At 46.4% G+C, this 115,343-nt stretch carries 87 protein-coding genes (2 of these 87 only partly in view); 56 read left to right on the top strand and 31 right to left on the bottom strand.

Features of this window, described 5'->3' with window-relative positions; all coding sequences use genetic code 11:
* Positions 1–157, top strand: the end of a protein-coding gene (locus NQ565_RS03850) for a GH3 auxin-responsive promoter family protein (protein WP_005655931.1). 1,361 nt of this gene lie to the left of the window's left edge; only the last 157 of its 1,518 coding nucleotides appear in the window; the start codon falls outside the window, past its left edge; its stop codon occupies positions 155–157.
* Here NQ565_RS03850 and mnmA read toward each other — a convergent pair.
* On the bottom strand, positions 147–1,199 hold the full coding sequence (gene mnmA, locus NQ565_RS03845) for a tRNA 2-thiouridine(34) synthase MnmA (RefSeq protein WP_005655930.1): 1,053 nt from the start codon (positions 1,197–1,199) through the stop codon (positions 147–149). The two genes, NQ565_RS03850 and mnmA, sit on opposite strands and share 11 nt — an antisense overlap.
* 73 nt (positions 1,200–1,272) lie before the next feature.
* On the opposite strand from mnmA, the gene NQ565_RS03840 reads away from it, so the two are divergent.
* Positions 1,273–2,094 carry a Cof-type HAD-IIB family hydrolase gene (locus tag NQ565_RS03840; protein ID WP_005655929.1) on the top strand — a complete coding sequence of 274 codons (822 nt, stop codon included), beginning with the start codon at positions 1,273–1,275 and terminating at the stop codon, positions 2,092–2,094.
* A 72-nt stretch (positions 2,095–2,166) separates the two neighbouring features.
* Positions 2,167–3,642: a cysteine--tRNA ligase gene (cysS, locus tag NQ565_RS03835; protein WP_005655927.1), complete on the top strand. Its 1,476-nt coding sequence runs from the start codon at positions 2,167–2,169 to the stop codon at positions 3,640–3,642.
* Positions 3,643–3,763: 121 nt separating this feature from the next.
* On the opposite strand, the gene NQ565_RS03830 is transcribed toward cysS, so the two are convergent.
* A complete protein-coding gene (locus tag NQ565_RS03830; RefSeq protein WP_005655926.1) occupies positions 3,764–5,314 on the bottom strand; it encodes a sulfatase family protein in 1,551 nt (516 codons plus the stop codon).
* On the bottom strand, positions 5,311–6,510 hold the full coding sequence (locus NQ565_RS03825; protein ID WP_005655924.1) for a glycoside hydrolase family 88 protein: 1,200 nt from the start codon (positions 6,508–6,510) through the stop codon (positions 5,311–5,313). Before NQ565_RS03825 ends, NQ565_RS03830 begins: the two co-directional genes overlap by 4 nt.
* A gap of 164 nt (positions 6,511–6,674) precedes the next feature.
* On the opposite strand from NQ565_RS03825, the gene NQ565_RS03820 reads away from it, so the two are divergent.
* Positions 6,675–7,079, top strand: coding sequence for a PaaI family thioesterase (locus tag NQ565_RS03820; protein WP_005655923.1), 405 nt, complete (start codon positions 6,675–6,677; stop codon positions 7,077–7,079).
* Here NQ565_RS03820 and NQ565_RS03815 read toward each other — a convergent pair.
* Entirely contained in the window at positions 7,069–7,977 is a 909-nt protein-coding gene (locus tag NQ565_RS03815) for a DUF3108 domain-containing protein (protein WP_081448469.1), read from the bottom strand. The genes NQ565_RS03820 and NQ565_RS03815 overlap by 11 nt on opposite strands.
* The gene (locus NQ565_RS03810; RefSeq protein ID WP_005655920.1) at positions 7,898–9,862 is read right to left on the bottom strand and encodes an Ig-like domain-containing protein; all 1,965 of its coding nucleotides are present in this window, start codon (positions 9,860–9,862) and stop codon (positions 7,898–7,900) included. Before NQ565_RS03810 ends, NQ565_RS03815 begins: the two co-directional genes overlap by 80 nt.
* Before the next feature lie 257 nt (positions 9,863–10,119).
* Between NQ565_RS03810 and NQ565_RS03805 the strand changes: the two genes are divergently transcribed.
* From NQ565_RS03805 to lpxA, 4 genes are all read left to right on the top strand, one after another.
* Positions 10,120–11,295 (top strand): efflux RND transporter periplasmic adaptor subunit, encoded by a 1,176-nt coding sequence (locus tag NQ565_RS03805; RefSeq protein ID WP_005655919.1) that lies wholly within the window; start codon positions 10,120–10,122, stop codon positions 11,293–11,295.
* 28 nt (positions 11,296–11,323) lie between these two features.
* The gene (locus NQ565_RS03800; protein WP_005655918.1) at positions 11,324–14,740 is read left to right on the top strand and encodes an efflux RND transporter permease subunit; all 3,417 of its coding nucleotides are present in this window, start codon (positions 11,324–11,326) and stop codon (positions 14,738–14,740) included.
* A 94-nt stretch (positions 14,741–14,834) separates the two neighbouring features.
* The gene (locus tag NQ565_RS03795; RefSeq protein ID WP_005655916.1) at positions 14,835–16,214 is read left to right on the top strand and encodes a TolC family protein; all 1,380 of its coding nucleotides are present in this window, start codon (positions 14,835–14,837) and stop codon (positions 16,212–16,214) included.
* 91 nt (positions 16,215–16,305) lie between these two features.
* The gene (gene lpxA, locus NQ565_RS03790; RefSeq protein ID WP_005655915.1) at positions 16,306–17,073 is read left to right on the top strand and encodes an acyl-ACP--UDP-N-acetylglucosamine O-acyltransferase; all 768 of its coding nucleotides are present in this window, start codon (positions 16,306–16,308) and stop codon (positions 17,071–17,073) included.
* 111 nt (positions 17,074–17,184) lie between these two features.
* On the opposite strand, the gene NQ565_RS03785 is transcribed toward lpxA, so the two are convergent.
* Positions 17,185–17,886 carry a carbohydrate-binding family 9-like protein gene (locus NQ565_RS03785; RefSeq protein ID WP_175455998.1) on the bottom strand — a complete coding sequence of 234 codons (702 nt, stop codon included), beginning with the start codon at positions 17,884–17,886 and terminating at the stop codon, positions 17,185–17,187.
* Positions 17,887–17,909: 23 nt separating this feature from the next.
* Positions 17,910–18,992 (bottom strand): phosphotransferase enzyme family protein, encoded by a 1,083-nt coding sequence (locus tag NQ565_RS03780; protein WP_005655911.1) that lies wholly within the window; start codon positions 18,990–18,992, stop codon positions 17,910–17,912.
* A gap of 188 nt (positions 18,993–19,180) precedes the next feature.
* On the opposite strand from NQ565_RS03780, the gene NQ565_RS03775 reads away from it, so the two are divergent.
* From NQ565_RS03775 to NQ565_RS03750, 6 genes are all read left to right on the top strand, one after another.
* The gene (locus NQ565_RS03775) at positions 19,181–23,251 is read left to right on the top strand and encodes a hybrid sensor histidine kinase/response regulator transcription factor (protein ID WP_005655910.1); all 4,071 of its coding nucleotides are present in this window, start codon (positions 19,181–19,183) and stop codon (positions 23,249–23,251) included.
* Positions 23,252–23,363: 112 nt separating this feature from the next.
* Positions 23,364–24,911: a sulfatase family protein gene (locus tag NQ565_RS03770; RefSeq protein ID WP_005655908.1), complete on the top strand. Its 1,548-nt coding sequence runs from the start codon at positions 23,364–23,366 to the stop codon at positions 24,909–24,911.
* Positions 24,912–25,085: 174 nt separating this feature from the next.
* Positions 25,086–28,178 (top strand): SusC/RagA family TonB-linked outer membrane protein, encoded by a 3,093-nt coding sequence (locus tag NQ565_RS03765; protein ID WP_005655907.1) that lies wholly within the window; start codon positions 25,086–25,088, stop codon positions 28,176–28,178.
* A 27-nt stretch (positions 28,179–28,205) separates the two neighbouring features.
* Entirely contained in the window at positions 28,206–29,711 is a 1,506-nt protein-coding gene (locus NQ565_RS03760) for a RagB/SusD family nutrient uptake outer membrane protein (RefSeq protein WP_005655905.1), read from the top strand.
* Positions 29,712–29,899: 188 nt separating this feature from the next.
* Positions 29,900–31,033 (top strand): glycoside hydrolase family protein, encoded by a 1,134-nt coding sequence (locus tag NQ565_RS03755; protein WP_005655904.1) that lies wholly within the window; start codon positions 29,900–29,902, stop codon positions 31,031–31,033.
* Between the two features lie 18 nt (positions 31,034–31,051).
* On the top strand, positions 31,052–32,005 hold the full coding sequence (locus NQ565_RS03750) for a tRNA-dihydrouridine synthase family protein (protein WP_005655902.1): 954 nt from the start codon (positions 31,052–31,054) through the stop codon (positions 32,003–32,005).
* A 155-nt stretch (positions 32,006–32,160) separates the two neighbouring features.
* Here NQ565_RS03750 and NQ565_RS03745 read toward each other — a convergent pair whose 3' ends face one another.
* Together NQ565_RS03745 and NQ565_RS03740 are read right to left on the bottom strand one after the other, a co-directional pair.
* Complete coding sequence (locus NQ565_RS03745) at positions 32,161–33,519, bottom strand: sulfatase family protein (protein WP_005655901.1); 1,359 nt, start codon at positions 33,517–33,519, stop codon at positions 32,161–32,163.
* Between the two features lie 23 nt (positions 33,520–33,542).
* A complete protein-coding gene (locus tag NQ565_RS03740) occupies positions 33,543–36,629 on the bottom strand; it encodes a chondroitinase family polysaccharide lyase (protein WP_005655900.1) in 3,087 nt (1,028 codons plus the stop codon).
* Positions 36,630–37,038: 409 nt separating this feature from the next.
* Between NQ565_RS03740 and NQ565_RS03735 the strand changes: the two genes are divergently transcribed.
* Positions 37,039–40,257: a SusC/RagA family TonB-linked outer membrane protein gene (locus NQ565_RS03735; protein WP_005655899.1), complete on the top strand. Its 3,219-nt coding sequence runs from the start codon at positions 37,039–37,041 to the stop codon at positions 40,255–40,257.
* 18 nt (positions 40,258–40,275) lie between these two features.
* Positions 40,276–42,012 (top strand): RagB/SusD family nutrient uptake outer membrane protein, encoded by a 1,737-nt coding sequence (locus NQ565_RS03730; protein WP_005655897.1) that lies wholly within the window; start codon positions 40,276–40,278, stop codon positions 42,010–42,012.
* Between the two features lie 161 nt (positions 42,013–42,173).
* On the opposite strand, the gene NQ565_RS03725 is transcribed toward NQ565_RS03730, so the two are convergent.
* On the bottom strand, positions 42,174–42,683 hold the full coding sequence (locus NQ565_RS03725) for a hypothetical protein (RefSeq protein ID WP_005655896.1): 510 nt from the start codon (positions 42,681–42,683) through the stop codon (positions 42,174–42,176).
* An 86-nt stretch (positions 42,684–42,769) separates the two neighbouring features.
* Complete coding sequence (locus tag NQ565_RS03720) at positions 42,770–44,044, bottom strand: DUF2851 family protein (protein ID WP_005655894.1); 1,275 nt, start codon at positions 44,042–44,044, stop codon at positions 42,770–42,772.
* 96 nt (positions 44,045–44,140) lie between these two features.
* Here NQ565_RS03720 and dapB point away from each other — a divergent pair, with 96 nt between their 5' ends.
* The 8 genes from dapB to NQ565_RS03680 all read left to right on the top strand — a co-directional run bounded on the left by dapB (position 44,141) and on the right by NQ565_RS03680 (position 52,352).
* Positions 44,141–44,905 (top strand): 4-hydroxy-tetrahydrodipicolinate reductase, encoded by a 765-nt coding sequence (dapB, locus tag NQ565_RS03715; protein ID WP_005655893.1) that lies wholly within the window; start codon positions 44,141–44,143, stop codon positions 44,903–44,905.
* Between the two features lie 6 nt (positions 44,906–44,911).
* Positions 44,912–46,396 carry a S26 family signal peptidase gene (locus tag NQ565_RS03710; protein WP_005655891.1) on the top strand — a complete coding sequence of 495 codons (1,485 nt, stop codon included), beginning with the start codon at positions 44,912–44,914 and terminating at the stop codon, positions 46,394–46,396.
* Positions 46,397–46,430: 34 nt separating this feature from the next.
* Positions 46,431–47,369 carry a signal peptidase I gene (gene lepB / locus NQ565_RS03705; RefSeq protein WP_016661028.1) on the top strand — a complete coding sequence of 313 codons (939 nt, stop codon included), beginning with the start codon at positions 46,431–46,433 and terminating at the stop codon, positions 47,367–47,369.
* Positions 47,370–47,457: 88 nt separating this feature from the next.
* A complete protein-coding gene (locus tag NQ565_RS03700) occupies positions 47,458–48,114 on the top strand; it encodes a WbqC family protein (protein ID WP_005655887.1) in 657 nt (218 codons plus the stop codon).
* 111 nt (positions 48,115–48,225) lie between these two features.
* Positions 48,226–49,035, top strand: a complete 810-nt coding sequence (locus NQ565_RS03695) for an SDR family oxidoreductase (RefSeq protein ID WP_005655884.1) — start codon at positions 48,226–48,228, stop codon at positions 49,033–49,035.
* Between the two features lie 211 nt (positions 49,036–49,246).
* Complete coding sequence (gene uxuA, locus NQ565_RS03690; RefSeq protein ID WP_005655882.1) at positions 49,247–50,419, top strand: mannonate dehydratase; 1,173 nt, start codon at positions 49,247–49,249, stop codon at positions 50,417–50,419.
* Positions 50,420–50,556: 137 nt separating this feature from the next.
* Positions 50,557–51,741, top strand: a complete 1,185-nt coding sequence (locus tag NQ565_RS03685; protein ID WP_005655880.1) for a DUF5009 domain-containing protein — start codon at positions 50,557–50,559, stop codon at positions 51,739–51,741.
* A 14-nt stretch (positions 51,742–51,755) separates the two neighbouring features.
* Entirely contained in the window at positions 51,756–52,352 is a 597-nt protein-coding gene (locus NQ565_RS03680) for an epoxyqueuosine reductase QueH (protein ID WP_040315939.1), read from the top strand.
* A gap of 214 nt (positions 52,353–52,566) precedes the next feature.
* Here the strand turns inward: NQ565_RS03680 and NQ565_RS03675 are convergent, their stop codons facing one another.
* Positions 52,567–53,814, bottom strand: a complete 1,248-nt coding sequence (locus NQ565_RS03675; RefSeq protein ID WP_005655876.1) for a M16 family metallopeptidase — start codon at positions 53,812–53,814, stop codon at positions 52,567–52,569.
* Positions 53,815–53,924: 110 nt separating this feature from the next.
* Here NQ565_RS03675 and NQ565_RS03670 point away from each other — a divergent pair, with 110 nt between their 5' ends.
* The 5 genes from NQ565_RS03670 (at position 53,925) to NQ565_RS03650 (ending at position 59,586) form a co-directional block, all read left to right on the top strand.
* Complete coding sequence (locus NQ565_RS03670; RefSeq protein WP_005655874.1) at positions 53,925–54,530, top strand: SIS domain-containing protein; 606 nt, start codon at positions 53,925–53,927, stop codon at positions 54,528–54,530.
* On the top strand, positions 54,518–55,441 hold the full coding sequence (locus NQ565_RS03665; RefSeq protein ID WP_005655872.1) for a carbohydrate kinase family protein: 924 nt from the start codon (positions 54,518–54,520) through the stop codon (positions 55,439–55,441). Before NQ565_RS03670 ends, NQ565_RS03665 begins: the two co-directional genes overlap by 13 nt.
* 128 nt (positions 55,442–55,569) lie before the next feature.
* The gene (locus NQ565_RS03660; protein WP_005655870.1) at positions 55,570–56,631 is read left to right on the top strand and encodes a tyrosine-protein phosphatase; all 1,062 of its coding nucleotides are present in this window, start codon (positions 55,570–55,572) and stop codon (positions 56,629–56,631) included.
* 144 nt (positions 56,632–56,775) lie between these two features.
* Positions 56,776–58,710 carry a DEAD/DEAH box helicase gene (locus NQ565_RS03655; protein ID WP_005655868.1) on the top strand — a complete coding sequence of 645 codons (1,935 nt, stop codon included), beginning with the start codon at positions 56,776–56,778 and terminating at the stop codon, positions 58,708–58,710.
* 9 nt (positions 58,711–58,719) lie between these two features.
* Positions 58,720–59,586, top strand: a complete 867-nt coding sequence (locus NQ565_RS03650; protein WP_040315937.1) for a DMT family transporter — start codon at positions 58,720–58,722, stop codon at positions 59,584–59,586.
* 100 nt (positions 59,587–59,686) lie between these two features.
* On the opposite strand, the gene NQ565_RS03645 is transcribed toward NQ565_RS03650, so the two are convergent.
* The gene (locus tag NQ565_RS03645; protein ID WP_005655865.1) at positions 59,687–60,175 is read right to left on the bottom strand and encodes a Dps family protein; all 489 of its coding nucleotides are present in this window, start codon (positions 60,173–60,175) and stop codon (positions 59,687–59,689) included.
* Between the two features lie 140 nt (positions 60,176–60,315).
* Between NQ565_RS03645 and NQ565_RS03640 the strand changes: the two genes are divergently transcribed.
* The 3 genes from NQ565_RS03640 (at position 60,316) to ahpF (ending at position 63,680) form a co-directional block, all read left to right on the top strand.
* Positions 60,316–61,242 carry a hydrogen peroxide-inducible genes activator gene (locus NQ565_RS03640; protein ID WP_005655863.1) on the top strand — a complete coding sequence of 309 codons (927 nt, stop codon included), beginning with the start codon at positions 60,316–60,318 and terminating at the stop codon, positions 61,240–61,242.
* A 193-nt stretch (positions 61,243–61,435) separates the two neighbouring features.
* Positions 61,436–62,002: an alkyl hydroperoxide reductase subunit C gene (gene ahpC, locus NQ565_RS03635; protein WP_040316044.1), complete on the top strand. Its 567-nt coding sequence runs from the start codon at positions 61,436–61,438 to the stop codon at positions 62,000–62,002.
* Positions 62,003–62,120: 118 nt separating this feature from the next.
* Positions 62,121–63,680, top strand: a complete 1,560-nt coding sequence (ahpF, locus tag NQ565_RS03630; protein ID WP_005655859.1) for an alkyl hydroperoxide reductase subunit F — start codon at positions 62,121–62,123, stop codon at positions 63,678–63,680.
* A 4-nt stretch (positions 63,681–63,684) separates the two neighbouring features.
* Here ahpF and NQ565_RS03625 read toward each other — a convergent pair whose 3' ends face one another.
* The 5 genes from NQ565_RS03625 to NQ565_RS03605 form a co-directional block, all read right to left on the bottom strand.
* Positions 63,685–65,826: a S46 family peptidase gene (locus NQ565_RS03625; protein WP_005655858.1), complete on the bottom strand. Its 2,142-nt coding sequence runs from the start codon at positions 65,824–65,826 to the stop codon at positions 63,685–63,687.
* A gap of 101 nt (positions 65,827–65,927) precedes the next feature.
* The gene (locus tag NQ565_RS03620) at positions 65,928–67,298 is read right to left on the bottom strand and encodes a TIGR00341 family protein (protein ID WP_005655854.1); all 1,371 of its coding nucleotides are present in this window, start codon (positions 67,296–67,298) and stop codon (positions 65,928–65,930) included.
* Between the two features lie 10 nt (positions 67,299–67,308).
* The gene (locus NQ565_RS03615) at positions 67,309–68,754 is read right to left on the bottom strand and encodes a lipopolysaccharide biosynthesis protein (RefSeq protein WP_005655851.1); all 1,446 of its coding nucleotides are present in this window, start codon (positions 68,752–68,754) and stop codon (positions 67,309–67,311) included.
* 52 nt (positions 68,755–68,806) lie between these two features.
* Positions 68,807–69,838, bottom strand: a complete 1,032-nt coding sequence (gene ruvB, locus NQ565_RS03610; protein ID WP_005655850.1) for a Holliday junction branch migration DNA helicase RuvB — start codon at positions 69,836–69,838, stop codon at positions 68,807–68,809.
* Between the two features lie 122 nt (positions 69,839–69,960).
* Positions 69,961–70,728 (bottom strand): DNA alkylation repair protein, encoded by a 768-nt coding sequence (locus NQ565_RS03605; RefSeq protein WP_005655848.1) that lies wholly within the window; start codon positions 70,726–70,728, stop codon positions 69,961–69,963.
* Between the two features lie 134 nt (positions 70,729–70,862).
* Here NQ565_RS03605 and NQ565_RS03600 point away from each other — a divergent pair, with 134 nt between their 5' ends.
* The 9 genes from NQ565_RS03600 (at position 70,863) to deoC (ending at position 80,371) form a co-directional block, all read left to right on the top strand.
* A complete protein-coding gene (locus tag NQ565_RS03600; protein WP_005655846.1) occupies positions 70,863–71,867 on the top strand; it encodes a M28 family metallopeptidase in 1,005 nt (334 codons plus the stop codon).
* A gap of 25 nt (positions 71,868–71,892) precedes the next feature.
* Entirely contained in the window at positions 71,893–73,125 is a 1,233-nt protein-coding gene (locus NQ565_RS03595) for a nucleoside recognition domain-containing protein (protein ID WP_005655845.1), read from the top strand.
* Between the two features lie 16 nt (positions 73,126–73,141).
* Positions 73,142–73,555, top strand: coding sequence for an rRNA maturation RNase YbeY (gene ybeY / locus NQ565_RS03590; protein WP_005655843.1), 414 nt, complete (start codon positions 73,142–73,144; stop codon positions 73,553–73,555).
* 653 nt (positions 73,556–74,208) lie between these two features.
* A complete protein-coding gene (gene mnmG / locus NQ565_RS03585; protein ID WP_040315934.1) occupies positions 74,209–76,101 on the top strand; it encodes a tRNA uridine-5-carboxymethylaminomethyl(34) synthesis enzyme MnmG in 1,893 nt (630 codons plus the stop codon).
* A gap of 56 nt (positions 76,102–76,157) precedes the next feature.
* Positions 76,158–76,682, top strand: a complete 525-nt coding sequence (locus tag NQ565_RS03580; RefSeq protein WP_005655836.1) for an adenine phosphoribosyltransferase — start codon at positions 76,158–76,160, stop codon at positions 76,680–76,682.
* A 97-nt stretch (positions 76,683–76,779) separates the two neighbouring features.
* Entirely contained in the window at positions 76,780–78,600 is a 1,821-nt protein-coding gene (gene uvrC, locus NQ565_RS03575; RefSeq protein WP_005655834.1) for an excinuclease ABC subunit UvrC, read from the top strand.
* Between the two features lie 91 nt (positions 78,601–78,691).
* The gene (gene dtd, locus NQ565_RS03570; protein ID WP_005655832.1) at positions 78,692–79,144 is read left to right on the top strand and encodes a D-aminoacyl-tRNA deacylase; all 453 of its coding nucleotides are present in this window, start codon (positions 78,692–78,694) and stop codon (positions 79,142–79,144) included.
* Complete coding sequence (locus NQ565_RS03565; RefSeq protein WP_005655830.1) at positions 79,144–79,479, top strand: nucleotide pyrophosphohydrolase; 336 nt, start codon at positions 79,144–79,146, stop codon at positions 79,477–79,479. Before dtd ends, NQ565_RS03565 begins: the two co-directional genes overlap by 1 nt.
* The gene (deoC, locus tag NQ565_RS03560) at positions 79,469–80,371 is read left to right on the top strand and encodes a deoxyribose-phosphate aldolase (RefSeq protein ID WP_005655828.1); all 903 of its coding nucleotides are present in this window, start codon (positions 79,469–79,471) and stop codon (positions 80,369–80,371) included. Before NQ565_RS03565 ends, deoC begins: the two co-directional genes overlap by 11 nt.
* A gap of 150 nt (positions 80,372–80,521) precedes the next feature.
* Here deoC and NQ565_RS03555 read toward each other — a convergent pair whose 3' ends face one another.
* On the bottom strand, positions 80,522–81,496 hold the full coding sequence (locus tag NQ565_RS03555) for a polyprenyl synthetase family protein (protein WP_005655827.1): 975 nt from the start codon (positions 81,494–81,496) through the stop codon (positions 80,522–80,524).
* An 86-nt stretch (positions 81,497–81,582) separates the two neighbouring features.
* Between NQ565_RS03555 and polA the strand changes: the two genes are divergently transcribed.
* The 8 genes from polA (at position 81,583) to lgt (ending at position 91,897) form a co-directional block, all read left to right on the top strand.
* Positions 81,583–84,441: a DNA polymerase I gene (gene polA / locus NQ565_RS03550; protein ID WP_005655823.1), complete on the top strand. Its 2,859-nt coding sequence runs from the start codon at positions 81,583–81,585 to the stop codon at positions 84,439–84,441.
* A gap of 277 nt (positions 84,442–84,718) precedes the next feature.
* On the top strand, positions 84,719–85,102 hold the full coding sequence (locus tag NQ565_RS03545) for a DUF3836 domain-containing protein (protein ID WP_005655821.1): 384 nt from the start codon (positions 84,719–84,721) through the stop codon (positions 85,100–85,102).
* Positions 85,103–85,282: 180 nt separating this feature from the next.
* Positions 85,283–86,938, top strand: a complete 1,656-nt coding sequence (locus NQ565_RS03540; protein ID WP_005656266.1) for an IS1182 family transposase — start codon at positions 85,283–85,285, stop codon at positions 86,936–86,938.
* Positions 86,939–87,042: 104 nt separating this feature from the next.
* Positions 87,043–87,669, top strand: coding sequence for an HD domain-containing protein (locus NQ565_RS03535; RefSeq protein ID WP_005655816.1), 627 nt, complete (start codon positions 87,043–87,045; stop codon positions 87,667–87,669).
* Positions 87,670–87,724: 55 nt separating this feature from the next.
* On the top strand, positions 87,725–88,828 hold the full coding sequence (ychF, locus tag NQ565_RS03530; RefSeq protein ID WP_005655814.1) for a redox-regulated ATPase YchF: 1,104 nt from the start codon (positions 87,725–87,727) through the stop codon (positions 88,826–88,828).
* 157 nt (positions 88,829–88,985) lie between these two features.
* Positions 88,986–89,864, top strand: coding sequence for a virulence RhuM family protein (locus NQ565_RS03525; protein ID WP_005655812.1), 879 nt, complete (start codon positions 88,986–88,988; stop codon positions 89,862–89,864).
* Positions 89,865–89,889: 25 nt separating this feature from the next.
* Entirely contained in the window at positions 89,890–90,834 is a 945-nt protein-coding gene (locus NQ565_RS03520; RefSeq protein ID WP_005655811.1) for a ketopantoate reductase family protein, read from the top strand.
* A gap of 151 nt (positions 90,835–90,985) precedes the next feature.
* Entirely contained in the window at positions 90,986–91,897 is a 912-nt protein-coding gene (gene lgt / locus NQ565_RS03515; protein WP_040316042.1) for a prolipoprotein diacylglyceryl transferase, read from the top strand.
* Positions 91,898–92,084: 187 nt separating this feature from the next.
* Here the strand turns inward: lgt and mutS are convergent, their stop codons facing one another.
* The 10 genes from mutS to NQ565_RS03465 all read right to left on the bottom strand — a co-directional run bounded on the left by mutS (position 92,085) and on the right by NQ565_RS03465 (position 103,974).
* On the bottom strand, positions 92,085–94,700 hold the full coding sequence (gene mutS, locus NQ565_RS03510) for a DNA mismatch repair protein MutS (RefSeq protein ID WP_005655808.1): 2,616 nt from the start codon (positions 94,698–94,700) through the stop codon (positions 92,085–92,087).
* Positions 94,701–95,110: 410 nt separating this feature from the next.
* Positions 95,111–96,751, bottom strand: a complete 1,641-nt coding sequence (locus tag NQ565_RS03505; protein ID WP_040315928.1) for a tetratricopeptide repeat protein — start codon at positions 96,749–96,751, stop codon at positions 95,111–95,113.
* Between the two features lie 14 nt (positions 96,752–96,765).
* Positions 96,766–97,224, bottom strand: coding sequence for a hypothetical protein (locus NQ565_RS03500; protein WP_231292988.1), 459 nt, complete (start codon positions 97,222–97,224; stop codon positions 96,766–96,768).
* A 103-nt stretch (positions 97,225–97,327) separates the two neighbouring features.
* Positions 97,328–98,332, bottom strand: a complete 1,005-nt coding sequence (locus NQ565_RS03495) for an ISAon1 family transposase (RefSeq protein ID WP_040315496.1) — start codon at positions 98,330–98,332, stop codon at positions 97,328–97,330.
* Positions 98,333–98,342: 10 nt separating this feature from the next.
* Complete coding sequence (locus NQ565_RS03490) at positions 98,343–98,693, bottom strand: ISAon1 family transposase N-terminal region protein (protein ID WP_005652161.1); 351 nt, start codon at positions 98,691–98,693, stop codon at positions 98,343–98,345.
* A gap of 36 nt (positions 98,694–98,729) precedes the next feature.
* Positions 98,730–99,248 (bottom strand): hypothetical protein, encoded by a 519-nt coding sequence (locus NQ565_RS03485; RefSeq protein WP_005655799.1) that lies wholly within the window; start codon positions 99,246–99,248, stop codon positions 98,730–98,732.
* Between the two features lie 27 nt (positions 99,249–99,275).
* The gene (locus NQ565_RS03480; protein WP_005655797.1) at positions 99,276–100,013 is read right to left on the bottom strand and encodes a hypothetical protein; all 738 of its coding nucleotides are present in this window, start codon (positions 100,011–100,013) and stop codon (positions 99,276–99,278) included.
* On the bottom strand, positions 100,006–101,154 hold the full coding sequence (locus NQ565_RS03475) for a toxin-antitoxin system YwqK family antitoxin (RefSeq protein WP_005655796.1): 1,149 nt from the start codon (positions 101,152–101,154) through the stop codon (positions 100,006–100,008). Before NQ565_RS03475 ends, NQ565_RS03480 begins: the two co-directional genes overlap by 8 nt.
* A gap of 419 nt (positions 101,155–101,573) precedes the next feature.
* The gene (locus tag NQ565_RS03470) at positions 101,574–102,653 is read right to left on the bottom strand and encodes a trypsin-like peptidase domain-containing protein (protein WP_005655792.1); all 1,080 of its coding nucleotides are present in this window, start codon (positions 102,651–102,653) and stop codon (positions 101,574–101,576) included.
* 25 nt (positions 102,654–102,678) lie between these two features.
* Entirely contained in the window at positions 102,679–103,974 is a 1,296-nt protein-coding gene (locus tag NQ565_RS03465; protein WP_005655789.1) for a hypothetical protein, read from the bottom strand.
* A gap of 793 nt (positions 103,975–104,767) precedes the next feature.
* Between NQ565_RS03465 and leuS the strand changes: the two genes are divergently transcribed.
* Genes leuS through NQ565_RS03450 form a run of 3 tightly spaced genes read left to right on the top strand, consistent with a single transcriptional unit; the run spans position 104,768 to position 109,088 of the window.
* Positions 104,768–107,605: a leucine--tRNA ligase gene (gene leuS / locus NQ565_RS03460; RefSeq protein ID WP_005655783.1), complete on the top strand. Its 2,838-nt coding sequence runs from the start codon at positions 104,768–104,770 to the stop codon at positions 107,603–107,605.
* Between the two features lie 5 nt (positions 107,606–107,610).
* The gene (locus NQ565_RS03455; protein WP_005655782.1) at positions 107,611–108,513 is read left to right on the top strand and encodes a YitT family protein; all 903 of its coding nucleotides are present in this window, start codon (positions 107,611–107,613) and stop codon (positions 108,511–108,513) included.
* Positions 108,510–109,088, top strand: a complete 579-nt coding sequence (locus NQ565_RS03450; RefSeq protein WP_005655780.1) for a non-canonical purine NTP diphosphatase — start codon at positions 108,510–108,512, stop codon at positions 109,086–109,088. Before NQ565_RS03455 ends, NQ565_RS03450 begins: the two co-directional genes overlap by 4 nt.
* Before the next feature lie 169 nt (positions 109,089–109,257).
* Here the strand turns inward: NQ565_RS03450 and nadA are convergent, their stop codons facing one another.
* Entirely contained in the window at positions 109,258–110,196 is a 939-nt protein-coding gene (gene nadA / locus NQ565_RS03445; RefSeq protein WP_040315926.1) for a quinolinate synthase NadA, read from the bottom strand.
* A gap of 500 nt (positions 110,197–110,696) precedes the next feature.
* Here nadA and NQ565_RS03440 point away from each other — a divergent pair, with 500 nt between their 5' ends.
* Positions 110,697–111,227 (top strand): RNA methyltransferase, encoded by a 531-nt coding sequence (locus NQ565_RS03440; protein ID WP_005655776.1) that lies wholly within the window; start codon positions 110,697–110,699, stop codon positions 111,225–111,227.
* 141 nt (positions 111,228–111,368) lie between these two features.
* Positions 111,369–112,106, top strand: coding sequence for a DUF5131 family protein (locus NQ565_RS03435; protein ID WP_005655774.1), 738 nt, complete (start codon positions 111,369–111,371; stop codon positions 112,104–112,106).
* A gap of 13 nt (positions 112,107–112,119) precedes the next feature.
* On the opposite strand, the gene NQ565_RS03430 is transcribed toward NQ565_RS03435, so the two are convergent.
* On the bottom strand, positions 112,120–112,752 hold the full coding sequence (locus NQ565_RS03430; RefSeq protein WP_005655772.1) for a DUF4294 domain-containing protein: 633 nt from the start codon (positions 112,750–112,752) through the stop codon (positions 112,120–112,122).
* A gap of 97 nt (positions 112,753–112,849) precedes the next feature.
* Between NQ565_RS03430 and NQ565_RS03425 the strand changes: the two genes are divergently transcribed.
* Complete coding sequence (locus NQ565_RS03425; protein ID WP_005655770.1) at positions 112,850–114,874, top strand: helix-hairpin-helix domain-containing protein; 2,025 nt, start codon at positions 112,850–112,852, stop codon at positions 114,872–114,874.
* Between the two features lie 138 nt (positions 114,875–115,012).
* Positions 115,013–115,343, top strand: partial view of a radical SAM protein gene (locus NQ565_RS03420; RefSeq protein ID WP_005655768.1) — the 5' portion only. Its footprint extends 443 nt past the window's final position; the window shows 331 of its 774 coding nt (coding positions 1–331); the start codon lies at positions 115,013–115,015; its stop codon lies beyond the right edge, outside the window.

Here is a 115,343-nt window from a genome sequence, read left to right as displayed (position 1 = left end):
GGCTTTGCAGCCTCTGGAGATAATCGTTGCCCGCAGAAATCTGTTCCACGATTGGCTGGACAGTAAAGGCAAGCTTGGCGGACAGCATAAGATACCGCGCCTCAGCAATACAAGAGAATACATTGAAGAGATGCTGAAGCTCAACTTCAAAGAATAATACCACCGCCCAACAACAAGCCGTCCGCATCATAAAAGGCGGCGGCTTGCCCCGGAGCGATAGACTCCAACGGCTCCAACAGCGAAACCCGCAGATGTCCGTTCTCCTCCTGAGCAACCATACAGCGGTTTGCCTGCTTGCGATAGCGTATCTTTACGATAACCGTTTCCGCTCCCAATACCCGATGTGCACTGATAAGGTTCCAATCTTTAAGATACATTTCCTTTTTATATAAGGAGGCAAGTGGTGCAAGTACCACCTCGTTGGTTTCCATTCTGACTTCCTTCACAAATACAGCCCTATTCAGATGAATGCCCAGTCCACGCCGTTGACCTATCGTATAGAAAGGGTATCCTTCATGCCATCCTAATACATTCCCCTTTTCATCGAGAAAATGCCCTCTGCCCGGCAGTTGCTCCATAGGAACCTCACGCTTCAGGAAAGAACGGTAATCCAACGGACAGAAACACACTCCTATACTGTCTTTTTTAGCGGCAACACGCATAAACCCACGTTCAGCGGCATAAGCACGCGCATCCTCTTTTGTCATATCTCCCATCGGGAGTAACATCCGTTGCAAGATATCCTGTTTCAAGCCCCATAAAAAGAAAGTCTGGTCCTTGTCTCTGTCAACTGCCGGAGCAATGTAATAGTTGTCCTCTAAAAAGAGTTTACGTACGTAATGTCCGGTAGAGATCCAATAAATCCCCTTTTCATCGGCTATTTCCGCCAAAAGTTTCCACTTCAGCTCATTATTGCAGAGGGTACAGGGAACGGGGGTATGCCCCGCCAGATATTCATCTATAAAGTAACGGATAATGCGTTCACGGAAGAGTTCCCTTGCATCGTATGTAATATGCTCAATACCCAACCGTCCTGCCAGTGCCCGCGCATCTTCCAGGTATTCCGTTTTTCCACCCACTTCGTAAAAACGGAAAGTGACTCCCGTTACTTCATAGCCGGCTTCCTGTAACTTCATGGCAGCCACGGAACTGTCCGTACCGCCGCTCATTCCCAATAATACACGTTCTTTTGACTTCATACTGCAAAAATAGTATTTCATCCTGAGAAAACCCTATCTTTGCCACTTTCAAAAAAACAATCAAATTCAAACCATGAAACAAGACTATCGACTGCTCGTCCTTGACCTGGACGGAACCCTGACCAATTCGAAGAAAGAAATCTCTCCGCGCAATCTCCGTACCCTGTTACGGCTACAGCAAAGCGGCGTACGCCTGGTACTGGCGTCAGGCCGTCCTACCTACGGTATTGTTCCTTTGGCGGAACAACTGCAAATGAAAGAAAACAACGGCTATATTCTTTCTTATAACGGCGGAGAAATCATAGACTGGAGCACCGGTGAGCTACTGTATAAAAACCTGCTTCCCGACGATGTACTGCCTATCCTGTACCAGACTGCAACCGATAACCGGCAAACAATCCTCACATACGACAACGAATGCATACTTACCGAAAATCCCAACGACCCGTACGTACAAAAAGAAGCATTCCTCAACAAAATGCAGGTACGCCGCGTAGAGAACTTCCTGCAGGAAATTCCCCTTCCCCTACCCAAATGCCTCATTGTAGGTGAACCTGAACAACTTATGAAAACAGAAGCCGAACTGAGCCTTCGTCTGCAAAGGCAAATCAGCGTATACCGTTCGGAACCTTATTTTCTGGAACTCGTTCCTTTGGGCATAGACAAAGCACGTTCGATCGCCGTATTATCGGAAAAGCTGGGTATCACCCGCGAAGAAGTGGCAGCCATGGGCGACGGTTACAATGATCTCAGCATGATAAAATACGCCGGACTTGGCATAGCAATGGACAATGCACAGGAACCCGTGAAAGCTGCTGCGGACTACATTGCCCCAAGTAACGACGAAGATGGAGTAGCCATCGCCGTAGAACGATACTTCCTGCACGCTTTTTAAAAACAGATAGTCCTAATTTACAAATATTTGTTATACCTTTGCCTTTCCAAAAAGAACTAATTATCAAACGTTATGGAACAACAACTGACCATTTACAACACCTTAAATAGAAAAAAGGAGTTATTCGTACCTTTGCATGCTCCTCATGTAGGTATGTATGTCTGCGGACCGACCGTTTACGGTGATGCCCACCTGGGCCACGCACGTCCTGCCATTACTTTCGATTTACTTTTCCGCTATCTTACACACATTGGCTATAAAGTGCGCTATGTCCGCAATATTACCGATGTAGGTCATTTGGAACATGACGCGGACGACGGTGAAGACAAAATTGCAAAGAAAGCCCGTTTGGAACAACTGGAGCCCATGGAAGTGGCACAGTATTATATAAACCGTTATCACAAGGCAATGGAAGCATTAAACGTGCTTTCTCCCAGCATCGAACCGCATGCATCGGGACATATCATCGAACAGATAGAGCTCGTAAAAGAGATACTGGAGAACGGCTACGCTTACGAAAGTGAAGGCTCCATTTACTTTGATGTAGCCAAATACAACAAAGACCACCACTACGGCAAACTGTCAGGACGTAATCTGGACGATGTACTAAACACTACGCGTGAGCTGGACGGCCAGGAGGAAAAACACAATCCCGCCGACTTTGCACTGTGGAAACGTGCCCAACCGGAACATATCATGCGCTGGCCAAGCCCATGGAGTGACGGCTTCCCCGGCTGGCACGCCGAATGTACGGCAATGGGAAAGAAATATCTGGGTAAACATTTCGACATTCACGGTGGCGGTATGGACCTTATCTTCCCGCACCACGAATGTGAAATTGCACAATCCGTAGCATCACAAGGCGATGACATGGTGCATTACTGGATGCATAACAACATGATAACCATCAACGGACAGAAAATGGGTAAAAGCCTCGGCAACTTCATCACATTGGATGAGTTCTTCACCGGCTCCAACAAAACGCTGACACAGGCTTACAGCCCGATGACCATCCGTTTCTTCATTCTCCAGGCCCACTATCGCAGTACGGTAGATTTCAGCAATGAAGCTCTGCAAGCTGCAGAAAAAGGTCTGGCAAGGCTTATGGATGCTGTACACGGACTGGAGAAGATTGTTCCAGGCAAAGCTTCTACGGTAAACGTGAAAACATTACGTGCCGAATGCTATGAAGCCATGAACGATGATTTGAATTCTCCGATTGTAATAGCCCATCTCTTCGATGGTGCCAGAATGATAAACAATATCATTGCAGGCAATGACACCATTACAGCCGAAGACCTGAAAGAGCTGAAAGAGACCTTCCATCTCTTCTGTTTCGATATATTGGGACTGAAAGAGGAGAACACCTCCAATGAAGAACGCGAAGCCGCTTTCGGTAAAGTTGTAGACATGTTGCTGGCAGAGCGTATAAAAGCCAAAGCCAACAAGGACTGGGCTACTTCCGATAAAATCCGTGATGAACTGACTGCATTAGGCTTTGCCATCAAGGACACCAAGGACGGATGTGAGTGGAAATTAAACAAGTAAACTCAAAACGGTTATAACCGTTTCCTATAAACGAAAGAAAGAGGTGCATCATATCCTCCAAAAAATTACCCCTGCTACATATGATTGTGGCAGGGGTAATTCAGTTTAGAAACAACAATTTTTATTTATCGTACGGTATCATGTCGGACAAGATGCGCTCTCTGTACCAGGGATCGTCAATCTCCTTCAAGACTTTTCCCATCTCTGCACACAGCTCATCTACTATTTCCTTATTCTCCTCTAACGGAAGATTATTCATCTGATACGGATCTTTTTCGTCGTCAAACAAGAAACTCTTTACAAGCTTGTGATTATCACGGTCTACATAAAGAGCCAATGTGTAACGGGCCGATTTAAAACCGCGTGACGATGGAAAATAGGAACGGACCTTACCGTCTTCATCTTTCTTACCGTCTACGTTCTGAATATAAAGAGCTCCTGCAGGACGCACTATATCAGCTTTTTCATTAAAGAACAGCGGAGCATAATTGTGTCCCTGCACATTTGCCGGAATAGAATCGGAAAGACCCGCCAACCCCAACAAAGTAGGCATAATATCCGGAGAAGAAAGCATCAAATCATCCAGACGGGGTTGAATCTTGTCGGGGAAGCGAACCAGGAAAGGCACATTCATCGACTCGGAGAAAGGAGAATTCTTCGGATCGTCCGTGTGCTGGCTGCACATAGTCTCACCATGGTCGGAAGAGAAGACCACGATTGTGTTTTTATCCAATCCCAGTTCTTTCAACGCATCGAGTATCTGCCCGAAAGCACGGTCAACACCTGTAACGGAAGCGAAATAGTAACGTACACTCTCCGCCTTTGCCATTTTAGAATCGGCATTGGGGCGAACCAGCAGGCTGTCCAACGGCTGATCCTTGTATAAGTTGAAGTCCTGTTCCATACAGTCGTCCAACGAACGATAGGGACTATGCGGCGGATTCATGCCGACCATGATAAAGAACGGTTTCTTCGGGTCACGTACATTTCCCTCATTCTTCAGATAAGAAATAACTTTACCTGACTCATGCAGCGGAGACCATTCGCGCGGATCATGCCGTTTACCGTCCGTATCCCAATAATGCGGATTCTTATGTTCATCAAAAGTTCCGTAAGCATACCAATAGTTAAATCCGTGACGACGGTCTTTCGGTGTATAAGCATCCCATGCTGGTATGCGGTCTTCCACATATTTTCCCGGACGCTGGGGGTCATTGGGGGTCGGGAAGTCTGCATGCAGTTTACCGAAATAAGCACAGTCGTATCCCGCATTGCTGAATACATCGCTCACACAGTCTACATCTTCACGCAACGAACTGATAGGACGGTTCGAATTGCAGTTCAAAGGAATGCCACTCTTGTTGGGATACATGCCTGTCAGTAACGAACCCCGGTGAGGACTGCTCAACGGGCAATTGCTCATGGCAGAGGTCAGTACCAAAGACTCTCTCGCAAAATCATTCAGACGAGGAGTATGCACCGGATCATTCCGGAAATTCACTTTCTCCCGAAAACTCTCCTGCCCCCAGAACTCCATTGCCTGATTGCGGAACTGGTCGGGAAAAACATAAATAACATTCGGCTGTTGGGCCTGCTCTGCCTGCGGAGTTTTACAACCCTGCAAGGCGAACAAGCCTAAACCACCTAACAATATATTCAATTGACTTTTCATTTTTCCAAATCTCTTTTACGCTTCAAAGCTTCCAGGAAATAATAATCGGCATAGTTCAGCGGAACATCGATTTCAGCACCGTGAGGAATACTGCCGACCGAGTGCATCAGGATAAAGTTCCCGTTTGTCCCTACCTCTGCACGATAAGCCGGAGAAGCAAGACTTTCCATAATTCTGTCAGCCGTTTCCTTATACCCCTTATCGGTAACATAGGTACTCAGTTCATAGAGGGCAGAAGCTGTACATGCTGCGGCAGAAGCGTCACGAGGCTCGTTCGGAATCTTCGGAGCATCGAAGTCCCAGTAAGGAACCAAATCTTCGGGAAGGTTCTTGTTTCCGAAAATAAAGTTATACACCTTTTCTGCCTGTGCCAGATATTTGGCATCATGAGTATACCGATAACACATTGTATAACCGTACAAAGCCCATGCCTGTCCGCGAGCCCAAGACGATTCATCGGCGTAGCCCTGCGCTGTTTGTTTTTTGCGCACCTCACCAATCTCTGGATCATAATCCACCACGTGGTAACAACTGTTGTCCGCACGGAAGTGGTTGGCCATAGTCGTGTCGGCATGTTTCTTAGCCACATTATAGAAAGTAGAGTCGCCCGAAAGTTTAGTGGCTTCGAACAGCAGCTCCAAATTCATCATATTGTCAATGATAACCGGACATTTCCATCCGCGTTCGGCCTGCCAGCCTTTGTCGGCATCCCAAGACTGGATAACGCCTGCACCCGGACGAAAACGGGTAGACAATGATTTAGCGGTCTGGATAATTACGGGCTTGTACTCTTCCTTATTGGCAAAACGATACCCGTTCAGATAGCTGGAACCAATCATAAAGCCTACATCATGATGCCAAGTAAGATATTGTACGGAATCCAATGCTTCAGTATACTTCTCTGCCAGCGGTAACCACTTTTTATCACCGGTCAGTTCGTACGTATACCAAATATTACCGGGAAAGAAACCAGAGCACCAGTCGTCGATAGGAACGTAGTGAATGCTACCATCCTTATTAATGGTACGCGGATTAAGAATTTTGCCAGATTTTTCGATAATGTCTGTCTGAAGTGTTTCCTGTGCCACCGCATTATCAATATTCTCCTGAATGAAATCATTTGCAGTCTTTTTTTGTCCTGCACAACCTGCTAAAACAAGAAGGAAAATACCCAATGTAGTAAGAGTCGTTTTCATAATAAGGGATTTATTTATTAATTATGTCTATTTTTTCGAAGACAAAAGTAGTGCATGCTTTCGAAAATAACCCACCTAAATTATCCAATTAAAAGCTAAAATATTACATTTGTGTCCAAAACATCAGATTTCTCCTTAATATTAATCATTTATTACCAAACGACATGACGCCGCAAGAATTTTTCAAGAAAGACTGTTTTGCCGATAAAGCAGGTGTAGAACTGATAGAAATAAAAGAAGGATACAGCAAAGCCCGTCTGGTGATTACGGAAACACATCTCAATGCCGGAAATCGCACCCAAGGCGGAGCGCTTTTTACACTGGCCGACCTCGCCTTGGCAGCGGCAGCCAATTCTCACGGCACACTGGCTTTCTCACTGTCTTCCAATATCACTTTCCTGCGTAGCAGCGGTCCGGGCGACATATTATATGCCGAAGCCCGCGAACGGTACATCGGACGTACTACCGGACATTATCAGATTGACATCACCAACCAGAACGGTGAGCTGGTAGCCACATTCGAGTCAAGTATCTTCAGAAAAGGAGACGCACTGCCGTTTACTTTGTAACAACGGAAGTCATCGGGTAACGATTCCCCCTTACACTTTTGAGGAAAGCTTTTGCAGAGCCGAAATTCAAATACATATCCAAACGTATGGGAAGGTGGTTCTTATCATCGGAAACGAAGAAAGTAATCACCTCTTTCTCTTTTCCTTTCTTGTACTCCACGAAAGAGAATACAAGGCAGCGGTAAATTGTATCATTATTCGCTTCTATATCTTCCTTTCCGCGATAAATCAAGGTTTGCTCCTCCACTCTGCGCCCTGTTGCCATAGGGAAAAGTATCTTCTCGCCTATCTTGTAGTCTTTAGGGTTATAAGAACGGGCTTGCGCCAAAATACTCAGCATATCAAAGATACAGCGGCTGTCGCTGTACTCCATCTCCTGCGGTTCACGCACGGGATTATGCCAGGTACGTCTCTGCTTTACGGTAGCTATACCGTCATCATACGAGAACCATGCCTCATCGACCGTATAGCGTTTTCCCTCCTCGGCTGCTTTACGAAAATAAAGCGGTTCCAGTTTATCGCTGACATAGCAAGTCAGCGTATCGCGCATTTTAAAGAAAAAATCCGTTTTCTTGCTACCCACAGAAAGAAGATTGAAACGGTAGGCCGGCTGGAAGCGGTAAGTAGTAGCATTAGTAGTCAAGCTTGCCAGCCCTACTTTCTTCCAGATAAATTTCCAGTTGAAATACAAATCGTACATAACATGTTCGCCCGACTGAAACGCTTCGTTCTTAGCCACGCATTGAGCCTGCACAGGCATTATGCTGCACAGACACAGAAGTCCGGCCAGCAAAAACAATCCTGCAGCCCGCTTCCGTTTAATAACTATATCCCCTACCGCTGTTACGGTTGCTGTTGTTGCGGTTATTCTGGCTTTTCTTCTTTTTCTTGTCTTCATCTGGCTTTTGTTTTTTCAGTTCATCCGGTTTTTGCTTATCCAACGGTTTTTCTTTTACGTTCCAGTCCTGAATCAAATCAAAATTGGCCTTAAATTCCAATACCTGCGGATAGTAATAAACCATTTCGGGCTGGCGCCTGGCAGCATAATCACCGGTATCCCATACCCCATTCCCATTTGTATCATTAATGAGCCGGGCTCCATATTTACCCGGATTCAAATAATAAAAATCCGCTTTTCCTTCTACAACCGGAACAGTACGTACCACCTTGTCCTGAGCATCCAGCAATTCTACAAATGCTGTAGAATCAGCTCCGGTAATGTTGAAAAATATCTGTCCGTACTCTTCCAGTTTCTTTACAGTAAACTCCTTCTTCACTTTATCGGTAAACAAACCGTACAACCCGTGAAAAGCGGTCGAGTCCACTTCAAAAACGTAACTTTCACCCGGTTTCCAGTCTGCATACAGATTGTAACGTTTCAAATCCAACGAATCCCGCATAAAGTCAAACGGCACATCCTGCCATAGTGTATCGACCTTCTGCCTTACATGCAAGGCAGTATCATTAAAGCCGGCTATCGGTTCCGTAAAGCTCAATGTGATATAGTCGTATACATCCATTGCCGAAGGCGCATACACATCCATTGCAAGGAAAGGAGTCGGTTCCGGCTCTTCTTCACCCTTTTTCCTTCTTTTCTTCTTCTCCTTCTCGGCTTTTTCCTTCTCTTCCAGTTTCTTTTCCTGCAGTTTCTGCCAGCTTACCTTCGATACAATTCTCAAAGTATCTGTCCGGGGAACCAACTGATTCAAAGTATCTGTATACAAATAACTCAAGCTCATCCTCAATGTATCTTGCTGATAAAGCAAAGAATCTTTTATCCAATAGTGAATCGTGTCGTTCCTCCCGGTTGTCTGCTCAATGACAAAAGCATCCTTTTCATCGAAATTCAACCCTTTCATCAGCGGCAGACTGTCGGCAGGAGCCGTAAAATAAAAAGAGAATTTTTCCGGAGTAAGACGTTCCGTTTTCATAAGACGCTGCGAGAAAGTTTTTTCCTTGAAACTGCGCAACAGCACATCATCCGGCAGGAAATGGGTATATTGTCTCTCTACAATCGTATCTACGGTCAAAGAGTCTCTCCACAAGGTATCCTGGCGCATACGCCTTTCCATGGAAGGGATAATAACGGAGTCATTAAAAGCTATGACCTCCGTAGGCTGGGAAAATTTAAAATTCTGGTCGGCATCCATTAAAGCATAAATACGATATTTGCCAGGAGAGACTCCACGAATGGAAAACTGTCCACGGCTATCCGTACGGCCTACAAGGTCGAAAGGCAACGTGGTAAATGCCGAATCGGCTAAATTGGCATGTAATCCTACCAGTACCCCCTTTACCGGTTCCAAATTCGATGCATCAAGCAACGTACCGGCAATGGCCATTGAATCAAGCTCTGCTCCGGTAGAAAATGTATAGGTAAACCCCTGCATCGGGTTTCCTTCATTATTATCCTGAATCGCGTCGGCAAAATCGATAGTATACGTAGTATTAGCCTTTAACGTATCTTGCAGGTTGACCACTACCCTTTTACCGTTTGCCTTTATTTCCGGTTGCTGCACTTGAGGAGGTGAAATAACCACTTTTTCATTGGCTTTCTCCAGTTTGATAAACTCATCGAACTCAATAGAGATTTTACTCTTTTTGTTATGGAGTGCACCCGGCAGGGGAGAACCGGTGACAAAACGAGGCGGTTCCTCATCAATCGGACCACCCTCCAGACGGCCCACACTGGCACAGGAATATAAAACAGCCACACTTACAGCTGCCCCTAACAACCGACGTACAAACGGTTTCATCTTAATATGATGCTTGCAATCTAACATGATGCAAAAATAAAGGTTATCCTGCAATTAGCAGTATGCTTTACAGTATTTTAATCAAAAAACAAATATTTCCTTCAAGTATATATAAAACATAGTTAAAAATGAGGGAAATTCATACCTTATATACGGAGAAAAGAATAATTTTGCGACCGAAAACTAAACATTATAATTTAGTTTTCACCGTTATCCTTCTTCTATGATTTACACACAAAAGCTTCGGATTAACTAGAATAAAATTATACAGAGAATAAAAGAGTATGAAGAGTAGATTAGTATTATTGGCATGTTGCCTGGCACTGCTCAGCAGTTGTGGACAAGGTGACAAAAGCACGGGAAAAGCACCCGAATTTGCAGTGATTACAGTAGAAACAACCACTGCCAACCTGACAAACAGTTATCCGGCTACTATTAAAGGTAAACAAGATGTGGAAATCCGTCCGATGGTAAGCGGTTTCATCACCAAATTACATGTGGACGAGGGTTCCGTCGTACACAAAGGACAAGTATTGTTCAGCATCGACCCTGTACAATACCAGGCTGCAGTAAATTCGGCCAAGGCTGCGGTTGAAACGGCAAAAGCCGCTGTAAACACACAAGAACTTACTGTGAGCAACAAACGCACGCTGAACCAAAAGAACATCATCAGCGATTACGACCTGCAAATGGCTGAAAACCAGTTGGCACAAACCAAAGCACAATTGGCACAAGCGGAAGCGCAACTGATCAATGCTCAAAACAACCTGTCATACACCAGTGTAACAAGCCCCAGCGACGGTATAGTAGGTACTATCCCCTACCGTGTAGGTAGTTTGGTAAGCCCCTCCATGGCCACCCCGTTGACCACAGTTGCCGACATCTCCGAAATGTTCGCTTATTTCTCCATGACCGAAAGACAGCTCCTGTCACTGATACGCGAAGGCGGAAGTACCAAGGATATTCTGGCAAAGATGCCTCAGGTACAACTGCAACTGATTGACGGAACCATGTATGCCGACAGTGGTCGTGTAGAAACCATCAGCGGCGTTATCGACCAGACTACAGGTGCAGTAAACATGCGTGCCCTCTTCCCCAACAAACACAACATTCTGCGTAGCGGCGGTACAGGAAACGTAGTATTCCCCAATCCGATGGAGAATGTAATCATGATTCCTCAATCGGCCACCACAGAAATACAGGACAAGAAATTCGTATTCGTTGCACAACCTGACAACACGCTGAAAAATACCGAAATACAGGTATTCAGCCTGAATGATGGCAAATATTTTTACGTTACAGACGGCTTGAAGGCCGGCGATAAAATCGTGATAGAAGGCGTACAGAACCTGAAAGATGGACAAAGCATCACTCCTATCACTCCTGAAGAGAAAGAGGCTGAATATCAGAAAGCCCTCAAAGACCAAAAAGAAGGTAATATCCAAACTGCGTTCAATTAACATTTAACGCCCCTAATCATTAAGTAACATGAAATTAGATAGATTTATTAATCGTCCGGTACTATCTACGGTAATCTCCATCCTGATAGTAATCCTGGGACTTATTGGTCTGGCAACGCTGCCTATCACCCAATATCCGGACATTGCACCACCGACGGTATCGGTACGCGCCACTTACCAGGGTGCCAACGCCCAAACGGTGTTGAACTCTGTCATTGCGCCGCTGGAAGACCAAATCAACGGTGTGGAGAACATGATGTACATGACTTCCAGTGCATCCAATAACGGTTCCGCCGAAATTTCCATTTACTTCAAACAGGGTACAGACCCTGATATGGCAGCCGTTAACGTACAGAACCGCGTTTCCATGGCTCAGGGTTTGCTACCGGCCGAAGTAACCAAAGTCGGTGTGACTACGCAGAAGCGACAGACATCCATGTTGATGGTATTCTCCATTTACGATGAGAAAGACCAGTACGACATCGAATTCCTTGAGAACTATGCCAACATCAACCTTATTCCGGAAGTAAAGCGTGTAAACGGTGTGGGTGATGCCACCGTGCTCGGTCAGGACTACTCCATGCGTATCTGGCTGAAACCGGATGTAATGGCACAATACAAGTTGATTCCTAACGATGTAGCCGGTGCACTGGCCGAACAAAATATCGAAGCGGCTCCCGGACAGTTTGGTGAACGCGGCAACCAAAGCTTCCAATACACCATCCGCTACAAAGGCCGTCTTCAACAGCCGGAAGAATTTGAGAATATCGTAATCAAAGCCCTTGAGAACGGTGAAGTTCTCCGTTTGAAAGACATTGCCGATATTGAACTCGGACGTCTGTCCTACAACTTCAATAATACGGTAAACGGCCATAAGGCAGTATCCTGTATCGTATACCAGATGGCAGGAACCAATGCTACGCAGACTATCAGTGACCTGGAAGAAGTACTTGGAAAAGCATCCGAAACGCTGCCTTCCGGTTTGAAAATCAATATCGCCCAAAGTGCCAATGACTTTCTGTTCGCTTCTATCCATGAAGTAATCAAAACATTGATTGAGGCGTTCATCCTCGTGTTCATCGTAGTGTATATCTTCCTGCAAGACATGCGCTCTACGCTGATTCCTGCCATTGCCATTCCGGTAGCTTTGATTGCTACTTTCTTCGTACTGCAACTGATCGGCTTCAGTATTAACCTGCTGACACTCTCGGCTATGGTGCTTGCCATCGCAATTGTAGTGGATGACGCCATAGTTGTCGTCGAAGGTGTCCATGCCAAGCTCGACCAGGGATATAAATCGGCACGGACTGCATCTATCGACGCCATGAGCGAGCTGGGCGGCGCTATCATTTCCATTACATTAGTGATGATGTCCGTGTTTGTGCCGGTAAGTTTCATGGGTGGTACAGCCGGTACATTCTACCGCCAGTTCGGTCTTACAATGGCCATCGCCATCGGTTTCTCCGCATTGAACGCCTTGACACTGAGTCCGGCCTTGTGTGCCATCTTCCTGAAACCGCACAACAGTGATGCCACCATGAAAGAACGCATCGGTGTCGCAACTAAAGAGGCACGTAAAATCATGATAGCCCGTTATGTGGATTCTATCGGCAGAATGATGCGTCCCGGCCTTACACTGCTCTTTACTACAATCGCCATTTTGGGTATGATTTTCGGTTTGTTCAACTTTGAGAACCATCCTGTACTCTGTCTGGTAATGATCGTTATCAGCGTATTGGCATTAGCAGGTATGACTACGGATAAGTTCAAACACTCTTTCAACGCATCCTACGACTCCATCCTGGGTAAATACAAGAAACAAGTGCTCCGCTTTATCCAGAAGAAATGGCTCTCCGGCGGTATTGTGGTAGGTTCCATTGTACTGTTGATGGTGTTTATGAACATCACACCGACAGGTATGGTGCCCAACGAAGACACCGGTACCATCATGGGTGTAGTAACGCTTCCTCCCGGTACTTCACAAGAACGTGCCATGGAAGTGCTGAACCGTGTAGACAGTCTCGTTGCAGCCGACCCAGCGGTAGAATCGCGTACGGTAATTTCCGGTTTCAGCTTCATCGGTGGTCAGGGACCTTCCTACGGTTCGCTCATTATCAAGCTGAAAAATTGGGAAGAACGTTCCACTATGCAGAATTCAACGGTAGTTTACGCCACACTTTTCATGCGTGCGCAAAAAATCATCAAGGAAGCACAGGTACTGTTCTTTGCTCCGCCTATGATTCCGGGTTATTCGGCATCCAGCGATATCGAACTGAACATGCAGGATAAAACCGGTGGCGACCTGAACCACTTCTTCGATGTAGTGAACGACTATACTGCCGCACTGGAAGCACGTCCGGAAATCAACTCCGCAAAGACCAGTTTCAACCCTAACTTCCCGCAATATATGTTGGATATTGATGCTGCTGCCTGTAAGAAAGCAGGTCTCAGCCCAAGCGACATCCTCAGCACCATGCAGGGATATTTCGGTGGACTTTACGCTTCTAACTTCAACAGCTTCGGTAAAATGTACCGTGTCATGATTCAGGCAGAACCGAATGCAACCAAAAATCTGGAATCACTCTCCAGCATCAAGGTACGTAACGGCAATGAGATGGCTCCCATCACCCAGTTCGTATCCGTCAAGAAGGTATACGGTCCGGATATCATCAGCCGTTTCAACCTTTACACATCCATGAAAGTGATGGTGGCTCCCGCCAGCGGTTATACATCCGGTCAGGCACTTGCTGCCATTGCAGAAGTGGCCAAAGAGAACCTGCCTGCCGGTTTTGCCTACGAACTCGGCGGTATGGCACGTGAGGAAGCCGAAACCAGCGGTAGCACAACCGGTTTGATTTTTGTGCTCTGTTTCGTATTCGTTTACCTGTTGTTGAGTGCGCAATATGAAAGTTATATTCTTCCGCTCTCCGTATTGCTCTCCGTACCATTCGGATTGTTGGGTAGCTTCCTGTTTGTCAGCGGTATCGGTTCATTGGGTAACATTCCTGCATTGAAAATGATTTTGGGAACCATGTCTAACGACATCTACATGCAGATTGCACTTATCATGCTGATGGGTCTGTTGGCCAAGAACGCCATCCTGATCGTAGAGTTCGCCCTCGACCGCCGCAAAATGGGTATGAGCATTACATGGGCTGCCGTGCTGGGTGCCGCCGCCCGTCTGCGTCCTATCCTGATGACTTCTCTGGCAATGATTGTCGGTCTGCTCCCGTTGATGTTTGCTTCCGGTGCAGGAGCCAACGGTAACCGTACACTGGGAACTTCGGCTATCGGCGGTATGTTAATCGGTATGATTCTGCAGATATTCATCGTACCTGCCCTGTTCGTTGCTTTCCAATATCTCCAGGAGAAGGTTAAACCGATGGAATGGGAAGATGTGGATAACTCGGATGCAGAACCTGAGATTGAACAATATACAAAATAGTGATTAGCGTTTAACGATTAATGGATAGTGGACATCCACAAGCAAAATACTAATTATTAAACACTAACCGCTAAACACTAAAATATAGTTTATCATGAAGAAAATAATAATTCTGATGTGCGCAACTGCTTTATTGAGCAGTTGCCATATCTACAAATCATACGACAGACCCGAAGATATTACAGTAGAAGGCCTATATCGGGACACCATTGCCGGTGGCGATACACTTGCCGCAGATACTGCCAATTTCGGTAATCTGCCCTGGAAAGAAGTGTTTACGGATGCACAGTTACAGACACTTATCGAACAGGCATTGACCAACAATGCCGACCTTCGCAGTGCTGCACTCACCGTAAAGCAGGCTCAGGCAGCACTGATGTCCGCACGTCTGGCTTATGCTCCCATGCTGGCTCTCTCTCCGCAAGGAACGGTAAGCAGCTTCGACAAAGGTAAAGCCACACAGACGTATTCGCTTCCTGTGACGGCAAGCTGGCAGATAGATCTGTTCGGTCAGTTGCTGAACCCCAAGCGTAAGGCTCAAGTCTCACTGAAACAGACACAGTTCTATGAACAGGCTGTACAGACACAAGTGATTGCAAACGTAGCCAATATGTACTATACGCTGCTAATGCTCGACCGCCAGTTGCAAATAAGCGAAAGCACCTGTGACATCCTGAAACGCAACCTTGAAACCGTAGAAGCAATGAAAGAGGCTGCTATGGCTAACAGTGCAGCCGTAGAGCAAAGCCGCACCGCCTATGCACAAGTACTGGCTTCCCTGCCCGATATCCGCCAAAGCATCCGTGAAACGGAAAACGCACTATGCCTGATGCTGAACCAACCCGCACAGAGCATTGCACGTGGTACATTGGAACAGCAGCAGTTACCTGCCGAATTCTCTACCGGTATTCCTTTGCAACTGCTGTCCAACCGTCCCGATGTAAAAGCTGCTGAAATGTCACTGGCAGCAAGCTACTACGACACCAACAGCGCACGTGCAGCCTTCTATCCGCAAATCACCTTAAGCGGTTCTGCCGGATGGACCAACAGTGCAGGTTCCGCTATTATCAATCCAGGAAAGCTGCTGGCATCCGCTATCGGTTCGCTCACACAACCTCTGTTCTACCGCGGTGCCAACATTGCCCGGTTGAAACAAGCAAAGGCACAGGAAGAGCAAGCCAAAATCCAGTTCCAGACCACACTGCTCAAGGCCGGAAATGAAGTAAGCAATGCTTTGTATCAATATCAAATGACCTCGGACAAAGCCATTTCACGTGAAATTCAAGTGAATTCTGCCCGTAAAGCTGCGGAAGATACAAAAGAATTGTTTAACTTAGGCACGTCAACCTATTTGGAAGTCTTGTCCGCCGAACAGTCTTACCTCAGCGCACAGCTTTCGGAAGTGGCCGACACCTTCGACCGCATGCAGTCTGTAATCAGCCTGTATCAAGCATTGGGCGGAGGAAGAGAATAATATCAGTTACGGGTTATGGGTTATAAGTTATTTTTGACGGCTCATCTCCCATAACTCATAACTTATAATTTATAACTCATAACTAATTACTATGATTAGTCCATTAGCATCTGTAGATTCTACCGCAAAAATCGGTAAGAATGTAACCATTCAGCCTTTCGCTTACATCGAAGGAGATGTGGAAATCGGTGACGACTGTGTGATTATGTCAAATGCAAGTATCCTCAAGGGTACGCGTTTAGGTAAAGGAAATAAAGTACACCATGGTGCCGTACTGGGTAGTGAACCGCAAGATTTTCATTACACAGGCGAAGCAAGTCGGTTGATTATCGGTGACAACAACGACATTCGTGAAAATGTGGTTATCAGCCGTGCCACGCACGAAAGCGGATGTACGCGCATTGGCGATAGTAACTATCTAATGGACGGTGTTCACCTCTGCCACGACGTACAAGTAGGCAATCACTGTGTACTGGGAATTAAGAGCACGGTGGCTGGCGACTGCCACATAGACGACTGTACAATCCTGAGCAGTAATGTTATCCTACATCAGAATTGCCACATAGGCAGTTGGGTATTGATTCAGGCAGGTTGCCGCATCTCAAAAGATGTACCGCCTTATGTTATAATGAACGGCAATCCGGCAGAATATCACGGTATCAATGCGGTGGTACTCCAGCATAAGCATCAGGTTACCGAGCGTATTCTGCGCCATATAGTCAATGCTTACCGCCTGGTATATCAAGGGAATTTCAGCATACAGGACGCTTTACAGAAGATTGAAGATCAGGTTCCGATGAGTGATGAGATACATAATATCATCAACTTTATCCGTAACTCAAAAGGTATTGTAAAGTAAACCTCGGCATATAAGAAAAAAGGCTTGCAGAAGTCCTGTGAATAAGACATCTGCAAGCCTATATTTTATATACCGGTTTTATTACTATTCAGAGTATTATAACCCTCGTACCTACTTGAAACGCAACATCCCAAAAAATTCCGGACAATGGAAGTTCGGCTTTTCCAAATCAATGGGATTCCATGACAGGAAATGAGGAGTCTGCAACTTATCACCGCATTTATAGAAATTGGCACGAATGGCCTTACCGTCCAATGAGGTGATATTATGCATAAAGAAAGCGGAATAAGGTATCACCAAAGCCACTTCCCAACTGCAATCTCCTATCCGTTCCTCAAAATCTTCCTGCCCCAAAGAAGACCAACGCTGCACTTTATCAAGCACTTCCTGCGGTGCATGTTGACGGTTGGAGCGTCCTGCTCCCGCACCGATAAGCAATCTTCCAACACAGTTACATTCCATATTATAATATACTCCGTCTCCGGCAGGAATAGAAAAGAACTCCACACAGGCATCTTCCCAAACCGGCCCGTTGTCTTTGCCCGCTACTGCGCGTACGCTGGCTTCTTTCACTTTATAATGAATCAGGATAGCGTTGTCCGTATAAGCAATACGGAACTTTACGTCCGGACAGTATGGATATGCCGCCCAATTCACTGTATTAACCGGCTGAAAAGCCACTTTTTCTTCATCCAAAAGAGCAGGCACCGCTTCTACCGGTATATTTGCCATACTCACTTTCTTGACATCCAGTTCTTTCATCATCTTATTTTTAGGAGTTAATGCGAATAAGGGTAAGACACAGCAACCCATCATCGCCGCCATTATACACCTTTTCAAATGCATGAAGCTATGAATTTCTGCATTTCCGGAGTATGTTCTTCTACGCTTTGAAGCAGTTTGAATTGAGCCTTTGTGCGCACCAGGTTATGTTCCGGATATTGAATTTTATAATAAGTATCGCCATTGATATAGTCGGCCAGGAAACGCACGCACTGCATATAAGGGAACAGAGCAGCCGCATAGGGCAGGTTCTCTATCTCTACCGGCAGCAGGAAAGATTTGGCCGATTCCAGATAGCCTTTTGTGAATGCCTTGAATATTTCCATATTGAAATTCACATTCGCAAGGTCTTTATCATCTTCCAAACCGGTATTGGCTCCCGAACGCAGGAAATCGCCAAAGTCGGAAAAGACGAAACTGGGCATTACGGTATCGAGGTCGATGACACAAAGTACATTGCCACTTTCGTCAAACATCATATTATTGACTTTCGTATCACAATGGCAAACCCGCTTAGGTAACTTGCCTTCACGATGCAGGCGCTCCGCTTTGCACATTTCTTCTGCACGGCGCTCTATCTCATCCAGAAAATACCGTACTTCCTTTACACGTCCGGCAGCATCGGCCGCCACGGCATCGCGAAGCTGTTTCAAACGGAATTCCATATTATGGAAGTCGGGAATCGTCTCGCCCAGTTTATCGGGAATATCGGCAAGCATTGCCTGGAAATTACCGAAAGCTACGCCTGCATAATACGAATATTCGGGGTTAACCGTTTCGTAGGTCCTTGCATTGGGAATAAACGCCATGACACGCCAATAACTCTCACCATCATGCCAATAAGTCTTTCCTGTATCGGCAGGAAAGAAATGCAGCACCTTACGTTCAATGTCTTTCTCGCCTTTCTCTTCCAGTTTCTTACGGATATGAGTGGTTACGGCATTGATATTGGCCTGCAACATTTCTACGTTTTGGAAAATGGCATGATTGATACGCTGCAATACATAATCGGGGGCATCAGCCTCGAGAGTGCTTACTTTATAGGTGTCATTAATAAGACCGGCCCCTAAAGGATTGATTTCTTGAACTGTACCCTGCAATTGAAAATGAGATACGATAGATAAAAGGTCTTTCATGATAATAAATAAATTAATTTATGATACAAATATACGCTCTTTATTACATATAATAAGTTTATTATTGTCCGATGAACATCCAAAAATATACATTTAAACAAACATAACCGCAAAATCCAAATAATAAATGAGAATCTTTGTACAAAATATCCTTATATTTGTGACTGAAACCTTAAAAATGACTCAACGTGCAGAAGCTTATCATCAGATTATTCTTTATTTTAGCGAGTGCGGCTTTCGCAAATGTGTATGGGCAGAACATAACCTTTAACCACCTTACCACCGACGACGGATTATCTCAGTTTTCCGTAAACAGCTTATATGTTGATGAAAACGGCATCCTATGGATTGGCACACGCGAAGGGTTGAACCGTTACAATGGAGACGATATACAGACCTACAAGCTACAGAAGAACAATCCCAACAGCCTTTTCTGCAATACCGTATCCCGCATTACGGGCAATCATAACGGGAAAATATATCTGCTCTGCACCGAAGGAGTGGCGGAATTCAACCTTGCCACCCAAAAATTCACTACGTTAATACAAGGCAATATCAACAGCATCTATTACAATGACGGACTTTTTATCGGCAAAAAGAATGAAATATACCGTTATAACGAGGAAACTGGAAATTTCGACCTTTACTATCAACTCCCGGACCGAAATCTGGAAATAGTCTGTATACACATCAATAAGGATGTACTATGGCTGGGAACAACAACCAACGGCGTATACTGCCTGAATATTGACAAAAAAGAACTGACGCATCCCATTCAGAAAGGAAATATTACCAGTTTTTATCAGGACAGCGAAAGTGAATTGTGGATTGGCAGTTGGGAAGAAGGACTGTTCCGTGTAAAAGCAGACGGAACAATAGAAAACTTCAAATACAATGCCAAAGACCCACACAGTCTCTCCTCCAATTTCGTCAGGGCCTGCTGTGAGGACAATTTGGGCAATATATGGATAGGTACTTTCAACGGATTAAACCGATACAATAAAATAACCGGATTATTCCAGAACCATACAGCCAATGACACACAAGCCGACGGGCTCACCCACTCTTCCATCTGGTGTATCGTAAAAGATAACCAAGGTACACTTTGGTTGGGAACCTATTTCGGCGGTGTCAACTACTTCAATCCGGAATATGAAATCTACACCCGTTATTCCTACTCTTCCAACGAGAAGAAAGGGCTGAGCAATCCGGTTGTAGGACGCACCATTGAGGATAGAGACGGCAATCTGTGGATAGGAACCGAAGGCGGCGGACTGAATTATTACAACCGCCGCACACGCGAATTCAAATGGTATCGCCCACAGGAAGGACGTAACAGCATTTCGCATAATAATGTAAAAGCGCTTTATTATGATGCCGATAAAGAAATTATATGGATAGGCACTCATTTGGGCGGTCTTAACAAACTGGATATACGCTCAGGGCATTTTACCCATTACCGCATGGAAGAAGGTAATCCTAACACTCTTCCATCAGACATTATCCGCGATATCATTCCCTACAAAAGCCTGCTGATTATAGCCACACAAAACGGAGTATGCCTCTTTGACCCCGCTAACGGACAATGCCAACAACTGTTCAAAGATAGCAAAGAAGGAAAATCCATTAAAATGGTAGCAGATGTCACATTCGATTCGGAGGGTACACTATGGATTGCTGCCACTGGAGAAGGAGTATTCAGTTATCGTTTTGACACCTGCAGACTGACAAACTACCGCCATGATGCCACCAACCCGAACAGTCTCAGCAATAACAATGTGAACAATATAACGCAAGATAGCAAAGGCAACCTGTGGTTCTCCACCTCGGGTAGCGGTCTGGACTTATATCGCCCCGCAACCAATGATTTTGAAAATTTCGACAAGGAAAGGAACGGTCTGGCCAGTGACTGCATTTATGAAACACAAGAATCTCCCAGCAGCGGCAAATTACTGCTCATCACCAACGAAGGATTCTCCATCTTTAACTACAAAAATAAGACTTTTAATAATTACAGTGCTGAAAACGGTTTCCCGTTGACAGCCGTCAACGAAAATGCACTCTGTGTCACCTGCGACGGTGAAATATTTCTGGGAGGCATACAAGGCATGATTTCTTTCCATGAAATGGAACTGAACTTTACCCCAAAACCTTATAAGATTATCCTCTCACGGCTCATCGTCAACGGTAGGGAAATCTCTGTAGGAGATAAAACCGGCATCTTGCAGCACTCTTTATGCCACACCGGAGAGATAACCCTCAATGCAGACCAAAGCATGTTCAGTATAGAGTTTGCCACATCCAATTACATACCTGCCAACAAAGACGATATTATTTACAGACTGGAAGGCTTTTCCAATGAATGGACAAGCACGCGAGGGCTGCATACCATTACTTACACCAATTTGAATGCAGGCACTTACACATTGCTCATCAAGCCGGAAGGAAAAGACGAAAACCTTTGTCCGCAAGCACAGCTCACCATTCATGTATTGCCGCCGTACTACAAAACAACACTTGCCTACTTCATATATATCATCATAACGGGAGCGGTTCTGTGGTATCTGATACGCGCCTACAAATCAAAAATCAAACTACGCGAATCTTTGAAATACGAACAGAAACATATTCAGGATGTAGAAGCGCTGAACCAATCCAAATTGCGCTTCTTCACCAACATCTCGCATGAGTTCCGCACTCCTCTGACTCTTATTGTGGCTCAGGTAGAAACCTTGCTGCAATTACAGAACTTCACACCTGCCATCTACAACAAGATATTGGGCATTTATAAAAACAGTATCCAGCTACGCGAGCTAATAACCGAATTACTCGACTTCCGCAAGCAGGAACAGGGCCATATGAAGATTAAAGTCAGTCCGCACAACATCGTGAATTTTCTGTATGAAAACTATCTGCTGTTCCTTGAATATGCCAGTGCCAAACAAATCAACTTCAATTTTGAAAAAGAGACTGACGAACTCGAAGTATGGTACGACCAGAAGCAAATGCAGAAAGTTATCAATAACCTCTTATCCAATGCTATCAAGCATACGGAAAAAGAAGATACCATTACGCTCAGTGTAAAGGAAGAACGGAATAACGTTATAATTTGTGTAAAAGATACGGGAAGCGGTATCGATGCAAAGGAGATAGATAAGATATTCGACCGCTTTTATCAGATAGAACCGACCGGTTCTACTGATGCCGGCAAGAGCGGCACTGGTATAGGACTGGCTTTGACCAAAGGTATTATAGAATTACATCATGGTTCCATCCGTGTAGAAAGCGAACTTGGCAAAGGTACAAGCTTTATCGTTACACTACGCTTGGGTAACGAATTCTTTACAGAAGAACAAATCAACCGGAATCCGGATTGCGTACATCAGATTGAAATTTCCAAATCCGAAGCAGATGCTTTCCTGAAAACCGAACTGGAAGAAAATGCTCCCATCAAACGTATTCCGGATGCCAAACTATTGATTGTAGAGGATAATGAGTCCATCCGCGAAATGCTTGCCAACATCTTCAAGCCATTCTATCAGATATTGATGGCAGCCAACGGAGAAGAAGGCTGGGAACTGGTACGCAGTGAAATGCCCTGCATTGTGGTAAGCGATGTGGTCATGCCCAAAATGTCGGGTACAGAACTATGCAAACTCATAAAAACGGATTTCAACACCTGCCATATCCCCGTAGTGTTATTGACTGCACGCACTGCCATTGAATCGAATATCGAAGGATTGCGGATCGGCGCGGACGATTACATAACCAAACCGTTCAATACAAACTTACTGATATCCCGCTGCAACAACCTGGTGAATTCACGCATCCTCTTACAGGAAAAATTCAGCAAGCAACCGCAAACGGCTGCACATATGCTTGCTACCAATCCGATTGACAAAGACATTCTGGACCGTGCCATGTCTATCATCGAACAACATCTGGACGACACAGAATTCAATGTCAATGTCTTTGCCAGAGAAATGGCAATGGCGCGCACCAACCTGTTCACCAAACTGAAGGCCATTACAGGACAAACCCCAAACGAATTTATACTGACTATCCGTTTGAAGAAAGGTGCTTTGATGTTGCGCAATAATCCGGAACTGAACATTACGGAAATTTCCGATAAGATAGGATTCAGTTCCTCACGCTACTTCAGCAAGTGCTTTAAGGACATCTATCATGTCAGCCCGCTGGCTTATCGCAAAGGAGAGGAAGCTGATAAAGACGAGGAAGAAGCAGTAAATGAAAAATAAGAATTCTGCACTTTTGTACTTTTTATGATTCCGTGTGTACTCTTTTATACACACAGACCGAAAGATAGCGCATATCTTTGGACTTGGAATAAAACTTTAAAGTCCAAAGGCTATGAAATATTTATCTAATCTTCTACCGTATCTTCCAAGTACGGTCCTTTTGATAGGATGTGGCAATCCGTCTAAACAAGAAGCCAAGAGTGACCAACCGCAAAAGCCTAATGTTATCTACCTGATCGCTGACGACTTGGGCATCGGCGACCTCAGCTGCTACGGTGCCACTAAAATAAGTACCCCGAATATAGACCGCCTTGCCGGTCAGGGTATGCAATTCACCAATGCATATGCCACCTCTTCCACAAGTACCCCTTCCCGCTTCGGACTGCTTACAGGTATGTATCCCTGGCGGCAAGAGAACACAGGCATTGCACCGGGTAACTCCGAACTGATTATTGATACAGCTTGTGTCACAATGGCCGATATGTTCAAGGAGGAAGGCTATTACACCGGAGCCGTCGGCAAATGGCATTTGGGATTAGGTCCTAAAGGTGGCACGGACTTCAATCGCGAAATCAGGCCGAATACTCAAGACATAGGCTTCAACTATGAATTTATCATTCCTGCCACAGTAGACAGGGTTCCTTGTGTGTTCGTAGAAAATGCCCATGTTGTAGGGCTTGATCCCCAAGATCCCATTACTGTCAGCTACCAGCACAAAGTGGGCGACTGGCCTACAGGACTTGAAAATCCTGAATTGGTAAAGATGAAACCCAGCCAGGGACATAATAATACCATTATCAACGGTATCCCCCGTATCGGTTGGATGACCGGTGGCAAATCTGCTCTTTGGGTGGATGAAGATATTGCAGATATCATTACCGGAAAAGCCAAAGATTTTATCGTTGCACATAAAAACGAACCTTTCTTCCTGTATATGGGTACACAAGATGTACACGTTCCCCGAGTCCCCCATCCGCGTTTTGCAGGGAAAAGCGGTTTAGGACCGCGTGGTGACGTTATTTTACAACTGGACTGGACAGTCGGCGAGATCATGCACACCCTCGATAGTCTGGATATTGCTGATAATACAATCTTCGTATTATGCAGCGACAACGGTCCCGTCATTGATGATGGTTATCAAGACCAGGCCTTTGAATTGCTGAACGGTCACACCCCCATGAAACATTACCGGGGCGGCAAGTATAGCGCATTCGATGCCGGAACCCGTATTCCATTTATCGTACGCTGGCCGAATGGTATCAAACCGGGCAAACAACAGGCTCCATTTTCCATGATTGATGTATATGCTTCATTTGCAGCCCTGCTGAATCATGAACTTCCTACAGGTGTTGCCCCTGACAGCCGCGACCAACTCAACAACTTCCTTGGCACGGATACCATCGGGTGCGACTATGTGGTACAACAGAATCTGAATAATACTCTATCCATCATTCAGAATAACTGGAAATACATCGAACCGAGTGACAAACCGGCTTTGGAACATTGGACTAAAATGGAAACGGGAAACAATCCCCAACCACAACTTTATGACTTATCTGTAGACCCTTCCGAAAAAGAAAATTTGGCTGGAACTCACCCTGATAAAGTAAAAGAGCTGGCTATTCTGCTGGAAAAAGTAAAAGCTGCAAAAACCAAGTAAATAAGGACTAAGCAGAGCACCGATTGTCCGCAGATAATGTACAATATCAGATTATTTGCGGACAATTAGTGAATATCTCTACCTTTATTAGCCTATACTTTTGCGAAGAGATTTTCCGATTTTGAACAAGACTGATAAAAGCCTTTTTTTAAATAACCAATTAAATTAATATTTATGAAACAGAAATCTAATCTATTCAAAACATTAGGTATTATGTTGCTCTTTGTGCTATTCGCCACACAAGCTAATGCACAAAACATTACAGTAACAGGTACAGTAAGTGACAATTTAGGTCCTGTGATTGGTGCTTCCATACAAGTGGAAGGAACCAGCAACGGATGTATTACAGACATTGACGGAAATTACACACTTCCCAACGTACCGTCCAATGCGACTCTCGTATTCTCGTATATCGGTTATCAGACCCAAAAAATAGCAGTAGCCGGCAAAACGCATATTAACGTAACGCTAAGTGAAGACAGTCAATTATTGCAAGAAGTGGTGGTAGTGGGCTATGGCGTTCAACGTAAAAGTGACTTGACCGGTGCCGTGGCTTCCGTAAAGACAGCCGATGCATTAAAAAGTACCCCGACAGGTAATGTATCCGATGCCTTGCAAGGACGTATGGCCGGTGTATCCGTACTCTCAGGTTCCGGTGACCCCAGCGGCGACAACACCATCCGCGTCCGTGGTATCAACTCTATTACGGCAGAAACAGGACCGCTTGTTGTAATTGACGGATTCATCGGTGGTTCTCTCCAGTCATTGAACCCTGCGGATATCGCCTCCATTGAGGTATTAAAAGACGCTTCAGCAACAGCCGTATACGGTTCACGCGGTGCCAATGGTGTTATCCTGGTAACAACCAAAAATCCTGAAAAGGATAAGCTAACTGTCTCTTTCAACGCATTTGCCAATATTAAAACCGTTGCCAAATACCCCGATAACCTCTCTCCGTACGAATATGCCAACTTGGTAAACGATTACGGTAAAGAATACTTTGGCTATGGCGATAATCATTTTTACAGCCCGGAACAACTCGAAGCATTCAAATCCGGCAAGGCAGGATATGACTATTCAAGAGAAATTTTCCGCAGCCCGGCAGTTACTCAGAACTATGAACTTTCCATTGCCGGTGGTGGTGAAAAAACAACGTTCTTAGCCTCTCTCCGTTATCAGGACGACCAAGGTATCATTAAAGAATCAGGAAGCCAAATCTACAGCTGGCGTTTAAAGGTAGATACCAAAATCAAGAAATGGCTGAAAGCAGGTTTGAATATATACGGTCACTATCGTGAAACAAGCAAACCCCGTATTACCGAATACGATGGCTTGATACAGCAAAGCATGTACTTTCCAAGTACCATCGAACCCAAAAACGAAGAAGGAGAATATAACAATAGCTTCTTCGATGGTGGCAAGGCATACAATCCTATGGGATACATCTGGGAATCCAGCAACTCTAACAAAACAATCAATAACCGCATACAGGGCTATGTCCAGTTCGATATTCTGGACGGTTTGAGTTTCCGCTCTCAACTAGGCGTGCTTTTTGATAACAGACTGAATACTTCGGTAGAAAACGAAGACAGTTATTATTCCTACAAAAACAGTCTGACTCAAGGACAGGCACGTAGCTATTGGAATACTTCATGGCTGAATACCAACACTTTGAGTTATGTAAAGGAATTCAATGAAAATCACCGTATCAATGCAACTGCCGTATTCGAGCAGTCTTATGACAACAACTACAACCATACCGGTACAGGATATAACTTAGACTATATCGACATGATCGGTGTCAATAATCTGGCATGGTCCGATTCAAACCTCGCAGCCATTGCATCCGACCGCAGCATCAATACCCTTATGTCAGGAATGTTACGTGTCAACTATGTATTCATGAACCGTTACATGCTTACCGCCTCTATCCGTGCCGATGGTTCCTCACGTCTGAAAGATAAATGGAGTTACTTCCCTTCTGCTGCATTGGCATGGGATTTGAAGCAAGAAAATTTCTTGAAAGAGAACAGTTTCATCGACCAACTGAAACTCCGTTTGGGATACGGCTCCGTAGGAAACCAAGCTGTAGAGGCTTACCGTATCTATTCCAAAATGACGCCTGTTACCGTTACTACTCCAAACGGGAGTTCTTCTACCGCCTATAAGATAGACCGACCGGCTGCTCCTTTCCTAAAATGGGAACGCAACGACCAGTTCAATGTCGGAGTTGATTTCGGTATTCTGAACGGTCGCGTACGCTTAACAGCAGACTGGTATAGCAAATTGTCAAAAGATATTTTGCTGGAAGTGGCACGTCCCTCACACATGGGATATACTGCCATCCTTGATAACGCAGGTGAAATCAAGAACACAGGTGTTGAGTTTACAATCAGTGCAGATCCTTTCAGTGATAAAGAATTCAGCTGGCACACAGACCTGACGTTATCTCACAACAAAGGTACGTTCAACAAGATTCCGACAGCCAACCACCGCCAACAACAGGCCGGAAACTTCCAAAACCAGATATTCCAAATGATTGAAGGAGAGAAGTTAGGTTCATTCTGGGGATACACATTCGCAGGAGTATGGCAGGAGGATGATGTAAATGCTCCATTCGTAGATGCCAATGGTCAAACAAACGGCAAAACCAACGGAGAAGTGTACAAAGTAAAACCGGGTAACTCCAAATATGTAGATGTCAACAAAGACGGCGTATACAATGATGCAGACCAAGGCATTATCGGATGCGGACAACCGACATTCAACTGGGGCTGGAACAATACATTCAATTACAAAAACTTTGACTTCTCGTTCTTCGTAGTAGGTTTCCATGGATTTGACATCTACAATGCCACTCACCAAATGGGATATAACCTGATTAAGAGCCAACAAATGGCAGGCGTAACCCCTATGCGCGAGTTGCTGAACCGTTGGACACCGACCAACACCAATACAGATATACCGGGATTCGTGAAAGGCGGAACTGAAAATAAAGACTTCTTCAGCACGCGTTTCGTTGAAAACGGAAGTTTCATCAAGATGAAAAGCATCACATTAGGTTATACTCTTCCTGAAGCAACCTGCCGTTCATTGGGTATCAACAACCTGCGTGTATATGCCTCCGTACAGAATCCGTTCCACATCACCAAATACTCCGGTCTGGACCCGGAAGCTACTATGGGTAGTCCTTTGGTACAAGGTGTTGATTGGGGAGCCTATCCTAACAGCCGCAATTATTTAATCGGTCTGAATTTCTCATTCTAATGAATAACCTACTTAAATAAGAACAACATGAAGAAATTAATATATTTAACAGCAGTTGCCGGAAGTTTATTACTGACGACCTCTTGCGTAGACCTCACACAAGAACCCGAATCCTTTATCACAGAAGAAGAATACTGGAATACGGTAGACCAAGCAAGCCTTGAAAAAGCGGCAGACGCCCTTTACAGCGATTTATGGCAAGGAAATTACGGATTCAACAGCCGTCTGCAACGCATCAATGTATGTGCGGATGATATTACCTACCGTGCAGCCAAGGCCAATAACGAACTGGCTTATTATAGCAGACTGACTCCGAATCTTACAGCTAATGATGCTGATTTCTCAACTACTTGGACCCTGTTCTATAAGGTCATCAGCAGTTCCAACAAAATTATCAAGGGAACTACTATCCCCACCAACGAAAAAGAAGCCAAAGCATTTAAAGAAGTATTGGGCGAAGCCTATTTCATGCGCGGTCTTTCCTATTTCTATCTGACCCGTCTGTATGGCGATGTGCCTTTATTACTGGAAAACGATGAGGCAACCATCACCATGCCGAGAACATCAGTTGCCGAAATATACGATAAAGCGATTATTCCCAGTCTGACTACAGCTACCGAATGGTTACCCAACAAAGGACGTAGCGGCAACAGCACTCCCTCAAAATGGGCCGCAAAAGCATGCTTGGCAGATGCTTATATGACAATGGCAGGATGGCCGTTAAACAAAGGAACCGAATATTACGGTCTGGCAGCAGCCCAAGCCAAAGAAATCATGGACAATAAGGCCCAAGCCGGTCTTGTACTGACAGCCGAATATTCCGATTTATGGAAAGAAGACAAGAAAACAGAAACCAACGAAGTAATGTTTGCCCTGCAGCATAGTGCCAAACATAAGATAGCAAGTAACTACGGTAAATCTTACTATCCGAGCGATTATTCTCCTAATGCAGGATGGGCAGACTATTACGGCAATGAAGATTTCTTCAAGGCGTATCCCAATGATGACCGCAAAGAATGGAACTATATGACAGAATGGAAAATAAAAAGCGGAGAGATTATCCCATATACCGAAAGTGCAGACAAACTTCCCGCCATCTCCAAGTACTATGATTATGACGAAGGAGCCCCCGGTAAAAGTGCACAATCAAACGGTATAACTTGTATTTACCGCTATGCAGAAGTTCTTTTAATGTACGCCGAAGCTTCTACCCGTGCTACAAACTCTGTGAACCAAGATGCCCTGAATGCTATCCAGGAGGTACAGAAACGCGCCGGTTATCAAAACAGGCAAATAGAACTGACCACAACAACCGAACCTGCCGCATTCTTAGCAGCCGTATCCAACGAACGAGGTTGGGAATTCTTTGCAGAAATGAAACGCTGGTTCGAACTGGTACGTTTGGAAAAAGTAAAAGAGGTACGTGCTGAAGAATGGGATGCTTCCACTTTCAACACAAATCACCATTACTATTTCCCGGTACCTTATCAACAGGTAGACCTTGCCGGTTGGACCAATAATGCAGGATATTAATATACCACAAAACTTCTAACCTTATTTTTATTATCAATAATCTGATAAACAGACCTTAATCAATTTAACATGTAAAGAGGGAAGGATCGTGAGATTCTTCTCTCTTTTTCTTATAAACAATATACCCGGTATACGAAAAACCTGTATCTTTGTTCACATCCAATTAACGCTATAACATTATCACATTCATGAAAAGATATAAGCTGATACTTTTCTTTAATATTTTCATTCTTCTAACAGCATCTGCGCAAAAAATAGAAAACCTGGTTGAGTTAAAGCAGCAGTCGGAAAACCGTTTGTTTCACCGCCTGGATAAAGCCCCACGCACACCTGCCTTTGCATCCGAAGGTTATTGGGTATGGGGCAGCTCAATAGTAAAGGGAGATGACGGTAAATATCACATGTTCGTATCCCGGTTTCCCCAAAAATTACCATTTCATCCGGGATGGATGGTCGCGTCTGAAATTGTACATGCTGTGTCCGATATACCGCAAGGACCTTATCGTTTCAGTGATATCGCACTTCCCGCACGCGGTGCACAGTATTGGGACGGGCGTTCTACACACAATCCGCGCATATTGAAACAAAACGGTAAATATTATCTCATTTATATGGGATCTACACACCCGTTTGCCGAACCGACATACGCGCAGCTCACCTTAGACAGCCCCTGGTGCACCGTTGCCCGCGCCAATAAGCGCATCGGACTGGCTGTAGCCGATTCTCCATATGGTCCCTGGAAACGTCTGGACGAACCGATACTCAAAACCCAACCGGGTACATTCTATAGTTTCCTTACCTCAAATCCTTCTCCAATCATACAGGAAGACGGTTCAGTTCTCATGATCTTCAAAGGCCGCCATTACACTAACAATTACGAACATTCGGCAATGAGTCTCGGAATAGCCTATGCTCCTGCAATAGAAGGTCCTTACCATGTATTGAACAACAATCAGCCTATCTTTGAAGTAAACGGACAAGGTGAAGCCGAAGACCCTTTCCTATGGAAAGACACCGAAGGCTATCACATCCTATTCAAAGACCATGTAGCCAAATTTACAGGAGAACGGGGCGGTGGTGTTATGGCACACTCTGAAAACGGTATCCAGTGGACAGTAGACAAGGCTCCCAAAGCCTATTCCCGTACCATAGAATGGGAAGACGGAAAAGTGGAGATGCAAGGGCAACTGGAACGCCCCTTTATTTTCTTTGAAAACGGCAAACCTACTTACATTTTCTTTGCCACTATGGATGGTCCCGGCGGATTCGAGAATGCATCACACTCTTGGAATATGGTTATTCCTATAAAAGATAAAGAATAAAAACGTATCTTTGCGGTTATGAACAAGAATTTATTGCCTATCCATTTCTCTCCTCTTCAAGGATATACAGATGCTGCTTACCGACAAGCACATGCTTGTATCTTCGGCGGTATCGACACCTATTATTCTCCTTTTGTACGTGTGGAACACGGTGAAATCCGCCGAAAAGACATACGCGATATAAACCCGGAAAACAATCGGAATATACACCTGATCCCCCAACTGATTGCCCCCCAACCAAGCACGTTGGAACAGATTGTATCCCTTTTTATCGAGCATAATTACCAGGAAGCAGACATCAATCTGGGGTGTCCTTTCCCCATGCTGGCCAAACGGCATAACGGAGCAGGAATGTTGCCGTATCCCGAAGAAATAAAAGAACTACTGACTGCTGCCACAGAAAAATATCCTCAAATCCGTTTCTCAGTCAAGCTCAGATTAGGCTGGGAAAACGCCAATGAATGCCTTGCACTCCTACCGTTACTGAACACACTTCCCCTATCCCACATCATCCTGCATCCGCGTTTAGGGAAACAGCAATATAAAGGAGAGGTAGATTTAAACGGATTTGAGGCTTTTTATCATGGATGCGATAAACCCTTGTTGTATAATGGAGACCTGCATACAATAGAAGATATACAGACCGTTACCGAACGTTTTCCGAGATTGGCAGGAGTTGTAATAGGGCGCGGTCTGCTTGCCAATCCGGCTTTAGCTTGGGAATACCAACAAAACAGAAAGCTGTCTCCTGATGAAATGCTATCCAAAGTAAAACAGCTACATACAGCGATATACAACAGCTATGAAGAACAGTTACAAGGCGGTGAAACACAGTTATTGATGAAAATGAAGAACTTTTGGGAATATCTGCTACCCAACGGTAACCGTAAAGCTAAAAAAACTATACATAAAACCAGTAAACTAACCAATTACCGGATAGCAGTAAACGATTTGCTATCTTCATACCAATAAGAATAAAAACAGAGAAAGAAAGTGTGTCAAAATGCTTTTCGGTCATTATCGGCCTAACGTCTTCCAACGATGATTTAATACCAGAAATGAAAGAACATTCTAAGCAAAGTTAATGACAGGATGTAAGATTATCAGCATTTAACACACTTTCCGATTTACATATCCGGAATTAAATGCACCTCAGGACGTATTTGAACTACATGATGCAGTTTCATCCACTCATTCAAATAAGCACGATGTTGTAAGAGAATTTGCCGATACTTTTTCTCTATAGCCAAGTTCCTCATTTCTCCGCGGTCATTCACCATGTCATAAAGCTGCTCACGATACAACCCTTTATCATACAATACATATTTATAACGCGGAGTACGCAAGGCCCAACCTCGGGCAACTCCTTTATCAAATGTAGTCTCACTGACAATATAAGGCTGGTGTACCTGTTGAGGATCAGCTTTTTCCACCAAAGGCCTAAAAGAGACGCCATGTAAACCTCCAGGAAGGGAAATTCCCGCCCAGTCACATACGGAAGCAAAGAAATCGACACCTTCATTAATAAGTTGGGGCATTTCTTTGCCGGCATTCTTCTTTCCGGGAAGGGTAACTATCAAAGGTACATTCACTACTTCTTCATATAAAGCCGATTTCTGGTTCCAATGATGCGCACCCATACCATCACCATGATCGCTTGTAAAGATAACTACCGTATTCTTCCACAAATCCTGTTTATCAATTGCATCGACAATCTTACCAATCTCAGCATCCACCTTTTCCACCAGCCGGAAGTAAAGGCTGCGATAACGCCGCCAATCATCAGGAGAATAATGACGGGTGGGATAAGCCGAATAGTTCAATGTCTGTTCATAATCTATTACATCGGCATCATAAGGATTACGGGCAAAATTTGAAGGAAGTCCGGGCCATTCATCTTGAGGAAGTTCGGGCAAATTGCCAAATGGCAAGTTCTGACTGCGCGCATACTCACAGATATTATGGGGATTATCAAAACCCACTACAAGAAAAAAGGGTTTGGAATGTTTCTGCTCAAGGAAAGCAACGGAAGCTTCAGCCAAGCCATTATCATTATGCGGATGAATGGTAGAAAAGCCGAACTCACCATCGGGCATGGAAGGGGTATGTACATGCCATTTTCCACCATAAGCACACTCATAACCGGCACGTTGCATTAACCAGCCTAAACTGGCAGTACGCAAAGAATCGGCCATAGGAACGTTGTTTCGGGAGAGTCCGACTTCGTGGGAAGTATGTCCTGTAAACATGGATGCCCTGGAAGGACCGCTTAACGGAGCGGAGCAATAAGCATTTTTAAATAAAATACCTGCCTGTGCCAAACGATCCATATTCGGCGTGTGTACATCTGTATTTCCCATACAACTCATGGCAGAAGCTGTCTGCTGGTCGGTTACAATATAAATAATATTAGGCAGCTCCTTTGCCCCCAATAAAGAGGGGGCAAAGGCAGTTGCACAAAACATGATATTCTTTAATTCCGTCATGACAAAAAAGATTTAATCAAAACCTATTTACGCAACAACTCTACATCAAAGCTTGCAGCATCCTTACACGTAAAACGCAACACTGTTTGTTTCTTATCTGCCGAAACAAGTTTGCAATACGGTGTTTCCGCTACTTTCCACCAACCTTTCAATGTAACAGTCACGGGAATTTCTCCACTCTCGTTATCAATCCACGGACGAGAATAGATACTCCGTTCAATCCGCTTTCCATCCTTATCAAAAGCCTCATCACTCGGACCGCGGTACAATGCCAAATCCGGCTGGGAAACAGTCAGTAACAGTTTGCCTCTATCTTCACGAATCATAACCAGACAGGAAGTATCCGCCTTCTGTAACAGACCGTCTGCAGGAAGCGTCTGAGGAGTTTCAAACAAAACATAAGAGGTAAGATTATCCGTCAAAGAACGGACTATGTGGGCATTACGATCCTGCTGAAGAACTTTATAGGAAGGCTTCTTCGCAAATGCTTTCAGGGAAACAGCGTCCGTACGGGGCAATACGGCATATTCATAAGAAGCGCCTCTCGGAGCCTTACCATGTTGCAGCGTCAAGGAAACCCAATCGCCCGAAGTCGGCTTTGTACTTCGTTCACCGACTGTAACCTGCGGGAAATTCTTTTCATATTTCGCACTTCTCATAGAGGATTTGGAAAGATAGTACCCTACCCCATTCGGATCGATATAAGTCTGTCCGTCACTCTTGTAACCATCCCAGTATTTATGATTCTCAGGAGTAATGGCTGCTAATTGGAAAACAGTCGTCTCGGTAGGATACTCTGTATTCGCATTCTCAATGTCCGTACCTAAACATACTATCGTACCGTCAAAGAAGTGGAAAGACTTACGGGCACGGTGAGAGCCGTTATATTTGTCATGCTCATGCAGCTTCATACCGAAGTTACCATTCAGGCGGGCCTGGGACAGCCCACCGGCAAAGGCCTCATCGGAATAAAGCATTTCTTCCATACCTGAGTAAACATCCACATTCAATACCTTGGCGCGCAATTGCTCAAAAGGCAGATGAATACTCGTCACTCCCGGAATGCGATTCCAGTCGAAGCCGTTTTCTTGCCAGCCACTAGTAGTAAAAGTCACCATTTCATCGGGTTTACCCGTTAATATCTGCATACTGCCATGTGCCAGATAACGGCCGTAGAAATTGGCGGGAAGATAGTGTTCGGCAGCCCACAGATAACGGGAATGTCCACGCACTACAGCCGCCCAATTATCCCGACGCTGTACGGAAACACAACCGTAGCCCAATGCAAGGTTGCCTTGCGGATCGGGTTCGGGGCGGAATCCCTGTGCTTCAAGCAGTTTCTTCATCTCCAACTCTTGACGAGTGGAAGCCTTCGGAAGATAATCAGGAGCATCTTCATCGGGCCTATTGACATAAGCCATCAAACGCAGATAAGCAGCAGCCATGTCGGCATCATATTCCTGCTTACCGTCCGGTGTTCCTGCAATAGCCATAGTAGCATATTGAATGGGAATCAGTTCTCCTTTTCCGTTAGGATGACGACCTGACATGGAAAGAGACCATTGCTTCAAATTACAATAAAACCGCATCGTGAGCAGCACGTTCTTAACAGTGGAATGCGCCAGTTCAGACACCTTGAACTCTGTTCCGCTCAATAAATAAATCATATTCGTGGCTCCATCCAACCCACCGACAGCATAAGCGGGATAGTTATTACGATGATGAAAACAAGCTCCATCTTTCTTGAAAGAACCCGACAAGCCTTGAGCCGGACGGCATCCATAATCCAACCAACGCGAGAAAGAACGCAGATATTGCAGCTTTTCCGGAGTATCCTCCATAATCAGGATACTGGCCATACGTCCCTGGGTCTGCGTATTGAAAGAATCTATATCTATACCGTTTACGGTAGGTTTAGGATAAACCTCGTTAGTGATGGCATACCAGCGCAGCGTGCGTTCGGCTTCATTCAGCTTGCCGGCTTCATTCAGTACCTCCTTCATCAGGAAATAGGCTACATAGAGTCCGCGCATACTGTAACCGTAATGATGGATGTTTCCCCAACAACTGCCGTAAGCCACACCTTGGTCGGTAATATGGTCGTACATGGCAAGGAACTTTTGCTTCAATTCATCCTGCGCAGCAACATCCGCTGCATTGTTATAGGCTATGGCAATACGTTTCATCAGTTTGAAATACTTGTCCATTTCCATACCCAGCTTGGTAAACATATCCTTATCCCAATTCGGTATCATACGTTCGTAAGCTTCCGCCTGACGCACCATGAAGATAGGCAGACCGCTCACTTTCCCGTTTTTGTACGTAATCTTATAGTAGTCATACTGTTTACGGATAGCCGTCATTTCCTTATCTGACAACTTTCCGGGTGTATAGAGCATATCCCTGAAGCGTTTTTCTATTTTCCGCATTTCCTGTTTCTGCGTTTCGCTAACGGCAGTCAAGGGTATATCCGGCTTCCACAAAGAATGTTCGTAAATAACAAGCCAATGATTGGTAGTTCCCTTATTCACAAACGGAACTTGCACGTCAGCCGTCTGCTGGCGGGCATCCACCTTACTGGCGGGTATAATATGATCTAAATATAACTTCCCTTTTGTATCGGGAGCAATAATACGGATTTCATTCATCCCCTCTTCCGGCGTCCCCACCATATCACGTTCATAGCACACCCATGCTGCACGCCAACCGGTAAAGTTGATTCCAAATGGGAAAGAAGTGCATTTCTTTCCATCTTTTAAAAATTCAAACTCTATTTTCTTGTCCTGTGCTTGCTCATTGTACACCCATACAATGAAAGCGGAAAGATAGGTATCTTTTCCGGTAGGGTCTTTTTTCTCGAACTTCAAATCCTTTTTGATAGAAAGCACAGCCCCCGGATTAAATGTCCAACTCAAGCTCTGCAAACCATCTTTATAATGTTCATCACTGATTTCCAAACGGGAATCCGTTCCCGAAATAAATACCGGTATTTGCGGGTCTTCAAAAGAAAGCAGTTTGTCATTCTTCACTACCTGGGCTTCTGCACTTACCGGTAACAAAGTCCCGAGGAGCATCCCTACTCCCATTGTCCATTTACTAAATTGCATCATATTTATTTACTTAAGGTTATTTATATGTTTCATTTTAGATACCCAACATCTCCTCCGCGTAAGTGAATCTTATAATTAAGTATTGTACAAAGAAAAAACTCTTTCAAAAAAAAGAGTGACATAAATCGTACAGAAGAGGTCTAAAAATGTCATAAGCCCTTATATCATACCTCAGACAACAAGCTGAAACAGAAAAAGAGTTGTCACTCCCATTTGTCTGTATCATATTAATTTACATATTATTGATTAGGAAGAAATAGCGGAAATACATTGGATACGGCTCTTTACGGGCCTGCGATAGAAATAAAATCTCGTATTGTTTATTATGCATTTTACACATATATTTGCGGTCAATATAAGATATAAGAAATTTATATCCGTAGTTTTTTTAACCTTAATTAGTTGTTTTATGAGAAAAAAGCAAGACCCGATTTCTCTACCCAAGAGAATTGTATTGGGAACATCCTTGATTTTAGCTTCTACCTACACTGTTGCATGGGCCGGCAATACCCAGAACGAAACGCCTCATCATCATGCAATAGAAAGTATTACTCAAGTAAAAACTGTGACAGGAGTCGTAACGGACCAGTACGGACCGGTTATCGGTGCCAATGTACATGTAAAAGGGAGTACTACTGGTACAATCACAGACATCGATGGTAAATTTTCAATTGAAGTTCCGGTTAACTCTGTCTTGGAAATTTCGTACATCGGTTTTCTTACCGAGGAAATTCAAATTACCGGAACAACCAAAAATCTGAATATCCATCTGAAAGAAGACTCCGAGACCTTGGAAGAAGTAGTGGTAGTGGGTTATGGTACTCAAAAAAAAGTAAACATGTCAGGGTCTGTTTCTTCTGTAAATGTAGGAGAACTGACAGAAAGCCGTCCCATTACCAATGTATCACAAGCTTTGGCCGGTGTAGCAGCAGGTGTGAGCGTTATGAGCGGCAGCAACCAACCAGGTAATGACAATGCTACTATAACAGTACGAGGACAAGGTACCTTGAACGAATCGGCTCCCCTGGTCATCATTGATGGTGCGGAAGCCGGCATCAATACGGTCAATCCTCAGGATATTGAATCTATATCTATCCTGAAAGATGCCGCCTCTGCGGCTATCTACGGTTCACGGGCGGCCAATGGTGTTATCTTAATTACCACCAAGCAAGGCAAGGCGGGAAGTATCCATATAGACTATAACGGCTACATATCTTGTACTTCAACCACCATTCCCCACCACATGGATCCGGTATCCAACTATGCCGATTACATGGAACTGATTAACGAAGGATATGAGCAGTCTGGCATGGCAAAGCCCTTTAAGGACCAGGCTCTTATTGAAGAATGGCGTGCTGATGCAGGAAAAAATCCGTTGAAATATCCCAATACCAACTGGCTGGAAGAAACCTTTAAATCCTCCGTTGCACACAATCATGTTATTTCCATGAACGGTGGTAGTGAAAAAATTAAATTCTACTCATCTTTCGGCTATCAAAACAATCCGGGTGTAATGGAAAACACCGGTTTTGAGAAATATAATGCCCGTCTGAATGTCTCTGCCGATGTTAAAAAATGGCTGAATCTGGCCGCTCAAGTCAGTGGCTACGTTTCCAACATGGATCCTGCAGCCAAGTATCAAAGTGAAGGAAGTACAGTAAGCGATGTATTTAAATTTGCCTCAGCCACCACTCCGGGTATGGTATTCCGTGCTCCCGACGGACGCTACGGTGCTATGAACAACTCGGAAGACTCTTCCCAATCAGCCAACAACAATCCATTGCTTCGTCTGAACTCCGTGGACGGTAACATTCACAAGACCAATGTACGAAGCCGCTTTATAGCAACACTCAAACCATTCAAGGGTTTTACCCTGACAGGCTCCTACTCCTATGAGTTTGTAGATGAAGAGCGAAGCAGCAAACCGGTCTTCCTTGAAGGTTGGGACTTCAGAAATGAAATAGTAACTTTCACCAATAAGAAGAAAAGCAGCATCATGAACTACGACGGAAAGATAGACCGATTCTTCAATGATGTAGTAGCCCGTTATGAAACTCGCCTGATAAACGATGCGTTAGGTATCAATGCAATGTTGGGTGCCAGCCAGGAAAAATACCGTTCACACAATTTTAAAGCTACTAAATATGATATGATAGATACCAGCCTTGGAGTACTTAATGGTGCTATCGGTGATGCATCTGCCAGTGGAAGCAGTGCAGAATGGGCCATGCGTTCTTTCTTCGGTCGTGTCAACTTGGATTGGCAACAGAAGTATTTGCTGGAAATCAATTTGAGAGCCGACCAATCTTCCCGCTTCCTCAAATCCAAACGTACCGGATACTTTCCTTCCGCATCTTTTGCATGGCGTTTAGAACAGGAAAAATTCATGGAAGGATTAAGAGACAAAGGATTGAGCACACTGAAGCTGCGTTTGTCTTACGGTTCGTTAGGCAACAATGCAGTGGGCAACTATGATGCCCTGGCTTTATATGCCAACAAAAACGATGACGGTGCTTTCAACTACAGTCTGAACAATTTAGTGGCATTAGGTCTGGCACAAGCCCGTATTGCCAATCCTAATTTAACCTGGGAGTCAACTTATATGACCAATGTAGGTATTGATTTCGGGCTATTCAACAATCGTCTGACCGGTACAATGGATTACTTCCACAAGAAAACCAAAGATATCCTCATCAATCTCCCCGCACCTGCCGTACACGGTATCGCATCCATTCCCAAACAAAATAGTGCAGAGGTGTGGAACCAAGGTGTGGAACTTACACTGGGTTGGCAAGATAAAATAGGAGATTTCTCCTACTCGGTAAACGGAAACTTTACTTATGTAAAGAATGAAGTGACCAAATATAAAGGCAAAGACAAAGGTGGCATTACCTACAGCGGCGCTAATATCATTTGGGAAGGACATGCTATCAATTCACAATACCTGTTGCGTTGCGACCGCATCATCCAAACCGATGAAGATTTGGCATTGGTACAGCAAATGATAGACAATGCTCCGGTGGTAGACGGCAAAAAAGTTGATCCGTTCGCAGCTTTCGGTACTCCGCAAAAAGGTGACTTGCTTTACAAAGACATCAATCAGGACGGTATTATCGATATGGATGACCGCGAAATCGTAAGCGATGGCCCGAACCCAAAATTCCAATTTGGTCTGAATCTGAATGCTTCTTATAAGGGGATTGATTTTGCCATGCTGCTGCAAGGGCAAGCCGGTGCTAAAATTTACTGGCAAAATGATTTGGCCAATACCCCCAGTGTACGCCACGGCTATCAACTGAACAAGGAAGTGGCAGACGGCAGATGGTACGAAGGCAGAACAGATGCAACCTATCCGCGCCTGCTGGAATACCAAGACCAAAGAAACAAACAAATGAGCGACTTCTACCTGGAGAATCTGGCTTATCTGAAAATACGTAATATCCAACTGGGGTATACGCTTCCAGCCAAATTAACCAAGAAAATTTCATTAGAACGTCTTCGCTTCTACGGTAGTTTGGAGAACTTCTTCACTTTCACCTCTTTCAGAGGCTTCGATCCTGAAATAGGAGGAAGCATTGACTATCCTGCCATGAAAAATGTAGTATTCGGCATTAACCTTAGCTTTTAACCAATAACATTGAATAAAATGAAAAAATATAAACTCTTTATCACATTGGCTGCTTCTCTATTCCTTACAAGCAGCTGCTATGATTTGGATGTATATCCTGAAGACCAATTGAGTTCGGGAACCTTTTTCCAGACTCAAGACCATGCAGACCAAATTATGATGGGTGTCTACAGCCAAATGCAGTCGGATGATATTTTTGGACGTCAGTTCGGTCTTGACTGTTTGGGTGGCATCGGCAGCGGATATGACCCTGCATCATACGCAGTTATAGGTCGCGGTACTTATAACTCTACTTCCGGATTAGTAACCGGAAAATTCAAAAATCTGTACGAAGGCATAGCCCGTGCCAATATCTTGCTTCAAAACGTAGACCGGTGCGATATGAGCGATGAGCTGAAACTGAGATACAAAGCTGAGGCCCGATTTATGCGTGCACTCTATTATTTTACTCTGATGGACTTCTTCGGTCCTGTACCTGTTTATGATGAAAGCACTATCGTAGCCGAAGATTTCATGAACATGCTGGAGCCAAGAAAAAGTCTGGAAGAAGTACGCAAATTTATCATTGACGACTTGGACAACGCCGATACTTACCTGCCTACAGAATGGGATGCGTCCAATGCCGGTCGAGCTACCAAGGCTGCTGCCATGTCGCTGAAGGGTAAAGTGCTACTCTATGCCAAAGAGTATGAAGCCGCCAAAGAATGTTTTGAGGCTGTTGTAACAAACAAGGAAGGCAAATATGGCGAAAAAGAACTCTACCCGGATTATGCAGGCTTGTTCAAACCGGGTGGTGATGAAAGCAGTGAAATGATTTTCGCCATTCAGAACATAGGGGGTGTAGGACAGGATTTCGGTATGCCCACGACTTTCTATATGGGTAGCCGTGCTTCCTATGGAAGTTGCTGGAACAATGTCATGGCCTCTATAGATTTTGTAGACAGCTATGAATGTAAAGACGGAAAGCCCTTTAACTGGAACGACTACTTCGAAGGTTATAACGAGAATATAGATATAAGGAAAGAAGTACTCTATGCCAAGCTGGACAACAGCAAAAAAGTGGTAACTTATCCTGCAAGCCGCGAGAAGCTATTGGAAATGTACGAAAATCGCGACCCGCGTATGAAAGCATCTATTATTCTTCCCTACACACACTATGCCGGCTGGGTGAAAAATGCGCCGAAAGATACAGAATTCATTCTCCTGGAAAAACAGGGTGATGCCCATGAAAACAATGGTTTCATCCGTGTCAATCAGAATTATCAGCTCTATCTCTGGAGAAAATTCGTAGCAGAGGGCAACATGGACGGTGCTATCAATAACCGTGCCGACACTCCGATTAACTTTCCTATCATCCGACTGGCCGATGTGTATCTGATGCTCGCCGAATGTTATAACCAGATGGAAAACGGAGATCAGGAAAAAGCTGTATATTATATCAATAAAGTCCGTAACCGTGCCAGTGTAAATATGCCTGAAATCAATAACGGTGATTCTTGGATGGAAGCAAGAACCAAAGAAGAAGTATTTGCCCGTATCCGTCATGAACGCGCTGTAGAACTGGCAGCAGAAGGCTGGAGCTTCAGTGACATGAGACGTTGGGGCTTACTGGAGGAAGTGGCAGGCCCGGTGAAAGATATCGTAAACAAGAAACTTTATGACCGTGTAGTCAACGAAAGAGACTATCTATGGCCTATTCCGCAGGACGAAATAGATAAGAATCCCAATTTACGCCCTAACAATCCGGGATGGTAATATACACCGGATATGATATAATACTCTGAAAGAAAAAAATCAATACCGGAGTCAGATACAAAAAAGTCCATCGGAAATTATCCGACGGACTTTTTTTATTGTTTGCCCCAATGCAAAAAGCACATGTCCTTGTGCAAAAATCCAAAAAACGACAGCAGATGTTACGGATGAAGCTCCTCAAAGCTTTTATTCTCCTCCTGCATTGTACGGACAGTCTCTTCCAGCTCCCCGATAGGCAGGTCGAGATTATACCAATCATTATAGCAGTCGGTCACATACCAATTACCGCCCACCAGCTCAAACACAACGCGGAGCGAAGGCTCCGACTCATCATACCCCGCCTCAAATTCTTTATAGGCAGGTTCATCCCGGGTAAAACGTGAGATGTAAACTCCTCCTTCCTCTTCTGTGATACGTCCTTCTTTCAATGTTTCACTATCCAGCAACGCCCATTTATCACGGGTAAAAGGAAAAGTCTGCTCTGTCTCGCCGTCATCCTGCAACAATATGATAGGCGATTTCAAAGGAAACTTGATACGTGAATACTGAAATGAAGCACTGGATGTAAACTTATGGAGAAATGACTTGAAATCCTCTCCGGCTGCCAGACTGTTGAAAGTTGAGAGCATAAACGCCATGCACAGACAAACAACAAAATTAATAGCTTTCATAATAGATACGAGTTATTCCGATTTAAAGTGCAAATATACGACAAGCCGGAAATTTACAATGAAAAGCCGGCGGGAATTTACATCTGTTACTTCTTACCCCTCAAATACTCATAACCGAAGCGGCAGCGCAAACAGTCCTTCCTGTCGCAATATTCTTTTTGAAGCTGAAGCAAAGCCTGTGAGTCGGCCGCAGTATAAACGGGAAGTCCGGCTCCACTCCACAGACGGGTGACATGATTGTTCTCGGCTTTCAATGCTTCAAGAAAACAAGTTGCACGGTCACAAAGCCGTTCATCTGCTCTGTGCATTCCGTAAGCATACAGAAAAGGGATAACGGTGTTGATAAGAATAAGGTTCAAAGCATTCTCTCCCAAACGCTTTTCTTGATGGGGCGAGCTTTTTTTAAACATAAAATGTGTCTCCCAATAGGGCGAAGTCCGTGCGGATATTATCTTCTTTATATCTTCCGCAGTTTCGGCCGCCATAACTCGTGAAAACAAAGATTGTTCCTTATGATACAGCCAGGCAAGCTGTGCCAGGCGCACATGGGGGAAATTGCCGGGACGCAAACGTAAAAAACGCCACCGGTCACTACTCACTGGAGCTGACAATTCGAACTTGCGCTGCAAATAATGAAACTCTTTCTGAAGTTCCCGGTAGTAACAATCCTCCTGCCAATCTTCTTCCAAAAGTCCGGCCTGTCCTAAAAAGAACGCCTCTACCTGAAAAAGGCTATCCCGATGCTTGTCTACTGCACGGAAAGGCAGATGAGCGGCCCACGCTTCAAAAGCATCGCCATTCAGACCGAAACCCAGATTACGGGCAAGGGTAATAAAGAATACATCTTCCCAATGATTGTTGCAACGCTCCAGACGTGCGGCAATGGCCTGTGCCTTTTGTTCAAAACGCTCTACCTGCAAAGCCGATAACCAGGAATGGACCGTCAGTTTCGGTAAGGAAGCAAGAATGGAATAACAAGGAGGGTATATTTCCGTCTGACGTAATTCGTCATAACGCCGGCGGACATTGTCCGGACAGTGCAACAGTAGCTGGGGAACAATACCGCCGTTGGCATAGTACACCTCGCAATCCGACTCGCCCACCACATGCAGAATAACATTATCGTAAACCGTATCCCGGTTATGTCCGTGACGAAACCAGTCCGAAGCCTGCGTATGCAACTCAACGTTACCCACCCAAAGCGTACCGTTTATTTTCAGTTTTGCGTTAAAGAAATCGGGGCCTGCATCAGTATTCGGCAAACCGGGATCTATCACTTCGACCGGCTGTCCGGAGGTTGTCTGGAGAGGCATTAAAGGAAATATCTTATGCTTCCAAACGTAATGCAGCAATTGTTCCATTGTTAACTTATCGTTAATGTTGTGCGCAAATGTAAGAAAAAGATTACCTTTGCGACATATAGTTCGTTGATAAACTGAATAAAAACCAAAGAAACAATGAAAATCGCATTAATCGGTTACGGAAAAATGGGTAAGGAAATCGAGAAGATTGCCTTAAGCCGCGGACACGAAATTGTCAGCATCATCGATGTGAATAACCAGGAGGATTTTGAATCGGCCGCATTCAAAAGTGCCGATGTCGCCATAGAATTTACCAATCCGACGGCAGCCTACAACAATTATATGAAAGCTTTCAAGGCAGACGTAAAATTGGTTTCGGGCAGTACAGGCTGGCTGGAAGAACATGGTGAAGAGGTAAGAAAGCTTTGTTCCGAAGGTGGAAAAACCCTGTTCTGGTCATCTAATTTCAGTCTGGGAGTAGCCATATTCTCGGCCGTCAACAAATATCTGGCGAAGATCATGAACCGGTTCCCTGCTTACGACGTAACAATGAGCGAAACTCACCATATACACAAGCTGGATGCTCCAAGCGGCACTGCCATTACCCTGGCCGAAGGTATTCTGGATAATCTCGACCGCAAAAGCCGTTGGGTAAAAGGTACCTTGCAAGCACCGGATGGAACCGTGTCAGGCTCTGTCGAATGCGCTGCCGACGAACTTCCGGTCAGCTCTATCCGCGAGGGAGAAGTACCGGGCATTCACAGCATCCGCTACGATTCAGAGGCAGACAGCATCACCATTACCCATGATGCCAAGACCCGCAGCGGCTTTGCTTTGGGAGCTGTGTTGGCAGCAGAATATACAGCCGGCAAACAAGGTTTCTTAGGCATGAGCGATTTATTTCCATTTTTAAAAGACTAAAGTATTATGAGAAAAGCAACACGTGCCCAATGGGTCAAATTCGGCATAGTTACCCTGCTCTACCTGATGTTCCTTGTCTGGGTGAAAAGTTGGTGGGGACTGATTGTACTTCCTTTCATATTTGACATCTACATCAGCAAGAAAATACCTTGGAGTTTCTGGAAAAAATCCAAGAATCCGGCTGTGCGTGGCATTATGAGTTGGGTAGACGCCATTGTATTCGCTTTGGTGGCTGTTTATTTTGTGAATATCTACATATTCCAGAACTATCAGATACCTTCGTCTTCACTGGAAAAATCATTGCTGGTGGGTGACTTTCTGTATGTAAGTAAAATGAGCTACGGTCCGCGTGTACCGAACACACCGCTTTCCATGCCGTTGGCACAACACACTTTGCCGATATTCAACACCAAATCGTACATTGAATGGCCGCAATGGGAATACAAACGCGTACCGGGTTTCGGAAAAGTGAAGCTGAATGACATTGTCGTGTTCAACTTTCCTGCGGGTGATACGGTAGCGCTTAACAGACAGCAAGAAGATTTTTACAGCCTGGCTTACAGGGAAGGACAGCGCGTATATCCCAATAAAATCAATATGGACAGTCTGACGCGCGACCAGCAGCGTACCGTCTACGACCTTTATTACAATGCCGGCCGTAATCTGATCCGTACCAATCCGCAAATGTACGGTGATATTGTGGTACGTCCGGTCGACCGCCGCGAGAACTATGTAAAACGCTGCGTCGGCCTGCCGGGAGATACCCTGCAAATCAAAGATACACAAGTGTACATCGACGGAAAAGCCATCGAGAATCCGGAAGAGATGCAGCTCAACTATTTCGTACAGACCACCGGCCCGTACATACCGGAAGAGATGTTTCGCGAATTGGGCATCAGTAACGACGACCAGATACTGATGACCGATGACTTCAATTATGAAGAAGGACTTATGCAGATGGGATTGGACCGCCGCGATGCTCAAGGCAGACTGACTCCGGTGTACCACCTGCCCCTCACCCAGAAAATGTACGATACGCTCGCCGGCAATAAAAAACTGGTCAGCCGCATCGTCATGGAACCGGAAAACCTTTCAGGACAAATGTATCCGCAAAACCTCTATACAAAGTGGACACGGGATAATTACGGTCCAGTCTGGATACCGGAAAAAGGTGCGACCATTACCCTGAACAAAGATAACCTGCCCATTTACGAACGTTGCATCGTAGCTTATGAAGGCAATACACTGGAACAAAAACCGGACGGTATCTACATCAACGGACAAAAAACAGACACCTACACCTTCAAGCTGGACTACTATTGGATGATGGGCGACAACCGCCATAATTCCCTTGACTCCCGCTACTGGGGCTTCGTACCGGAAGACCACGTAGTAGGTAAGCCTATCGTTGTCTGGCTCTCATTAGATAAAGACCGTGGTTGGTTTGATGGAAAAATCCGTTGGAACCGCATCTTCAAGTGGGTACATTAATACAGTGACCGGAAGTTAGCGATCAATACACACTATGCGGAGAAGGAATTGGAAGATTGCAGCTACCCTGACCGGAGTAATACTTACAGTGATATTGCTCCGGAGCTGCGTTGCAACTTCCTATCTGATTCCTTCCACAGGAATGGAAAACTCACTGTACCGCGGTGAACGCATCCTGGTAAACAAATGGAGCTACGGACTACGGTTGCCTTTCATAAGCTTATGGGGGTATCACCGTTGGGGCGACAAACCAGTACGTAAGGATGACATTCTTGTATTCAATAACCCTGCCAACCTCTCACAAACAGCAATCGACCAGAGAGAAGTATACATCGGCCGTTGCCTGGGAGTACCGGGAGATACTTTATGGGTAGATTCTCTTTTCTCCGTAATTCCTTCGGAAAAAAACGCTCCCGACCAGAAGTTCCTTTATACATATCCCCGGAAGAAAGAGAAGCAGTTAGACTCACTGCTCACTATCCTTTCTATCCGCCCCAACGTATTATTGGGACAGGATACGGCAAAAAACGTACGCAGCTTCAGCAGGTACGAGTATTATCTGTTGGAACAGGCTTTAGGAACAAACAACTGGATAGAGCCTGCCGATAAAGAAGACTCGGTTGACGTACTGAAACCTCTCATCATCCCCGGCAAAGGGAAAGCCGTACGTGTATATCCCTGGAACATGACACTGCTGCGCAACACATTGGTGTTGCATGAAAGGAAACGGGCAGACATCAAAAATGATACACTATACATAGAAGGAAAACCTGTACAGCATTGTTACTTTATGAAAGATTACTATTGGGTGGGTGCCAACAACTCGATAAACCTGTCAGACTCCCGTTTGTTCGGACTTGTCCCCAAAGACCATGTCATCGGAAAGGCCGCCGTCATCTGGTTCTCAAAGGAGCAGGATACGGGATTGTTCAACGGGTATCGCTGGGACAGGATATGGAGAAAAATAAAGTGATAATCAAACAGCCAAATGATAAAGTACCAGGCAGTAACTCCTGCCGGTTCTTATTTTTTAATTTTTAATTCTTAAATGCTCAATTCAAATGACCGTCTATCTTTCTTCCGCCTATCTGGCTCCGGTTGAATACTATACCAAACTGTTGGCATACGACCAAATATATATCGAACAGCACGACCATTATACCAAACAGACGTATCGTAACCGTTGCACTATTGCTGCGCCCGACGGTGAACTTGCCCTTTCCATTCCTACAGTCAAACCCGACACACCGAAATGTCCGATGCGTGATATCCGTATCTCCGACCACGGCAACTGGCGTCATCTGCACTGGAATGCCATTGAATCGGCATACAACCATACACCTTTCTTTGAATATTACAAAGATGATTTCCGCCCTTTTTATGAAAAGAAATATGAGTTTTTAGCCGATTTCAACGAAGAACTTTGCCACCTCGTCTGCTCCCTGATAGACATACAGCCAACTATAGAACGTACCTCAGAGTACAAAGCTATATTTACACCCAACGAAGTAGATTTTCGTGAACGCATTCATCCTAAGAAAGACTTCCGCTTGGAAGATACGGATTTTTTTCCGCAACCCTACTATCAAGTGTTTCAGGAAAAACTCGGCTTCCTGCCCAACCTCAGCATTATCGATTTGCTGTTCAATATGGGACCGGAAAGCTTATTGATATTGCAACAAAGCAATTCATCTGTTCATTCCAATTCCATCACCTGATACAAATTATATAAATTCTGAGACTTTTCTAACAATAAGAGAAGTATTAATTCCATATCTTTGCCATACAAACCTAAAGAATACACATCTGTATAACTAAATACATAAATCATGAAAAACTTATTCGACATTAAAGACAAAGTAATCGTCATAACAGGCGGTTGTGGCATTTTAGGAAAAAACATCGCCAACTATCTGGCCGAGCAAGGAGCTAAAATCGTGATTCTGGACCGTGTGGAAGAGGCAGGCAGGGAACTGGAAGCCGAGCTTAACCGAAAGTCCGAAGCCCTGTTTCTCGTAACCGACGTACTGAACAAGGAAGTGCTGGAAGAAAACAAGAAAGCCATCCTCGAACACTTCGGCACTATCGATGTGCTGCTGAACGCCGCAGGCGGCAACATGCCGGGCGCTACCATCGCTCCGGACAAGACCGTGCTCGACCTCGATGTGGACGCATTCCGCAAAGTGGTAGACCTGAACCTCTTCGGTACGGTGCTTCCCACCATGGTGTTCGTAGACGTCATGGCAAAGAACAAGAAAGGCGCCATCGTTAATTTCTGCTCCGAATCCGCCCTTCGTCCGCTGACGCGCGTGGTAGGTTACGGTTCCGCCAAAGCGGCCATCGGCAATTATACACGCTATATGGCGACCGAACTGGCAACCAAATTCAGCCCCGAACTCCGCGTGAACGCCATTGTTCCGGGATTCCTGCTCACCAACCAGAACCGTGCGCTGCTCACCAACCCCGACGGTTCGTACACAGACCGTGCAAAGACCATCATCGCCCACACTCCGTGCGGACGCTTTGCCGAACCGGAAGAACTGTTCGGAACCATCCACTACCTCATCAGTGATGCTTCCAGCTTCGTGACCGGGGCACTCTCGGTGGTGGACGGCGGTTTCGACGCATTCTCCATCTGATGAAATCCGTGAGAGTATGCCAAAATAAAACTCACTTGCTATCTGTTTCTTTTTTAGGCACGGATTACACGGATAGACACGGATTTATTTTATCCCTTTTTCCGTGGAATCCGTGTAATCCGTGCCTAAAAAAGAAATCATCAAGTGTATTTTGGCACATCCTCATTCATAATAGACAGACATATACTTTATAAACTTATACCATTACAATATGATACTTTGTGAACAAACCTGGCGCTGGTACGGTCCTAACGACCCCGTCAGCCTATGGGACATCAGACAGGCCGGAGCCACCGGCATCGTGAACGCCCTGCACCACATCCCCAACGGTGAGGTGTGGACGGTGGAAGAAATCATGAAACGCAAGGAGATGATTGAAGCCGCAGGTCTCCGCTGGTCGGTCGTTGAAAGCGTACCCGTACACGAGCACATCAAGACGCAGACCGGAGATTTCCAACGGTATATCGACAACTACAAGGAAAGCCTGCGCAACCTCGGCAAATGCGGTGTGAACATCGTGACGTACAACTTCATGCCCGTACTGGACTGGACACGTACCGACCTTGCCTACGAGCTTCCCGACGGCAGCCGCGCCCTGCGCTTCGAACGCGCGGCCTTCATCGCTTTCGACCTCTTCCTGCTGAAGCGCCCCGGTGCGGAAGCCGATTACACCGACGCGGAAAAGGCCAGGGCCAAAGCCCGCTTCGAGCAGATGACGGAAGACGACAAGCAGTTGCTGGTACGCAACATGATTGCCGGCCTGCCCGGTTCGGAAGAGAGCTTTACCTTGGAGCAGTTCCAGAAAGAGCTTGACCGCTACAGGGATATCACCCCCGAAAAGCTGCGCTCCAACCTGATATATTTCCTCAGCGAAATCTGTCCCGTTGCCGACGAGGCCGGCGTCGAGCTGGTGATCCATCCGGACGACCCGCCCTGCTCAATCCTGGGCCTGCCGCGTATCATGAGCTGTGGCGCCGATTTCCAGGCTCTGATTGACGCTGTTCCCAACAAGAGCAACGGTCTGTGCCTGTGCACCGGTTCTTTGGGCGTAAGCAGCGCCAATGACTGTGCCGCCCTGATAGAGCAGTTCGGCGACCGCATCAACTTCGTGCACCTGCGCAGCACGCAACGCGATGAGGAAGGCAACTTCTACGAAGCCAACCATCTGGAAGGCAACGTCGATATGTACCATGTGATGAAGGCTTTCCTCGAACTGCAGCAGCGCCGTAAGGTTTCCATCCCGATGCGTCCCGACCACGGTCACCAGATGGTGGATGACTTGAAGAAGAAAACCAACCCGGGGTACTCCTGCATCGGCCGTCTGAGAGGATTGGCAGAGCTGAGAGGGCTGGAAATGGGAATCGCCAAATCCTTGTTTGAATAAGGAATTCCTTTAAAAACGTGCTAAAAGCCATTCAACTGCAATGATACTGCGATTGAATGGCTTTTTTATAACCTGATACCCCATATTGAGAAATTCTTTCCTATATTTGCCCCTTGAACCCCCAAAACAGATTTATCATGAAAAACTTAACACTCCAACGAGTGGCTGCGGTAGATGTATTCCGCGCACTCACCATGTTCCTTATGCTCTTCGTAAACGACATTCCCGGTTTGAAGAATGTTCCTCACTGGCTGATGCACGCCGCTGCCGATGAGGATATGCTGGGATTTTCCGATACCATCTTCCCGGCCTTTCTGTTCTGCATGGGCATGTCAGTATCCTTTGCCATACAGAACCGTTATAAAAAGGGTGATACAACCACACAGGTCATTGCACATATATTCTGGCGTACGGTGGCGCTCATTGCCATGGGGCTGTTCTCGCTTAACAGCGGCGGCATCGAAGGCGGTCTTTCCCATTCCTGGTTTACTATCCTTATGGTAATCGGTTTCTTCCTGACATGGGGAGTATATCCAAAGGCCGAAGGTACAAAAAAAGCCCTTTTCACCGTAATGAAAGTGGCAGGCGTGGTATTGCTTGCAACGCTGGTTATTTATAAAGACCTCAACGGGAAACCGTTCCATACAAGTTGGTGGGGAATCCTCGGTCTTATAGGCTGGACATATGCCGTATGTGCCGGCATCTATCTGTTCACCCGCGAAAGCCTGCGTAAAAACGCGGTTGCATGGTTTGCAGTGATAACGCTCGCTGTAATCAGCCATTCCGGCCTTATCCCGGAAGAGTACGGAAGCCGTATCCTGTTGCTGCCTTTCATTCCCAGTGACTGGACGCTGCACGCATTCGGAATGTCGGGCCTGCTGACCTCCTTGCTCATGCAACGCTATGCCAATCGCGAACACCCGGGCAAATTCATCGGTATGCTCTGCATCCTTGGTGCCGGCATGTTGATTCTTGCACTGGTTTCGCATCCATACTGGATTATCTCCAAGATACAGGCTACCCCGTCCTGGCTGTTTTATTGTCTTGCCGCCTTCTTCCCGTTATTCGGCTTTTTCTATTGGCTGACCGATGTAAAGGGCAAAACCAACCGGTTCGATATAATCAAACCCGCAGGAACGGCAACGCTCACTTGCTACATTCTTCCCTATATATGGTACTCCGTCCAGCAATTAGCCGACTGGACTTATCCGGAAGCATTGGGAAGCGGTGTACCGGGACTGCTCAAATCGCTTATCTTCTCCATCATCATCGTACAGTTGACAGGACTGCTGGTGAAAGGCAAAATAAAACTGAAAGTTTAAAATACTTCATGACTATGTTGAAAATTCAAACTCCCAACGGCGAAAACAGAGTTCTGCTCCATTCCTGCTGTGCTCCCTGTTCCTCTGCCATCATTGAATGCCTGCTGGCAAACGGCATCCGCCCGACAGTGTTTTATTGTAATCCCAACATCTATCCGCAAGAGGAATATGAGATAAGAAAGCAGGAAGCCGTTCGTTTCGTAACGTCCCAAAACCTCGATTTCATCGATGCGGATTACGATTATACCCACTGGCGGAACACAATGCTGGGACTGGAAAACGAACCGGAACGAGGCAGCCGTTGCCTGAAATGCTTTACATTACGCCTGACGGAAACGGCGCGCTATGCTTCCGAACACGGCTTCTCTGTCTTTACCACTACCCTCGCATCTTCGCGTTGGAAAAGCCTCGACCAGATAAACGAAGCGGGAAAACGGGCAGCCGCCCTTTATCCCGGTACAATCTTTTGGGAACAGAACTGGCGGAAAGGCGGATTGCAAGACCGCCGCAACCAGCTCCTCAAAGAGTATGACTTCTATAACCAACTGTACTGCGGCTGTGAATTCAGCAGAAAACGGTTGGAACAGCCTGAAGAGAATAAGCGGGAATAAGGCATTTTTAGTAAAGGGAGATTCCAAAAACAAGCAGCCGGACCACACATCCTAATTCGTCAGACAGTTGTTACCCTTTCGTTCAACAACTGTCTAACGAAAAGATAACGGATGTCTGACGAAAGGGCAACATCCGTCTAACGAATTAAATTCAATAAGAGTCCGGCATAACAATCCCTGCTTCAACACCAGAGTTCAGCAACGGAAAAGGCTGTCAATCGTAAACAAGTGTCGATAAATAATCCTCCGCAAACATCTCGTTTGCCACTTCCAACAGAATTTCGGGAGTCAGTTGTCCGATACGCCGGAACACGGCTTCGGCTGTTTCATATTTATTGTAATGCAGGAAAGTCTTTGCCATGCCGAGGGCATTGTTCTCGTTATTGTCCGAAGCCACGCCTATCTGCCCGATAAGCTGTTTTTGGGCGGCGGCAAGCTGGGAAGAAGTCATCCGGGTATCGCGCAGGCGTTTCAGTTCTTTATACACAAGGCGGGTACAAAGCTCCGCATCCTCCGGGTCGCAACCGAAATAAATACAGAAAGTTCCGGTATCGGTATAAGAAGTCAGGTTGGACTCTACATTATAGACCAACCCGCGCCGTTCGCGCAAGGCCACATTCAGCCGGCTGTTCATGCCTGGACCTCCGAGGATGTTATTCAGCAGATAGAGCGCCGTACGCTTGTCTTCATACGCATTGTACCCCCTACTGCCAATCATGATGTGCGCCTGATGGGTATCTTTGTGTAAAACCAGATTTTTCGGAACATATAAAGGCGGGGGCGTACGACGGTTATCGACAGCCTCAGCCGGAATATCAGCCAATAGTTTTTCCGCCCAACGCACCACTTGTCTGAAATCCATATTGCCTAAAACAAAGAACACCATATTGCCCGGACGGTAAAAGCGGGAAGTAAAGGCCGCCGCATCTTCGCTGCGGAACTTCTTCAACTGTTCCGGATTGCCGAGGATATTACGTCCCAGAGGATGCCCGCGAAAGATTAAATCCTCAAAATCATCAAAAATCAGTTCGGACGGGTTGTCTTCGTACGACTGGATTTCGTCTATAATGACCTCTGTCTCCTTTTCAACCTCCCGCTGAGGGAAAGTGGAATGGAATACAATATCCGTCAGCAACTCAAAAGCACGCCCGAAATGTTCGGTAAGAAATGCGGAATAAATTACGGTTTCTTCCTTATTGGTGTAAGCGTTCAAATCGCCGCCCACATTCTCCATGCGGTTCAGAATATGCCACGCCCTGCGCTTCCTGGTGCCTTTAAAAATAAGATGCTCCACAAAATGCGCCATCCCCTGCTCGTTTTCGAGTTCATCGCGTGTTCCGGCATCCACCGCAAAACCACAATAAGCCACCTTCGACAAGGAGGGTTCATGGATGATGCGCAAGCCGTTCGGCAATGTGTGCTGATTATGGCGAGGCTGTATTTCTTCTGTTAAATTCTTCATTCTTACGCTACAAACAGTTTACCGGCACAAAAATACAATAAAACTTATTGCCGTTTATGGAAAATTACGGATATTTGTAGACTTATAATCCATAAATCAAAATTGAGACAATGATAGCATCCATTCAAGAGCTTTTGCAGAAAGAAGCGCAGGCCGTATTGAATATCCCTGTAACGGACGCATACGAAAAGGCGGTAGAACTTATCGTAGAACAGGTACACCGTAAAAAAGGCAAACTGGTAACTTCCGGCATGGGTAAAGCAGGGCAAATAGCCATGAATATTGCTACAACCTTTTGCTCGACCGGCATTCCTTCCGTATTTCTGCATCCCAGCGAAGCACAGCATGGAGACCTGGGTATCCTGCAGGAGAATGACCTGCTGCTGCTCATCTCCAATTCGGGCAAAACACGGGAAATCGTCGAACTGACACAGTTGGCGCATAACCTGAATCCGAAACTGAAATTTATCGTCATTACAGGAAATCCGGACAGTCCGCTGGCACAGGAATCGGATGTATGTCTCAGCACAGGAAGTCCCAAGGAAGTCTGCATACTGGGCATGACCCCTACCACTTCCACAACGGTAATGACCGTTATAGGAGATATTCTGGTAGTACAGACCATGAAGAAAACCGGATTTACCATTGAAGACTACTCCAAACGTCACCACGGTGGTTACCTCGGAGAAAAATCAAGAGCGTTATGCGTAAAGTAATCGGCATCGGGGAAACGATATTAGACATTATTTTCCGTAACGAGCAACCTTCGGCTGCCGTTGCGGGCGGTTCCGTATTCAATGGAATCGTTTCATTGAGCCGCACCGGCGTTCCTGTCTGTTTCATCAGTGAAACCGGCAACGACCATGTAGGCAATATCATCCTCAGGTTCATGCGTGACAATCATATCTCTACGGACTACGTCAACGTATTTCCTGATGGGAAATCGCCCGTTTCGCTTGCCTTTCTGGATGACAACAGCGATGCCGAATATATCTTCTACAAGGATTATCCCAAACAGCGGCTGGATGTCATATACCCCAAACTGGAAGAGGACGACATTGTTGTCATCGGTTCTTACTACGCATTGAATCCGGTGCTGCGCGAGAAAGTGTTGGAGTTGCTCGACCAGGCACGCGAAAGGAAAGCCATCGTGTACTACGACCCCAATTTTCGTTCATCCCATAAGGAAGAGGCCATAAAATTGGCGCCGACCATTATTGAAAATCTGGAATACGCGAACATTGTACGCGGCTCGCAGGACGATTTCTTCTATATGTACAACCTGCGCGAAGCAGACAAGATATACAAGGACAAGATTAAATTCTACTGTCCCAATTTCCTATGCACGGCAGGAGCGGAAAAGATTGCGCTCCGCACCGCTTCCGTCTCCAAAGAATATGACATACCGCTACTGAAAGCCGTAAGTACCGTCGGAGCGGGCGACAACTTCAATGCAGGCATCATTTACGGCTTGCTGAAATACGATGTCCGCTATGACGATCTGAATACAATCGGTGAAGCCAAGTGGGACCAGATTATCCGTTACGGCATGGAATTTGCCGCAGAAGTCTGCAAAAGCTACAGCAATTCGGTGTCAAACGAGTTTGCGGAGAGATGCAAATATTGAGGCTCCTCTCCAACCAGCACTTAAAAATAAATTATCATTTAAAAATTATAAAAGCTTCATATACGCTGTATAATCTGCAACGAAAAACCATATATTTGCTGTAAACGACATTAGAGAGTTTACGAATTATGTATAAGAATCTGTTGAACTTGCTTGTTCTGGCAGTGTTGCTTCCTTCTTGCAGCGGCACAGCTCCACACATATCCGTTGTATGCGAAGAAAATAATGTAGGGAACTGTATCGTCAAATGGGAAATGGCTCCGCTTATCAAAGGGAACATAAAAGTATATGCTTCGACCGATCCTGACTTCATTCCGGAAGATGTTCCCGTGGCCATGGCCGATATCTCGGACTTGAAAATGACCATCGTCACGAACGATCCGACCAAACGTTATTATTACACCCTTTTGTTCGACGACAAATATCGTGTTAAGATTGCCACGCGCAACATCAACATTCCCGGTGTACAGAACTTCCGTGATTTGGGCGGCTATCCTTCTTATTCCACCAAGAAACAGATGCGCTGGGGAATGATTTACCGCTCGGCAGAGATAGACAGCCTTGAATGTTCCTCACGCAGGGAGCTCAAAAACCTCGGCATCAAGACACTTATCGACTTGCGGGCTTCTTCGGAGATAGGCAGGCAGTCTCCGCTGCAAAAAGGGTTCAACGTCGTGCATATTCCGCTTGCCACAGGAGATATGGAAGGCATACTGAAAGGCATACGGGAAGAAAAAATCAAAAGTGACACCGTCTACCGCATGGTAGAGCGTATGAACCGCATTTTAATAGACCAATATACCAAAGAATACCGGCAGATATTCGATATCCTGTTGGATAAAAACAGTTATCCGGTAGTCATACACTGTTCCTCCGGCAAAGGACGTACCGGCATCGTGTCCGCACTGGTGCTTGCCGCACTGGGAATAAACGAGGACATAATCATGGAAGATTACCGGCTGAGCAATGATTACTTCAACATTCCAAGCGCCTCCAAATACGCTTATCAGTTGCCTGCACGCTCGCAGGAAGCCATCACTACCCTTTTCTCCGCACGCGAGGATTTCCTGAACGCTGCCAAAGACGAAGCGGAACGCCGATACGGTGACATGGATACTTACCTGCGGAAAGGTATCGGACTAAGCAAGAACGAAATAAAAAGGTTACGGAGTATTTTGCTCAGTAATTAATGATTAATCGCCAAAAAACTCTTATCTTTGCGCCAAATGCGAAGATAAACCGCACCTCGGCATAAAAAACAGACAAGTTTATTTTATTATGCTCCCGGCTTGCATTATCTTTGCACCTGAAATATAAAGATATACAAAGATTTAATGAAGACATTTGAAGAGCTCGGTGTGTCGCCGGAGATACGCCGCGCCATTGAAGAAATGGGATATGCGTGTCCCATGCCGGTACAAGAGGAAGTAATCCCTTACCTTTTGGGAGAAAATAATGATGTAGTAGCACTGGCACAAACAGGAACAGGAAAGACCGCAGCGTTCGGTCTGCCGCTTATACAGCAAATCAACGTTAACAACCGAATACCCCAATCACTTATTCTTTGCCCTACCCGCGAACTCTGTTTACAGATAGCGGGCGACCTGAATGATTACTCCAAGTACATCGACGGTCTGCGGGTATTGCCCGTGTACGGCGGTTCGTCCATCGAAAGCCAGATACGTGCCCTGAAGCGGGGGGTACACATCATCGTAGCTACCCCCGGACGTCTGCTCGACCTTATGGAACGCAAGACCGTCTCACTCTCCACCATCCAGAACGTGGTTATGGACGAGGCGGACGAAATGCTGAACATGGGATTTACGGACAGCATTAATGCCATTCTCGCAGATGTGCCCCAAGAGCGTAACACACTGCTGTTCTCCGCGACCATGAGTCCCGAAATCGCACGTATTTCCAAAAAATACCTGCACAATGCAAAGGAAATCACCATCGGACGCAGAAATGAAGGAACCAGCAACGTGAAACACGTGGTGTTCACCGTTCATGCCAAAGATAAGTACGCCGCCCTGAAACGCATCGTAGATTACTATCCGCAGATATACGGCATCATCTTCTGCCGTACCCGCAAGGAAACTCAGGAAATTGCCGACAAACTGATGCAGGAAGGTTACAATGCCGACTCTTTACACGGTGAACTGAGCCAGGCGCAGCGCGATGCCGTCATGCAGAAATTCCGCATACGCAACCTGCAACTGCTGGTGGCTACCGACGTTGCCGCACGCGGTCTGGACGTTGACGACCTCACCCACGTCATCAACTACGGCCTGCCCGATGATACGGAAAGCTACACACACCGCAGCGGACGTACGGGACGTGCCGGAAAAACAGGCACATCCATCGCCATCATCAACCTGCGCGAAAAAGGCAAAATGCGTGAAATCGAACGCATCATCGGCAAGAAATTCATTCAGGGAGAAATGCCTACCGGCAAGCAAATCTGCGAGAAGCAGTTGCTGAAGGTTATTGACGAACTCGAAAAAGTAAAAGTAAATGAGGATGAAATCCGTGATTTCATGTCCGACATTTACCGCAAGCTGGACTGGTTGAGTAAGGAAGACCTGATTAAACGCATGGTTTCCCTCGAATTCAACCGCTTCCTGGACTACTATCGCGACCGTGAGGAAATAGAAATTGCCACCGGCAGCGAACGCAGCGCCAAAAGCGGCGAACGCGGCAGCAATGCCCGTAAGGCAACTCCGGGCTTTAAACGTCTGTTTATCAATCTCGGTAAAATGGACAACTTCTTCCCCAACGAACTGATCAGCCTCCTGAACAACAATACCCGCGGGCGTGTTGAATTAGGCCGTATCGACCTGATGCAGAAGTTCTCTTTCTTTGAAGTGGAAGACAAAGAAGCGGGCAACGTTATAAAAGCCTTAAACCGGGCCAACTGGAACGGCCGTAAGGTTTCTGTAGAGATTGCGGGAGAAGAAGGGAAAGACGCTCCCAAAGGAAAACGCAGGAACGAAGGCGGCAACTACGGCAAAAAGGAATTTGACGGCAAAAAACGCAGCTACAAGGATGAGCGTCGCAGCGAGGTTGCCGGCAAACGCAGTGATAAGACCGAATATGCCGCTACCGACAAGAAAAAGAACAAGCCCAGTCGCGAAGAACGCGGTTATACCAAGGCACGCGGCAAAAAAGACGATTGGAAACAGTTCTTTCAAGGCAATAACGAATTTAAAGATTCAGAACCGGACTTCAGCGAAGAAGGCTGGGCAAAACGGACACCTAAAAAGAAATAAGCAAACGACGTGAACAAAGTCAACGGTTTTTTATATGGACTATTGTCTTCTGCCAGCTTCGGATTGATTCCGCTATTTACAATCCCGGCCATGCAGCAAGGAATGGGTTTCTGGTCTATTCTATTATATCGTTTTCTTTTCGCCATGCTGGCACTGGCAGGCATACTGCTGCTCGACAAGCAGTCTTTCCGCATACGCCGTAAGGAGATATTGCCGCTTCTGCTGCTGGCATGCCTTTACGACAGTTCCGCAGTATTCCTCTTTTGGGGGTATCAGTTCATGTCGAGCGGTGTGGCCACCACCCTTCATTTCATGTATCCGGTGCTGACTACGCTTATCATGATGATATTCTTCCACGAGAAGAAATCTTTGTGGCGCATGGCGGCCATTGCACTGGCAGTAACCGGCGTATTTTTCCTGTCCAGCGGAGACGGTACGGGAAGCGTCACCTGGTCCGGCATATTCATTGTTTTGCTTTCTGCATTGGGATATGCCCTTTACCTGGTAACGGTAAGCCAACTGAAAAATCTCGAGATGAAAGGGCTTAAAATGACGTTTTACGTCTTTTTGTTCGGCGGTATCCTGTTATTCACCGGAACGGAAATCTCCGGGATAGGGTTACAGGCCATTCCGGACCGCACCACATTGGGCAATCTGGTGATGCTTGCGTTAGTACCTACCGTAATATCCAACCTTGCACTGGTACGCGCCATCAAAAACATAGGCTCCACACTGACATCCGTATTGGGAGCTATGGAACCTGTAACGGCGGTATGCGTAGGCATTGCCATCTTCGGAGAGCCGTTTACCCGAAGCATAGCACTGGGCATCCTGCTCATCATTTCAGCCGTAACCGTCATTATTCTAAAAAAATGATGGAGTGACAAGGTGATAAATAACAGTGTAACAAAGCAATAGGGTGACAAAGCAATGCATCATCACTTTATCACCCTATTATCTTATTGCTTTTTATCTCCTATTTCGTACAGCTCTTGGTACTGAAAGCAACGAGCATCCAAACCATTTTTTCCTGCTCTTTCAGGTAACCGGTCATTAAGTCGGCCGTTGCATCATCACCGGCTTCATTGGCCAGTTCTATCACTTTTCTTTCTTCACCGATAAGATAGCTGTAAGTTTCGAGGATATGCTCAACAGCCTCACCGCCACAAGTAATACCGGAGATTTCCTTCACTTTGGCAACCTTGAGATATTCACTGAATTTGTTTTCGGGTGTACCGCCCAACATCAGGATACGTTCTGCGATTTCATCCACTTTCTCTGCGGCATCGTTGTACATATCTTCAAATTTGCCGTGCAGCACGAAGAACCCGTGTCCTTTAATATCCCAATGGAAACCGCGCAAATTGGTATAATGTACCTGAAAGTCTGCCAATAGCTGATGCAATGCCGATACTACGTCAGCAACTTTCTTTTCATTCAAATGTAAGTAATCTAAAGTTTTCATAATCTTTCTATTTTAAAAGTTCATACTATTTTTCTTTGTTCCTGTTGCAAAGATAAGCGGCAAATAAGTGCTTGTCAAACAGATAATTTCTATCTTTGCATAGAACGATTCTATATATAACATTCAAAAGCCCTGTTTCTATGACTTTACAACAATTGGAATACATACTTGCTGTCAATCAGTTCCGTCATTTCGCCAAAGCCGCTGAATATTGCCGGGTCACACAACCCACCTTGAGCGCCATGATTCAAAAGTTGGAAGAAGAGTTGGACACAAAGATTTTCGACCGCAGCCAGCAGCCTGTGTGCCCTACTCCCATCGGCATTCACATCATAGAACAAGCCCGGAATGTGTTGGTTCAGACCCATCGTATAAAAAACATTATAGAAGAAGAAAAGCATTCGCTCAGCGGAATTTTCAAACTGGGCATACTTCCCACCATAGCCCCCTATCTGCTGCCGCGCTTCTTTCCGCAATTGATGAAGAAATATCCGCAGCTTGATATCCGGGTGGTAGAGATGAAGACGAACGACATCAAGAAAGCCCTGCAAACGGGAGACATAGATGCCGGAATCGTAGCCGGTCTGGCAGGAATGGAAGAATTCCGGCAAATACCGTTATTCTACGAACAGTTCTACACGTATATTGCGCGGGAAAACCGTCTTTTCAGCAATGAAGTCATACGGACTTCGGACTTGACGGGAGAACAGCTTTGGCTGCTGGATGAAGGGCATTGTTTTCGCGACCAGCTGGAGCGTTTCTGCCAACTGAAGGCAGCCCGTGCCAGCCAGTTGGCCTATCATCTGGGCAGCATGGAAACCTTTATGCGCATGGTAGAAAGCGGCAAGGGCATTACTTTCATTCCCGAACTGGCTGTCCTGCAACTGAACGGCACGCAGAAAGAACTGGTACATCCTTTTGCCATCCCCTGTCCTACCCGGCAAATCATCATGCTGACCAACCGGAGTTTTATCCGCAACACGCTTTTAAATACAATCGTCCAAGAGGTAACAGCGGCAGTGCCCAAAGAAATGCTCTCCCTGAAAGCCACTCAGGTACTCGTATAGATTTTGTCTATCGGCCCATAAAACCTTTCAATCGGATTTTTTGTTCTACCGGAGAAAAATGCTATATTTTTGCAAACAGGAAAAGCAAAGATCGGCTGCACCTCGGCATAATCAGGCAAGCCTGCTTCTGCATTCGGTCTGCACAATCTTTGCACCGGTAAAACAAAAACCAAACCTTTTAAAAAGTATAATTATGGAACCGATTATCAACTCTCAACTCCCTGAATTCAAAGTTCAGGCCTTCCAAAACGGAAGTTTCAAAACAGTAACTAACGAAGATGTAAAAGGCAAATGGGCCATTTTCTTCTTCTATCCGGCAGATTTTACGTTTGTATGTCCTACCGAACTGGTGGATATTGCAGAAAAATACGACCAGTTCCAAGCCATGGGCGTAGAGGTCTATTCCGTAAGTACAGACTCTCACCTTGTACATAAAGCATGGCATGATGCTTCCGAAAGCATCCGCAAGATTAAATACCCGATGTTGGCAGACCCGACAGGAACATTGAGCCGTGCATTCGGTGTGATGATCGAAGAAGAAGGTATGGCTTATCGCGGTACATTCCTTGTAAATCCTGAAGGAAAAATCAAGATTGCCGAGATTCAGGACAACAACATCGGACGCAATGCGGACGAACTGCTCCGTAAGGTGGAAGCTGCGCAATTCGTAGCCACTCACGACGGTGAAGTCTGTCCCGCCAAATGGAAGAAAGGCGGTGCAACGTTGAAGCCGAGCATCGATTTAGTCGGCAAGATTTAATCGTACCCCCATACGATAGACATTACTATGTAAAGACTATCTCCATTTCTTCCTTGCAAGAGTACAAGAAATGAGATAGTCTTTTTTTATACTCCAACATTTAAAAACCTGCATCATCATGTTAGAAGCAACTATATTAGACCAAGTGCGGAGCATATTCCAACCATTGGAAGCCCGCTATACCTTTCACATCACCTGCAATCCGGAACATGAACAGGCCGGTGAGATGATTGATTTTCTGAATGACATAGCGAGCTGTTCCGACAAACTGTCCTGCCAGGTGACCGAAACCGATGAGCCCAAACTGGAGTTTACGCTCCTGAAAGAAGGGAAAGAAACCGGAATAAAATTCCGTGCCGTTCCGGGCGGACATGAATTCAGTTCGCTGCTTCTTGCCGTGCTAAACGCCGATGGAAAGGGCAAAAATCTCCCGGACGAGGGTATCGGCCGCCGCATCAAGGCATTGCAAGGCCCAATCCACCTGCAAACCTATGTGTCGCTGGCCTGTACCAACTGCCCGGACATTGTGCAGGCGCTCAATGCCGTAGCACTGCTGCATCCCCATATCACCCACGACACAATAGACGGAGCCGTCTTTCAGGAAGAAGCGGATGCGCTGAAAATACAAGCCGTACCGTCCGTTTACGCCAATGGGAAGCAACTTCATGTGGGACGCGGTTCTTTAGGGGAACTCCTGAAAAAACTGGAAGATACCTTCGGCAGCCTGCCGCAAGAGAATGCAGCACCCATCTTAAGGGAGTTCGACGTACTGGTCCTGGGCGGGGGTCCTGCCGGGGCTTCGGCAGCCGTTTATTCCGCCCGCAAAGGATTGCGCGTAGCCATTATTGCCGAACGAATAGGCGGACAGGTAAAAGAAACCGTAGGCATCGAGAACCTTATCTCCGTACCCCGGACAACAGGTTCACAGCTTGCCGACGCACTCAGGACGCACATAGAACATTACCCGATAGAGATTTTTGAAGACCGGAAGATTGAAAGAGCAGAGCTTCAGGGCAAAGAGAAAAAGGTTTTCTCCGGTGGCGGAGAAACGTTTACAGCCCCTGCGGTAATCATTGCCACAGGCGCAAGCTGGCGTAAACTGAACGTAGAGGGAGAAGCCGAATACCTCGGACGCGGTGTAGCCTTCTGCCCGCATTGTGACGGCCCCTTCTACCAAGGCAAGCATGTAGCCGTCATCGGCGGCGGGAACTCCGGCATAGAAGCGGCCATCGACCTGGCGGGAATCTGCAGGAAAGTTACCGTCTTCGAATTTGCCGATACGCTAAAAGCCGACCAGGTATTGCAGGAAAAAGCCGGAAGCCTTCCCAACGTGGAGATATTCACTTCTTCACAAACCACCCGAGTGACGGGCGACGGAGAGAAAGTAACCGGTATCCGCATCAAAGACCGCATCACCAACGAGGAGCGCGACTATCCTTTGGACGGTATCTTCGTACAAATCGGCCTGGCAGCCAACAGCGCACCTTTCCGGGACGCATTGGAAACGACACCGACCGGTGAAATCAAGACAGACGCATTCTGCCGCACCACGCTTCCGGGTGTTTATGCAGCCGGAGACGTGTCCGACGTACCCTACAAACAGATTGTCATAGCTATGGGTGAAGGGGCCAAAGCGGCATTGTCCGCTTTCGACGACCGCATCAGGGGAATCGCATAACCGGCTATTTTCCGGAAACGATTTTCAGCTCCCGTATCAAATTTCCGGCTTTGCCGTACTTCTCTATCATGAACAGGATGTAGCGCACATCGACCCCGATGCAGCGCTGCATCTTCGGTTCATAGAGTATATCGCTGCTCATCGCTTCCCAATTGCCGTCAAAAGCCAGTCCCAGAAGTTCGCCTCTGGCATTGAACATGGCGCTTCCCGAATTGCCGCCAGTTATATCGTTATTGGAGATAAAGCAAACGTTCATTTCTCCCTTTTCACCGGCATATCTGCCAAAGTCGCGGTTGGAGAACAAAGAAAGAAGTTCCGGCTGCACCTCAAAATCCACATCGCCTGCATGGGTCTTTACCTTTTCAAGAATACCTTTGGTCGTGGTATAATAATCGTATTCAGCACCGTCAAATGGGGTGTATCCGCATACCGTACCGAAGCTCAAGCGCATGGTGGAATTGGCGTCCGGATAGAAATTACGCGATGAATACATCCTGCGTACGGCAGCATTCAGCAAGCGCTCATTACGGGCGATATTCATGGCGGACTCTCTCGTCTGCATATTGATTTCAAACATCTTGCCAATCAGGTCTATGCCCAGGTTTATGGCAGGGTCGTCATAAATGTTATAGGTAGTGTCCCGCTCCAGAAAACGTTTTAATCCGCGAGGGGTAGTCAGTTCCGAAGCGGCATACAAACTATCCGCATAGGCCTTGTCGTTACCGCCGTACCGGGTGGCAATCGTACCGTAAAACTCCGGTAAATAGGTAGAATCGACCTTGGAACGATATTCTTTCACCATGGCGGTAAAGACTTCCTTGTCGATTTCCAAATCCAGATTGGCGTACTTTTCTACAATCGCCTTCAGATTGGCCTCGACCGTTTTCCGTTCCCCTTCAAAATCAAAATTCAAAATGGACAACGCCAATTGTATCAGTTCGGGACCGTTCAGGAAAGATTCGGCAAAATAGGCCAAAGCACGGTTGGCTTCACGGGTATTTTTATAGTCCAGTTCCAAATCGGGAAACAGCCGCAACAGCTTCTCACGTTCTCCGGGTGTCTGTTGTATCCAGCGGCGAAGCTCCCGCTCCATGGCACGCTTCTTTTCCAAGACATGCAATTTCCGGATGGCCCGGTTCACCCCGATGCTGTTCTTCCAGTAATTGGAGCTTTCATCGTATTTGGAAGCATACTTTATGCGGATACTGTCCCGCCTGTCCATTTCGCGCTTCCAGATAGCCTGCTTGATGCCCCGGACATCTATTTGTGCCTGATTGCCGTTGTTCATCATCTCTTCGATGCCAAACGAAGAGAGATAACGCTCCGTGCTGCCCGGATAGCCCAATGTCATGCAGAAAGAACCCTCTTTATACCCGTCCAGAGAAATCGGCGCTACGTATTCGGGACGATAAGGGACGTTTTCCGGCGAATAATCCGCCGGGCGGTTGTTCTTACCGGCATAGATGCGAAATACGCAGAAATCGCCCGTATGACGCGGCCACACCCAATTGTCCGTATCCCAACCGAACTTGCCTACCGAGGAAGGCGGTGCAAATACCAGCCGGACATCGTTATAGTCGCGGTAAACAGACAGCCAAAACTCATTGCCGCCATAGTACGCATCTACAATTCCCACCAAAGTAGAGTCCTTACGCGCCACTTCCTCACTGATGGCAAACATCACCGAATCCACCGCACCGGAACGCTCCGGATCGGTCATCTCCGGCTTTACCGCACCAAGCACCCGTTTCGTTACATTCTCCGTCCGCAGCAGAAAGCGGACATAAAGCTCCGGATTCGGCAGTTCCTCGCTGCGGTTACGTGCCACAAAGCCGTCTTTCAGATAGTCATGCTCCACGGAAGAATGCTGCTGGACGCTGCTGAAACCGCAATGGTGATTCGTAAATACCAGTCCGTCTTCCGACACGACCACCCCCGAACAGAAACCGCCGAAACTCACTACGGCATCTTTCAATGAGGGATGTCTGGCACTGTATAGCTTGTCTGCCGGCATTTGCAAACCGAGCTCTTTCATTGCCCGGCGCGTCTGTTTATTCAGATTACCCAGCATCCACATGCCCTCATCCGCCTGCACCACCCACGCAGAAAGGCAGCAAACAACCACTGCTACAAATCTCAAAACCATATCGTTCTCTACTTAACTTTATATAAGTTTGCCTGCCCGTTTTGTATTCCCACACCGACAGCCTGTGCGGCCGGACGCTTCTCTTTCACCGCATCCGGACATCACTCCGCAATCAGCCTCAGCTTTTCGGAACCCGTACGCGCTCTCAGCCATTCGGTTATTTTCTCCCTTTCACGGGCATCCGGATGCTTGCCGAACTTCAGGACGGCAAGCGTAACGGTATCTATCCGTACCGAATCGACCGTCAGCTCAAGTGCGTGCGAAATGGAAACCGACTTGACGGAGGGATAAAGCACCTTCAGCTCAGGGATAATCTTTTTGCCCAATTCATCGTATTTACGGTACTGTTCCAAGTTCTTTTCCAAAGAAGAAATCTGCTGCTTCTGCTCCACCAGACGCTGTTCGCTGTTCTTGTAGAAATCTTCCATAACCATGGCGCGGATAGACGACATATCCAATGACTCGTTATTCATTCCCTGGAGCACAACCAGCTTGGTATTGTCCAGTTTATAATCTTTCATTTTACTGCGGGCGATGGCAATAGAGGCTTCCGGCACTTCCTGACCTATCAGGACCACCCGTATCTCATGGTGCTTGCCCTCATGGTGGATTTTCTTATCCAATACCTGCGTATTCTCAAAGGCAAGCTGCTCGTTTACAAAGCGGTTGGCCGCACTTTCAAAGAAGGTATCCTGAATTATTCCCACTGTGAGATACACCGCCGGACACATCGTAAGGACAGCTATCAGCACGATATACTTCCGCACCTTCTTTTCACGGTTCTTATCCACAAACTCCTTGCGCTGGAAGTGCATTACCCGTACGCCGATAAAAGTAGCCAGACTGATGAATACGGAGTTAATGAAATAAAGGTAGAATGCACCGAGGAAATAAATCAGGTTTCCCGTTGCCAGTCCATAACCTGCCGTACACAGCGGCGGCATCAATGCCGTGGCAATGGCGACACCCGGAATCACATTGCCTTTCTCCTTCGTGGAGAGTGCCACTACTCCCGCAAGACCGCCCATCAGTGCGATGAATACGTCATAAATCGTCGGTGAGGTACGCGCCAGCAACTCCGACTGCCCCTCGGCAACCGGGCTCACCAGGAAGAAGACGGTAGCCGTGGTGACACTGAACAGCGTAGTTATCAGGAAACTTTTCAACGAGCGCTTCATCAGCTCGAAATCGTTCAGACCCACTGAAAGCCCCACTCCCATGATAGGTCCCATCAACGGCGAAATAAGCATCGCACCGATAATTACAGCGGTAGAATTGACATTCAGACCGAGTGAAGCCATAAAGATGGCAAATATCAGAATCCATAAATTGGCTCCTTTAAACTCGACACCCTTACGGATGGAGTCTACAGTGGCAAGTTCATTGTCTTTATCTTTGCGCAAATCGAGATACTCTTTCAGGAAGTTCTTGACGGCAAATACATTCCGGTTGGGATTGACAGGCTGTTCCATAAAAATAATTCTATTTTCGGATAAAACGATTGATAACAGGTATTTGACTAAGCGGCAAATCGCGCTTTATAATATAGGCTATAAACAGGCATAACAACAGCGTACGGAACGTCATACGCAGACAGATGTTTTCAATAGGTACACATTCCGCAGCCACATAAAGCACCGCAGCCAACAGCACATAGCACCCGATCGACTTTAAATCGTACTGAATCGGGTATTTCTTCTGACCGACAAAATAAGAGAGCAGCATCGCAACGCCGTAACCCGTAAATCCGGCCCATGCGCAAGCCATATACCCGAACTTCGGAATTAAAAAGATATTCATCACCACCAGAATCGTGCAGCCTATCAGTGAGAAATAAGCTCCCCAACGCGTTTCGTCAATCAGCTTGTACCAGAAAGAGAGATTGAAATAAATTCCCATGAAGATTTCCGCAGCCATTACAATGGGCACAACACGCAACCCCGGCCAATAGTCGCGGCCGATGATGTAGCGGAGAATATCCAGATAGAACATCACTGCCAGAAAAGCCACCAGTGTAAAGATGATAAAGAACTTCATGGCCTGCGCATACACCTGCTTGTTGTCCTTATCGCGGCTCTTGCCGAATACAAAAGGCTCGTAGGCGTAACGGAAAGCCTGTGTCAGCATCGCCATCACCATGGCAATCTTGCTGGCGGCTCCATAGATGCCGAGTTGTACGGTAGCTTCCGCCTGGTCGGGATAGACAAAGGGAAAGATAATCTTGTCCGCCACCTGATTCAGGATGCCCGCAATGCCCAACACCAGCAACGGCAGGCTATAAGCAAGCATCCGCTTCAGCAGTTTCCTGTCCAGTACATAAGCGAAACCGCGCAATTCGGGTATCATGCACAGCATGATGGTAGAAGTGCACACAAGATTGAAGAGGAAGGCATACGCCACATCATCGCCCTTCATCCAGACATAATAAATCAGGTTCAAGGCTATGTTCAGGAAGATGAACAGCAGTTTGAGCGCTGCAAACTTGACGGGCCGTTTCTTATAGCGCAAATAAGCGAAAGGAATGCTTTGAATGGCATCCATCGCCACTACAATCATCATCATTCCCACGTACCAGGGATGCTCTCCGTATTCCAGCCAGTCGGCAACCGGTTGAAGAAACAGCAGTCCCAGCGCAAGGAATGTCAGCGCACCGATGCCTACGCTGAGCAATGTTGTGGAATACACCCGCATCGGGTCGTCTTCTCCTTTATTGGCAAAGCGGAAAAAGCCCGTTTCCATGCCGCACGTCAGCAGCACCAGCAACAGTGCCACCCACGCATAGATATTAGTCACAACGCCATAGCCCCCCGACTGTGCAGACAAGGCCATGGTGTATACGGGCACTAACAGATAGTTGAGGAAACGCCCCACAATACTGCTCAACCCGTAAATGGCAGTTTCTTTTGCCAATGATTTCAATCCAGCCACGTTATTCAGTGTTTTATTATACTCTCTCTAACCGGTCGCTTATCAATAAGCGTCAATCATTAAATAACGTCTTCTGGCTATTGTAGAGGCTCCGCCCCAAATGTTTATAGGCCAGTTCCGTTACTTCACGACCGCGGGGAGTGCGTTTCAGGAAGCCTTCCTTTATCAGGAACGGTTCATAAACTTCTTCGATGGTTCCCGCATCTTCTCCCAAGGCCGTAGCGATGGTTGTAAGTCCCACCGGACCGCCCTTGAACTTATCGATAATCGTACAAAGTATCTTATTGTCTATCTCATCCAGTCCGTACTTGTCAATGTTAAGCGCCTCGAGTGCGAAATTGGCGATTTCCGTATCGATGCTGCCCGAACCTTTCACCTGTGCAAAGTCCCTCACGCGACGCAGCAAGGCATTGGCGATACGCGGCGTACCGCGGCTGCGGCTTGCGATTTCCGAAGCGGCTCTTGTGGAGCAGGGTACGTCCAGTATGCTTGCCGAACGGCGGATAATACCGCTCAGCACATCATCGTCATAATACTCCAGATGGAGATTGATGCCGAAACGGGCACGTAGCGGAGCCGTCAGCAAACCGCTGCGGGTGGTGGCCCCCACCAGCGTAAACGGATTCAAATCAATCTGTATGCTTCGCGCCGACGGGCCTTTGTCTATCATGATGTCGATGCGGTAGTCTTCCATTGCCGAATACAGATACTCTTCCACTACGGGACTCAGCCGATGTATCTCGTCGATGAAAAGCACATCGTTCGGCTCCAGGCTGGTGAGTACGCCTGCCAGGTCGCCCGGCTTGTCGAGCACCGGACCGGAAGTAATCTTGAAACCTACTCCCAATTCATTGGCTATAATGTTGGAAAGTGTGGTCTTTCCCAATCCGGGAGGACCGTGAAGCAACACATGATCCAGGGCCTCGCCCCTGAGACGGGCAGCCTTCACGAAAATGCGCAAATTATCAACCACCTTATCCTGTCCGCTGAAATCCTCGAAGTTCAAAGGGCGGAGAGCGTTCTCGAAGTCACGCTCCTTGCTGGTGAGCTGATGCTCGCGTATGTTAAAATCTTCTTGTTCCATTAAAATTCAATCTATACAACGACAAAGATAGTGCAAACCGAGAGCAGAATAAAATGAATCCATTCATTTTTTATATCGAAATGCCGCTTATCTCCGCTTCCGGACAAAGATAAAGAAATCTTTCAACGTTTCATAAACTCCTTCCTTTCTTCTTCCGGGAATTTCTCTATGGCATAGCGCAGCATTGTCCGCGGCATCACCTTGCTGTGTTTCTCAAGAAACTGCACCAGCAAATCCTTATCCCTCTTTCCCATCTCACGCAGCATCCAGCCCACCGCTTTCCGCATCAAATCGTGCGGATGGTGCAGCAACCGTTCCGAAAGCGCCAGAATATCGGTGAAATCACCGTTTTTGATAAGCGTATAAGTAGAAACCACCGCAATGCGTTGCTCCCAGAGCAACGCACCGTCTGCCAGGCGATAAAGGTCGTCGCGGGATTTGTCTTTCAGATATTCTCCCACGATACCCGGAGCGGACAAGTCTACCAAATCCCAGTTGTTGATACGTGCCGTCTGCGAAAGGTAGAAGTCATAAATAAGCTTCCTTTCCTTTTCACCGCTTTTCTTAAAACGCTCCACCAGCATCAGCAAAGCGCAAAGCCGGCACTCGTGCCACTGGCTTTGCAGCAGTTCCGCCATTACAGCAAACGGAGCATCCTTGTGTTGCTTCGCCACCGTGCGGGTATTCGGAACCACTACACCCAGAAATTTATCGCCTTCGCCGTATTCTCCCTTTCCCGTCTTGAAGAAACGGGGAAGATATTCCCTTTTTACCGGATCGGCATACGTCTCCAATTCCCTTTGGATATCTGCGGCAATATCCGCTATTTCTTCCGTTGAAATCGGATTATTCTGCAGCGTGCCTGCCAATGGAATTTTCCTTTTTCTCATCACTCACCGTTTGATTTACATGTACTTGAATTATCTTGCCAGCAGACAAAAATACGACAAATCTATAGAAACTATGAAAAGTTATCTTTAATTTTGCAACAGATACACACTTTAGTCACTAAAAACGGAACACCATGCATAAAGTATTTTTAGGAACCGCCTGTTTCCTGTTTTCCGCCCTGTCGCTACATGCACAGTCCCCGCTCGAAAAAGGATTGCAAAGCATCAACCGTACTTCCGCAGAAGCCATTGTGGAGTTTCTGGCCGATGACGAACTGCAAGGACGCGAAGCAGGCATGCATGGTTCGCGGGTAGCAGCCCGCTACATCGTATCCTGCCTGAAAGAAGCCGGTATCCGCCCTTTGGACAAGAACGGCTATTACCAGCCTTTCGAGGCATACGCCAAGGAAAGGCAGCAACGCGGACGCTGGCAGGTACACCCCGACTCCGTTGCCGTACTGAAACAAGGCACGCACCGTTCCCTGAAAATGGATAATGTGCTGGCATACATTCCCGGCAAGCGCAGCGATGAATATGTCATTGTAGGCGCTCATTTCGACCACCTGGGCGTAGACGAAACGCTGGCGGACGATAAGATATACAACGGTGCGGATGATAACGCATCCGGCGTCTCCGCCGTATTGCAGATAGCACGTGCATTTGCCCTCAGCGGAGAAAAGCCGCTGAGAAATGTTATCTTCGCCTTTTGGGACGGCGAGGAAAAAGGATTGCTCGGTTCAAAACATTTCGTACAGCACTGTCCGTTTCTCAAACAGATAAAGGGTTATCTCAACTTCGACATGATAGGGCGTAACAACAAGCCCGAACAACCGCAGCACGTAGTCTACTTCTACACAGCCGCCCATCCTGCCTTCGGCGAATGGCTGAAACGGGACATCACCCGCTACGGACTGCAACTGCAACCCGACTACCGTCCCTGGGACAACCCCGTGGGCGGAAGTGACAATGCCTCGTTCGCCCGTTCCGGCATCCCCGTCATCTGGTATCACACCGACGGCCATCCCGACTATCACCAGCCGTCAGACCACGCCGCATTACTGAACTGGGAAAAAGTCGTGGAGATAACCAAGGCATCCTTCCTCAACGTATGGAATCTTGCCAACGAAAGCAACTATTAATATTTAAGAAGAAGAGTAAGGACACATGGTTTTAAATTACATCTGGGTAGCATTTTTCGTAATCGCCTTCATTGTGGCGCTCTGCAAACTCCTGTTTATGGGAGATACGGAGATATTTACGGAACTTGTCAACTCCACATTCGACTCATCCAAGACCGCATTCGAAATATCACTGGGGCTCACCGGCATTCTGTCCTTATGGTTGGGCATCATGAAAATCGGCGAAAACAGCGGTATGATAAACGCGCTTTCGCGCTGGCTGAGTCCCGTGTTCTGCCGCCTCTTCCCGGAAATTCCCAAAGGACACCCCGCCATGGGTTCCATTTTCATGAACCTTTCCGCCAACATGCTGGGGTTGGACAATGCCGCCACCCCGATGGGGCTGAAAGCCATGAAAGAGCTTCAGGAGCTGAATCCGAAAAAAGATACCGCTACCAACCCGATGATTATGTTTCTGGTAATGAACACATCCGGGTTGATACTGATACCCGTCAGCATCATGATGTACCGCTCGCAAATGGGCGCTGCGCAGCCTACGGACATTTTCATCCCTACGCTGATTACTACCGCCATCTCTACCATTGTCGGTGTCACCGCCGTCAGCATTGCGCAACGGATAAACCTGCTGAACAAACCCATTCTTATTCTGATCGGTTGCATCAGCCTGTTCTTCTCCGGGCTTATTTACCTGTTCACCCAAGTAAGCCGCGAAGAAATGGGCGTTTACTCCACGCTGGTTGCCAACATCATTCTCTTTACCATCATCCTGCTTTTCATCCTGTGGGGATTATGGAAAAAGATTAATGTGTACGATGCTTTCATCGAAGGCGCCAAGGAAGGATTTACAACCGCCATACGCATCGTTCCCTATCTGGTGGCATTCCTCGTTGGAATCGCCGTTTTCCGCACTTCGGGAGCGATGGACATCATCGTAAACGGCATCGGTTACATCGTCGGACTATCCGGAGCGGACACCGAGTTTGTAGGTGCGCTGCCCACTGCATTGATGAAATCGTTAAGCGGCAGCGGGGCCAACGGACTGATGATTGATACAATGAAGCAATACGGCGCCGACTCTTTTGTCGGCCGCATGAGCTGCGTGGCACGCGGCGCCTCGGATACCACGTTCTACATCCTTGCCGTCTACTTCGGCAGCGTAGGCATCACGAAAACCCGCAACGCCGTCACCTGCGGTCTGATAGCCGACTTTTCCGGTATCATCGCCGCTATCATCATCAGCTATATATTCTTCTTTTAAAAAAACTGGAAATAGTATGATAAGTTATCAGACAGACGGCATCGAAATGCCCGCAATCAAGAAGCGCGAAACAACGGAATGGATCAAAGCCGTTGCCGCCACCTACAACAAGAGAATCGGCGAAATAGCCTACATCTTCTGTTCGGACGAGAAAATCCTCGAAGTGAACCGACAGTACCTTCAGCACGATTACTACACGGACATCATCACTTTCGACTACTGCGAAGGCAACCGCCTGAGCGGCGACCTCTTCATCAGCCTGGATACGGTACGCACCAACGCCGAACAGTTTGCCGGCAATGACTACGAACGGGAGCTGTACCGCGTCATCATCCACGGCATCCTGCACCTTTGCGGCATTAACGACAAAGGACCGGGAGAACGGGAAATCATGGAAGCCGCCGAAAACAAGGCGCTCGCCATGCGATAAAATCAAAAGGCGCATCGGCAAGCAAAGTTCAACTCTCCCCCCTATTGTTTTTTTGCACAATCTCTCGTCACTCGTCACTAACCACCTCGCATCCCTTTACCAGAGAGGGATTGCGGATGTGACGACAAACATGATAAGGGTGATGACAAACAATCGGTCGTCACCCTCAAAAACAGGCTATGCACTATGGGTCAATGCATTAACCCAATAATCAGAAATTCCATATAAGCGACTTTTTCAACGATTTCCGAGGTCTGAAAAGGTTTTATACGGGCAATCGGGAAGCTAATCCCGTAGATAAATGTTCCATTCCCTCTTTCTTTTCTTTGTTTCGCACCGTATATAATACCGCTTTACCACGTTACTTTCTTCGTTTTCCAATTGCAGGCTCCGCGGTTGCCAATTGCGGGCTGCCGGGCCCGCAGCCGGCAACCGTCCGTCCCGCAACTGCGGGACGAAGAAAAGAACCTGCCTTTCGGATATTTCCCTTAAACGAATAAGAGATTATATACAAGGTGAAAGGAGATTACATACAGGCAAAACAGAAAGAAACCCGCGAGGTATTTCCTAAGAATTCACAAGGAAAGGAGATAAATCGCGGCTACAAAATAACTTTTTAGTAACTTTGCATGGTTTTAAAAGAGATTGAACGAATGGAGTTTAAGTATGACGTTATCGTAATCGGCGCCGGACATGCCGGCTGTGAAGCCGCTGCCGCCGCCGCAAACCTGGGTTCAAAGACCTGTCTTATCACAATGGACATGAATAAGATAGGACAGATGAGTTGTAACCCTGCCGTAGGAGGTATTGCCAAAGGACAGATTGTACGCGAAATAGACGCCTTAGGCGGATATATGGGATTGGTAACCGATAAAACGGCTATCCAGTTCCGCATATTGAACCGCTCCAAAGGCCCCGCCATGTGGAGTCCGCGCGCGCAGTGCGACCGCAACAAATTCATCTGGACATGGCGCGAGATTCTGGAGAATATTCCCAACCTGCACATCTGGCAGGACACCGTACAGGAAATCCTCGTTGAAAACGGCGAGGTAACCGGACTCACCACCGTTTGGGGAGTGACCTTCCGCGCCAAATGCGTTGTACTGACTGCCGGAACTTTCCTGAACGGACTGATGCACGTAGGGCGCACCATGCTTCCGGGCGGGCGCATGGCAGAACCCGCATCTTACCAACTGACCGAATCCATCGCCCGGCACGGCATCACATACGGACGAATGAAAACGGGAACCCCCGTACGCATCGACGGACGGAGCGTGCATTACGAAGATATGGAGATTCAGGAAGGGGAAAACGACTTCCATAAATTCTCCTTTATGAACAACGGCGTACGCCACCTGAAGCAACTGCCGTGCTGGACTTGCTTCACCAATGAGGAAACACACCGCATCCTTCGTGAAGGGCTGCCTGATTCTCCCCTTTTCAACGGGCAGATTCAAAGCATAGGGCCCCGCTATTGCCCCAGTATAGAAACCAAAATCGTAACCTTCCCCGACAAGGAACAGCACCAGCTTTTCCTGGAACCGGAAGGTGAAACGACGCAGGAACTTTACCTGAACGGCTTCTCTTCTTCCCTGCCGATGGACATACAGATTGCAGCGCTGAAAAAGATTCCAGCATTCCGCGACCTGGTGATTTACCGCCCCGGCTACGCAATAGAATACGATTACTTTGATCCCACCCAACTGAAACATACGTTGGAAACGAAGAAAATCAAGAACCTATTCTTTGCCGGACAAGTAAACGGAACGACCGGCTACGAAGAAGCTGCCGGACAAGGAATCATTGCAGGTATCAACGCGCATATCAACTGCCACGGCGGAGAACCGTTCACCCTGGCACGCGACGAAGCCTATATAGGCGTATTAATCGACGATTTGGTTACCAAAGGCGTCGATGAGCCTTACCGCATGTTTACTTCACGTGCGGAATACCGCATCCTGCTCCGAATGGACGATGCCGATATGAGGCTAACCGAAAGAGCCTGGAAACTGGGACTTGCCAAAGAAGACCGCTACGAACTATTAAAGAGCAAGCGCGAAGCCGTTACAAGCATCATAGAGTTCACCCGGAGTTATTCGATGAAACCGGCATTAATCAACCCGGTGCTGGAACAGCTCGGCACTACCCCGCTCCGCCAGGGATGCAAGCTGGTAGACTTAATAAACCGTCCGCAAGTAACCTTGGAAAACATGGCAGAACATGTCAGCGCTTTCCGTCGGGAACTGGACAAGATTACGGAACAGGATAAAGTTGCAGACAGAAGAGACGAAATAGTCGAAGCTGCGGAAATACTTATTAAGTACGAAGGCTATATCGGACGCGAGCGAATCATAGCAGACAAACTGGCACGGCTGGAAAGCATAAAGATTAAAGGAAGGTTCGACTATAATTCCATCCAGTCTCTTTCTACCGAAGCCCGCCAGAAGCTGGTGAAGATAGATCCGGAAACGATAGCCCAGGCAAGCCGAATCCCGGGAGTGTCTCCCAGCGATATCAACGTGCTGCTGGTGCTTTGCGGGCGATAAGGGGCAACGTTCCACGTGAAACAAAGAATTCAATAAACGTATTAAATAAACTGATTATGAGCAAAGAAACACTTGCCAAGACCATTCGGGAAATTCCCGACTTCCCCATCCCCGGGATTTTATTCTACGATGTGACCACTCTGTTTAAAAACCCGTCGGCGCTGCAAGAACTTTCAGACACCTTGTATGAAATGTACAAGGATAAAGGGATAACCAAAGTGGTAGGTATAGAATCCAGAGGCTTCATCATGGGCCCCATTCTCGCCACCCGCTTAGGTGCAGGATTCGTACCCATGCGCAAGCCCGGAAAGTTGCCTGCGGAAACAATCGAAGAAAGCTACGACAAAGAGTACGGCAAAGATACGGTACAAATCCACAAGGATGCCATTGAGCCGGACGATGTAGTATTGCTGCACGACGACCTTCTGGCTACGGGCGGAACAATGGAAGCAGCCTGCAAACTGGTGAAGAAACTGAACCCTAAAAAGGTATATGTAAACTTCATTATCGAATTGAAAGAGTTGCATGGAAAGGATATATTCAGCAAAGATGTAGATGTAGAATCGGTATTGACACTCTAAAGAAACAACCGGGTGGTAAAGCAATCACATCGCTGCATGAGAATGTATCGCCGCATGCTCTTGGCAGCGTATTGCTTTACCACCTTTTTCTTACGATATGGACGAACTAAAAACAAATGATTACCTGAAGGGTATCGTTCTGAACCTTCCCGAAAGTCCCGGTATTTACCAATATCTGAATGCCGAGGGAACGATTATATACGTAGGGAAAGCAAAAAACCTGAAGCGCCGGGTCTCTTCCTACTTCAACAGAGAACATGAACCGGGAAAGACACGGGTACTGGTGAGCAAGATTGCAGATATCCGGTATATCGTGGTCAACACGGAAGAGGATGCCTTGCTGCTGGAGAACAATCTTATCAAGAAATACAAACCCCGTTACAACGTACTGCTGAAAGACGACAAGACCTACCCGTCCATCTGCGTGCAGAACGAATATTTCCCCCGCGTATTCAAGACGCGGAGAATCATACGCAACGGTTCTTCCTACTACGGCCCGTACAGCCACATACCATCCATGTATGCAGTGCTCGACCTCATCAAGCATTTGTACCCGCTACGCACCTGCAACTTGAATCTCTCGCCCGAAAACATCCGGGCAGGGAAGTTCAATGTATGCCTGGAATACCACATCAAGAACTGCGCAGGCCCCTGCATAGGCAAGCAGAATCAGGAAGAATACCTCAAAAACATTGCCGAAATAAAGGAAATACTCAAGGGAAATACCCAGGAGATAGAGCGGATGCTGTATCAGCAGATGCAGGAGCTTGCGGCGGAAATGAAGTTTGAAGAGGCGCAGAAAATCAAGGAAAAGTATCTGCTGCTGGAAAATTACCGTTCCAAATCGGAAGTGGTAAGCAACGTATTGCACAATATCGACGTGTTCTCCATCGAGGAAGACACCGATGAAAAGTCCGCATTCATCAACTATCTGCATATCACGAACGGGGCTATCAACCAGGCTTTCACCTTTGAGTACAAGAAACGGCTGAACGAAACGAAAGAAGAGCTCCTGTCACTGGGCATTATCGAGATGCGCGAACGGTACAAGAGCCTTTCCCGCGAAATCATCGTGCCCTTTGAGCTGGACATGGAGCTTAAAGACGTTATCTTTACCATCCCGCAACGCGGTGACAAGAAGAAATTGCTTGAACTCTCCATCCTTAACGTTAAACAATACAAGGCCGACCGTCTGAAACAAGCGGAAAAGCTGAATCCGGAACAACGCACGGTACGCCTTTTAAAGGAAATCCAGCAAGAATTGCACCTCGACAGGCTGCCTATGCGGATAGAGTGTTTCGACAACTCCAACATCCAAGGCTCGGATCCTGTTGCCGGATGCGTTGTCTTCATCAAAGGAAAGCCGTCCAAGAAAGACTACCGGAAGTATAACATCAAGACCGTGGAAGGACCGGATGACTATACATCCATGAAAGAGGTTGTAAAACGGCGTTATCAGCGCGCTATCGAGGAGAACGCCCCCCTGCCCGACCTTCTTATCACCGACGGCGGAAAAGGGCAAATGAGCGCCGTAAAAGAGGTTGTCGACGAACTGAACCTTGACATCCCCATTGCCGGACTTGCCAAAGACGGGAAACACCGCACATCGGAACTGCTATACGGTTTCCCGCCGCAGACCATCGGACTGAAACAAAACTCTCCCCTTTTCCGTCTGCTGACGCAAATACAGGACGAGGTACACAGGTTTGCCATTACCTTCCACCGCGACAAGCGCAGCAAGCGGCAGATAGCTTCGGCCTTAGACGAGATAAAAGGGATTGGAGAAAAGACAAAGAACGCTCTGCTAAAGGAGTTCAAAAGCGTAAAACGAATCAAGGAGGCATCGGCGGAAGATATTGTCAAAGTGATTGGAGAGGCGAAAGCGAAAATCATAAAGGACTATTTCACAGACAAATAGTCCTTCAATACAAATTCTTGTCCCACACCGCGGCAATCACGAATTTATTCGTAACTTTGCAACCTGCAAAATAATTTTTTAGGACTAAAACATGAGAGTAGTTATACAACGTACCGGGCATGCGTCTGTCACAATCAACGGAACCTGTAAGTCCGCCATCCGCAAAGGATTTATGATATTGGTAGGCATAGAGGAGACGGACGGCAAGGAAGACATCGACTGGTTGTGTAAAAAGATTGTCAACCTGCGTGTTTTTGACGACGAGAATGGCGTTATGAATAAATCCATACTCGACATTGACGGTGAGATATTGGTAATCAGCCAGTTTACGCTGCACGCATCTACCAGGAAAGGCAATCGCCCCTCTTACATACGGGCGGCAAAACCGGAAATATCCGTTCCGCTGTACGAACAATTCTGCAAGGAATTGAGTTTTGCATTAGGTAAAGAGATAGGTACCGGCGAATTTGGAGCCGATATGAAGGTAGAATTAGTGAACGATGGCCCTGTGACCATCTGTATGGATACAAAAAACAAGGAATAATGACGTTAAAAGAAGCACAACAAGAAGTGGACTCCTGGATAAAAAAATACGGAGTACGTTACTTCAGCGAGCTCACCAATATGGCCGTATTGACCGAAGAAGTCGGCGAGCTGGCACGAGTTATGGCACGCAAATACGGCGACCAGTCTTTTAAGGAAGGAGAGAAAGACAACGTTGAAGAAGAAATCGCGGACGTCCTTTGGGTACTTCTCTGCATTGCCAACCAGACCGGTGTAGACATCACCGAAGCATTTGCACGCAGCATCGAGAAGAAAACCAAACGCGACCAGGCAAGACATATCAATAATCCTAAATTATCCGACCATGGAGAATAACGAATCTACACAGAGTAAGTACGATGCCGCTCTGGCGAAGTACAACACCAATTTGAATGATGCGGAAGTGGCAGCGGAAGTAGCCGGAATAATCGCAGAGAAAGTCCCTGCAAACAATACTCCGGAAGTAAAGAAGTTCCTGTTCAACTGCATCGACCTGACCACGCTCAACAGTACGGACAGCGATGAAAGCGTCATGAAATTCACCCAAAAGGTAAACCAGTTTGACGAAGAATTTCCCGATTTGAAGAACGTAGCGGCCATCTGCGTATATCCCAACTTTGCGGAAGTAGTAAAGGATACGCTGGAAGTGGAAGACGTAAAGATAGCCTGCGTATCGGCAGGTTTCCCCTCTTCACAGACTTTCATAGAAGTAAAAGTAGCCGAAACCGCCATGGCAATCATGGAAGGCGCGGATGAGATAGACATTGTAATCTCCGTAGGAAAGTTCCTGAGCGGCGACTATGAAACCATGTGCGATGAGATACAGGAGCTGAAAGCCACCTGCAAGGAGCATCACCTGAAGGTAATCCTGGAGACCGGCGCGTTGAAAACGGCAGCCAATATCAAAAAGGCCTCTATCCTATCCATGTATGCCGGAGCCGATTTCATCAAGACTTCCACCGGCAAACAGCAGCCTGCCGCCACTCCGGAAGCAGCCTATGTAATGTGTCAGGCTATTAAGGAATACCATGCCTTGACGGGCAACAAGATAGGTTTCAAACCGGCAGGCGGCATCAACTGCGTAAACGATGCGCTCATCTACTACACCATTGTAAAAGAAGTGCTGGGCGAAGAATGGCTGAACAACGGATTGTTCCGTTTGGGAACCAGCCGTCTGGCAAATCTCCTGCTGTCGGAAATCAAAGGCGAAGAAATGAAGTTCTTTTAAGAGGAATACGGTTGATATATCCGTTATATAAAACAAAGCGAAGAACCTGCTCTCTATATAAGGAGAAAAGGTTCTTCGCTTCGTTTTTGAATGACGGGATATAAAAGAAACTTTGATAGATATTCCGTCTTTATTGTATAAAAAACAAACTTATTTTTCGCGTTCCACTACGTAATCAAGATAGCAAACAAGCGCTTTCTTGACATCCGTATCTTCCATGGAAGCTAATAACGAAAGCGCCTTTTCCTTAAACTCAATCATAACTTTCGTAGCGTATTCAATGCCGCCGTTTGCCTTGGAAAACTCGATCAATCGGGCTATTTCATCAGTTGTAGCCGTTCCGCTCTTTACTTTCGCGGCAATCTCCTGTGCCTGCTTGTCGCGGGTTGAATTAAGGGCATAAAGTGCAGGTAAGGTCAGCTTTCCTTCCAGCATATCATTGCCGGTAGGTTTGCCGATTTCCTTGCTTTCGTAGTAATCGAATATATCATCCTTGATTTGAAAGCAAAGACCGATGTATTCGCCAAAGAGACGTGCATATTCCGCCTTTTCATCGCCAGCTCCCACCGAAAGCGCACCCGCTTTCATGCATGCGGCAAACAGTACGGCCGTCTTCTTGCGGATGACATCAAAGTAAATATCCTCGGAATATTCGGGATTGCTGACATTGGAAAGCTGCAACAGCTCCCCTTCCGCCAAATCCTGTCCCAGCTTCGAAACAATATCGATAATGCCGTAATTGCGCGTCATCCCCACTTCCACCAAAGCCGTTGCCAGTAAATAATCTCCCGTAAGCACCGCCACCTTATTATTAAAAACGGCATTCACAGAGAGCTGCCCCCGGCGTTCGGTACTCTCGTCCACCACATCGTCATGCACCAGGCTTGCCGTATGCAGCAGCTCCAAAGCAACCGCAGCATGAAGCGTTGCCGGACAAATCTCATTGTACAGCTTCGCCGCAAGCAAAACCAGAATCGGGCGCATCATCTTCCCATTCTTCTGCCGTATATGCGCAATCACGCTGTTCAGCAAAAGGTTAGAACTGGAAAGGCAACTATCAAAATGCTTTTTGAAGTCTTCCAACTCCGCAGAAATCGGGGATTTTATAAGGGATATACTGTCCATACATCGCTATTTGAGCACAAAAATAGTAATAAAACGGTTAATACGGTATTTTTTTGTACTTTTACCATGAAAAAAAGGATAAATATATGAATTCAACCGATAAACTTTTCTTGCTTGATGCCTACGCATTGATATACCGTGCTTATTACGCGTTCATCAAAAATCCGCGAATCAACTCCAAAGGATTCAACACTTCCGCCATTCTGGGGTTTGTGAACACCCTGGAAGAGGTGCTGAAAAAGGAAAATCCCACACATATAGGAGTAGCTTTCGACCCTTCGGGACCTACATTCCGCCACGAGGCTTACAAACAATATAAAGCGCAACGGGAAGAGACTCCCGAGGCTATCCGCCTTTCCGTACCTATTATAAAGGATATTATCCGTGCCTACCGCATTCCTATCCTGGAAGTGCCCGGTTATGAAGCCGACGACGTAATAGGCACGCTTGCCACCGAAGCCGGCAGACAAGGTATTGTCACTTACATGATGACGCCCGACAAAGACTACGGCCAACTGGTGTCGGAGAATGTATTCATGTACCGCCCCAAACACAGCGGCGGATTCGAAGTCATGGGCATCGAGGAGATAAAAGCGAAGTTCGATATTCAGTCCACAGAGCAAGTCATCGACATGCTGGGACTGATGGGCGACTCTTCCGATAACATCCCCGGCTGTCCGGGCGTGGGAGAAAAAACCGCACAAAAGCTGGTGACTGAATTCGGCAGCATCGAAAACCTGCTTGCCCATACCGACCGGCTGAAAGGTGCGCTTAAAACCAAAGTAGAGGCAAACCGGGAAATGATTGCTTTCTCCAAATTCCTTGCAACCATCAAAGTGGACGTACCTATCAAACTCGACATGAATACACTCGTCCGCGAAGAGCCGAACGAAGAAGAGCTCCGCAAGATTTTTGAAGAGCTGGAATTTCGTACCCTCATCGACCGTGTCCTGAAAAAGACAGGCTCTCCCCTTCCCTCTTCTTCCAATTCCGCTTCGCCCGATCCTTATGCGGGAACTTTGTTTGCCCAACCCACCGACGGCACAACTTCCGGAAACAACGCTCCGGTTCAAGGCGATTTGTTTGCAAATTTTGCGGACAACGGGACGGGTGATGCAAAAAATTCGATTCTCACGCGCTTAGAAATGTTCGATGTAGACTATCAACTAATTGATACAGAAGAGAAAAGAAAGAAAATTATTCAAAAGTTACTTACAAAAGAAATTCTCTCAATAGATACGGAAACCACCGGAACCGAACCGATGGAAGCGGAACTGGTGGGAATGAGCTTCAGTGATGCCGAAAACCAGGCTTACTATGTACCCGTTCCGGCAAATCGTGACGAAGCGTTAAAAATCGTCAATGAATTCCGCCCTCTTTACGAAAATGAAAATTCCATGAAAGTAGGACAAAATATCAAGTACGATATGATTGTCCTTCAAAACTACGGAGTACAGGTAAAAGGAAAACTTTTCGACACCATGCTTGCCCATTATGTATTGCAACCGGAGCTCCGGCACAACATGGACTACCTTGCCGAAATCTATCTGCACTACCAGACCATCCACATCGACGAACTTATAGGAGCCAAAGGCAAGAACCAAAAGAACATGCGCGACCTTCCGCCGGAAGACGTATACCGCTACGCTTGCGAAGATGCGGACGTTACACTGAAACTGAAGAACGTACTCGAAAAAGAACTGAAAGAGCACGCTGCCGAACATCTCTTTTACGAAATAGAGATGCCGCTCGTACCGGTGCTCGTCAACATCGAAAGCAACGGAGTGCGTATCGATACGGAAGCGCTTAAACAATCGTCCGAGCATTTCACGCTCCGCCTGCAGGAGATTGAAAAAGAAATCTATGCACTGGCAGGTGGCGAAACCTTCAATATCGGCTCACCCAAACAGGTAGGCGAAGTGTTGTTTGACAGACTCAAAATCGTAGAGAAAGCCAAAAAAACCAAGACCGGACAGTATGTCACTTCCGAGGAAGTACTCGAGAGCCTTCGGAACAAACACGCAATCATCGGTAAGATACTTGAATACCGCGGACTGAAAAAGCTGCTAAGTACCTACATCGATGCATTGCCCCAGCTGATAAATCCGCGTACGGGACGTATCCATACCTCGTTCAACCAGGCGGTAACCGCTACCGGACGACTCAGCTCAAGCAATCCGAACCTGCAAAACATACCCATTCGTGACGAGGACGGCAAGGAAATCCGCAAAGCCTTCATTCCCGATGACGGATGCGAGTTCTTCTCTGCCGACTACTCGCAGATCGAACTGCGCATCATGGCACATCTGAGCCAGGACAAGAATATGATTGATGCCTTCCTCAGCGGTTATGACATTCATGCCGCCACTGCCGCCAAAATATATAAGGTGGATATTAATGACGTAACCGCCGATATGCGCCGTAAAGCCAAGACAGCCAACTTCGGTATCATCTACGGCATCTCTGTCTTCGGGCTGGCGGAGCGTATGAACGTTCCCCGTCAGGAAGCCAAAGAACTGATAGACGGGTATTTTGAAACCTACCCGCAAGTCAAGGAATACATGGACAGAAGCATACAGGTAGCGCGCGAAAACGGATATGTAGAAACCATCTTCCACCGCAAGCGCTTCCTGCCCGACATCAACTCACGGAATGCCGTAGTACGCGGTTATGCAGAGCGCAATGCCATTAACGCTCCCATTCAGGGAAGTGCTGCCGACATTATCAAAGTAGCCATGTCGCTCATCTACCAGCGCCTTCAAAGTAACAATCTGAAAGCAAAGATGATTTTACAGGTCCATGACGAACTGAATTTCAGCGTTCCCGAGGCAGAAAAAGAGATTATACAAAAAATTGTAATCGAAGAGATGGAACGGGCATATCGCATGCTGGTACCCTTGAAAGCCGATTTCGGGTGGGGAAAGAACTGGCTGGAAGCGCACTAATCCGCTCGATAACTTTATTTAACTTACAATCAGAAAGCAACAGAAGCAATCGCTTTAAAATACAGTTTGCTCATCAGAATATCCGGCACCTTTGCTGCCGGATATTTTTTATTCACAAACCGCTCCAAAAAGAAAGCATATCATCCTTGTTGTTTTTGACAATTTGATAAAATATTAGTCATATATTTTATTTATGTCAATTATATTCGTACCTTTGCACCGCTTTTAAGAAATATATGATAGAAAATAGTAAGTAATACTCTAAAAAACATAAATCATGAAAACTTTAAAAACTTTGATTTTATTCTCTTTTCTTTTTGTGTGTGGAATGAATGCGTCAGCAGACAACAAAAGTAACCTTATTTACAATTCGGAAGAAGTAAATGGAATGAAAGTTGCCGAAACTGTTTACAAGATGGATGGCAGTACGCTTGCCAACTATATGAAGTACAATTATAAATACGATGACCAAAAGCGTATAACAGAAAGCGAAGCGTTGAAATGGAATGCCGTAAAAAACGCATGGACTCATGACATGTGCATCCGCTATGCCTATCAAGGTAAATCCATAACTACTACTTATTATAAATGGAGCAATAAGAAGAATACCTATATTCTTATCCCTGAAATGACAATAACAATGGATAATCCCAATATGTAATCCATTCATTTTCTCTCATAAAGATACTCTACTAATAATAACCCAAAACCTTTTCATAAACTGAAGAAGGTGTGTCAAAATGCACACCTTCTGTTTTTTACGCACAAAGCCCCGACTTTCACAAGCTGGGGCTTTGTTATTACCTAAAGATTTTGTATCTTTAAGCATAAGTTCTTTACTATGACAAAGATACATTTTCGTCCTTACAATCCCAACCAAACCGTTCTTTTTCCTCAAAGAATTGATGAGGATATTGCAGAAAACGATCCGGTGCGCATGGTTGACGCCCTGGTTGAGGGCTTGAATCTTGAAAGTTTCAGAAAACTGTATAAGGAATGCGGTCGCAGCCCTTACCACCCCAAGATGATGCTCAAGGTCATTCTGTATGCCTATATGAACAACATCTACTCCTGCCGGAAAATTGAAAAACTCCTTCACCGTGACATCCATTATATCTGGCTGGCCGGATATGAGAAACCGGATTTCATTACCATCAACCGTTTCCGCAACCGGGTGAAGAAGGAAATTAACGAAGTGTTTACGCAAACCGTACTTCTTCTCTCTTCCAAAGGCTTCATCAGCCTGAATGTGGAATATATTGACGGGACAAAGCTCGAATCCAAAGCCAACAAGTACACTTTCGTCTGGCGAAAAACGGTTGAGCGGAACCGTGAACGCCTGATGAAGAAGATACATGTCCTGTTAGGGCAGATAGACGATGTCATTGCTCAGGAGAAGTCATCAGAGAACAATGAGGAAGTTGAGTTCACTCCGGCCATGCTGACTGAAATGGCAGGAGAATTGCGTCATGCACTGGAACAGGTTTCCGAGCCATCCGCGAAAGAGGAAAAGACTGAACTGAAAAAGAAACGCAAACAGCTGAAGGAACTGGAAGAACACAGGGACAAACTGCAGGAATACGACTGCCATCTGGAAACACTGCAAGAGAGGAATTCCTATTCCAAGACGGACAAGGACGCTACTTTTATGAGAATGAAGGAGGATGCCATGCGCAACGGACAGACGAAGCCCGGTTACAACCTTCAAATCGGCACCGAAAATCAGTTCATCACCGATTTTGCACTCTTCCCGAACCCTACGGATACACTGACCCTGATTCCTTTCCTGCAATCTTTTTCAAACAGGTATGAACGGATGGCCCATACGGTGGTTGCTGATTCCGGCTATGGCTCCGAAGAGAATTACCGCTTCATGTCCGAAAACGGCATGGAAGCCTACGTAAAGTACAACTATTTCCACATGGAGCAGCGGCCGAGATTCAAACCGGCCCCGTTCAAGGCCGAAAACTTCTACTACAATGAAGAACATGACTTCTGCATCTGCCCTATGGGGCAAAGGATGCGGAGGATAGGCACCAGGAATGTGAAAACCGCATCCGGATATGTCAGCGAAAATGCACGGTACAGAGCTGTCAGGTGTGAAGGTTGTCCCCTGCGATGCCGCTGTTTTAAAGCAAAAGGAAACAGGACGATAGAACTGAATCATAGGCTTAGACAATACAAGCGGAGAGCCAAAGAACTGCTCTGCTCTGAGAAAGGACTGAAACACAGAGGGCAGAGATGCATAGAACCGGAGGCCGTGTTCGGACAAATTAAAAACAATATGAACTACAAACGTTTCCGACATTTTGGAAAGGACAAGGTCTTCATGGACTTTGCCTTCCTAGCCATTGCCTTCAATATAAAAAAAATGTGTGCAAAACTGACAAAAGAAGATACGAAATGGCTGATTGGATGGTTTTATGAACTTACTGTCGCTTTATTTAGATGCTGGAGACACATAAATCAAAGAAATCTTCGAATTATCGCAGCTTAAAGAAAATGAACAGATTTGTATAGTGATGAACAAAAAAGAGGTGCATCGTGCATTACGACACACCTTCTTTTTGTATTTTTACTTTCCAATAAAAACATAGAAGCATGATACCTCAAAACCTTATCCACTACATCGAAACGGAGATTATCCCCCGATACGAACACTTCGACAAGGCACACAACCGTTCGCATGTACAAACAGTCATTGACGAAAGCCTCGCTCTTGCCAAGCTCTACCCCCAGGCAGACGAACGCCTTGTCTACACCATAGCAGCCTATCACGACACAGGGCTTTGCCGCGACCGCGCCACGCATCACCTTGTTTCGGGAGAAATCATAGCCGCCGACAGCAACCTTCTGCAATGGTTCGGCAAAGAGGAGATAGCAATCATGCGGGAAGCCGTGGAAGACCATCGGGCATCCAGCGACCATGAGCCGCGCAGCATCTACGGCAAAATCGTGGCCGAAGCCGACCGTATCATCGACACAGACACCACCCTGCGCCGTACCGTACAGTACGGACTGAAACAAAATCCTGCGGCGGACGAAGCATGGCACTACCAACGTTTTCACAAACATCTGATGGAAAAATACGCACCCGGCGGCTACCTTAAACTTTGGCTTCCCGACTCAAAGAACGCCGAAAGGCTGAAAGAACTGCAAAGCATCATAGCGGATGAGGTGCGTCTGAAAAGCATTTTTCACCGCATGTTCGAAGAAGAGAAAAGATAAAAGACTATCTTTGCAGCCAATTAACTGAATAATAATTAAAAAACAAAATATATTTATGGCATTAAAAGCAGGTATAGTGGGACTGCCCAACGTAGGGAAATCCACTCTTTTCAACTGTCTGTCCAGTGCAAAGGCACAGGCGGCAAACTTTCCTTTTTGTACTATCGACGCCCAAATGGGTCAGGTATCCGTGCCTGACGAGCGACTGACCAAACTCGCCGAAATCGTTCATCCGGGACGCATCGTGCCCGCCGTATGCGACATTGTCGATATTGCCGGACTGGTGAAAGGCGCCAGCAAAGGTGAAGGACTGGGCAACCAGTTTCTGGGCAACATCCGCGAGTGCGACGCCATTATCCATGTGCTGCGTTGCTTCGACAACGGCAACATCGTACACGTGGACGGAAGCGTAGATCCGGTGCGCGACAAGGAAATCATCGATACCGAACTCCAGCTCAAGGACCTCGATACGGTAGAAAACCGCATCAAGCGTGTAGAGAAGATAGCCAAAGTTGGCGGAGATAAAATGGCGAAAGTAGAGTACGAACTCCTGCTCCGCTACAAAGACGCATTGGAACAGGGACAGAGCGCCCGCACCGTAATACCTCAGAACGATGACGAGGAGCAATGCGCCAAACAGATGTTCCTGCTCACCACGAAACCGGTACTCTACGTCTGCAACGTAGACGACACCAGCGCCGCCACCGGCAACCAATACGTAGAGCAGGTGCGCGAGGCCATCAAAGACGAAGATGCCCAGCTCATCATCATCTCCGCACAGACCGAAGCCGACATCGCCGAATTGGAAACTTACGAAGAAAAGCAGATGTTCCTCGAAGACCTCGGCCTGAAAGAAAGCGGTTGCAACCGGTTGATTAAAGCTATCTACAGCCTGCTGAACCTCGAAACCTTCATCACCGCCGGCGAAATGGAAGTAAAGGCATGGACCTACCGCAAAGGCTGGAAAGCCCCGCAATGCGCCGGTGTTATCCACACCGACTTCGAGAAAGGATTTATCCGTGCAGAAGTCATCAAGTACGAAGACTACATTAAGTATGGCAGTGAAGCCGCCGTGCGCGAAGCCGGAAAACTGGGCGTGGAAGGCAAGGAATACGTGGTGCAGGACGGAGACATCATGCACTTCCGCTTCAACGTATAAAAATAACAGGAAGAGGGTATGTCGAAATGAATGACAAACTATATGTTTTGGGCAGGGCCAATGATGTAGCAATCAAAAATTTCGACATCCTCAATCATAAAGCTGAATTCGGCATTTCGAGACAATTCAATAATCATCCTTTTTACTCCTAAAATTTATGGAACAGCAAGGAGAAATAGTACTTTATCAGCCAGAAACAACCTTCAAGCTCGAAGTGCGATTAGAAAACGAAACAGTTTGGCTCACGCAAGCACAAATTGCAGAATTATTCGGTACCGGCAGACAAGCCATTACCAAACATCTGAAAAATATCTTCAACAGCAATGAATTGGAAGAAAATTCAGTATGTTCCATTTTGGAACTAACTGCTGCGGACGGCAAAACCTATAAAACCAAGATATATAATCTTGATGCGATTTTATCCGTAGGATATCGTGTCAATAGTAAAAATGCAACCTCTTTCAGATGTTGGGCAAACAAAATATTAAAAGAATACCTGCTGAGAGGATATTCGATTAATAAACGGCTAAACAACATCGAGCAAAGAATAAACAATGATTTACCGAAACACGAACAACGTATCGGGCAAATAGAAGAAAAAATAGATTTCTTTGTCCGTACCGCCCTTCCACCCGTAGAAGGTATCTTTTTTGAAGGACAAATCTTCGATGCCTATGTTTTCGCCTCTAATCTGATAAAATCAGCCCAAAAGACAATTGTTCTCATTGACAATTATATTGATGAAAATACCCTTATGATACTTAGTAAGAGAAATGAAAAAGTGGAAGCTACTGTATATACAGCCAAACTCACCAAACAGTTGCAATTGGACCTGCAACGACACAATGCTGAATATCCGGCAATAGCCATCCATGAATACAAGCAGTCTCATGACCGTTTCCTCATCATAGACTCCGAAGTTTTCCACATAGGGGCTTCCTTGAAAGATCTTGGAAAAAAATGGTTTGCTTTTTCAAAACTGCATTTCTCCCCGCAAGAGCTGATTGAGAGGATGCTGACAGAAATACAGAAATAATTAATCTTCTAAAGATACGCTACAAATGAAAAATAACAACCTGAAGTATCTCATTGCAGGAACCGGCGGTGTAGGCGGTTCAATAGCCGCATTTCTCGCTCTCGCCGGAAAGGACGTCACCTGTATTGCCCGTGGCGGACATCTTGCCGCCTTACGTGAAAACGGATTGAAGTTACATTCCGATTTAAAAGGCGAGCATACATTGGACGTTCCGGCTTATACGGCAGAGGAATATGCCGCCCTCGCCTCTTCGGCGGACGCTTACAAGGCAGACGTTATTTTCGTATGCGTCAAAGGCTATTCCGTAGACTCCATTACGGAATTAATCAGGCACGCCGCACACAAGGACACGGTAGTAATCCCCATCCTGAACGTCCATGGCACAGGTCCGCGCATCCAGCGGCTGGTTCCCGGCGTCACGGTACTGGACGGCTGCATCTACATCGTAGGATTCGTATCCGGCAAAGGCGAAATCACGCAAATGGGCAAGATATTCCGGTTGGTTTACGGGGCACACAAAGACACCATTGTTTCCCGTGAAACATTGGCAGCCATACAGCGGGATTTGCAGGAAAGCGGCATCAAGGCCGACATATCTCCCGACATCAACCGCGACACCTTCGTCAAATGGTCTTTCATCTCGGCCATGGCCGTTACCGGAGCTTACTACGACGTGCCTATGGGCGAAGTGCAGAAGCCCGGCAAAGTACGCGACACCTTCATCGGGCTTTCGCAAGAAAGCGCGGCCTTGGGACGGAAACTGGGCATCGGGTTCGAGGAAGACATCGTAGCGTACAACCTCAAGGTAATCGACAAACTTGCCCCCGAAAGCACCGCTTCCATGCAAAAAGACATGGCGCGCGGCCACCAAAGCGAAGTGCAGGGATTGCTTTTCGACATGATTGCGGCAGCCGAAGAACAGAATATCGACATCCCTACATACAGAATGGTAGCGGAGAAATTCAAATAATTTTATACCTTTGCCTCACCATCTTATACAGTTTCATCTTCCGGAGCGTAGCGCAGAACCTCTTCCGTGCAATACATAAAAAGAGCAGATTCTGCGCTACGCTCCGAAGGACGAAAACAAAGATATAAACTAACTTAAATTGCTTATGAATATGCTGACTCTCCTCTCTATCAACTGGAATCCCAACCCGGAACTGTTCAACCTTTTCGGCAGCCTTCCAATCCGGTATTACGGCCTGTTATGGGTGGTAGGTATTGCTCTTGCCTACGTAATAGTACACCGCCAATACCACGACCGGAAAATCGACGAAAAGACATTCGAACCGCTGTTCTTCTACTGCTTCTTCGGCATCCTGATAGGAGCGAGACTGGGGCACTGTCTGTTCTACCAGCCGGATTATTACCTGAATCACTTCTGGGAAATGATACTTCCCGTGAAGTTCCTGCCGGACGGCGGCTGGAAGTTTACCGGCTACGAAGGGCTTGCCAGTCACGGCGGTACGCTGGGACTGATTATCGCCCTCTGGATGTACTGCCGCAAAACCAAGATGCACTATATGGATGTGCTGGACATGATAGCCGTAGCCACACCTGTCACTGCCTGTTGCATCCGCCTTGCCAACCTGATGAACTCCGAGATTATCGGCAAGCCGGCCGATGTGCCCTGGGCTTTCGTCTTTGAACGGGTGGATATGCTACCCCGCCATCCGGCACAGCTCTACGAGGCAATCGCCTACTTCATCTTCTTCCTGGGCATGGTCTACTTGTACAGGCGCGGACAAAAGCAGCAGGAAAACAAGCTCAAAACGGACTTCAGCACCACCAAAGCCAAGTCCACCGCAATGCAAACCGACGCTACCCTACCCTATCACCGCGGTTTCTTCTTCGGCCTCTGCCTGACTGAAATATTCGTATTCCGCTTCTTCATCGAGTTTCTGAAAGAGGATCAGGTGGATTTTGAAAGCGCAATGACGCTGAATATGGGGCAATGGCTCAGCATTCCATTCATACTTATCGGAGTGTACTTCATGTGTTTCCATGGCAAGAAAACGGCAGGAAAATAAGAACTCCGCAACAATAAAAAAATATCAAGGCATGAAACCGACAGTTCCACCTAAGGAAACTGAAAGTTCCATGCCTTGATACTTCTTGTTCCACTACGTGAAACAAAGAGTTTCTCACGGGGAAACAAACCGTTCCCTCAGGAGAAATTTTTTGTTTTATTCTTTGAAACCCGACTTACGTCGCAGGTTACTTTCCTTTGACTATCCGCTTGATGTCATTCAGCTTGTTCAGCGCTTCGAGCGGTGTCAGGTTGTTCACATCCAGGTTCAGTATCTCGTCGCGTATCTGGCACAACACCGGGTCGTCGAGCTGGAAGAAACTGAGCTGCATGCCGCCGAGCGTCTCTCCCACTTCAACCATCGGCTTGGCCGCGATGCCTTGCTGGCGGTTGTCCTTTTCAAGCTGTTTCAATATATCACCGGCGCGTTTCACGATACTTTTGGGCATACCCGCCATTTTGGCTACATGGATACCGAAGGAATGCTCGCTGCCGCCGCGCTCCAGTTTGCGCAGGAAAATGACCTTATTGTCGATTTCCTTCACCGATACATTATAGTTCTTGATGCGCTTGAAGGATTTCTCCATTTCGTTCAGTTCATGGTAGTGCGTGGCAAAGAGCGTACGCGCCTTGGCATGCGGATGTTCGTGGATATACTCCACAATGGCCCAGGCAATGGAGATGCCGTCGTAGGTGGAAGTACCGCGCCCCAACTCGTCAAAAAGCACCAGGCTGCGGGGAGAAAGGTTATTCAGGATGTCGGCCGCCTCGTTCATCTCCACCATAAACGTAGACTCGCCCACGGAGATGTTGTCGCTGGCTCCCACACGGGTGAATATCTTGTCCACCAGACCGATATGCGCGCTTTCCGCCGGAACGAAACAGCCGATTTGCGCCATAAGCGTAATCAGGGCGGTCTGACGGAGCAATGCCGACTTACCCGCCATGTTGGGACCGGTAATGATGATTATCTGCTGCGTACTGCTGTCCAGCATCACATCGTTGGCTACATACTTCTCGCCTATCGGAAGCTGCTTCTCGATGACCGGATGACGTCCCTGGTGTATCTCCAGCACCTCGTCGTCGGAGATTACGGGACGGATATAATTGTTTTCGCGGGCTGCGGTGGCAAAAGACAGCAGGCAGTCCAGCCGGGCTATCTGGTTTGCATCGGTCTGAATGGCAGGAATAAACTCGCTCAAGGACTGCACCAGCTCTGCATAAAGCTGTGTTTCCAGCACCAGTATCTTGTCCTCGGCGCCGAGTATCTTTTCCTCATATTCTTTCAATTCCTGCGTAATGTAACGCTCGGCATTGACCAGTGTCTGCTTGCGAATCCACTCCTGCGGCACTTTATCCTTGTGCACGTTGCGCACTTCGATATAGTAACCGAACACATTGTTATAGCCGATTTTCAGGCTGGGAATGCCCGTAAGCTCACTCTCCCGCTGCTGTATCTGCAAAAGATAGTCCTTGCCGGAATAGGCTATCCGGCGCAGCTCGTCCAATTCGGCATTCACGCCGGATTTTATCACACCGCCTTTATTGACAAGCAACGGCGGGTCGTTGTTGATTTCCCTTTCGATGCGGTCGCGGATGGAACGGCAGATGTCCAGTTGTCCGCCGATATGGTTCAGACTGGCGTTATCGGCATCCATACAGGCTTCCTTAATCGGTTCAATAGCCTGCAGGGCCACTTTCAGAGCGACTACCTCGCGGGGAGAAACACGTCCTACGGCTACTTTGGAGATAATGCGTTCCAGGTCGCCTATCAAGTGCAACTGCTCTTCAATCACTCCCTTGAACTCAGGTTTCCGGAAGAAATACTCCACCACGTCCAGCCGTCCGTTAATGGGCTTCACATCCTTCAGGGGGAATACCATCCAACGCTTCAGCAGGCGGGCCCCCATCGGGCTGATTGTTTTATCTATCACATCCAACAAGCTGCTGCCGCCGTCGTTCATGCTGCCCATCAGCTCCAGGCTGCGCACCGTAAACTTATCCAGACGGACGTACTTATCTTCCTCTATACGTGCCAGCGAAGTGATATGCCCTATCTGCGTATGCTGCGTCATAATGAGGTACTGCAAGATAGCCCCCGAAGCGATGATACCGTTTTTGAGATGCTCCACGCCGAACCCCTTCAGGTTTTTCACTTCAAAGTGTTTCAGCAGTTTTTCGCGGGCGGTGGTTTCCGTAAACACCCAGTCGTCCAGCTCGAACGTAAAGAACTTGCTGCCGAAATTGCCTTCGAACATTCCCCGGCGGCCACGCTCAAACAGCACCTCTTTCGGGGCGAAGTTGTTCAGCAGTTTGTCTATATGGTCAAAGGAGCCTTCGGCGGTCAGAAACTCACCGGTGGAGATATCCAGAAACGCCACCCCGCAGGCGCCTTTACCGAAATGAACAGCGGCGAGGAAGTTGTTTTCACGGTAATTCAGTATATTGTCGTTAATGGATACGCCCGGCGTTACCAATTCGGTGATACCGCGTTTCACCAGTTTCTTGGTGAGCTTCGGATCTTCCAACTGGTCGCAAATGGCTACGCGCTTGCCCGCACGTATCAGTTTGGGCAGATACGTATCGAGCGCATGGTGGGGAAAGCCTGCCATTTCAATCGTTTTTCCCTTGCCGTTGGCGCGCTTAGTCAAGGTAATGCCTAATATTTCAGAAGCCAGGACGGCATCGGTGGAATAAGTTTCATAGAAGTCGCCGCAACGAAACAGCATGACCGCATCGGGGTGCTTTGCCTTCAACTCAAGAAACTGCTTCATCATCGGGGTAAGGACAATATCTTCGTGCATACAGGTATATCTTTGCGGAACACAGAAGCACGGTGGCGCAGAGTTTTTAACGGTATGAACTCCCGGTTTCATGAAGCAGACGCTCTGCACAAGCAACTCTGTGCCACCGTATCTCTGTGTTCATTGATTAATGTCACAAAGATAATCCTTTTTTAGAAAATACGTATGTAAAGGGTTTCAATCCTTAGCAAGCCTTAACAAAGCCGGCATTTTTGCTAAAACATGTTATAAAACACACTTTTTTATTTGCTTTATTTGGAAATTTCCCGAAAGTCCGTACCTTTGCACTGTGTTTTTCATAGTATTAGATTTAAGGTTAACAAAGGTTGGAGTACAGCGGTACTCCTTTTTTTATGCCCGTACGTCCGGTTCATACATCCGCAACGCCCGCGCATGTCCGGCTTCAACCGCTAAAACCGGCGCAAAAGTTCCTCGAGCGTCACACCGCTGTCCGCTTTCATCTTCTCCATACGAATACGCTTCAGGCGCTTCTTTACCGAATCTTTCTCCAGATGCATGATTTGCGACATTTCCAGTTGTGACAGTTGCATCTTCACCATACAGCAGTAGCGCAAATCCTCTTTATTCAAAGCAGGATAGTGTTGTTGCAGCCGCCTGGTGAAGTTATCGAAAATAATGTCCGCGTTCTGCACAATGTCTTCCCAGTCATCGTCCGAAAGAAGGATATTGCTCCCCTTCTCTATCTCCTGAACGATACGCTGGTTCAGCCTTCTGAAGAAAGTCTCCTTCAGCCGGGCTTCCTTCTGCTCCATTTCGGCCATACGCTGCAAGTTCTCGGTAGTCACTTGCCGCTGATGATGCAATTCTTCCTGCTGACTGGCAAGCTGGTGCTGCTGCTCCACCAGCCGGCGGCGGTTGCGCCAATAAAAGAAATAAATGGTACTTGCTATCCACAGCGACAATAGGGACAAGGTAGCCATCAGATATACATTGCTCTGCCTTTCGGCGGCCTGAGTGCGCCAATAAAGGTTCTCCACGGACAGTTGCTCGTGCTTGTAAAGCTCCTGCAACGCAATGACTTCCGCCGTATGGCGTTGCTTCCTCACGCTGTCCGCCAGTTCCGTAAAACGCAGCAGAAGAGAGTATGCCTCATTGCACCGTCCCATTTTATAATACGCTCCGGACATATGGTTATAGGCATCTGCCTGTGTTGCCAAATTCGGGCTGGCAACGACTTTCCGGAAATAATGATAAGCGGAGTCATACTGCCCCAGCTTCCCGAACAAATCCACCTTATCGGCATACAGGCCGAGAATGGCAAGGGTATCTTTACGGGGACGCAACCCGATAGCTTTGTCTATATACTCCAGTGCCTTTCCGTTCTCTCCCATTTTGGCATAGATACTGCCCAAATCGGTATATACATGAGGTAATTGCGACGGCAGGGAATCCGCTATTGCCGCATCATAGACGGCCTGTGCATAATAAAGGGCGCTGTCCAGCCTGTTCAGAAAGTAATAGCCGGTGGCGATATCGCACAACGCCAGGTTCTTGTAAAACAGATTGTCCATCCTCAACGCCGCCTTCAACGCCTCTTTGGAATAGCGCATCTTGCCCTCATACTCTTCCTGGTTCAGGCAGACGACTCCCAGCCATGTATTGACCCTGTAGAGCTGCTCGTCATTGCCGCTTCCCTGCAGGAAAAGCAAGGCTTTCAGAAAAGACTGCATGGCATCCTTCATGCGGTACAGCCGCCTGTCCAGATGCGCTTTGCAGTACAACGCCCGTTCGGCATACAGAGAATCTCCCGACTCACTGAAGTATTTGATGGCCGGCAGCAGCAATGTATCGGTTTCCGCATTCAACTGCTGTTTCCGGTGCATGGCTTCGGACAATAATAAAGCGTAGAGCGCATAGTCGCGGTCGGTAAGGTTGTTCTGCGGCTCTTTGATTTCCTGCATCACGGCGATAGCACTGTCCGTCTCTTTCTCCGCCATCAGTTTTTCCGCCAGCGCTACCCGGCGGTTGGGACCGCACGCTACCAGAAACATACTCCACAAAACAACCGAAATTATATGTTTATACCTCATCGTTCCAAAATTTGTCATTCATAAGAATCCATTACCACTTCACCGGTTTCCCCGTGCACAAGTATTACCCTCACTTTATCCGGCTGCACGGAGTCGCGTACATCAATCTCCCATAACGGCATATCCCGGCTTGCATCCACATAACGGTTTACACTGACATGTGCCGTGTCCGACAGATTTATGCCACGCAGTTTAGCAAATATATGAATATCCTGCCATGTATACAGAAAAGTGTGCTTCTTTTTAACCTGCCCGGACGAACCCGCTGCCACCCCGGCCTGCGCACCGGCAGAATAACGGATTTCATCCTGCGGCTGCGGATACACGGTTGCCACCGGATGTATTCCCTTGACTACTCCCCAGCCCAGCCAACCGTCCGCCAGGTCTATTTTCAGGTAAACACGTTCCGAACCTTCAAACTGCCGTGCCATGCGGGGCGACACATTGACACATGTGTACCGGTCTCCTTCCACAAACAGTTCGCCATACGAAAAGGTATTCAGCAGCCAGGAAGCGGAATAGCGCGAAGAACGGGATTTAGGGGTCAGCGGATTTCCCCGGTTGGCAAGCTTTCTTTTAAGCGTATAGCCTAGCCAGTCTGAACATGAAGAATTTCAGATCAGCCACCCCTCTTAACTGGCTTCGAAAAGCTTTGATTTTAGCATTGAACGACTCCGCTGAAGCATTTGTCAATCGTTCTTCAAAATAATTTATGATGGTCGTACTATGGTTTGAAAACGTATCAAGTACCTTGTTGAACTCCATATAGTCAAACTTTTCCACTTCATTGTACCATCTTGCGAGATTTAGCCTTGCTTCATCGAGACCTGACTTCTTGTTGAAGATGTCTGTCAGTTTCATGCTAAGGCTGTATCCTTCCAGAAGCTTGGGGAATTTATCAAAGAGAATGGCAGCCCTGGTCTTTTGCTGTTCATTCCATTTGCTCCAGTGTTTCAGTATAATGTGCTTGCTTCTGCTTACTATCTGTGACAGGGTTTCTCCGTTCTCCATTCTTTCAGGTTCCCATTTCCCTATTCTTTCCCTTTCCGCCTTACTCTTTGTTTCTTTCTTCTTTTGGCGATGCTCCCTGATAGCCTGATTTTCCGCATCAAGTACTTTCCACCGATAGCGTATTCTTAACTGGTCAACAGCTTCAGACATGAGCTGCTGTACATGAAAACGGTCATTGATCAGCTTTGCGGCAGGAAACACCTTTCTGACTGTCAGCATCATGGCTGAAGATAAATCTGTAGTGACAGTCTTGACAGACAGCCGTTTCCGGTGCGGAAGCCTGCGCAAGATTCCGCTTACCGCATCTGTGGCCACTCCACGAACTATTGCAACTAAAGCACCCTTACGACCTTTAGCTGCTTTATTGGTCAGAATCGTATAAACATCTCCATTGCTCAGGCAAGTTTCATCCAAAGAAAGCTTTTCTCCAATATTTTCAGGATAAAGGAGATAGTCATGCGCATGTTCGAGCTGATCCCAGTTCCGGTAATCACTGATTTTCTCCTTGTATTGTTTACGAAGAGTCTGCCCTTTTACGCCATAACGTTCCGCAAGCACACTGATGCTCACAGGAGTAGATTCAATCTCCTTCTTTTAAAAAAGAGACGAACTCAGAATTGAGCCGTGTACCGTCAAATTCGGATAAATCCCAGTCATAACTGAAGATTTCATTGGAAGATTTGTCAAGCCATTTACGTTTACGAACATGGAGATAAGTGGCGCGACCACGAATAGGATAGTCTTGGATTGTACGATACTCACCAAAACCATAGGATATGATATCCGGATTGATCTTATCTTCTTTTAGTTGAACTTTTTTTTCATCAAGATAAATATCAAAACGGTCAGCACTCTTGTCGAAATTGACAATATCAAAGTTGTCTATAAGCACATCCGGAAGGATGGCACGAAGGAGTTGTGCGGGTTTCATAAAACAAAGGTAAGCAAAGATAGCTAATTTTAAAACTTACCAACCAGATATTTCCGCTGAGCCGGATTTAGGCCTACGGTCGTGCACCTTGGCGGCTATAATCCTATAGTCGCAGGTTTTATCGGCGGAAGTAAAGCACGCATTCAGCCAAAAGAGAGAAACGACTACCACATTCGTACACAATGCCGACAAACCTACCCCCCAGAACAAACCGTAAAGCATGTTTCTCCCCAGCCGCCTTGCTCCTTTCTTCTCGTCCCGGCCGCAACAGAGATACACATACAGCATCCGGCCCCCCATGCCGATAACGAACAGAACAGAAGCGACAACCGCATTCAGACTTTGATAGCTGCCCGTTGAAAAAGCCGTGCGCAGCAACCATGCTTCTTCCGGATGCCAGGCACGGCAATGCAGCAAAAACAGTACGATTATCACCGGAACTGCAATCTTCCACAAAGCAATCCTGCCCTTTCGCCCGGCAGATTCCGCCCGTATGCTTTCCTCATGGCACCGCTGTCCGGGTGTGTGCTTCAATCTTTGCTTTTTCCTACTCATATGGCAGTACGGTTATCAGCCGGTTTCCTACAAATAGGTCTCACCGTCTATTTTCAGCAAAAAAGGTTTTATCGGATAGTCCGTACCGCCGAAGGTCAACTTCCTGACTCTGATGATATTGCTTCCGGACCGTACCACTTCCATTCTGTACACAAACGCATACTCCTCTTTCCCGTCCTTCTTGCTATACCGGGTGGAAAACGACAGTTGCCTGATACCGGGATGCTCCAGTTCGGGTCTGCTCTCATCGGGATGGCGGTTGCAGGTCAGGACGAATTTAAAGACTTCTCCCGGCCGGAGTGTTTCAGGCTCGGTACTGACACTACAGACCACTTCTTCTATATTCTCTGCAGGAAGTACGCAGACCTTCATCGTAGAGCAGGTACGCATCTTCCCTCCTGTCATGGCCCGTACCGAAGGCAGAGTAACCCAACCGGCTTTCTTGAAACGGACTATGTAATAGTTTCCGTGGAGTGAAAGATTCTCCTGCTTGCCGTTTACAAAAGAAGTCCTTGACGACCGCGTAGAATGCGGGCCCGACACCAGCTCCGCCTCACAGTCGTCCCACCGGGGAACGGACATGTCGTAAATCTCTCCGGTACTGTAATAGCCGACCCGGACATCCTGCCCCACATGCACTTTGCAAAAAGACGTATCTACTTCATTAAAGAATCTTACACTGTCATTTTGCGCCGACAAGGTTGCAATATGCAATGCCAGACAGCACAAAACGACAAGCACTTTCGGATAGCGTATCTCATTCATCCCGGTACTGTTTTGTTTCTTCCCACTCTTTTTCCAGCTTACCGTCTATGTCATACATTTTCCACCGGCCTACACGTCTGCCGTTGAGGTATTCGCCCGTTTCACGAACGGCGTCGTTCTTCACGTAACGCGATTCGAACAGTCCGGTTTTCCGCCCGTTTACATAAGTGGATATTTCCCAATAATCATAACGGTTGGTAACAATCAGCCGGCGCTCCTTACCATGCAGACGGCCGTGTTGGTAGGTCGCTTCGTAAACAAGCTCTCCATTGCCAGGATTATATTCGCGATAAAGCCCGTCCTTACGGTCGGCTTTCAGGTAAAATTCACGGCTGCGGGCGCCCGTATTACGGTCATACGATATATGCAGTCCTTCTTCCCTGCCGTTGACGTAGGTCTTCACTGACAATGTATCGCCACTTTCGGCAATTTCAATCCACCGGCCGTCCTTTTGGTCGTTCTTATAATGCCCCAGAATATGCGGCTGCCCGAAAGTGAACATCGAGGAGTATTCACCGTCTTTCATGCCGTATTCATTATAATATTCCGTCTCATAAAGTTCGTACGTCCCTTTCAGGAAAGTAAACTGTTTGCCTACCTGCTTACCGTCCTTATAAGTATGGTCCCTGCGCAACGTACCGTCCCACTCATAAACCATATCCTTTCCATCCTGCTTGCCGTTGCGGTAGTTCACCTCGCGCTCTACCTTGCCGGTAGTAAAATAGGTTTTATGGGCGCCGTGCAGCTTGCCGTCCTTATAGGACTTCTCTTCCTGCACACGCCCCTCGCTATCGTACATCTTAAATACGCCGTCTTTCTTGCCGTCCTTGTATGTACCGTCGCATTTCAGCTTGTTGTATTCATACTCTCCATACTTGCCGTTGTAAAAACCGTCCTTAAATTCAGCCTGTATATAAGCAGAGTGATAACCGTCTATGATGCGGTGGTCTCCGTTCAAGGGTTTTTCTGTTTTCAGGTCACGAAAAAGAATACGTCCGTCACCCACATTGATAGCCGATACCTGTTCAATCGGATACTCCTTCTGTGCCTGTACCATAACAGGCAGAAACATCAGAAAAGAAATCAATGCCACACATTTCTTCATAGCTTTTTCTTTCAAAATCCTACTCTTTTTATCCATAATTATTACTTTTTATAAAAGTTGAAAACAGTCGTATAACGCACCAACGGGCCTATAGGACAAAAATAAAAGATAGGTACTGAATAAGAAAACGGACAAGGGGTATAATTACGGGATACTTCACACCCGATAAATATTTATTTTACAACTCATTATCATGATATACAAAGAGGTATGCAAGGGTATATTTATATATCAATAAAAATATACGTTATAATTTTTCAAAGCAAATAAAGAAAATGGAAAAGCAGGTATCCAACTAATGTTTCTTTATTGTTTTGTATCCATTTTTCTCTATTCATAGAATACTTTTTCTTTCTAATCCAAATAAAAGAAGGTGTGCTATTGTGATATGAACACGCATTCGTGAAATTCAATCGGACACACCTTCTTCTATCCTGTAATTCCGGCTAAAGCCGTTATGCTTCCTGCTTGGAATATTCCGAAAACTCACATCCGAACTGTTCCACCAGCATATTATCCATGTCATCGGCCTTAAAGGCAAGATTCACCAGATTCGTACGGATTTCATCTTCCGACTCTTCCGTGAGGTCGGACAGATGGATGCGATAAGCCATGTAAATCTGCCGGCCTTCAATGCCCAGTTTATAGGGAGCGAAATCCTCACTCAGGATATAGTCCAATACACGTTCCACCTCTTTCTTAGGCAAGAGGTTAATGGGAGAAACAGCAAACAGATAAGTGTTTTCATACACAAAAATACGAATCTCCGAACTCCCTTTATGAAACGTCCACGAATCGTAACCGTCCCGCGCAAGGATAGGGTTAACTCCCATTTCGGCAATAGCCTGTTCGCAGAACACACTCAAAGGCGACTGTTCACGCTCCGCAAAAACTTCTTCCGGCAACTTTTCGCCGCAGGAAGGACAAAATTCCTCTTCCTCGGATATCAGCTCATCGCAACTGTCGCACTGTACCTGGAATGTATTGCGGTCAACCTCGTCAACCGACTCCAAAAGCTTACGCAATGCCTCTACACGCACACCGAACCCCATATTGTCCGCATTGGTGAACTTGCTTACCGTTACTCCCACCACTTCACTGTTTTCATTGAAGATAGGTCCGCCCGAATTACCGGGATTTACGGCAGCATCGGTCTGTATATAATATTTTCCTTCCATAAGCTGCTTGGGCGAGGAAACCGACCCTTCCGTTACCGTAAAAGGCATGCCGTAAGGATACCCCGCCACACTGACCTTTCCGCCGATGGCCAATGAATCGTCCGCGGCCAGACTCAGTTCGGGAAGAGCTGAAAAGTCTGCATCCACAGCCAATAAGGCAATATCCAAAGAAGGATTTACGAGCACCACTTTGGCAAGGTAAGGATTCCGGTCGTTATCATGTATGGCAACAGTATGGAAACCGTTCACCACATGGTAGTTCGTTACAAAAAGATTATAAGATTTCAGATAGAAACAGCTTCCGGAACCGCCGGCATGTGTCACCTTATATACGAGTTTATAAATGTTCTGATCCATAATATATAGTTTAGATACCGTTAAGTTAATTCATAATTCCCATCACCTTCTTCTGCATTTCAAGCATCAGTCGGGAGTATTCCTGCATATTACCGCTCATCATGGCTTCCGCCATTTTCTGTTGCAACACCTGCATGTCGTCACTTCCCATGGTTTCCGTAATTTTCTGCACCTGTTCCATGCCGGCAGCAAAGTCCGTCTCATCCTCATCGTCCAAATCGCCTTCCATAATCTTGTCCATAGCATTGTAAAGAATTTCAGAGGCCTCTTCCAAAGAGCGGTTGCCTGCCTTCTTCAAAGCTTTTGATATAACGGCATTGATATCGTCCTGCATATCATTATAGAAATAAGCTTCGTAGAACACATAAAGCAAGCGTACCGCACTGCGTTCATAATTCTCCGACTGGATGGCTTCGGTGGCTTCTTTATAGACATTCATAAAATTCTCCTGCACGTTTTTCAGGGAAGAACGGCGCTTTGCAGACACCAACGTATCCGTGTAGTAAAGGTCTTCCGCCAGTTTTTCCTTCGGAACGGCAAGCAGCTTTTCAAGGAACGCTTTTCCTTTTGATACAACCTCTTCCGTAGGCAGGTCGGCATCCATATCATTCACTGCCTTGTCGAGGTCGTTCAGCAATTGTCCCTGAGGATGTGCAAAATAGGAAATCTGGTAGAAAGCGGTATCCAGCACATTCCACGAATAACCGTACCGGCGGTCGGCCCCATACTCTTTGAGTGCCTCCAACGTTTCGCGTCCCAATGTCTGTATGCCTTCATAAATGCGGTCTACCTCTTCCTGCGGATACGGAGTCACCTGCGGCTCGTAACAGCGGGTAGCGCCAAATTTCGTACAGAACTCATCGTCATACTTATCGCCTATGTGGCAGATATTCTGAAGCACGAAATACATTTTATGCGGATGACTCTGTGAAAGCGGACAAACATATTCCATATTCAACTTATCACCGTTCTTTACGAAGCGGGGCAATAACAATTTATTCAGGTTCAAGTCCGCCACCTGACGGAGCATGGCTACCCTACCCTTTTCCGGCAGATTCAGGAAATCGGCATTGATATGGAAAAAACCGTCGGCAATACGGATATGTACAAGAATGGAACCGTGAGGAATGTGAAACTCCGTACCGTCGGCATTACCGTACTTGGTACGAAAGTCCGCGTTCAAATAATCCAGCAAACTATGAAAAGCCTGTACATACTCACCCCGGTTATACAAGTCCACACCCTGTTCGTAGGCTTCGGTACGGATAGCACTTTGCGTAGAATCTACTACGGGAGAAATAAAAGCAAATGTCTGTTTCATATCATGATATTGTATTTAAAGAAATAATAATAACCGTATCCCGCCCTGCGGAATGCCGGAAAACAAATATAGAAAGCAAAACACAAACAAGAACATAGATGCAGGGGGATAAATACAGAATGAAAACATCTCGTTAAAATATTGAATATTAAAAATTTATTTGGCGTAAACAGCATAAAACAAGGGGATATTTACCCCGAAAACATGGATTTCTTTCCTTTTTTTCCGCCCGATACATACCATCCGGACGGCACAACAGAACGGGAAATGTAATGATTCTTCGCTCCCATATATTATATGGAAAAGCCGGTATTCACAACAAGTGGTTTCCTTTTTCAGTACAACAAAAAAACGCTCTTAATAAACCTTTCTGCAATTTTACTATAATTCGAAAAAAATTATAGTAAAATTCTCTCCGAATTTATTAACAGCCTGTTTTCCCCCTATCGCGACACTTGTAATAAATACAAACAAAAAAGGATGCAATCTTCACAGATTACACCCTTTGAAATATCCTAAAAAATCTTTTTTGTAAAATCCTATTGAAGTAATTCAGCCATTATTTGTATTACAAACAAAAAATTAGTTTTAAAAGCACTTCACAAATATAGCGAATAAAAAGCGTATTGTCAAGTATTCCATGCTGTTTTTTTACCCTACTTCGCTACAAATCTGAAAATAAACCCTTAACTTTGCACCGTTTAATTAACAGGATATAAACCAAATTAAACGGGCTATCAACAAGTTTTAGTAAGTATATCAACAAGTTTTCAACAATATAATTACAACCATTATGGAATACAATTTCAGAGAGATTGAAAAGAAATGGCAGAAACGGTGGGTGGAGAACAAAACCTACCAGGTGACGGAAGACGAAACAAAGCAAAAATACTATGTACTGAACATGTTTCCCTACCCCAGCGGCGCAGGTCTGCACGTGGGTCATCCGTTGGGATACATCGCTTCGGACATCTATGCCCGTTACAAACGTCTGCAAGGTTTCAATGTCCTGAATCCTATGGGATACGATGCTTACGGCCTGCCCGCAGAGCAATACGCCATACAAACCGGACAACATCCGGCCATTACCACCGTCAACAATATCAACCGCTATCGCGAGCAACTGGATAAGATAGGTTTCTCTTTCGATTGGAACCGTGAAATCCGTACCTGCGACCCGGAATACTATCACTGGACACAATGGGCGTTCCAGAAGATGTTCAACAGCTACTACTGCAATGACGAAAAGAAAGCACGCCCTATCGAAGAACTGACAGAAGCATTCGCCAAATCCGGTAACGAAGGACTGAATGCCGCATGCAGCGAAGAACTGCATTTCACTGCCGATGAGTGGAATGCCATGAGCGAAAAAGAGCAGCAGGAAGTCCTGATGAACTACCGCATCGCCTATCTGGGTGAAACAATGGTAAACTGGTGTCCGCAACTGGGTACCGTGCTTGCCAATGACGAGGTGGTAGACGGCGTATCGGAACGCGGCGGCTTCCCCGTAGTCCAGAAAAAGATGCGCCAGTGGTGTCTGCGCGTATCTGCCTACGCACAACGCCTGCTGGACGGACTTGACACCATCGACTGGACCGAATCTCTGAAAGAGACGCAGAAAAACTGGATAGGCCGCAGTGAAGGTGCCGAAATCCAATTCAAGGTAAAGGACAGCGATTTGGAATTTACCATTTTCACCACCCGTGCAGATACCATGTTCGGAGTTACCTTCATGGTACTGGCTCCCGAAAGCGAATTGGTGGCCCAAGTAACCACTCTGGAACAGAAAGCCGATGTGGACGCCTACCTGGAGCGTACCAAGAAACGTACCGAACGCGAACGCATCTCCGACCGCAGCGTCACCGGCGTATTCTCCGGAAGCTATGCCGTCAATCCCTTTACGGGCGAAGCAGTGCCCATCTGGATTAGCGACTACGTATTAGCAGGATACGGAACAGGCGCCATCATGGCCGTACCTGCACACGACAGCCGCGACTACGCTTTTGCCAAGCACTTCAACCTGCCTATCGTTCCGCTGGTGGAAGGCTGCGATGTAAGCGAAGAAAGTTTCGATGCCAAAGAGGGTATCGTATGCAACTCTCCGAAAGCAGGTACAGAGCCTTATTGCGACCTCAACCTGAACGGACTGACTGTCAAGGAAGCCATCGCCGCCACCAAGAAATATGTGAAAGAACATAATCTGGGACGCGTAAAAGTAAACTTCCGCCTGCGCGACGCCATCTTCTCGCGCCAGCGCTATTGGGGCGAACCGTTCCCGGTTTACTACAAGGACGGAATGCCTTATATGATTGATGAAAGCTGCCTGCCGCTGGAACTTCCTGAAGTGGCCAAATTCCTGCCCACCGAAACGGGCGAACCGCCGTTGGGACATGCCTCTAAATGGGCTTGGGACACGGCAAACAAATGCGTGGTCGATAATGAGAAGATTGACAATATAACCGTTTTCCCGCTGGAACTGAACACCATGCCGGGATTTGCAGGTTCGAGCGCATACTACCTGCGCTATATGGACCCGCGCAACCACACGGCACTCATCGACAAAAAAGTGGATGAATACTGGCGCAACGTAGACCTCTACGTAGGCGGTACGGAACATGCTACCGGACACCTGATCTACTCCCGTTTCTGGAACAAATTCCTGCACGACCTCGGCGTATCCGCCGTCGAAGAGCCGTTCCAAAAACTGGTGAACCAGGGTATGATCCAGGGAAGAAGCAACTTTGTATATCGCATCAAGGATACCAATACATTCGTATCGCTGAACCTGAAAGACCAGTACGACACTACCCCGCTCCATGTGGATGTCAACATCGTGTCCAACGACGTTCTCGACACGGAAGCGTTCAAGGCATGGCGTCCTGAGTATGCTACCGCAGAGTTTATCCTGGAAGACGGCAAATACATCTGCGGCTGGGCTGTTGAAAAGATGAGCAAATCCATGTTCAACGTGGTTAATCCCGATATGATTGTAGAGAAATACGGTGCGGATACGCTGCGTATGTATGAGATGTTCCTCGGCCCTGTAGAACAGTCCAAGCCCTGGGATACGAACGGTATCGACGGCGTACACCGCTTCATCAGAAAGTTCTGGTCGCTGTTCTACGACCGTACCGGCAACTACCTGGTAACTGATGAAGCTGCCGGCAAAGAAGAGTTGAAATCCTTGCACAAGCTCATCAAAAAAGTGACGGGAGACATTGAACAATTCTCTTACAATACAAGCATCAGTGCCTTTATGATTTGCGTAAACGAGCTGTCCGCGCTGAAATGCAGCAAGAAAGAGATATTGAATCAGCTTACCGTTACGTTGGCTCCTTTCGCTCCGCACGTATGTGAGGAATTGTGGGAGACATTAGGTAACACAGGTTCTGTATGCGACGCGCAATGGCCTGCATACAACGAAGAATATCTGGTGGAAAATACGGTGAACTACACCATTTCGTTCAACGGAAAAGCACGTTTCAACATGGAATTCCCTGCCGATACGGCATCGGATGTCATTCAGGAAACGGTATTGGCAGACGAACGTTCCATGAAATGGACAGACGGAAAGACCATCGTCAAAGTAATCGTAGTACCCAAGAAGATTGTAAACATTGTTATCAAATAACAAATATGCAAATCACAAAACCAACCAAAGCGGAAGTGATGAGAGAGTTGAAAGACTATGTCTTCATCACTTTCGGATTAATTTCTTACGCTATGGGATGGGCTGCGTTCCTTATCCCCTATCAGATTACGACCGGCGGTACTACAGGTATCGGAGCCATCATCTATTATGCCACTGGATTTCCTATCCAATGGTCGTATTTCATCATTAATGCAGTCCTGATGACGTTTGCCATCAAGATTTTAGGACCTAAATTCAGTATCAAGACCACATTTGCCATCTTCGGACTGACTTTCTTCCTATGGTTTTTCCAGTTGCTGGTGAACGGAGCGGACGGAGTGCCGCCTCAGATACTGGGACCGGGACAGGATTTCATGGCTTGCCTCATAGGCGCCGCCATGTGCGGTGCGGGTCTGGGCGTAGTGTTCAACTGCAACGGAAGTACGGGCGGTACGGACATTATCGCAGCCATCATCCATAAATACCGCGACGTCACTTTGGGACGCATGATTATGGCTTGCGACGTTATCATCATCAGTTCCTGCTACTTCATATTCAACGATTGGCGACGGGTGATTTTCGGTTTTGTAACGCTATTCGTCATCGGCATCGTACTGGATTATATCGTGAACGGTGCGCGTCAGTCGGTACAGTTCTTTATCTTTTCCAAAGAGTACGAAAAGATTGCCGACCGCATCACCAAAGAGACTCATCGCGGTGTAACCGTACTCGATGGTATAGGCTGGTACAGCAAACGCAACGTGAAAGTATTGGTTGTGTTGGCCTACAAACGCCAGTCTGTCGAGATATTCCGTCTGGTCAAGGACATCGACCCGAATGCTTTCATCTCTCAAAGCTCCGTTATCGGCGTGTATGGAGAAGGATTCGATAAATTGAAAGGAAAATGAAAAAGAAATTTGTTTTTGCAACCAACAATGCCCACAAACTGGAAGAAGTAACCGCTATTTTAGGAGATAAAATAGAGCTTCTCAGCATGAAAGACATCCATTGCAATGCGGATATTCCCGAAACAGCAGATACGCTTGAAGGAAACGCTTTGCTGAAGGCAAGGTATATCTTTGAAAATTACCACCTGGATTGTTTTGCCGATGATACCGGCCTGGAAGTGGAAGCCCTGAACGGAGCTCCCGGAGTGTATTCGGCACGCTATGCCGGCGATGCACACAATTCGGAAGCCAATATGCAGAAGCTGTTGCAGGATATGGAAGGAATGGAGAACCGAAAAGCCCGATTCCGTACCGTTTTCGCACTTATCGTCAATGGAAAGGAACACTTGTTCGAAGGCATCGTAAAAGGCGAAATAACGAAGCACAGGCACGGTACTTCCGGTTTCGGATATGACCCGGTCTTTATTCCGGAAGGATATACGCAGACATATGCCGAAATGGGAAGCGAATTGAAGAATAAAATCAGCCACCGGGCAGTGGCAACGGATAAGCTTTGCAACTTCCTGTCCAAGTAATGAAAGTGGCAAAAGTATGCGGATGCTTGCATTATGATAAATTTTCAGGCACGGATTACATGGTTCCGGTTTATGAAAACCGTAAATTCCATGTAATCCGTGCCTGAAAAAATATTGAAATCATTTTCATACCCTCATCGAAGAATGCCAGCGACAAGGGAATAATTCACTATAATCCCAGTTTTGCAGAAATCTCCAGCATCCTCTTGATCGGTTTCACCGCTTTCTCTGCTATTTCCGCATCCACCTTGATTTCCGGAGATTCGTCTTTCAGGCAATTATAAAGCTTTTCCAATGTGTTTAACCGCATAAAGTTACACTCATTGCAGGCACAGGTACTGTCGTTGGGCGGTGCCGGAATAAACTTCGTCTGCGGACATTTCTTCTGCATCTCGTGCAGGATACCCGATTCCGTAGCAACGATGTATTCCTTTTCGGGATGAGCAACCGCATACTTCAGCAAAGCCGCCGTAGAACCTACCACATCCGCCAGCTTCAAAACCGTGTTCTTGCATTCGGGATGAGCCAATACCACTGCACCGAGATGCTGCTGCTTCAATTCAACAATCTTTTCAACCGAGAACTGTTCGTGTACATGGCACGCCCCGTCCCATAACAACATATTTCTGCCTGTAACGGAGTTGATATAATTTCCCAGGTTTCTATCAGGACCGAATATTATTTTCTCATCTTCGGGAAAGCTTTCTACGATTTGTCTGGCATTGGTGGAAGTTACCACTACATCCGTAACAGCCTTTACGACAGCCGTTGTATTCACATAGGATATCACCGTATGTCCGGGATGCTCTTTAACGAACTGTGCAAACTTATCCGCCGGGCAACTGTCGGCAAGCGAACAACCCGCCGCCATGTCGGGCACCAATACCTTCTTGTCGGGACAAAGTACCTTTGCCGTCTCACCCATGAAGTGGACACCGCACATCACGATAATATCAGCCTCCGTCTTTGCCGCCCATTGTGCCAGAGCCAGACTGTCGCCTACATAGTCGGCTATGTCTTGTATTTCACCCTTCTGGTAGTAGTGCCCCAGAATGATTGCATTCTTCTCTTTCTTCAGTTGCTTGATAGCTTCTATCAGATTATCCATAATAATAATTTTTATTTCTCTTCTTTTTTTAAAAATCCTTTGATAGTGATGATGGGCTGTTAATAGTGTGGACAAATAAATCCGAATTTTCTTGCCCATGAAGTTATTAGTACAAGGCTAAACTTTATCCTTAGGTTATTAACGTAAGCAATTAAAGTTATATCTCTTGATAATAAGCTCCCTACTCTGCCATAGTCTCACTTCATTAACATCTTGTTGATAACCGCAAAGTTAATAACTTTAAAGGGATTAATCAGTGAAATAGTACTTAAAAATGTGTTTATACAGCCTTTGAAAGTTTAGGTTAACTTTTTTGGTTTGTTCGTTATGCAGGCGTATTATGCGTTACTTTGAATAATGCAAATATTATTTTTAAAAATCTTTCCATACGCTATTGACACCTTTTCAACGGTTATTAACAGGGATGTGAACGGAAAGAAGTATCTTTGCACGACATGAGCCGGTACATAGTGTACAGACCGGTACAAAGCCTTACGATTATGAACAGAAAACTGAAGATAACCGAACTGAACCGCATTAGTACAGAGGAGTTTAAGGAAGCGGAAAAACTGCCGCTTGTAGTTGTATTGGATAATATCCGCAGTTTGCATAATATAGGTTCCGTATTCCGCACTTCGGATGCTTTTCGCATTGAATGTATCTATCTGTGCGGCATTACGGCTACTCCACCCCATGCCGAAATGCACAAGACGGCTTTGGGAGCGGAATTTACCGTCGACTGGAAGTATGTTAATAACACTGTTGAAGCTGTTGATAACCTTAAAAACGAAGGCTATACGGTTTACTCCGTAGAGCAGGCAGAAGGTAGTATTATGCTGAATGAGTTGACTTTAGACAAAAACAGAAAGTATGCCATAGTAATGGGGAATGAGGTGAAAGGTGTTCAACAGGAAGTTATCGACCATTCTCACGGCTGCATTGAAATTCCGCAATACGGTACGAAGCATTCTCTGAATGTATCGGTTACGGCAGGCATTGTTATCTGGGATTTATTCAATAAATTGAAGTGAGTGGACAAATATTAGTAATTAACAGCTTTATACTTGATTTATCAACCAACTTATTTGCTTATATAACAGTTATTTATTTCCTTTGTATGTTTACGTTAGTAACAGGTTTATCAACATAATATTAACTGATGTTTTATCCGGATGAATGGTATTGCAGAGAGGTCGGTGATGTGGAATTTGTGGCACGGTTGCCATAAATTCAGTGAAGGATGCAGATATTGTTATGTCTACCGGGGAGATGCAAAAAGAAATGTTGACAGTTCGGTTGTGGTTAAGACGAAAAATTTCGATTTGCCTGTACGGACGAATAAGAACGGAAGTTTTAAAATTCCGTCCGGAACTCTTGTTTATACCTGTTTTACTTCCGATTTTTTTGTTGAAGATGCAGATGCGTGGCGAACTGAGGCATGGGAAATGATTCGTCAACGCAGTGATCTTCATTTCCTGATGATAACCAAACGTATAAACAGGGTTATGGAGTGTCTGCCTGCCGATTGGAAAGACGGGTATGATAATGTAACTGTTTGTTGTACGGTTGAAAATCAGTTATGTGCGGATAATCGTTTGCCTGTTTATAAAGCTATTCCCATAAAACACAAAATTATTATTTGTGAGCCGTTGTTGGAAGAAATCAGTTTGGATGCCTATAATATAGGAGAGTGGGTTGAACAAGTGGTTGCAGGGGGAGAGTCCGGATATGAGGCCCGTATCTGTAATTTCGACTGGATTATGAAGCTTCACGATATTTGTGTGAAAAACAATGTTTCTTTCTGGTTTAAACAGACAGGTTCTAAATTTGTTAAAGAAGGCACTTTATATACCGTAAAACGTCAGTTTCAACATTCGCAGGCACGTAAGGCGGACATTAATTTTAAATGATGTACTGAAGTTATCAGAGCTGCCCGCTCTCTACCAGTAAGATTACTCTTTCCGTAAGCGCATCATCTCCCGTAGGGTCGTATTGTTTTTTCAGACTGGCTCCGAACAGTGCGGCAAAGGTCTGGTAGAATCCGGCTTTAAAAGGTCCCATAAACGCTTTTACCAGCTCGTAGGAAGTGGAATGGGTTTGCCGGTCTACCAGTTTGATTAACAGTTTTCCTTGTGCAAAGGAAAGCTTTTTCATACGGTGAGTGTATTGTTCTTTCAACCCCTTTTCCACAGCTTTCAGGTGCTTTTGCCGCTCTTTTTGAGTGGGAATGGTCTGCAGGTATTCGTAAGTCTCGATAATCGCCCGGTTGATTTCCTTTGAAATGGGAAGCACTTTCTTTACGTCGCGGATAAGTTTGTAGTATTTCGCCATTTCGCGCCTGTTCTTGAATTTTAGCGGTTTGAAGATGTAAACGGTAGGAAGTTTCACGTAAGGAATCGTATCGCCGTTGTACACGCACATGGGAGTGAGATAGATGCTTTTGGATGCACCGGTTTGGGGTTGCTGCTGGGCATGACAAGTCAGGACTCCTGCCGAGAGAAATGTTATGAGTATTACTATGTTAAACCGTTTGCTCATAGCGCAAAAGTACACCATTCTGCGTAATGTTGTTACATTGCTTTCATTTTTCCTTGTTCAATTAACTAATTTAAGGTAACTTCGTTGCCTATTATCCGGAAACACACTATTATAGATGACCCTAATCAAGATAGGAGTTTTTATGAGTATGCTGTTAATAACTCCTATGCTTGTAGCTCAAAATGCGACATTATCCCTGTGGGAAGAGAATCTGGAACAACTCTCCGCCGATGAAGAAGAGAGAAACTGGGAAGATGAACTGGAAACGCTTTCCGCTCGTCTGCAAGAACCTGTCAATATCAATGCCGCCACTAAACGGCAATTGGAGGAATTTCCTTTCCTTACGGATATTCAAATAGAAAATATTTTGGCGTATGTTTATATAAACGGACAGATGCAGACTCTTTATGAGTTGCAGTTGGTGAAGGAGATGGACCGGCAAACGATCGAACTGCTGTTACCCTTTGTCTGCATAAAGACCGTTAAGGACCCTTCCCGCTATCCTTCTTTAAAAACGGTATTGAAGTATGCCGTGCAAGAAGTATTGACACGTCTGGATATCCCTTTATATACCCGCAAGGGATATGAGAAAAACTATCTGGGACCTGCCGTTTACCATTCACTGCGTTACAGTTTTCGTTATGGAGATTACTTTCAGGCGGGAATAACGGGAGAGAAGGATGCCGGTGAACCGTTCTTTGCTTTGCATGACAAGAAAGGATATGATTATTATTCGTTTTACGGCTTACTCAAAAACAGGGGCAGGCTGAAAGCTTTGGCATTGGGCAATTATAAACTGGGGTTCGGTCTGGGCCTGGTGATTGGCGCAGACTTTGGATTAGGAAAAACTTTCTCCATGTCCGCATCCGAATTCCGCAGAGGGGGAATCCGGAAACACAGCTCTACGGATTCGTATAACTATTTTCGCGGAACGGCGGTAACAGTGGAAATTCTTCGTTTTTTAGAACTTTCTGCCTTTTATTCGCACCGTTCTATGGATGGGGTGGTGAAAGGCGGAAAAATCGCTTCCATTTACAAAACAGGCTTGCATCGTACGGAGAAGGAGGCGGATAAAATGAATGCGTTTGTCATGCAATCGGCAGGTGGTAACCTCACTTACGAAAAAAATAGATTGAAAGTGGGGGTGACAGGTATTTATTATCGTTTCAGTCATCCTTATGAACCGGATTTAAAGAAGTATGCGAAATACAACTTGCATGGAAATGATTTTTATAATCTGGGTGTGGATTATAAATACCGTTGGGGAAAGTGGGTATGGGTAGGAGAGGGGGCTGTTGGCAAACAGGGATATGCCTTGCTGAATCAACTGAAATATAGATTATTAACAGGTTATCAACTGCTGTTAATACATCGTTGTTATTCCCACGATTATTGGTCTTTCTTCGGGCGTTCGTTCGGCGAGGGAAGTGCTCCGCAAAACGAAAACGGCTGGTATCTGGCTACGGAAGCTGCTCCCTGGGCGCATTGGAAGTTTTTCGCTTCTTTGGATATGTTCTCTTTCCCCTGGTGGAAGTATCGTATCAGCAAGGCTTCGCAGGGAATAGACGGAATGTTTCAGGCTGCCTATTCTCCGCAGAAAAACTTATTGCTATATCTCAATTACCGGTATAAGCGCAAGGAGAGGGATGTGTCGGGAACAGGCGGGAAAGTAACATTACCGGTCTTTCATCACAAGCTCCGTTGCAGGCTTGCTTATACGCCGGGAGCTTTTGCATGTCGCACTACGGTCGATTACAATTATTTTTGCCAGCAGAGTGGGGAAGGACATGAGTTTGAAGGAAAACAAGGCTGGCAATGTACCCAGTCCTGCGCTTATACTTTTTCCAGATTCCCTTTGGCCGTATCCGTACAAGGTACTTATTTCCATACGGATGATTACGATTCGCGGATTTATGCTTCCGAAAAAGGATTGGTTTATACGTTCTATACTCCTTCTTTCTACGGCAGAGGTTTTCGCTATTCCGCTCATATACGTTGTGATTTGAACAAAACTTTTATGTTTCTCGTTAAGTTCGGGCAAACCGTTTATCGGGACCGTGAAACTATCGGTTCGGGTAACGATTTGATAGAAGGAAATACAAAAACAGACTTGCAGATGCAGTTTCGTGTTAAGTTTTGAAGAATAACTGTCGTATTTTTGGAAATATCTGGATGTTTATTTCTTATCTTTGCTGTGCTGATTACGCGGTTTGTCTTTGAAGTATCGGAAAACCGCCAATCGCCGCTGTTAAATCATAATTTATAAATAGTAAATCAAATGACTGTCATTTATCCGTCTCCCATATTCGGTCCCGTCCATTCCCGCCGTTTGGGAGTATCTTTGGGAATCAATCTGTTGCCGGAAGACGGTAAGGTGTGCACTTTCGACTGCATTTATTGCGAGTGCGGGTTTAATTCCGACCATCGTCCCAAGAAGCCGCTCCCTACGCGCGAAGAAGTGCGTGCCGCATTGGAAGCCCGTCTGCAGGATATGCAGAAAAACGGACCCGTACCTGATGTACTGACTTTTGCAGGAAACGGAGAACCGACCGCACATCCGCATTTTCCTGAAATCATAGAAGACACGCTTGCTTTGCGCGATAAATACT

Source organism: Bacteroides stercoris ATCC 43183 (assembly GCF_025147325.1).
Classification (GTDB): domain Bacteria; phylum Bacteroidota; class Bacteroidia; order Bacteroidales; family Bacteroidaceae; genus Bacteroides; species Bacteroides stercoris.
This window is presented reverse-complemented; position numbering and strand designations above follow the sequence as displayed.

Excerpts from the sequence above, each read along its gene's own strand:
- mnmA (WP_005655930.1), bottom strand. The coding sequence starts at position 1,199 with ATGAAGTCAAAAGAACGTGTATTATTGGGAATGAGCGGCGGTACGGAC.
- NQ565_RS03840 (WP_005655929.1), top strand. The coding sequence starts at position 1,273 with ATGAAACAAGACTATCGACTGCTCGTCCTTGACCTGGACGGAACCCTG.
- cysS (WP_005655927.1), top strand. The coding sequence starts at position 2,167 with ATGGAACAACAACTGACCATTTACAACACCTTAAATAGAAAAAAGGAG.
- NQ565_RS03830 (WP_005655926.1), bottom strand. The coding sequence starts at position 5,314 with ATGAAAAGTCAATTGAATATATTGTTAGGTGGTTTAGGCTTGTTCGCC.
- NQ565_RS03825 (WP_005655924.1), bottom strand. The coding sequence starts at position 6,510 with ATGAAAACGACTCTTACTACATTGGGTATTTTCCTTCTTGTTTTAGCA.
- NQ565_RS03820 (WP_005655923.1), top strand. The coding sequence starts at position 6,675 with ATGACGCCGCAAGAATTTTTCAAGAAAGACTGTTTTGCCGATAAAGCA.
- NQ565_RS03815 (WP_081448469.1), bottom strand. The coding sequence starts at position 7,977 with ATGAAGACAAGAAAAAGAAGAAAAGCCAGAATAACCGCAACAACAGCA.
- NQ565_RS03810 (WP_005655920.1), bottom strand. The coding sequence starts at position 9,862 with ATGTTAGATTGCAAGCATCATATTAAGATGAAACCGTTTGTACGTCGG.
- NQ565_RS03805 (WP_005655919.1), top strand. The coding sequence starts at position 10,120 with ATGAAGAGTAGATTAGTATTATTGGCATGTTGCCTGGCACTGCTCAGC.
- NQ565_RS03800 (WP_005655918.1), top strand. The coding sequence starts at position 11,324 with ATGAAATTAGATAGATTTATTAATCGTCCGGTACTATCTACGGTAATC.
- NQ565_RS03795 (WP_005655916.1), top strand. The coding sequence starts at position 14,835 with ATGAAGAAAATAATAATTCTGATGTGCGCAACTGCTTTATTGAGCAGT.
- lpxA (WP_005655915.1), top strand. The coding sequence starts at position 16,306 with ATGATTAGTCCATTAGCATCTGTAGATTCTACCGCAAAAATCGGTAAG.
- NQ565_RS03785 (WP_175455998.1), bottom strand. The coding sequence starts at position 17,886 with ATGGGTTGCTGTGTCTTACCCTTATTCGCATTAACTCCTAAAAATAAG.
- NQ565_RS03780 (WP_005655911.1), bottom strand. The coding sequence starts at position 18,992 with ATGAAAGACCTTTTATCTATCGTATCTCATTTTCAATTGCAGGGTACA.
- NQ565_RS03770 (WP_005655908.1), top strand. The coding sequence starts at position 23,364 with ATGAAATATTTATCTAATCTTCTACCGTATCTTCCAAGTACGGTCCTT.
- NQ565_RS03765 (WP_005655907.1), top strand. The coding sequence starts at position 25,086 with ATGAAACAGAAATCTAATCTATTCAAAACATTAGGTATTATGTTGCTC.
- NQ565_RS03760 (WP_005655905.1), top strand. The coding sequence starts at position 28,206 with ATGAAGAAATTAATATATTTAACAGCAGTTGCCGGAAGTTTATTACTG.
- NQ565_RS03755 (WP_005655904.1), top strand. The coding sequence starts at position 29,900 with ATGAAAAGATATAAGCTGATACTTTTCTTTAATATTTTCATTCTTCTA.
- NQ565_RS03750 (WP_005655902.1), top strand. The coding sequence starts at position 31,052 with ATGAACAAGAATTTATTGCCTATCCATTTCTCTCCTCTTCAAGGATAT.
- NQ565_RS03745 (WP_005655901.1), bottom strand. The coding sequence starts at position 33,519 with ATGACGGAATTAAAGAATATCATGTTTTGTGCAACTGCCTTTGCCCCC.
- NQ565_RS03740 (WP_005655900.1), bottom strand. The coding sequence starts at position 36,629 with ATGATGCAATTTAGTAAATGGACAATGGGAGTAGGGATGCTCCTCGGG.
- NQ565_RS03735 (WP_005655899.1), top strand. The coding sequence starts at position 37,039 with ATGAGAAAAAAGCAAGACCCGATTTCTCTACCCAAGAGAATTGTATTG.
- NQ565_RS03730 (WP_005655897.1), top strand. The coding sequence starts at position 40,276 with ATGAAAAAATATAAACTCTTTATCACATTGGCTGCTTCTCTATTCCTT.
- NQ565_RS03725 (WP_005655896.1), bottom strand. The coding sequence starts at position 42,683 with ATGAAAGCTATTAATTTTGTTGTTTGTCTGTGCATGGCGTTTATGCTC.
- NQ565_RS03720 (WP_005655894.1), bottom strand. The coding sequence starts at position 44,044 with ATGGAACAATTGCTGCATTACGTTTGGAAGCATAAGATATTTCCTTTA.
- dapB (WP_005655893.1), top strand. The coding sequence starts at position 44,141 with ATGAAAATCGCATTAATCGGTTACGGAAAAATGGGTAAGGAAATCGAG.
- NQ565_RS03710 (WP_005655891.1), top strand. The coding sequence starts at position 44,912 with ATGAGAAAAGCAACACGTGCCCAATGGGTCAAATTCGGCATAGTTACC.
- lepB (WP_016661028.1), top strand. The coding sequence starts at position 46,431 with ATGCGGAGAAGGAATTGGAAGATTGCAGCTACCCTGACCGGAGTAATA.
- NQ565_RS03700 (WP_005655887.1), top strand. The coding sequence starts at position 47,458 with ATGACCGTCTATCTTTCTTCCGCCTATCTGGCTCCGGTTGAATACTAT.
- NQ565_RS03695 (WP_005655884.1), top strand. The coding sequence starts at position 48,226 with ATGAAAAACTTATTCGACATTAAAGACAAAGTAATCGTCATAACAGGC.
- uxuA (WP_005655882.1), top strand. The coding sequence starts at position 49,247 with ATGATACTTTGTGAACAAACCTGGCGCTGGTACGGTCCTAACGACCCC.
- NQ565_RS03685 (WP_005655880.1), top strand. The coding sequence starts at position 50,557 with ATGAAAAACTTAACACTCCAACGAGTGGCTGCGGTAGATGTATTCCGC.
- NQ565_RS03680 (WP_040315939.1), top strand. The coding sequence starts at position 51,756 with ATGTTGAAAATTCAAACTCCCAACGGCGAAAACAGAGTTCTGCTCCAT.
- NQ565_RS03675 (WP_005655876.1), bottom strand. The coding sequence starts at position 53,814 with ATGAAGAATTTAACAGAAGAAATACAGCCTCGCCATAATCAGCACACA.
- NQ565_RS03670 (WP_005655874.1), top strand. The coding sequence starts at position 53,925 with ATGATAGCATCCATTCAAGAGCTTTTGCAGAAAGAAGCGCAGGCCGTA.
- NQ565_RS03665 (WP_005655872.1), top strand. The coding sequence starts at position 54,518 with ATGCGTAAAGTAATCGGCATCGGGGAAACGATATTAGACATTATTTTC.
- NQ565_RS03660 (WP_005655870.1), top strand. The coding sequence starts at position 55,570 with ATGTATAAGAATCTGTTGAACTTGCTTGTTCTGGCAGTGTTGCTTCCT.
- NQ565_RS03655 (WP_005655868.1), top strand. The coding sequence starts at position 56,776 with ATGAAGACATTTGAAGAGCTCGGTGTGTCGCCGGAGATACGCCGCGCC.
- NQ565_RS03645 (WP_005655865.1), bottom strand. The coding sequence starts at position 60,175 with ATGAAAACTTTAGATTACTTACATTTGAATGAAAAGAAAGTTGCTGAC.
- NQ565_RS03640 (WP_005655863.1), top strand. The coding sequence starts at position 60,316 with ATGACTTTACAACAATTGGAATACATACTTGCTGTCAATCAGTTCCGT.
- ahpC (WP_040316044.1), top strand. The coding sequence starts at position 61,436 with ATGGAACCGATTATCAACTCTCAACTCCCTGAATTCAAAGTTCAGGCC.
- ahpF (WP_005655859.1), top strand. The coding sequence starts at position 62,121 with ATGTTAGAAGCAACTATATTAGACCAAGTGCGGAGCATATTCCAACCA.
- NQ565_RS03625 (WP_005655858.1), bottom strand. The coding sequence starts at position 65,826 with ATGGTTTTGAGATTTGTAGCAGTGGTTGTTTGCTGCCTTTCTGCGTGG.
- NQ565_RS03620 (WP_005655854.1), bottom strand. The coding sequence starts at position 67,298 with ATGGAACAGCCTGTCAATCCCAACCGGAATGTATTTGCCGTCAAGAAC.
- ruvB (WP_005655850.1), bottom strand. The coding sequence starts at position 69,838 with ATGGAACAAGAAGATTTTAACATACGCGAGCATCAGCTCACCAGCAAG.
- NQ565_RS03605 (WP_005655848.1), bottom strand. The coding sequence starts at position 70,728 with ATGAGAAAAAGGAAAATTCCATTGGCAGGCACGCTGCAGAATAATCCG.
- NQ565_RS03600 (WP_005655846.1), top strand. The coding sequence starts at position 70,863 with ATGCATAAAGTATTTTTAGGAACCGCCTGTTTCCTGTTTTCCGCCCTG.
- NQ565_RS03595 (WP_005655845.1), top strand. The coding sequence starts at position 71,893 with ATGGTTTTAAATTACATCTGGGTAGCATTTTTCGTAATCGCCTTCATT.
- ybeY (WP_005655843.1), top strand. The coding sequence starts at position 73,142 with ATGATAAGTTATCAGACAGACGGCATCGAAATGCCCGCAATCAAGAAG.
- mnmG (WP_040315934.1), top strand. The coding sequence starts at position 74,209 with ATGGAGTTTAAGTATGACGTTATCGTAATCGGCGCCGGACATGCCGGC.
- NQ565_RS03580 (WP_005655836.1), top strand. The coding sequence starts at position 76,158 with ATGAGCAAAGAAACACTTGCCAAGACCATTCGGGAAATTCCCGACTTC.
- uvrC (WP_005655834.1), top strand. The coding sequence starts at position 76,780 with ATGGACGAACTAAAAACAAATGATTACCTGAAGGGTATCGTTCTGAAC.
- dtd (WP_005655832.1), top strand. The coding sequence starts at position 78,692 with ATGAGAGTAGTTATACAACGTACCGGGCATGCGTCTGTCACAATCAAC.
- NQ565_RS03565 (WP_005655830.1), top strand. The coding sequence starts at position 79,144 with ATGACGTTAAAAGAAGCACAACAAGAAGTGGACTCCTGGATAAAAAAA.
- deoC (WP_005655828.1), top strand. The coding sequence starts at position 79,469 with ATGGAGAATAACGAATCTACACAGAGTAAGTACGATGCCGCTCTGGCG.
- NQ565_RS03555 (WP_005655827.1), bottom strand. The coding sequence starts at position 81,496 with ATGGACAGTATATCCCTTATAAAATCCCCGATTTCTGCGGAGTTGGAA.
- polA (WP_005655823.1), top strand. The coding sequence starts at position 81,583 with ATGAATTCAACCGATAAACTTTTCTTGCTTGATGCCTACGCATTGATA.
- NQ565_RS03545 (WP_005655821.1), top strand. The coding sequence starts at position 84,719 with ATGAAAACTTTAAAAACTTTGATTTTATTCTCTTTTCTTTTTGTGTGT.
- NQ565_RS03540 (WP_005656266.1), top strand. The coding sequence starts at position 85,283 with ATGACAAAGATACATTTTCGTCCTTACAATCCCAACCAAACCGTTCTT.
- NQ565_RS03535 (WP_005655816.1), top strand. The coding sequence starts at position 87,043 with ATGATACCTCAAAACCTTATCCACTACATCGAAACGGAGATTATCCCC.
- ychF (WP_005655814.1), top strand. The coding sequence starts at position 87,725 with ATGGCATTAAAAGCAGGTATAGTGGGACTGCCCAACGTAGGGAAATCC.
- NQ565_RS03525 (WP_005655812.1), top strand. The coding sequence starts at position 88,986 with ATGGAACAGCAAGGAGAAATAGTACTTTATCAGCCAGAAACAACCTTC.
- NQ565_RS03520 (WP_005655811.1), top strand. The coding sequence starts at position 89,890 with ATGAAAAATAACAACCTGAAGTATCTCATTGCAGGAACCGGCGGTGTA.
- lgt (WP_040316042.1), top strand. The coding sequence starts at position 90,986 with ATGCTGACTCTCCTCTCTATCAACTGGAATCCCAACCCGGAACTGTTC.
- mutS (WP_005655808.1), bottom strand. The coding sequence starts at position 94,700 with ATGCACGAAGATATTGTCCTTACCCCGATGATGAAGCAGTTTCTTGAG.
- NQ565_RS03505 (WP_040315928.1), bottom strand. The coding sequence starts at position 96,751 with ATGAGGTATAAACATATAATTTCGGTTGTTTTGTGGAGTATGTTTCTG.
- NQ565_RS03490 (WP_005652161.1), bottom strand. The coding sequence starts at position 98,693 with ATGAAACCCGCACAACTCCTTCGTGCCATCCTTCCGGATGTGCTTATA.
- NQ565_RS03485 (WP_005655799.1), bottom strand. The coding sequence starts at position 99,248 with ATGAGTAGGAAAAAGCAAAGATTGAAGCACACACCCGGACAGCGGTGC.
- NQ565_RS03480 (WP_005655797.1), bottom strand. The coding sequence starts at position 100,013 with ATGAATGAGATACGCTATCCGAAAGTGCTTGTCGTTTTGTGCTGTCTG.
- NQ565_RS03475 (WP_005655796.1), bottom strand. The coding sequence starts at position 101,154 with ATGGATAAAAAGAGTAGGATTTTGAAAGAAAAAGCTATGAAGAAATGT.
- NQ565_RS03470 (WP_005655792.1), bottom strand. The coding sequence starts at position 102,653 with ATGGATCAGAACATTTATAAACTCGTATATAAGGTGACACATGCCGGC.
- NQ565_RS03465 (WP_005655789.1), bottom strand. The coding sequence starts at position 103,974 with ATGAAACAGACATTTGCTTTTATTTCTCCCGTAGTAGATTCTACGCAA.
- leuS (WP_005655783.1), top strand. The coding sequence starts at position 104,768 with ATGGAATACAATTTCAGAGAGATTGAAAAGAAATGGCAGAAACGGTGG.
- NQ565_RS03455 (WP_005655782.1), top strand. The coding sequence starts at position 107,611 with ATGCAAATCACAAAACCAACCAAAGCGGAAGTGATGAGAGAGTTGAAA.
- NQ565_RS03450 (WP_005655780.1), top strand. The coding sequence starts at position 108,510 with ATGAAAAAGAAATTTGTTTTTGCAACCAACAATGCCCACAAACTGGAA.
- nadA (WP_040315926.1), bottom strand. The coding sequence starts at position 110,196 with ATGGATAATCTGATAGAAGCTATCAAGCAACTGAAGAAAGAGAAGAAT.
- NQ565_RS03440 (WP_005655776.1), top strand. The coding sequence starts at position 110,697 with ATGAACAGAAAACTGAAGATAACCGAACTGAACCGCATTAGTACAGAG.
- NQ565_RS03435 (WP_005655774.1), top strand. The coding sequence starts at position 111,369 with ATGAATGGTATTGCAGAGAGGTCGGTGATGTGGAATTTGTGGCACGGT.
- NQ565_RS03430 (WP_005655772.1), bottom strand. The coding sequence starts at position 112,752 with ATGGTGTACTTTTGCGCTATGAGCAAACGGTTTAACATAGTAATACTC.
- NQ565_RS03425 (WP_005655770.1), top strand. The coding sequence starts at position 112,850 with ATGACCCTAATCAAGATAGGAGTTTTTATGAGTATGCTGTTAATAACT.